Source organism: Chelativorans sp. M5D2P16, from assembly GCF_034427935.1.
Classification (GTDB): Bacteria; Pseudomonadota; Alphaproteobacteria; order Rhizobiales; family Rhizobiaceae; genus Chelativorans.
Map to the genome: position 1 here is coordinate 1 of NZ_JAXQNM010000023.1, position 110,140 is coordinate 110,140.

At 63.5% G+C, this 110,140-nt stretch carries 125 protein-coding genes and 1 tRNA gene (1 of these 126 cut by a window edge); 83 read left to right on the top strand and 43 right to left on the bottom strand.

Annotation, left to right across the window (positions count from 1 at the left end):
• The 33 genes from tuf to SIN08_RS10105 form a co-directional block, all read left to right on the top strand.
• Window positions 1-1,176, top strand: a 1,176-nt coding sequence (tuf, locus tag SIN08_RS09945) for an elongation factor Tu (RefSeq protein ID WP_322451417.1), incomplete at its 5' end; no start/stop codon positions are given.
• A gap of 61 nt (window positions 1,177-1,237) precedes the next feature.
• Window positions 1,238-1,546, top strand: a complete 309-nt coding sequence (gene rpsJ / locus SIN08_RS09950) for a 30S ribosomal protein S10 (RefSeq protein WP_007009511.1) — start codon at window positions 1,238-1,240, stop codon at window positions 1,544-1,546.
• A gap of 75 nt (window positions 1,547-1,621) precedes the next feature.
• Entirely contained in the window at window positions 1,622-2,350 is a 729-nt protein-coding gene (rplC, locus tag SIN08_RS09955; protein WP_322451418.1) for a 50S ribosomal protein L3, read from the top strand.
• The gene (gene rplD, locus SIN08_RS09960; RefSeq protein ID WP_322451419.1) at window positions 2,350-2,970 is read left to right on the top strand and encodes a 50S ribosomal protein L4; all 621 of its coding nucleotides are present in this window, start codon (window positions 2,350-2,352) and stop codon (window positions 2,968-2,970) included. Before rplC ends, rplD begins: the two co-directional genes overlap by 1 nt.
• Window positions 2,967-3,260: a 50S ribosomal protein L23 gene (locus SIN08_RS09965; RefSeq protein WP_322451420.1), complete on the top strand. Its 294-nt coding sequence runs from the start codon at window positions 2,967-2,969 to the stop codon at window positions 3,258-3,260. Before rplD ends, SIN08_RS09965 begins: the two co-directional genes overlap by 4 nt.
• A gap of 21 nt (window positions 3,261-3,281) precedes the next feature.
• Window positions 3,282-4,118, top strand: coding sequence for a 50S ribosomal protein L2 (gene rplB, locus SIN08_RS09970; protein ID WP_322451421.1), 837 nt, complete (start codon window positions 3,282-3,284; stop codon window positions 4,116-4,118).
• 16 nt (window positions 4,119-4,134) lie between these two features.
• The gene (gene rpsS, locus SIN08_RS09975; protein ID WP_322451422.1) at window positions 4,135-4,413 is read left to right on the top strand and encodes a 30S ribosomal protein S19; all 279 of its coding nucleotides are present in this window, start codon (window positions 4,135-4,137) and stop codon (window positions 4,411-4,413) included.
• Between the two features lie 2 nt (window positions 4,414-4,415).
• Window positions 4,416-4,805, top strand: coding sequence for a 50S ribosomal protein L22 (gene rplV / locus SIN08_RS09980; RefSeq protein WP_322451423.1), 390 nt, complete (start codon window positions 4,416-4,418; stop codon window positions 4,803-4,805).
• Window positions 4,805-5,506, top strand: a complete 702-nt coding sequence (rpsC, locus tag SIN08_RS09985) for a 30S ribosomal protein S3 (RefSeq protein WP_322451424.1) — start codon at window positions 4,805-4,807, stop codon at window positions 5,504-5,506. Before rplV ends, rpsC begins: the two co-directional genes overlap by 1 nt.
• Before the next feature lie 16 nt (window positions 5,507-5,522).
• Entirely contained in the window at window positions 5,523-5,936 is a 414-nt protein-coding gene (rplP, locus tag SIN08_RS09990) for a 50S ribosomal protein L16 (RefSeq protein ID WP_322451425.1), read from the top strand.
• 11 nt (window positions 5,937-5,947) lie between these two features.
• Window positions 5,948-6,148 carry a 50S ribosomal protein L29 gene (gene rpmC / locus SIN08_RS09995; protein WP_322451426.1) on the top strand — a complete coding sequence of 67 codons (201 nt, stop codon included), beginning with the start codon at window positions 5,948-5,950 and terminating at the stop codon, window positions 6,146-6,148.
• An 8-nt stretch (window positions 6,149-6,156) separates the two neighbouring features.
• Window positions 6,157-6,399 (top strand): 30S ribosomal protein S17, encoded by a 243-nt coding sequence (gene rpsQ / locus SIN08_RS10000; protein WP_322451427.1) that lies wholly within the window; start codon window positions 6,157-6,159, stop codon window positions 6,397-6,399.
• Window positions 6,400-6,457: 58 nt separating this feature from the next.
• A complete protein-coding gene (gene rplN, locus SIN08_RS10005; RefSeq protein WP_322451428.1) occupies window positions 6,458-6,826 on the top strand; it encodes a 50S ribosomal protein L14 in 369 nt (122 codons plus the stop codon).
• A 12-nt stretch (window positions 6,827-6,838) separates the two neighbouring features.
• Complete coding sequence (rplX, locus tag SIN08_RS10010; protein ID WP_322451429.1) at window positions 6,839-7,153, top strand: 50S ribosomal protein L24; 315 nt, start codon at window positions 6,839-6,841, stop codon at window positions 7,151-7,153.
• Window positions 7,146-7,703 (top strand): 50S ribosomal protein L5, encoded by a 558-nt coding sequence (rplE, locus tag SIN08_RS10015; protein ID WP_322451430.1) that lies wholly within the window; start codon window positions 7,146-7,148, stop codon window positions 7,701-7,703. Before rplX ends, rplE begins: the two co-directional genes overlap by 8 nt.
• A 28-nt stretch (window positions 7,704-7,731) precedes the next feature.
• Window positions 7,732-8,037, top strand: a complete 306-nt coding sequence (gene rpsN, locus SIN08_RS10020) for a 30S ribosomal protein S14 (protein ID WP_322451431.1) — start codon at window positions 7,732-7,734, stop codon at window positions 8,035-8,037.
• 13 nt (window positions 8,038-8,050) lie between these two features.
• A complete protein-coding gene (rpsH, locus tag SIN08_RS10025; protein WP_322451432.1) occupies window positions 8,051-8,449 on the top strand; it encodes a 30S ribosomal protein S8 in 399 nt (132 codons plus the stop codon).
• A gap of 39 nt (window positions 8,450-8,488) precedes the next feature.
• On the top strand, window positions 8,489-9,022 hold the full coding sequence (gene rplF / locus SIN08_RS10030) for a 50S ribosomal protein L6 (protein WP_322451433.1): 534 nt from the start codon (window positions 8,489-8,491) through the stop codon (window positions 9,020-9,022).
• Between the two features lie 11 nt (window positions 9,023-9,033).
• Entirely contained in the window at window positions 9,034-9,393 is a 360-nt protein-coding gene (gene rplR / locus SIN08_RS10035) for a 50S ribosomal protein L18 (RefSeq protein ID WP_322451434.1), read from the top strand.
• A gap of 75 nt (window positions 9,394-9,468) precedes the next feature.
• Window positions 9,469-10,029, top strand: a complete 561-nt coding sequence (rpsE, locus tag SIN08_RS10040; protein ID WP_322451435.1) for a 30S ribosomal protein S5 — start codon at window positions 9,469-9,471, stop codon at window positions 10,027-10,029.
• A gap of 31 nt (window positions 10,030-10,060) precedes the next feature.
• Entirely contained in the window at window positions 10,061-10,261 is a 201-nt protein-coding gene (gene rpmD / locus SIN08_RS10045) for a 50S ribosomal protein L30 (RefSeq protein ID WP_322451436.1), read from the top strand.
• 20 nt (window positions 10,262-10,281) lie between these two features.
• A complete protein-coding gene (rplO, locus tag SIN08_RS10050; protein ID WP_322451437.1) occupies window positions 10,282-10,752 on the top strand; it encodes a 50S ribosomal protein L15 in 471 nt (156 codons plus the stop codon).
• 221 nt (window positions 10,753-10,973) lie between these two features.
• The gene (gene secY / locus SIN08_RS10055; RefSeq protein WP_322451438.1) at window positions 10,974-12,314 is read left to right on the top strand and encodes a preprotein translocase subunit SecY; all 1,341 of its coding nucleotides are present in this window, start codon (window positions 10,974-10,976) and stop codon (window positions 12,312-12,314) included.
• Window positions 12,311-12,895, top strand: coding sequence for an adenylate kinase (locus SIN08_RS10060; protein WP_322451439.1), 585 nt, complete (start codon window positions 12,311-12,313; stop codon window positions 12,893-12,895). Before secY ends, SIN08_RS10060 begins: the two co-directional genes overlap by 4 nt.
• Before the next feature lie 235 nt (window positions 12,896-13,130).
• Complete coding sequence (gene rpsM, locus SIN08_RS10065) at window positions 13,131-13,499, top strand: 30S ribosomal protein S13 (protein WP_322451636.1); 369 nt, start codon at window positions 13,131-13,133, stop codon at window positions 13,497-13,499.
• A 130-nt stretch (window positions 13,500-13,629) separates the two neighbouring features.
• Window positions 13,630-14,019 carry a 30S ribosomal protein S11 gene (rpsK, locus tag SIN08_RS10070; protein ID WP_322451440.1) on the top strand — a complete coding sequence of 130 codons (390 nt, stop codon included), beginning with the start codon at window positions 13,630-13,632 and terminating at the stop codon, window positions 14,017-14,019.
• A 100-nt stretch (window positions 14,020-14,119) separates the two neighbouring features.
• Complete coding sequence (locus SIN08_RS10075; protein ID WP_322451441.1) at window positions 14,120-15,130, top strand: DNA-directed RNA polymerase subunit alpha; 1,011 nt, start codon at window positions 14,120-14,122, stop codon at window positions 15,128-15,130.
• Window positions 15,131-15,170: 40 nt separating this feature from the next.
• Complete coding sequence (gene rplQ, locus SIN08_RS10080) at window positions 15,171-15,602, top strand: 50S ribosomal protein L17 (protein WP_322451442.1); 432 nt, start codon at window positions 15,171-15,173, stop codon at window positions 15,600-15,602.
• 138 nt (window positions 15,603-15,740) lie between these two features.
• A complete protein-coding gene (locus SIN08_RS10085) occupies window positions 15,741-17,234 on the top strand; it encodes a DegQ family serine endoprotease (RefSeq protein WP_322451443.1) in 1,494 nt (497 codons plus the stop codon).
• Window positions 17,235-17,240: 6 nt separating this feature from the next.
• A complete protein-coding gene (locus SIN08_RS10090) occupies window positions 17,241-18,560 on the top strand; it encodes a replication-associated recombination protein A (protein WP_322451444.1) in 1,320 nt (439 codons plus the stop codon).
• 199 nt (window positions 18,561-18,759) lie between these two features.
• Complete coding sequence (crcB, locus tag SIN08_RS10095) at window positions 18,760-19,137, top strand: fluoride efflux transporter CrcB (RefSeq protein ID WP_322451445.1); 378 nt, start codon at window positions 18,760-18,762, stop codon at window positions 19,135-19,137.
• Between the two features lie 31 nt (window positions 19,138-19,168).
• Window positions 19,169-20,155 carry an RluA family pseudouridine synthase gene (locus tag SIN08_RS10100; RefSeq protein ID WP_322451446.1) on the top strand — a complete coding sequence of 329 codons (987 nt, stop codon included), beginning with the start codon at window positions 19,169-19,171 and terminating at the stop codon, window positions 20,153-20,155.
• A 52-nt stretch (window positions 20,156-20,207) separates the two neighbouring features.
• Complete coding sequence (locus SIN08_RS10105; RefSeq protein ID WP_322451447.1) at window positions 20,208-21,002, top strand: ATP12 family chaperone protein; 795 nt, start codon at window positions 20,208-20,210, stop codon at window positions 21,000-21,002.
• 84 nt (window positions 21,003-21,086) lie between these two features.
• Here SIN08_RS10105 and SIN08_RS10110 read toward each other — a convergent pair whose 3' ends face one another.
• The 3 genes from SIN08_RS10110 to SIN08_RS10120 all read right to left on the bottom strand — a co-directional run bounded on the left by SIN08_RS10110 (window position 21,087) and on the right by SIN08_RS10120 (window position 23,608).
• The gene (locus tag SIN08_RS10110) at window positions 21,087-21,443 is read right to left on the bottom strand and encodes a YggT family protein (RefSeq protein WP_322451448.1); all 357 of its coding nucleotides are present in this window, start codon (window positions 21,441-21,443) and stop codon (window positions 21,087-21,089) included.
• 74 nt (window positions 21,444-21,517) lie between these two features.
• Complete coding sequence (locus SIN08_RS10115) at window positions 21,518-23,329, bottom strand: sodium:solute symporter family protein (protein WP_322451449.1); 1,812 nt, start codon at window positions 23,327-23,329, stop codon at window positions 21,518-21,520.
• A gap of 12 nt (window positions 23,330-23,341) precedes the next feature.
• On the bottom strand, window positions 23,342-23,608 hold the full coding sequence (locus tag SIN08_RS10120; RefSeq protein ID WP_322451450.1) for a DUF4212 domain-containing protein: 267 nt from the start codon (window positions 23,606-23,608) through the stop codon (window positions 23,342-23,344).
• Between the two features lie 209 nt (window positions 23,609-23,817).
• Between SIN08_RS10120 and SIN08_RS10125 the strand changes: the two genes are divergently transcribed.
• Complete coding sequence (locus SIN08_RS10125; RefSeq protein ID WP_322451451.1) at window positions 23,818-24,450, top strand: hypothetical protein; 633 nt, start codon at window positions 23,818-23,820, stop codon at window positions 24,448-24,450.
• A 32-nt stretch (window positions 24,451-24,482) separates the two neighbouring features.
• Here SIN08_RS10125 and SIN08_RS10130 read toward each other — a convergent pair whose 3' ends face one another.
• Genes SIN08_RS10130 through SIN08_RS10140 form a run of 3 tightly spaced genes read right to left on the bottom strand, consistent with a single transcriptional unit; the run spans window position 24,483 to window position 28,523 of the window.
• A complete protein-coding gene (locus SIN08_RS10130) occupies window positions 24,483-26,813 on the bottom strand; it encodes an NADP-dependent malic enzyme (protein ID WP_322451452.1) in 2,331 nt (776 codons plus the stop codon).
• 23 nt (window positions 26,814-26,836) lie between these two features.
• Window positions 26,837-27,685 (bottom strand): fumarylacetoacetate hydrolase family protein, encoded by an 849-nt coding sequence (locus tag SIN08_RS10135; protein WP_322451453.1) that lies wholly within the window; start codon window positions 27,683-27,685, stop codon window positions 26,837-26,839.
• A gap of 58 nt (window positions 27,686-27,743) precedes the next feature.
• Complete coding sequence (locus SIN08_RS10140) at window positions 27,744-28,523, bottom strand: SDR family oxidoreductase (RefSeq protein ID WP_322451454.1); 780 nt, start codon at window positions 28,521-28,523, stop codon at window positions 27,744-27,746.
• 125 nt (window positions 28,524-28,648) lie between these two features.
• Here SIN08_RS10140 and SIN08_RS10145 point away from each other — a divergent pair, with 125 nt between their 5' ends.
• Window positions 28,649-29,464: a UDP-2,3-diacylglucosamine diphosphatase gene (locus SIN08_RS10145; RefSeq protein WP_322451455.1), complete on the top strand. Its 816-nt coding sequence runs from the start codon at window positions 28,649-28,651 to the stop codon at window positions 29,462-29,464.
• Here the strand turns inward: SIN08_RS10145 and dgcA are convergent, their stop codons facing one another.
• Window positions 29,465-30,445, bottom strand: a complete 981-nt coding sequence (gene dgcA, locus SIN08_RS10150) for an N-acetyl-D-Glu racemase DgcA (protein WP_322451456.1) — start codon at window positions 30,443-30,445, stop codon at window positions 29,465-29,467.
• A 98-nt stretch (window positions 30,446-30,543) separates the two neighbouring features.
• Here dgcA and SIN08_RS10155 point away from each other — a divergent pair, with 98 nt between their 5' ends.
• The 4 genes from SIN08_RS10155 to SIN08_RS10170 all read left to right on the top strand — a co-directional run bounded on the left by SIN08_RS10155 (window position 30,544) and on the right by SIN08_RS10170 (window position 34,609).
• Window positions 30,544-31,734, top strand: coding sequence for an ABC transporter permease (locus SIN08_RS10155; protein ID WP_322451457.1), 1,191 nt, complete (start codon window positions 30,544-30,546; stop codon window positions 31,732-31,734).
• Window positions 31,734-32,561, top strand: coding sequence for an ABC transporter ATP-binding protein (locus tag SIN08_RS10160; protein ID WP_322451458.1), 828 nt, complete (start codon window positions 31,734-31,736; stop codon window positions 32,559-32,561). The genes SIN08_RS10155 and SIN08_RS10160 overlap by 1 nt, the downstream gene beginning before the upstream one ends.
• Window positions 32,562-32,564: 3 nt before the next feature.
• On the top strand, window positions 32,565-33,938 hold the full coding sequence (locus SIN08_RS10165) for an MlaD family protein (protein ID WP_322451459.1): 1,374 nt from the start codon (window positions 32,565-32,567) through the stop codon (window positions 33,936-33,938).
• A 71-nt stretch (window positions 33,939-34,009) separates the two neighbouring features.
• Entirely contained in the window at window positions 34,010-34,609 is a 600-nt protein-coding gene (locus tag SIN08_RS10170) for an ABC-type transport auxiliary lipoprotein family protein (RefSeq protein ID WP_322451460.1), read from the top strand.
• Between the two features lie 84 nt (window positions 34,610-34,693).
• On the opposite strand, the gene glnA is transcribed toward SIN08_RS10170, so the two are convergent.
• Window positions 34,694-36,103, bottom strand: coding sequence for a type I glutamate--ammonia ligase (glnA, locus tag SIN08_RS10175; RefSeq protein WP_322451461.1), 1,410 nt, complete (start codon window positions 36,101-36,103; stop codon window positions 34,694-34,696).
• A gap of 52 nt (window positions 36,104-36,155) precedes the next feature.
• Window positions 36,156-36,494 (bottom strand): P-II family nitrogen regulator, encoded by a 339-nt coding sequence (locus tag SIN08_RS10180; protein ID WP_322451462.1) that lies wholly within the window; start codon window positions 36,492-36,494, stop codon window positions 36,156-36,158.
• 305 nt (window positions 36,495-36,799) lie between these two features.
• Between SIN08_RS10180 and SIN08_RS10185 the strand changes: the two genes are divergently transcribed.
• Entirely contained in the window at window positions 36,800-38,329 is a 1,530-nt protein-coding gene (locus tag SIN08_RS10185) for an NAD(P)H-hydrate dehydratase (RefSeq protein WP_322451463.1), read from the top strand.
• Between the two features lie 229 nt (window positions 38,330-38,558).
• Here the strand turns inward: SIN08_RS10185 and SIN08_RS10190 are convergent, their stop codons facing one another.
• The 5 genes from SIN08_RS10190 to SIN08_RS10210 form a co-directional block, all read right to left on the bottom strand.
• Entirely contained in the window at window positions 38,559-39,338 is a 780-nt protein-coding gene (locus SIN08_RS10190; protein ID WP_322451464.1) for a mechanosensitive ion channel family protein, read from the bottom strand.
• The gene (locus SIN08_RS10195) at window positions 39,305-39,793 is read right to left on the bottom strand and encodes a hypothetical protein (protein ID WP_322451465.1); all 489 of its coding nucleotides are present in this window, start codon (window positions 39,791-39,793) and stop codon (window positions 39,305-39,307) included. Before SIN08_RS10195 ends, SIN08_RS10190 begins: the two co-directional genes overlap by 34 nt.
• The gene (locus tag SIN08_RS10200) at window positions 39,786-40,226 is read right to left on the bottom strand and encodes a hypothetical protein (RefSeq protein WP_322451466.1); all 441 of its coding nucleotides are present in this window, start codon (window positions 40,224-40,226) and stop codon (window positions 39,786-39,788) included. Before SIN08_RS10200 ends, SIN08_RS10195 begins: the two co-directional genes overlap by 8 nt.
• Window positions 40,227-40,371: 145 nt before the next feature.
• The gene (locus SIN08_RS10205) at window positions 40,372-40,623 is read right to left on the bottom strand and encodes a hypothetical protein (RefSeq protein WP_322451467.1); all 252 of its coding nucleotides are present in this window, start codon (window positions 40,621-40,623) and stop codon (window positions 40,372-40,374) included.
• A 68-nt stretch (window positions 40,624-40,691) separates the two neighbouring features.
• Window positions 40,692-41,111, bottom strand: coding sequence for an ion channel (locus SIN08_RS10210; RefSeq protein ID WP_322451468.1), 420 nt, complete (start codon window positions 41,109-41,111; stop codon window positions 40,692-40,694).
• Window positions 41,112-41,524: 413 nt separating this feature from the next.
• Between SIN08_RS10210 and SIN08_RS10215 the strand changes: the two genes are divergently transcribed.
• The 10 genes from SIN08_RS10215 (at window position 41,525) to SIN08_RS10255 (ending at window position 47,145) form a co-directional block, all read left to right on the top strand.
• On the top strand, window positions 41,525-41,830 hold the full coding sequence (locus SIN08_RS10215) for a glycine zipper 2TM domain-containing protein (RefSeq protein ID WP_322451469.1): 306 nt from the start codon (window positions 41,525-41,527) through the stop codon (window positions 41,828-41,830).
• A 29-nt stretch (window positions 41,831-41,859) separates the two neighbouring features.
• Window positions 41,860-42,084, top strand: coding sequence for a hypothetical protein (locus SIN08_RS10220; protein ID WP_322451470.1), 225 nt, complete (start codon window positions 41,860-41,862; stop codon window positions 42,082-42,084).
• Between the two features lie 368 nt (window positions 42,085-42,452).
• Window positions 42,453-43,673 carry a tyrosine-type recombinase/integrase gene (locus tag SIN08_RS10225; RefSeq protein WP_322451471.1) on the top strand — a complete coding sequence of 407 codons (1,221 nt, stop codon included), beginning with the start codon at window positions 42,453-42,455 and terminating at the stop codon, window positions 43,671-43,673.
• Window positions 43,673-44,302: a hypothetical protein gene (locus SIN08_RS10230; protein ID WP_322451472.1), complete on the top strand. Its 630-nt coding sequence runs from the start codon at window positions 43,673-43,675 to the stop codon at window positions 44,300-44,302. Before SIN08_RS10225 ends, SIN08_RS10230 begins: the two co-directional genes overlap by 1 nt.
• Before the next feature lie 125 nt (window positions 44,303-44,427).
• Window positions 44,428-44,565: a hypothetical protein gene (locus SIN08_RS10235; RefSeq protein ID WP_322451473.1), complete on the top strand. Its 138-nt coding sequence runs from the start codon at window positions 44,428-44,430 to the stop codon at window positions 44,563-44,565.
• Window positions 44,562-44,900 (top strand): hypothetical protein, encoded by a 339-nt coding sequence (locus tag SIN08_RS10240; RefSeq protein ID WP_322451474.1) that lies wholly within the window; start codon window positions 44,562-44,564, stop codon window positions 44,898-44,900. The genes SIN08_RS10235 and SIN08_RS10240 overlap by 4 nt, the downstream gene beginning before the upstream one ends.
• Complete coding sequence (locus SIN08_RS10245; protein WP_322451475.1) at window positions 44,897-45,172, top strand: hypothetical protein; 276 nt, start codon at window positions 44,897-44,899, stop codon at window positions 45,170-45,172. The genes SIN08_RS10240 and SIN08_RS10245 overlap by 4 nt, the downstream gene beginning before the upstream one ends.
• A 76-nt stretch (window positions 45,173-45,248) precedes the next feature.
• A complete protein-coding gene (locus SIN08_RS23635) occupies window positions 45,249-45,458 on the top strand; it encodes an ATP-dependent Clp protease proteolytic subunit (protein ID WP_416208050.1) in 210 nt (69 codons plus the stop codon).
• Window positions 45,455-46,342, top strand: coding sequence for a hypothetical protein (locus tag SIN08_RS10250; RefSeq protein ID WP_322451476.1), 888 nt, complete (start codon window positions 45,455-45,457; stop codon window positions 46,340-46,342). Before SIN08_RS23635 ends, SIN08_RS10250 begins: the two co-directional genes overlap by 4 nt.
• A 65-nt stretch (window positions 46,343-46,407) precedes the next feature.
• Entirely contained in the window at window positions 46,408-47,145 is a 738-nt protein-coding gene (locus tag SIN08_RS10255; protein ID WP_322451477.1) for an FkbM family methyltransferase, read from the top strand.
• A 749-nt stretch (window positions 47,146-47,894) separates the two neighbouring features.
• Here SIN08_RS10255 and SIN08_RS10260 read toward each other — a convergent pair.
• Window positions 47,895-48,086: a hypothetical protein gene (locus SIN08_RS10260; protein WP_322451478.1), complete on the bottom strand. Its 192-nt coding sequence runs from the start codon at window positions 48,084-48,086 to the stop codon at window positions 47,895-47,897.
• 76 nt (window positions 48,087-48,162) lie between these two features.
• On the opposite strand from SIN08_RS10260, the gene SIN08_RS10265 reads away from it, so the two are divergent.
• Window positions 48,163-48,342, top strand: a complete 180-nt coding sequence (locus SIN08_RS10265) for a hypothetical protein (protein WP_322451479.1) — start codon at window positions 48,163-48,165, stop codon at window positions 48,340-48,342.
• 571 nt (window positions 48,343-48,913) lie between these two features.
• Here SIN08_RS10265 and SIN08_RS10270 read toward each other — a convergent pair.
• The 4 genes from SIN08_RS10270 to SIN08_RS10285 all read right to left on the bottom strand — a co-directional run bounded on the left by SIN08_RS10270 (window position 48,914) and on the right by SIN08_RS10285 (window position 50,955).
• Window positions 48,914-49,225 (bottom strand): hypothetical protein, encoded by a 312-nt coding sequence (locus SIN08_RS10270; RefSeq protein WP_322451480.1) that lies wholly within the window; start codon window positions 49,223-49,225, stop codon window positions 48,914-48,916.
• Window positions 49,226-49,393: 168 nt separating this feature from the next.
• The gene (locus tag SIN08_RS10275; RefSeq protein ID WP_322451481.1) at window positions 49,394-49,669 is read right to left on the bottom strand and encodes a hypothetical protein; all 276 of its coding nucleotides are present in this window, start codon (window positions 49,667-49,669) and stop codon (window positions 49,394-49,396) included.
• A 675-nt stretch (window positions 49,670-50,344) separates the two neighbouring features.
• Window positions 50,345-50,722 carry a hypothetical protein gene (locus SIN08_RS10280; protein WP_322451482.1) on the bottom strand — a complete coding sequence of 126 codons (378 nt, stop codon included), beginning with the start codon at window positions 50,720-50,722 and terminating at the stop codon, window positions 50,345-50,347.
• Between the two features lie 157 nt (window positions 50,723-50,879).
• Window positions 50,880-50,955, bottom strand: a tRNA-Lys gene (locus tag SIN08_RS10285).
• A 207-nt stretch (window positions 50,956-51,162) separates the two neighbouring features.
• Here SIN08_RS10285 and SIN08_RS10290 point away from each other — a divergent pair.
• Window positions 51,163-51,900: a cytochrome c biogenesis CcdA family protein gene (locus SIN08_RS10290; RefSeq protein ID WP_322451483.1), complete on the top strand. Its 738-nt coding sequence runs from the start codon at window positions 51,163-51,165 to the stop codon at window positions 51,898-51,900.
• Between the two features lie 67 nt (window positions 51,901-51,967).
• Window positions 51,968-53,326, top strand: coding sequence for a bifunctional UDP-N-acetylglucosamine diphosphorylase/glucosamine-1-phosphate N-acetyltransferase GlmU (glmU, locus tag SIN08_RS10295; protein ID WP_322451484.1), 1,359 nt, complete (start codon window positions 51,968-51,970; stop codon window positions 53,324-53,326).
• Window positions 53,327-53,333: 7 nt separating this feature from the next.
• On the opposite strand, the gene SIN08_RS10300 is transcribed toward glmU, so the two are convergent.
• On the bottom strand, window positions 53,334-54,080 hold the full coding sequence (locus tag SIN08_RS10300) for a flagellar biosynthetic protein FliO (RefSeq protein ID WP_322451485.1): 747 nt from the start codon (window positions 54,078-54,080) through the stop codon (window positions 53,334-53,336).
• A 215-nt stretch (window positions 54,081-54,295) separates the two neighbouring features.
• Here SIN08_RS10300 and cckA point away from each other — a divergent pair, with 215 nt between their 5' ends.
• Entirely contained in the window at window positions 54,296-56,896 is a 2,601-nt protein-coding gene (cckA, locus tag SIN08_RS10305; RefSeq protein WP_322451486.1) for a cell cycle histidine kinase CckA, read from the top strand.
• Window positions 56,897-57,021: 125 nt separating this feature from the next.
• Here cckA and pncB read toward each other — a convergent pair whose 3' ends face one another.
• Window positions 57,022-58,329, bottom strand: coding sequence for a nicotinate phosphoribosyltransferase (pncB, locus tag SIN08_RS10310; protein ID WP_322451487.1), 1,308 nt, complete (start codon window positions 58,327-58,329; stop codon window positions 57,022-57,024).
• Between the two features lie 223 nt (window positions 58,330-58,552).
• Between pncB and SIN08_RS10315 the strand changes: the two genes are divergently transcribed.
• Window positions 58,553-58,888, top strand: a complete 336-nt coding sequence (locus SIN08_RS10315; protein WP_322451488.1) for a hypothetical protein — start codon at window positions 58,553-58,555, stop codon at window positions 58,886-58,888.
• Window positions 58,889-58,910: 22 nt separating this feature from the next.
• Here SIN08_RS10315 and SIN08_RS10320 read toward each other — a convergent pair whose 3' ends face one another.
• Window positions 58,911-59,147, bottom strand: coding sequence for a hypothetical protein (locus SIN08_RS10320; protein WP_322451489.1), 237 nt, complete (start codon window positions 59,145-59,147; stop codon window positions 58,911-58,913).
• Window positions 59,148-59,402: 255 nt separating this feature from the next.
• Between SIN08_RS10320 and SIN08_RS10325 the strand changes: the two genes are divergently transcribed.
• The gene (locus SIN08_RS10325) at window positions 59,403-59,672 is read left to right on the top strand and encodes a hypothetical protein (RefSeq protein ID WP_322451490.1); all 270 of its coding nucleotides are present in this window, start codon (window positions 59,403-59,405) and stop codon (window positions 59,670-59,672) included.
• Between the two features lie 9 nt (window positions 59,673-59,681).
• On the opposite strand, the gene SIN08_RS10330 is transcribed toward SIN08_RS10325, so the two are convergent.
• Complete coding sequence (locus SIN08_RS10330; protein WP_322451491.1) at window positions 59,682-61,214, bottom strand: acyl-CoA carboxylase subunit beta; 1,533 nt, start codon at window positions 61,212-61,214, stop codon at window positions 59,682-59,684.
• A 105-nt stretch (window positions 61,215-61,319) separates the two neighbouring features.
• Complete coding sequence (locus SIN08_RS10335; protein ID WP_322451492.1) at window positions 61,320-61,760, bottom strand: VOC family protein; 441 nt, start codon at window positions 61,758-61,760, stop codon at window positions 61,320-61,322.
• 227 nt (window positions 61,761-61,987) lie between these two features.
• Between SIN08_RS10335 and SIN08_RS10340 the strand changes: the two genes are divergently transcribed.
• The 5 genes from SIN08_RS10340 to SIN08_RS10360 all read left to right on the top strand — a co-directional run bounded on the left by SIN08_RS10340 (window position 61,988) and on the right by SIN08_RS10360 (window position 65,131).
• Window positions 61,988-62,584 carry a cold-shock protein gene (locus tag SIN08_RS10340; protein WP_322451493.1) on the top strand — a complete coding sequence of 199 codons (597 nt, stop codon included), beginning with the start codon at window positions 61,988-61,990 and terminating at the stop codon, window positions 62,582-62,584.
• Window positions 62,585-62,612: 28 nt separating this feature from the next.
• On the top strand, window positions 62,613-63,095 hold the full coding sequence (locus SIN08_RS10345) for a DUF192 domain-containing protein (RefSeq protein ID WP_322451494.1): 483 nt from the start codon (window positions 62,613-62,615) through the stop codon (window positions 63,093-63,095).
• A gap of 27 nt (window positions 63,096-63,122) precedes the next feature.
• Complete coding sequence (locus SIN08_RS10350) at window positions 63,123-63,878, top strand: alpha/beta hydrolase (protein ID WP_322451495.1); 756 nt, start codon at window positions 63,123-63,125, stop codon at window positions 63,876-63,878.
• Between the two features lie 113 nt (window positions 63,879-63,991).
• Window positions 63,992-64,810, top strand: a complete 819-nt coding sequence (gene cysE / locus SIN08_RS10355) for a serine O-acetyltransferase (protein ID WP_322451496.1) — start codon at window positions 63,992-63,994, stop codon at window positions 64,808-64,810.
• A 111-nt stretch (window positions 64,811-64,921) separates the two neighbouring features.
• Entirely contained in the window at window positions 64,922-65,131 is a 210-nt protein-coding gene (locus SIN08_RS10360; RefSeq protein ID WP_322451497.1) for a DUF3126 family protein, read from the top strand.
• 501 nt (window positions 65,132-65,632) lie between these two features.
• On the opposite strand, the gene SIN08_RS10365 is transcribed toward SIN08_RS10360, so the two are convergent.
• The 3 genes from SIN08_RS10365 to SIN08_RS10375 all read right to left on the bottom strand — a co-directional run bounded on the left by SIN08_RS10365 (window position 65,633) and on the right by SIN08_RS10375 (window position 67,852).
• Complete coding sequence (locus SIN08_RS10365) at window positions 65,633-66,250, bottom strand: transglutaminase-like cysteine peptidase (protein WP_322451498.1); 618 nt, start codon at window positions 66,248-66,250, stop codon at window positions 65,633-65,635.
• A gap of 231 nt (window positions 66,251-66,481) precedes the next feature.
• Window positions 66,482-67,087 (bottom strand): PilZ domain-containing protein, encoded by a 606-nt coding sequence (locus tag SIN08_RS10370; protein WP_322451499.1) that lies wholly within the window; start codon window positions 67,085-67,087, stop codon window positions 66,482-66,484.
• 132 nt (window positions 67,088-67,219) lie between these two features.
• Window positions 67,220-67,852, bottom strand: a complete 633-nt coding sequence (locus SIN08_RS10375; protein ID WP_322451637.1) for a PAS domain-containing protein — start codon at window positions 67,850-67,852, stop codon at window positions 67,220-67,222.
• A 331-nt stretch (window positions 67,853-68,183) separates the two neighbouring features.
• Here SIN08_RS10375 and SIN08_RS10380 point away from each other — a divergent pair, with 331 nt between their 5' ends.
• From SIN08_RS10380 to SIN08_RS10405, 6 genes are all read left to right on the top strand, one after another.
• On the top strand, window positions 68,184-68,924 hold the full coding sequence (locus SIN08_RS10380; RefSeq protein WP_322451500.1) for a rhomboid family intramembrane serine protease: 741 nt from the start codon (window positions 68,184-68,186) through the stop codon (window positions 68,922-68,924).
• 77 nt (window positions 68,925-69,001) lie between these two features.
• Window positions 69,002-69,433, top strand: coding sequence for a CBS domain-containing protein (locus SIN08_RS10385; protein ID WP_322451501.1), 432 nt, complete (start codon window positions 69,002-69,004; stop codon window positions 69,431-69,433).
• A gap of 160 nt (window positions 69,434-69,593) precedes the next feature.
• A complete protein-coding gene (gatB, locus tag SIN08_RS10390; protein WP_322451638.1) occupies window positions 69,594-71,096 on the top strand; it encodes an Asp-tRNA(Asn)/Glu-tRNA(Gln) amidotransferase subunit GatB in 1,503 nt (500 codons plus the stop codon).
• Window positions 71,089-71,604 (top strand): GNAT family N-acetyltransferase, encoded by a 516-nt coding sequence (locus tag SIN08_RS10395; RefSeq protein ID WP_322451502.1) that lies wholly within the window; start codon window positions 71,089-71,091, stop codon window positions 71,602-71,604. Before gatB ends, SIN08_RS10395 begins: the two co-directional genes overlap by 8 nt.
• A 200-nt stretch (window positions 71,605-71,804) precedes the next feature.
• Window positions 71,805-72,203 carry an NADH:ubiquinone oxidoreductase subunit NDUFA12 gene (locus tag SIN08_RS10400; RefSeq protein ID WP_322451503.1) on the top strand — a complete coding sequence of 133 codons (399 nt, stop codon included), beginning with the start codon at window positions 71,805-71,807 and terminating at the stop codon, window positions 72,201-72,203.
• Between the two features lie 85 nt (window positions 72,204-72,288).
• Window positions 72,289-72,714 (top strand): DUF2155 domain-containing protein, encoded by a 426-nt coding sequence (locus SIN08_RS10405; RefSeq protein ID WP_322451504.1) that lies wholly within the window; start codon window positions 72,289-72,291, stop codon window positions 72,712-72,714.
• A 126-nt stretch (window positions 72,715-72,840) separates the two neighbouring features.
• Here the strand turns inward: SIN08_RS10405 and aat are convergent, their stop codons facing one another.
• From aat to SIN08_RS10440, 7 genes are all read right to left on the bottom strand, one after another.
• Window positions 72,841-73,452 carry a leucyl/phenylalanyl-tRNA--protein transferase gene (gene aat / locus SIN08_RS10410; protein WP_322451505.1) on the bottom strand — a complete coding sequence of 204 codons (612 nt, stop codon included), beginning with the start codon at window positions 73,450-73,452 and terminating at the stop codon, window positions 72,841-72,843.
• 219 nt (window positions 73,453-73,671) lie between these two features.
• Complete coding sequence (gene accC, locus SIN08_RS10415; protein ID WP_322451506.1) at window positions 73,672-75,015, bottom strand: acetyl-CoA carboxylase biotin carboxylase subunit; 1,344 nt, start codon at window positions 75,013-75,015, stop codon at window positions 73,672-73,674.
• A gap of 19 nt (window positions 75,016-75,034) precedes the next feature.
• The gene (gene accB, locus SIN08_RS10420; protein ID WP_322451507.1) at window positions 75,035-75,505 is read right to left on the bottom strand and encodes an acetyl-CoA carboxylase biotin carboxyl carrier protein; all 471 of its coding nucleotides are present in this window, start codon (window positions 75,503-75,505) and stop codon (window positions 75,035-75,037) included.
• Between the two features lie 40 nt (window positions 75,506-75,545).
• Window positions 75,546-75,983: a type II 3-dehydroquinate dehydratase gene (gene aroQ, locus SIN08_RS10425; RefSeq protein WP_322451508.1), complete on the bottom strand. Its 438-nt coding sequence runs from the start codon at window positions 75,981-75,983 to the stop codon at window positions 75,546-75,548.
• 123 nt (window positions 75,984-76,106) lie between these two features.
• Complete coding sequence (locus SIN08_RS10430) at window positions 76,107-76,856, bottom strand: DsbA family protein (RefSeq protein WP_322451509.1); 750 nt, start codon at window positions 76,854-76,856, stop codon at window positions 76,107-76,109.
• An 82-nt stretch (window positions 76,857-76,938) separates the two neighbouring features.
• Entirely contained in the window at window positions 76,939-78,330 is a 1,392-nt protein-coding gene (locus SIN08_RS10435; RefSeq protein WP_322451510.1) for a M48 family metalloprotease, read from the bottom strand.
• A gap of 177 nt (window positions 78,331-78,507) precedes the next feature.
• Window positions 78,508-81,141: a ribonuclease E/G gene (locus SIN08_RS10440; RefSeq protein WP_322451511.1), complete on the bottom strand. Its 2,634-nt coding sequence runs from the start codon at window positions 81,139-81,141 to the stop codon at window positions 78,508-78,510.
• Window positions 81,142-81,772: 631 nt separating this feature from the next.
• Between SIN08_RS10440 and SIN08_RS10445 the strand changes: the two genes are divergently transcribed.
• The 5 genes from SIN08_RS10445 to SIN08_RS10465 all read left to right on the top strand — a co-directional run bounded on the left by SIN08_RS10445 (window position 81,773) and on the right by SIN08_RS10465 (window position 89,728).
• Window positions 81,773-83,014, top strand: a complete 1,242-nt coding sequence (locus tag SIN08_RS10445) for an N-acetylmuramoyl-L-alanine amidase (protein ID WP_322451512.1) — start codon at window positions 81,773-81,775, stop codon at window positions 83,012-83,014.
• 214 nt (window positions 83,015-83,228) lie between these two features.
• Window positions 83,229-85,679 (top strand): penicillin-binding protein 1A, encoded by a 2,451-nt coding sequence (locus SIN08_RS10450; RefSeq protein ID WP_322451513.1) that lies wholly within the window; start codon window positions 83,229-83,231, stop codon window positions 85,677-85,679.
• Window positions 85,680-85,802: 123 nt separating this feature from the next.
• A protein-coding gene (prfB, locus tag SIN08_RS10455) for a peptide chain release factor 2 (protein WP_322451514.1) occupies window positions 85,803-86,934 on the top strand; the annotation gives its coding sequence in 2 pieces (ribosomal slippage) (window positions 85,803-85,868 and window positions 85,870-86,934; 1,131 coding nt in all).
• 153 nt (window positions 86,935-87,087) lie between these two features.
• Window positions 87,088-88,911 carry a glutamine--fructose-6-phosphate transaminase (isomerizing) gene (glmS, locus tag SIN08_RS10460; protein WP_322451515.1) on the top strand — a complete coding sequence of 608 codons (1,824 nt, stop codon included), beginning with the start codon at window positions 87,088-87,090 and terminating at the stop codon, window positions 88,909-88,911.
• A 118-nt stretch (window positions 88,912-89,029) separates the two neighbouring features.
• A complete protein-coding gene (locus SIN08_RS10465) occupies window positions 89,030-89,728 on the top strand; it encodes a DUF502 domain-containing protein (RefSeq protein ID WP_322451516.1) in 699 nt (232 codons plus the stop codon).
• On the opposite strand, the gene recG is transcribed toward SIN08_RS10465, so the two are convergent.
• Window positions 89,680-91,788 carry an ATP-dependent DNA helicase RecG gene (gene recG / locus SIN08_RS10470; protein ID WP_322451517.1) on the bottom strand — a complete coding sequence of 703 codons (2,109 nt, stop codon included), beginning with the start codon at window positions 91,786-91,788 and terminating at the stop codon, window positions 89,680-89,682. The genes SIN08_RS10465 and recG overlap by 49 nt on opposite strands.
• 96 nt (window positions 91,789-91,884) lie before the next feature.
• On the opposite strand from recG, the gene SIN08_RS10475 reads away from it, so the two are divergent.
• Both SIN08_RS10475 and mfd read left to right on the top strand, forming a co-directional pair.
• A complete protein-coding gene (locus tag SIN08_RS10475) occupies window positions 91,885-92,169 on the top strand; it encodes a succinate dehydrogenase assembly factor 2 (protein WP_322451518.1) in 285 nt (94 codons plus the stop codon).
• A 9-nt stretch (window positions 92,170-92,178) separates the two neighbouring features.
• Entirely contained in the window at window positions 92,179-95,682 is a 3,504-nt protein-coding gene (gene mfd / locus SIN08_RS10480; protein WP_322451519.1) for a transcription-repair coupling factor, read from the top strand.
• Window positions 95,683-95,753: 71 nt separating this feature from the next.
• On the opposite strand, the gene SIN08_RS10485 is transcribed toward mfd, so the two are convergent.
• Window positions 95,754-96,440 (bottom strand): DsbA family oxidoreductase, encoded by a 687-nt coding sequence (locus tag SIN08_RS10485; RefSeq protein ID WP_322451520.1) that lies wholly within the window; start codon window positions 96,438-96,440, stop codon window positions 95,754-95,756.
• 9 nt (window positions 96,441-96,449) lie between these two features.
• Window positions 96,450-98,243 (bottom strand): extracellular solute-binding protein, encoded by a 1,794-nt coding sequence (locus SIN08_RS10490; RefSeq protein ID WP_416208051.1) that lies wholly within the window; start codon window positions 98,241-98,243, stop codon window positions 96,450-96,452.
• 306 nt (window positions 98,244-98,549) lie between these two features.
• Here SIN08_RS10490 and SIN08_RS10495 point away from each other — a divergent pair, with 306 nt between their 5' ends.
• Window positions 98,550-99,188, top strand: a complete 639-nt coding sequence (locus SIN08_RS10495; protein WP_322451523.1) for an invasion associated locus B family protein — start codon at window positions 98,550-98,552, stop codon at window positions 99,186-99,188.
• 81 nt (window positions 99,189-99,269) lie between these two features.
• On the opposite strand, the gene hspQ is transcribed toward SIN08_RS10495, so the two are convergent.
• Both hspQ and SIN08_RS10505 read right to left on the bottom strand, forming a co-directional pair.
• Window positions 99,270-99,593 (bottom strand): heat shock protein HspQ, encoded by a 324-nt coding sequence (gene hspQ / locus SIN08_RS10500; RefSeq protein WP_322451524.1) that lies wholly within the window; start codon window positions 99,591-99,593, stop codon window positions 99,270-99,272.
• Window positions 99,594-99,670: 77 nt separating this feature from the next.
• Entirely contained in the window at window positions 99,671-100,879 is a 1,209-nt protein-coding gene (locus SIN08_RS10505; RefSeq protein WP_322451525.1) for a UbiH/UbiF family hydroxylase, read from the bottom strand.
• Window positions 100,880-101,163: 284 nt separating this feature from the next.
• Here SIN08_RS10505 and pcsA point away from each other — a divergent pair, with 284 nt between their 5' ends.
• The 7 genes from pcsA to SIN08_RS10540 all read left to right on the top strand — a co-directional run bounded on the left by pcsA (window position 101,164) and on the right by SIN08_RS10540 (window position 108,477).
• Window positions 101,164-101,886, top strand: a complete 723-nt coding sequence (gene pcsA / locus SIN08_RS10510; protein ID WP_322451526.1) for a phosphatidylcholine synthase — start codon at window positions 101,164-101,166, stop codon at window positions 101,884-101,886.
• A 1-nt stretch (window position 101,887) separates the two neighbouring features.
• Window positions 101,888-102,859: a quinone oxidoreductase gene (locus tag SIN08_RS10515; RefSeq protein ID WP_322451527.1), complete on the top strand. Its 972-nt coding sequence runs from the start codon at window positions 101,888-101,890 to the stop codon at window positions 102,857-102,859.
• 105 nt (window positions 102,860-102,964) lie between these two features.
• On the top strand, window positions 102,965-104,545 hold the full coding sequence (locus SIN08_RS10520) for an ABC transporter ATP-binding protein (protein WP_322451528.1): 1,581 nt from the start codon (window positions 102,965-102,967) through the stop codon (window positions 104,543-104,545).
• Complete coding sequence (locus tag SIN08_RS10525) at window positions 104,545-105,663, top strand: ABC transporter permease (protein ID WP_322451529.1); 1,119 nt, start codon at window positions 104,545-104,547, stop codon at window positions 105,661-105,663. The genes SIN08_RS10520 and SIN08_RS10525 overlap by 1 nt, the downstream gene beginning before the upstream one ends.
• Window positions 105,656-106,570: an ABC transporter permease gene (locus SIN08_RS10530; RefSeq protein WP_322451530.1), complete on the top strand. Its 915-nt coding sequence runs from the start codon at window positions 105,656-105,658 to the stop codon at window positions 106,568-106,570. Before SIN08_RS10525 ends, SIN08_RS10530 begins: the two co-directional genes overlap by 8 nt.
• Window positions 106,571-106,612: 42 nt before the next feature.
• Window positions 106,613-107,689: a BMP family ABC transporter substrate-binding protein gene (locus SIN08_RS10535; RefSeq protein ID WP_322451531.1), complete on the top strand. Its 1,077-nt coding sequence runs from the start codon at window positions 106,613-106,615 to the stop codon at window positions 107,687-107,689.
• A gap of 137 nt (window positions 107,690-107,826) precedes the next feature.
• Window positions 107,827-108,477 carry a glutathione S-transferase family protein gene (locus SIN08_RS10540; protein WP_322451532.1) on the top strand — a complete coding sequence of 217 codons (651 nt, stop codon included), beginning with the start codon at window positions 107,827-107,829 and terminating at the stop codon, window positions 108,475-108,477.
• A 17-nt stretch (window positions 108,478-108,494) separates the two neighbouring features.
• Here SIN08_RS10540 and SIN08_RS10545 read toward each other — a convergent pair whose 3' ends face one another.
• From SIN08_RS10545 to SIN08_RS10555, 3 genes are all read right to left on the bottom strand, one after another.
• On the bottom strand, window positions 108,495-108,758 hold the full coding sequence (locus tag SIN08_RS10545) for a hypothetical protein (RefSeq protein WP_322451533.1): 264 nt from the start codon (window positions 108,756-108,758) through the stop codon (window positions 108,495-108,497).
• 129 nt (window positions 108,759-108,887) lie between these two features.
• Entirely contained in the window at window positions 108,888-109,220 is a 333-nt protein-coding gene (locus SIN08_RS10550) for a hypothetical protein (protein WP_322451534.1), read from the bottom strand.
• Window positions 109,221-109,312: 92 nt separating this feature from the next.
• Complete coding sequence (locus SIN08_RS10555) at window positions 109,313-109,561, bottom strand: hypothetical protein (protein ID WP_322451535.1); 249 nt, start codon at window positions 109,559-109,561, stop codon at window positions 109,313-109,315.
• A gap of 149 nt (window positions 109,562-109,710) precedes the next feature.
• Here SIN08_RS10555 and SIN08_RS10560 point away from each other — a divergent pair, with 149 nt between their 5' ends.
• Entirely contained in the window at window positions 109,711-109,884 is a 174-nt protein-coding gene (locus SIN08_RS10560; protein WP_322451536.1) for a hypothetical protein, read from the top strand.
• A gap of 37 nt (window positions 109,885-109,921) precedes the next feature.
• Here SIN08_RS10560 and SIN08_RS10565 read toward each other — a convergent pair whose 3' ends face one another.
• Window positions 109,922-110,140, bottom strand: partial view of a hypothetical protein gene (locus SIN08_RS10565; RefSeq protein WP_322451537.1) — the 3' portion only. Its footprint extends 72 nt past the window's final position; 219 of the gene's 291 nt are visible here — the last part of the coding sequence; the start codon falls outside the window, past its right edge; its stop codon occupies window positions 109,922-109,924.

The following is a 110,140-nucleotide window of genomic DNA, read 5'->3' on the forward strand; positions in this document are numbered from 1 at the left end:
ATGGCCAAAGGTAAATTCGAGCGCACGAAGCCGCATGTGAACATCGGGACGGTTGGTCACGTTGACCACGGGAAGACGACGCTGACGGCAGCGATCACGAAGTATTTCGGCGACTTCCGGGCCTATGATCAGATTGACGCGGCGCCTGAGGAGAAGGCGCGCGGGATCACGATTTCGACGGCGCATGTCGAGTACGAGACGGATGCGCGGCACTACGCGCACGTCGACTGCCCGGGGCACGCGGACTACGTGAAGAACATGATCACGGGCGCGGCGCAGATGGACGGCGCGATCCTGGTTGTTTCGGCGGCGGACGGGCCGATGCCGCAGACGCGCGAGCACATTCTTCTGGCGCGCCAGGTTGGCGTTCCGGCGATCGTGGTGTTTCTGAACAAGGTGGACCAGGTTGACGATCCGGAGCTTCTGGAGCTTGTCGAGCTTGAGGTTCGCGAGCTTCTGTCGGCCTACGAGTTTCCGGGCGACGACATTCCGATCGTCAAGGGCTCGGCGCTTGCCGCGCTCGAGGATTCGAACAAGGAGATCGGCGAGGATGCGGTCCGCGAGCTGATGAAGCAGGTGGACGCGTACATCCCGACGCCGGAGCGTCCGATCGACCAGCCGTTCCTGATGCCGATCGAGGACGTGTTCTCGATTTCGGGCCGCGGCACGGTTGTGACGGGCCGCGTCGAGCGCGGGGTGATCAAGGTCGGCGACGAGATCGAGATCGTCGGCATCCGGCCGACGTCGAAGACGACGTGCACGGGCGTGGAGATGTTCCGCAAGCTCCTGGACCAGGGGCAGGCGGGCGACAACATCGGCGCGCTTCTGCGCGGTGTGGAGCGCGAGGGCGTCGAGCGCGGCCAGGTTCTGGCCAAGCCGGGCTCGGTGACGCCGCACACGAAGTTCAAGGCGGAGGCCTACATCCTGACGAAGGAGGAGGGCGGTCGCCACACGCCGTTCTTCACGAACTACCGTCCGCAGTTCTACTTCCGCACGACGGATGTGACGGGCGTGTGTTCGCTTCCGGAAGGCACGGAGATGGTGATGCCGGGCGACAATGTGACGATGGACGTGGAGCTGATCGTGCCGATCGCCATGGAGGAGCGCCTGCGCTTCGCCATCCGCGAAGGCGGCCGCACCGTCGGCGCCGGCATCGTCGCCGCAATCACCGAGTAAACGGGCAAGCATCCGGCGCGGCGCGGGTGACCCGCGCCGCGGTCCAACAAGGAACTGAGAGATGAACGGACAGAATATCCGGATCCGCCTCAAGGCGTTCGACCACCGGGTGCTCGACGCCTCCACACGCGAGATCGTGTCCACGGCAAAGCGCACCGGCGCAAATGTCCGTGGCCCCGTCCCGCTGCCGACGCGGATCGAGAAATTCACGGTGAACCGCTCGCCGCATATCGACAAGAAGAGCCGCGAGCAGTTCGAGATGCGGACCCACAAGCGTCTTCTGGATATCGTGGATCCGACGCCGCAGACGGTGGACGCGCTGATGAAGCTGGATCTCGCCGCGGGTGTCGACGTCGAGATCAAGTTGTAGGCGGAAGACAAGGTAGGACCCCGCGCCGGGCCGAGAGCGGCCGGGCGACGGGAAGCCTGAAAGGAAATCGAACCGATGCGTTCAGGTGTTATTGCACAGAAGATCGGGATGACGCGGGTCTACAACGAGGCGGGCGAGCACATCCCCGTCACGGTGCTGCGCATGGAGAATTGCCAGGTCGTGGCCCAGCGCACCGAGGAGAAGAACGGCTATACCGCCGTTCAGCTCGGCGTGGGGCTGGCCAAGGTGAAGAACACCCCGAAGCCGCTGCGCGGCCACTTCGCCGCCGCTCATGTCGAGCCCAAGTCCAAGCTGGCCGAGTTCCGGGTGTCGCCGGACAATCTGCTCGACGTGGGAGCGGAGATCACGGCCGATCACTTCGTCGCCGGCCAGAAGGTCGATGTGACGGGGACCTCGATCGGCAAGGGCTTCCAGGGTGTCATGAAGCGCCACAATTTCGGCGGCGGTCGTGCCACGCACGGCAATTCGGTCTCGCACCGCGCACACGGCTCGACCGGCCAGCGGCAGGATCCCGGAAAGGTGTTCAAGGGCAAGAAGATGGCCGGCCACATGGGTGCCCGGCGTGTCACGAGCCAGAACCTGGAAGTGGTTTCCACCGATACCGAGCGCGGCCTCATTCTGGTCCGCGGCGCCGTTCCGGGCTCCAAGGGTGCATGGATCATGGTGCGTGACGCGGTGAAGGCGCCGCTTCCGGATAACGCGCCGCAGCCCGGCGCCATTCGTGCCGCTGCGCAGAACGATGCCGTCAAGGCCGAAGGCGCCGCCAGCGAGGGGGCAGAATAATGGATCTCAAGGTAACGACCCTTGCGGGCAAGGATGCCGGGAAGCTGAAGCTTTCCGATGCCATCTTCGGACTGGATCCGCGTGAGGACATTCTGCATCGTGTCGTGCGCTGGCAGCTCGCCAAGCGCCAGCAGGGCACGCACAAGACAAAGGGCCGCGCGGAGATCGCGCGTACCGGCGCCAAGATGTATCGCCAGAAGGGCACCGGCCGCGCCCGCCACTCCTCGGCGCGTGTGCCGCAGTTCCGCGGTGGCGGCAAGGCGCATGGTCCGGTCGTGCGCAGTCATGCTCATGAACTGCCGAAGAAGGTGCGGGCGCTCGGCCTGAAGCATGCGCTTTCGGCCAAGGCCAGGGCGGACGACATCATCGTCATCGACGAGTTGGCGCTCGCGGACGGCAAGACGAAGGCGCTGGTGGAGAACTTCGCCAAGCTCGGTCTCGACAACGCGCTCATGGTGGGCGGGGCCGAGATCGACGCCGGCTTCAAGCGCGCGGCGGCGAACATTCCCAATATCGACGTGCTGCCGATTCAGGGCATCAACGTCTACGACATTCTGCGCCGCGGGAAGCTGGTGCTTTCCAAGGCCGCGGTCGAGGCCCTCGAGGAGCGGTTCAAATGACGGATCTTCGCCACTACGACGTGATCGTCAGCCCGGCGGTCACGGAGAAAACGACATTGGCCGCGGAGAACAACCAGGTGGTCTTCAACGTGGCACGCAAGGCCACGAAGCCCGAGATCAAGGCGGCGGTGGAAGCGCTGTTCAACGTCAAGGTCAAGGGCGTCAACACGCTTGTGCGCAAGGGCAAGGTGAAGCGTTTTCGCGGCACCATCGGTCGGCAGAGCGACGTCAAGAAGGCGGTCGTCACCCTGGCCGAGGGCCATTCGATCGACATCGCGACGGGTCTTTGAGAGGCCGCGAGGATTTAGGATATGGCACTCAAGAACTATAAACCGGTCACGCCGGGCCAGCGCCAGCTGGTGATCGTCGACCGCTCAGGCCTTTACAAGGGCAAGCCGGTGAAGGGGCTGACCGTTGGCCTCACCGCCAAGGGTGGGCGCAACAATACCGGCCGCATCACCGCGCGGTTCCAGGGCGGCGGTCACAAGCGGGCCTACCGGCTGATCGATTTCAAGCGCCGCAAGTTCGACGTTTCCGGCGTCGTCGAGCGGCTGGAATACGATCCCAACCGGACGGGCTTCATCGCGCTCGTACGCTATGATGACGGCGAGCTGTCCTACATCCTGGCCCCGCAGCGGCTTTCTGTGGGCGATCGCGTCATCTCCTCGGAGAGGAGCGTCGACGTGAAGCCGGGCAATGCCATGCCGCTGGCGGTCATGCCCGTCGGCACCATCGTCCACAATGTGGAGATGAAGCCGGGCAAGGGCGGCCAGATCGCACGTTCCGCCGGTGCCTACGCGCAGCTCGTGGGCCGCGACCAGGGCAGGGCAATCCTGCGCCTGAACTCCGGCGAGCAGCGCCTCGTCCCGGGTGGATGCCTGGCCACCGTCGGCGCCGTGTCGAACCCCGACCACGGCAATGTCAGCCTCGGCAAGGCGGGCCGCAAGCGCTGGATGGGCAAGCGCCCGCACAACCGCGGCGTGACCATGAACCCGGTCGATCACCCGCATGGCGGCGGTGAAGGCCGCACCTCGGGCGGCCGTCATCCGGTGTCGCCCTGGGGCAAGCCCACCAAGGGCATGAAGACGCGGTCCAACAAGGCGACCGACAAGTTCATCATGCGCTCGCGTCATCAGCGCAAGAAGTAAGGAAAGGTAGGGAACCGTGACCCGATCAGTCTGGAAAGGCCCCTTCGTCGACGGCTACCTGCTGAAGAAGGCCGACAAGTCGCGCGAAAGCGGGCGCAAGGAGGTCATCAGGACCTGGAGCCGCCGCTCCACCATCCTGCCTCAGTTCGTGGGGCTGACCTTCGGCGTCTACAACGGCCAGAAGCATATTCCGGTGCTCGTGTCGGAAGAGATGGTGGGCCACAAGTTGGGTGAATTCGCTCCGACCCGCACCTATTACGGCCACGGGGCGGACAAGAAGGCAAAGAGGAAGTAACCATGGGCAAGGCCAAAGCGCCACGCAGGCTCAAGGACAACGAGGCGCGTGCCGTTCTGCGCACCATTCGCGTCAGCCCGCAGAAGCTGAACCTCGTTGCGGCGATGATCCGCGGCAAGAAGGTCTCGAATGCGCTCGCCGACCTGGAGTTCTCGCGCAAGCGTATCGCCGGCACCGTCAGGAAGACGCTGGAATCGGCGATCGCCAATGCCGAGAACAACCACGACCTCGACGTGGACGCGCTCGTGGTGGCGGAGGCCTATGTCGGAAAGTCGATCGTCATGAAGCGCTTCCATGCGCGTGGCCGCGGCCGCGCCAACCGTATCGAGAAGCCCTTCTCGAACCTGACGATCGTGGTTCGAGAAGTCGAAGAGCAAGTGGAGGCCGCCTGATGGGCCAGAAAGTCAACGCAACCGGTCTCCGGCTCGGCATCAACCGCACCTGGGATTCGCGCTGGTTCGCGGACAACGCGGAATACGGGAATCTGATGCACGAGGATGTGAAGATCCGCGACTACATCCTGAAGGAGCTCAAGCAGGCGGCGATTTCCAAGGTCGTCATCGAGCGTCCGCACAAGAAGTGCCGCGTGACCATTCACTCGGCGCGCCCGGGGCTGATCATCGGCAAGAAGGGCGCCGACATCGAGAAGCTGCGCCGCAAGATCTCACAGATGACGAATGCCGAGACGCATTTGAACATCGTCGAGGTGCGCAAGCCGGAGATCGACGCGACGCTGATCGCCCAGTCGATTGCCCAGCAGCTCGAGCGCCGCGTTGCCTTCCGCCGTGCCATGAAGCGGGCCATGCAGTCGGCCCTGCGGCTCGGCGCCGAGGGCATCCGTATCCAGTGCGGCGGGCGCCTGGGCGGTGCGGAGATCGCGCGTGTCGAGCGCTATCACGAAGGCCGCGTTCCGCTGCACACGCTGCGGGCGGACATCGATTACGGCACGGCCGAGGCGAAGACCGCCTACGGAATCTGCGGCGTGAAGGTGTGGGTCTTCAAGGGCGAAATCATGGAGCACGATCCCATGGCGTCGGAACGCCGTGCGGTCGAAGGCGAACAGGGCGGCGGCCGTCGCCGCGAGAACGCCTGACGGAATGGAGTAGAAGATGCTGCAGCCAAAGCGCACGAAGTTCCGCAAACAGTTCAAGGGGCGTATCCACGGTATCGCCAAGGGCGGAACGGAGCTGAACTTCGGTTCCTACGGCCTCAAGGCGATGGAGCCGGAGCGCGTCACCGCGCGCCAGATCGAGGCCGCCCGCCGCGCCATCACGCGTTTCATGAAGCGCCAGGGGCGCGTCTGGATCCGCATCTTCCCCGATGTGCCGGTCACCTCCAAGCCGACCGAGGTGCGCATGGGTAAGGGCAAGGGCTCGGTCGATTACTGGGCGTGCCGGGTGAAGCCGGGGCGCGTCATGTTCGAGATCGACGGCGTCTCCGACGAGATAGCGCGCGAGGCGTTGCGTCTGGGCGCAGCCAAGCTCCCGGTCAAGACGCGCTTCATCCAGCGCATCGCAGAGTAGGAGATGACGTCATGAAGGCCGCAGACGTGAGGGCGATGACGCCCGACCAGCTCGACGACGAGTTGGCCAAGTTGAAGAAGGAACAGTTCAACCTCCGTTTCCAGAAGGCGACGGGGCAGTTGGAGAAAACCGCGCGGGTCAAGCATGTTCGCCGTGACATTGCGCGCATCAAGACAATTGCCGCTGATAAAGCGGCCGGCAAGAAGGCCTGAGGACGAAGATGCCAAAGCGCGTTTTGCAAGGCACCGTGGTAAGCGACAAGAGCGACAAGACGATCGTCGTCCGTGTCGAGCGGCGGTTCGCCCATCCGCTCCTGAAGAAGACGGTGCGCCGCTCCAAGCGGTACAAGGCACATGACGAGAACAATGCGTGCAAGGTCGGCGACACGGTGCTGATCCAGGAGACGCGCCCGATTTCGAAGGAAAAGTGCTGGATCGTCGTGAACGAAGCCCAGGCACAATAACGGTTGGAAGAATCGGAAGGCAGCCGGCCTTCCGGAAAAGAATAGAAGGCGGCCAGTCATGATACAGATGCAAACAAACCTCGACGTGGCGGATAACTCGGGCGCCCGTCGTGTCATGTGCATCAAAGTGCTCGGCGGCTCGAAGCGGAAATATGCCTCGGTGGGGGACGTGATCGTCGTCTCCGTGAAGGAGGCCATCCCGCGCGGCCGGGTGAAGAAGGGCGACGTGATGAAGGCGGTGGTCGTGCGCACGGCGAAGGACATTCGCCGTTCCGACGGCAGCGTCATTCGTTTCGACAACAATGCGGCCGTTCTTGTCGACAATAAGCGAGAGCCGGTGGGCACGCGTATCTTCGGACCGGTTCCGCGCGAACTGCGCGCCAGGAACCACATGAAGATCATCTCCCTGGCGCCGGAAGTGCTCTGAAGGAGGCCGGAAATGCAGAAGATCAAAAAGGGCGACAAGGTCGTCGTGCTGGCCGGCCGCGACAAGGGTCGTACCGGTGAAATTTTGAAGATGATGCCGAAGGAAGAGAAGGCGCTGGTTCGCGGCGTCAATATCGTGCGCCGGCATCAGAAGCAGTCCGCGCAGTCCGAAGGCGGCATCATTACCAAGGAAGCGCCGATTCACGTGTCGAATCTGGCGCTGGCCGACCCCAAGGACGGCAAGCCGACCCGCGTCGGTTTCCGCCTCCAGGAGGACGGTAAGAAGCTGCGCGTGGCGAAGCGCTCGGGAGAATTGATCGATGGCTAAGGCAGATTACCAGCCGCGCTTTAAGAAGCAGTACGAGGAGGTCGTGCGCAAAGAACTGCTCGACACCTTCAAGTACAAGAACGAGATGCAGGTCCCGCGCATCGACAAGGTCGTCATCAACATGGGTGTCGGCGAGGCGACGGGCGACTCCAAGAAGCCGACGATCGCCGCCGAGGATTTGGCCCTGATCGCCGGCCAGAAGCCGGTCATCACGCGGGCGCGCAAGTCCATCGCCGGCTTCAAGGTGCGCGAGGGTATGCCGCTCGGCGCCAAGGTGACGCTGCGCGGTGAGCGCATGTACGAGTTCCTGGACCGGCTCGTGAACGTGGCGCTGCCGCGGGTGCGCGATTTCCGCGGCCTGAGCCCGAAGAGCTTTGACGGCCACGGCAACTTCGCCATGGGCGTGAAGGAGCACATCGTGTTCCCCGAGATCAATTACGACAAGGTCGACCAGATCTGGGGAATGGACATCATCGTCTGTACGACCGCCGAGACCGACGAGGAAGCACGCGCCCTTCTGAAGGCGTTCAACTTCCCCTTCCGGCAGTAACGGCAGGCGAGCACAAGGAAGATTCCAAATGGCAAAAGTTAGCGCAGTCGAGAAGAACAAGAGGCGCCGGAAGATGGTGGATCGCTACGCTGCCAAGCGTGCGGCGTTGAAGGCCATCATCAAGGACCAGCAGCAGCCGATGGAGGAGCGCTTCAAGGCGCAGCTCCAACTCGCCGAGCTCCCGCGCAACTCTTCGAAGACGCGTATCCGCAATCGTTGCGAGATCACCGGTCGTCCGCGGGCCTACTACCGCAAGCTGCGGCTGTCGCGTATCGCGCTTCGGGAGATGGGCAATAGCGGCCTCATCCCGGGCCTTGTGAAGTCGAGCTGGTGAGAGGGGTCGAGAGATGTCCATGAACGATCCACTTGGCGATATGCTGACCCGCATCCGCAATGCTATCGGCCGCAAGAAGACGACCGTCTCCACGCCCGCCTCGCGGCTGCGCAGCCGGGTGCTCGATGTGCTGAAGTCCGAGGGCTACATTCGCGATTACAGCGAGATCGACTACGGCAACGGCAAGTCCGAGCTGGAGATCGAGCTGAAGTATTTCGAGGGCGCCCCGGTTATTCGCGAGATCGCCCGCGTTTCGAAGCCGGGCCGGCGGGTCTATGTTTCGGTCAGGTCGATTCCGCAGGTCGCCAACGGCCTCGGCATCGCCATCCTGTCCACGCCGAAGGGCGTGATGGCCGACCACGAGGCGCGCGAGCAGAATGTCGGCGGAGAGGTTCTCTGCCAGATCTTCTGATCCCGCGGAGCTCTGAGATTAGAACGAGGACAAGATTCCATGTCTCGTATAGGTAAGAAACCGGTTCCGCTTCCCGAGGGCGTGACGGCGCAAGTCGAGGGCCAGACGGTCAAGGCCAAGGGGCCCAAGGGCGAACTGACATTCGTCGTCAACGACGAGGTGCTGGTGAAGCTCGAAGATGGCGCGATCGCGGTTGATCCGCGCGACCAGTCGAAGGTGGCCCGCTCGAAGTGGGGCATGTCGCGTACGCAGATCGCCAACATCGTCAATGGCGTGAAGGACGGCTTCGAGAAGCGGCTTGAGATCAACGGTGTCGGCTACCGCGCGGCGATGCAGGGCAAGAAGCTGCAGCTTTCGCTGGGCTACAGCCACGATGTCAACTACGAGGCGCCGGAAGGTATCACCATTACGGTGCCCAAGCCGACGGAGATCGTGGTCAGCGGCATCGACAAGCAGGTCGTCGGCCAGGTTGCGGCGGAGATCCGTGAGTTCCGTGGCCCCGAGCCCTACAAGGGCAAGGGCGTGAAATACGCGGGTGAAACCATCATCCGCAAGGAAGGCAAGAAGAAGTAGGGAACGCGATCATGGTGTCGAAGGTATCCGTTACGCGGCGCGCCGGGCGCGTTCGCCGGAAGGTCAAGGCTGTTGCGAACGGACGGCCGCGGCTTTCCGTCTATCGCTCGTCGAAGAACATCTATGCGCAGGTGATCGACGACGTGAAGGGCCACACGCTGGCTGCCGCCTCCACGCTCGAGAAAGACTTGCGGGGCAAGCTGAAGACCGGCGCCGACGTATCGGCGGCGACCGAGATCGGTAAGCTGATCGCCGAGCGTGCCAAGAAGGCCGGGGTCGAGAACGTCGTTTTCGACCGCGGCGCCTATCTGTATCACGGCCGCGTCAAGGCGCTGGCCGACGCCGCCCGCGAGGGTGGGCTGAGCTTCTAACCGCCGCCGGACGCCCGTTTGCGTCCGGCACATAACTCAACCCCGTGCTACCGGAAAAGAACAAGGACAAGGACAATGGCACAAGGCCGCAGGGACGACCGCCGCGATCGCGATGAGCGCGACAGCGAGTTCGTCGACAAGCTCGTTCACATCAACCGCGTTGCCAAGGTGGTCAAGGGTGGCCGCCGCTTCGGCTTCGCCGCACTCGTCGTCGTCGGCGACCAGAAGGGCCGCGTCGGTTTCGGCCACGGCAAGGCCCGCGAGGTGCCGGAGGCGATCCGCAAGGCGACCGAGGCGGCCAAGCGCGACATGATCTTCGTGCCGCTCAGAGCCGGCCGCACCCTGCATCACGACGTGGACGGTCGCCACGGCGCGGGCCGCGTCCATCTGCGCGCCGCCAAGCCCGGTACCGGGATCATTGCCGGCGGCCCCATGCGCGCCGTCTTCGAAATGCTCGGGGTGCAGGACGTGGTCGCCAAGTCGCTCGGCTCCGCGAACCCCTACAACATGGTGCGCGCTACCTTCGATGCGCTGAAGAACCAGATGCATCCGAAGGACATCGCCGCCCATCGCGGCATCAAGTATTCGACCCTGCAGGCCCGCCGCGGTGCGGTGGCGGCCGGCGCGGAAGAGTAGGCGCCCGCGGTTCTTGTGAGGAATGACGAAGATGGCTGAGAAGAAGAAGGGCAAGACGATCACGGTCGTGCAGACCGGTAGCCCTATCCGCCGCCCCGGCGACCAGCGCGCAACGCTGATCGGTCTCGGGCTCAACAAGATGCACCGGCGTTCGACACTGGAGGACACCCCTTCCGTGCGCGGCATGATCGCCAAGGTCGGGCACCTCGTGCGCGTCGTGGACGAGGCCTGAGGGACCCGAGGAGAGCAGCGATGAAACTCAACGAACTCAGGGACATGGAAGGTGCCACCCATTCGCGCAAGCGTGTTGGGCGCGGCATCGGTTCGGGCACCGGCAAGACCGGCGGTCGCGGCGTGAAGGGGCAGAAGTCGCGCTCGGGCGTGGCCATCAAGGGCTTCGAGGGCGGGCAGATGCCGCTCTACCGGCGCCTGCCGAAGCGCGGTTTCAAGAATATCTTCGGCAAGGACTTCAACGAGGTCTCCGTCGGCAGGATCCAGGCGGCTATCGATGCGGGCAAGCTCGACAGCGCAGTGACCATCGACACCGCGGCCCTGATCAAGGCGGGTGTGGTGCGCCGTGCCAAGGATGGCGTGCGCGTTCTCGGCAGCGGCGACTTGAAGGCCAAGGTGACGCTCGACGTCGCCGGGGCTTCGAAATCCGCCGTCGAAAAGGTCGAGAAGGCCGGCGGTTCGGTCAAGCTACCGGAGAAGGCGGCCGAATAGCGCCTGAGGCGGGCGGCGGGACGATCTGCCGCTTGCATCCCGGCCCGGTGGGGCCTATTTCGGGCGTCGGCACATGTGCCCGGCATCATCGCCGCGGCACATGATCCGCCCTAAGTGAGGTCCGGCACGTCTGTCGTCGCGGGTCTGGCCCGTGCGGCCAAGGCAGCCGGTTTCACTTTCCTGGTCGCGCGGTGGGCGCGTGACGAAGCGGAGAATTCTTCATGGCATCGGCAGCCGAGCAACTTGCTTCCAATCTCAATTTCGCGGCCTTCGCCAAGGCCGAGGACCTCAAGAAGCGAATCTGGTTCACGCTCGGCGCGCTGCTCGTCTACAGGCTCGGTACCTATATTCCGATGCCGGGCATCAACCCGGAAGCATTCGCCCAGGCCTTCCAGCAGCAATCCGGCGGCGTACTCGGCATGTTCAACATGTTCGCCGGCGGCGCGGTCGAGCGCATGGCGATTTTCGCCCTCGGCATCATGCCCTATATCTCCGCCTCCATCATCATGCAGCTCATGACCTCGGTCGTCCCGTCGCTCGAGCAGCTGAAGAAGGAGGGCGAGCAGGGCCGCAAGGTCATCAACCAGTACACGCGCTACGGCACGGTGCTGCTCGCTACGACACAGGCCTACGGCATCGCCATAGGGCTGGAGAGCGGGGCGAACATCGTCACCGATCCCGGCTGGTTCTTCCGCATTTCCGCCGTCATCACGCTGGTGGGCGGCACGATGTTCCTGATGTGGCTCGGCGAGCAGATCACCGCGCGCGGCATCGGCAACGGCATTTCGCTGATCATTTTTTCCGGCATCGTGGCGGGCCTTCCCTCGGCCATCGGCGGGACCCTGGAGCTCGGCCGCACGGGTGCCATGTCGACGGGCCTGATCATCGGCATCATCGTGCTGGCGATCGCTGTGATCGGCGTGATTGTCTTCTTCGAGCGGGCGCAGCGGCGGCTTCTGATCCAGTATCCCAAGCGCCAGGTCGGCAACCGCATGTTCCAGGGCGATACCTCGCACCTGCCGCTGAAGCTCAATACGGCCGGCGTCATTCCGCCCATTTTCGCCTCCTCGCTGCTGCTTCTGCCGACGACGGCGGCAGGCTTCTCCGACACGTCCCAGCTGCCCGCCTGGGCAGGGACGGTGCTGGCCACGCTAGGCCACGGCCAGCCGCTCTTCATGGTGCTCTATGCGGCACTGATCGCCTTCTTCGCCTTCTTCTACACGGCGATCGTGTTCAATCCCAAGGACACCGCCGACCAGTTGAAGAAGCATTCCGGCTTCATTCCCGGATACCGACCGGGCGAGCGGACGGCTGAATATATCGATTACGTGCTGACCCGCATCACCGTGGTCGGTGCCATCTATCTCGTCCTGGTGTGCCTGCTGCCCGAGTTCCTGATTTCGGCGACCGGCGTGCCCTTCTATCTCGGCGGTACATCGCTGCTCATCGTGGTCAGCGTGACGCTCGACACGGTGTCGCAGGTGCAGGGGCACCTGATCGCGCATCAGTACGAAGGTCTGATCAAGAAATCGAAGCTTCGGGGGGGCAAAAGAGGAAGATGAGGCTGATACTTCTCGGGCCCCCGGGGGCCGGAAAGGGGACCCAGGCGCAGATCCTGGTCGAAAGGCACGGCATTCCGCAGCTTTCCACCGGCGACATGCTGCGCGCGGCGGTGAAGGCGGAAACCGAGGTCGGCATGCGGGCGAAAGCCGTCATGGATGCCGGCGAGTTGGTGTCCGACGCGATCGTCAACGCCATCGTTGCCGAGCGCATCGACCAGCCTGACTGCGCGAACGGCTTCATTCTCGACGGCTATCCACGAACGCTGGCCCAGGCCGACGCGGTGGAGGACATGCTGGCCGAACGCGGACTGAAGCTGGATGCGGTGATCGAACTTCTGGTCGATGACAAGGCGCTGGTCGGCCGTATCGTCAAGCGTGCGCAGGAGGCCCAATCCGCGGGACAGCCGGTGCGCAAGGACGACAATCCGGAGGTCTTCGAGGAGCGGCTGCGCGAGTACTACAAGAAGACGGCGCCGCTCACCGGCTATTACTATGCCAAGGGAAGGCTGCACACGGTCGACGGCATGGCGAGCATATCCGACGTGACCGGCAGGATCGAAGAGGTTTTGAGATCGATTTAGCTGGGTGGAGCACGGCGGCTGGTGCCTTGCTTGGCCGGATTGCCGCCCATTGCTGAAACAATGTCGCCGGGGAGTTGACTTTTCCCCGCGATTCCGCCAAAGACGGCGCCAATTCGCTTGAATCCCAAAGCGGTCGGTGCCGGTCGAAAGAGTGATGGCCGGACCGGGCGCTTTCGTCTTGTCCGGTCGAGGGTCAACAGACCGCCGGACAGGCGGCAGAACCAAGGAGACCGACGTGGCCCGCATTGCTGGCGTCAACATTCCGACGAACAAGCGCGTGGTGATCGCGCTGCAATATATCCACGGCATCGGGCCGAAGCTTGCCCGTGACATCGTGACCAAGGTGAACATCCCCCAAGAGCGCCGCGTCAATCAGCTGACCGACGCCGAGGTGTTGCAGATTCGCGAGACGATCGACCGCGAGTACCAGGTCGAAGGTGACCTGCGTCGCGAGACGTCGATGAACATCAAGCGGCTGATGGATCTCGGCTGCTATCGCGGCCTGCGCCATCGCCGTTCGCTGCCGGTGCGCGGCCAGCGCACGCACACCAATGCGCGCACGCGCAAGGGGCCGGCGAAGCCGATCGCGGGCAAAAAGAAGTAATCAGGTGAATGGTCAATCGTGAATGGTTGAGGGCCGAACGTCCTGGCCGGCGACCATTCACCACTTCACCATTCACCGAGGTGGAGCCGCTGGCATTACGGCGGTGTAGAGATCGACTGAAAGGAAGACCATGGCCAAGGAAGCCGCACGCGTTAAGCGCCGTGAACGCAAGAACATTTCGTCGGGTGTCGCGCACGTCAACTCGACCTTCAACAACACCATGATCACCATCACCGACGCGCAGGGCAACGCGATTGCCTGGTCTTCGGCCGGTGCGCAGGGCTTCAAGGGTTCGCGCAAGTCGACGCCCTTCGCCGCACAGGTGGCGGCCGAGGATTGCGCCCGCAAGGCGCAGGAGCACGGCATGCGCATGCTCGAGGTCGAGGTTTCCGGTCCCGGCTCGGGCCGCGAATCGGCGCTCAGAGCCTTGCAGGCGGCCGGTTTCACCATTACCTCCATTCGCGATGTGACGCCGATCCCGCACAACGGGTGCCGTCCGCGCAAGAAGCGCCGCGTCTAGCATACCGATCCACACCGTACGAGCGCTCTTGGCGCTCCTCTGCGGTTTCCAGAGCGCCTGCCACGATTGGATGGTGGTGGGGTAACGGAAGGAAAAGCTCATGATCCAGAAAAACTGGCAGGAACTCATCAAGCCGAACAAGATCGAGTTCACGTCCAAGGGCCGCACACAGACGTCGCTCGTCGCCGAGCCCCTGGAGCGTGGCTTCGGCCTCACTCTCGGCAACGCCCTGCGCCGCGTGCTTCTGTCCTCGCTGCGCGGTGCGGCTGTGACCGCCGTGCAGATCGATGGCGTGCTGCACGAGTTCTCCTCGATTGCCGGCGTGCGCGAGGACGTGACCGATATCGTTCTCAACATCAAGGAAATCGCCATCAAGATGGAAGGCGACGGGCCCAAGCGCATGGTCGTGCGCAAGCAGGGGCCCGGTGCGGTGACCGCCGGCGATATCCAGACCGTCGGCGATGTCGAGGTTCTCAATCCCGATCACGTCATTTGCACGCTCGACCAGGATGCCGAGATCCGCATGGAGTTCACGGTCGACACCGGCAAGGGCTACGTGCCGGCTGACCGCAACCGGGCCGAGGATGCGCCGATCGGGCTCATTCCCGTCGACAGCCTCTATTCGCCGGTCAAGAAGGTCTCCTACAAGGTCGAGAACACCCGTGAGGGGCAGGTGCTCGATTACGACAAGCTGACCATGACCCTCGAGACGGATGGCTCCATCTCGGGCGAGGACGCGGTGGCGTTTGCCGCCCGCATCCTGCAGGACCAGCTCGGCCTCTTCGTCAATTTCGAGGAGCCGCAGAAGGCCCAGCCGGAAGAGCAGGTCACCGAGCTTGCCTTCAACCCCGCGCTTCTGAAGAAGGTCGACGAGCTCGAGCTTTCCGTGCGCTCGGCCAACTGCCTGAAGAACGACAACATCGTCTATATCGGCGACCTGATCCAGAAGACGGAAGCCGAGATGCTGCGCACGCCGAATTTCGGCCGCAAGTCGTTGAACGAGATCAAGGAGGTTCTGGCCTCCATGGGCCTGCACCTCGGGATGGAAGTGCCGGACTGGCCGCCGGACAATATCGAAGAGCTCGCCAAGCGCTACGAAGACCAGTATTGACCCTTGTGGCGGTGCCCGGGGAAGTGAAGGAGACAGAGCCATGCGTCACGGAAAATCCGGCCGCAAGCTGAACAGGACATCGAGCCACCGCAAGGCCATGTTCGCCAACATGGCGGCCTCGCTTATCGAGCATGAGCAGATCGTCACGACGCTGCCGAAGGCCAAGGAGCTGCGGCCCATCGTGGAGAAGCTCGTTACCCTCGGCAAGCGCGGCGACCTAGCCGCGCGTCGCCGGGCGATCGCCTCCGTTCGCGACGAGGCCCTGGTGCGCCGCCTGTTCGACACGGTCGCCCCGCGCTATGCGGAGCGTAACGGCGGCTATACGCGCATCATGAAGGCGGGCTTCCGCCACGGCGACAATGCACCCATGGCGGTGATCGAGTTCGTTGACCGCGACACTTCCGCCAGGGGTGCGGCCGACCGCGCCCGCGCCGAGGCGGAAGGTGTTGGCGAGGAAACAGAGGCGGCCTGAACCGGTTTCGCATCATCGTTCAAAGGGGGCCGCGGCCCCCTTTTTCGTTGGTGCTTCGGGAAGGGGGCAGCGGCCTTCTAAACTGCACAATCATCTGGGAAAAGGCGCCGGTTGTTTTGGAGTCTGGACGGATTCGCTATGGTTTCACACGTACCCTTTGTCCGCTTCTGCACGACCTTGCTGATAAGCGCCCTTGTGGCCGGTGCGCCACCGTCCGCCTTCGCCCAGCAGGCGGATGAAAGGGGTAACGGGCTGCTCGACTTTCTGCGCGGTACGCAGACAGGCTCGCAGGAAACCGGATCGGAGACACCGGCCAGGCGCGTTCCCTTCTCGCAGCGCCAGATCCAGCTTTCCTTCGCGCCGCTGGTGCGAGAAACGGCGCCGGCCGTGGTCAACGTCTATGCCTCGGCGCGGGTGGACGTGCGCTCACCTTTCATGGGGGATCCGTTCTTCGAGCGCTTCTTCTCCTTTCCGCAGATGCCGCCGCGCGTGCGTTCCTCCCTCGGGTCGGGCGTTCTCGTGGATCCGTCCGGTCTGGTCGTCACCAACTACCACGTGATCCGCGAAGCCGACGAGGTGAAGGTGGCGCTGGCCGACGGCCGCGAATTCGAAAGCGAGATCCTGCTCAAGGATGAGCGCCTCGACCTGGCGGTCCTGAAGATCGAGGGGGCGGACCCGTTTCCCGCCGCGCGTTTCGGGGATTCGGAAGCGCTCGAGGTGGGAGACCTGGTGCTCGCCATCGGCAATCCCTTCGGCGTCGGCCAGACCACCACAAGCGGCATCGTCTCCGCGCTTGCGCGCACGCCGAGCGGCATTTCCGACTTCGGCTTCTTCATCCAGACGGACGCGGCCATCAACCCCGGCAATTCCGGCGGCGCGCTGATCAATATGAGCGGCGAGGTGGTCGGCATCAACACCGCCATCTACAGCCGCTCCGGCGGTTCGAACGGCATCGGCTTCGCCATTCCGGCCAATGTCGTGCGCTCTGTCGTGGAAGCGGCAAAAAGCGGCGCCGATCATTTCGCGCGTCCTTATGTCGGGGCGAGCTTCGACCGCGTTACGCCCGACATCGCCGAGGCGTTGGGCATGGAGCGGCCTGCCGGCGCTTTGGTCACCGATGTCGCGCCGGAAAGCCCGGCGGCACGGGCGGGGTTGAAGGCGGCCGACGTCGTGGTCGGGGTGAAGGGAAAAGCGGTCGACACGCCCGAAGCGCTCGACTACCGCCTCGCCACGCTGCCGGTCGGAGAACCGGTGGAAATCGAAATCGTGCGTGACGGGGAGCGCGAGCGCCTGTCGCTGCCCATAGAGCGGGCGCCCGAGACCGCGACGGAGGAGGTTCAGATCGGCGGGCAGGGGCCGTTGGCCGGGGCGCGGGTTGCCGCGCTTTCACCAGTGCTTGCGCAGCAGTTGAACCTGCCGATCGCCAAGAAGGGGATCGTCGTCGTGGCGGCGGCGCGCAACTCGCCTGCCGCCAGCATCGGCCTGCGTCCGGGCGACATCATCCGCGCGCTCAATGGGGAGGAGATCGAGAGCGTCGAACAGTTGCAGAGGGCGGCGGAAGCGGATACGCGCTGGTGGCGCTTCACGATCGACCGGAACGGACGCATGATCTCGCAAACCATGCGGTTTTAACGACACATGAGCGACCTTTTCGACCGTAACGAACCACCCGCCCCGGAGGTTGGAAAGCCGCTGGCCGACCGCCTGCGCCCGCAACGCCTTGACGACGTCGTGGGGCAAGAGCACCTGACCGGGGCAGATGGCACGCTTACACGCATGGTCCGCTCGGGCGCGCTCGGCTCGCTCGTCTTCTGGGGGCCGCCGGGAACGGGCAAGACCACGGTCGCACGGCTTCTGGCCGGCGAGACATCGCTCGGCTTTGAGCAGATCTCGGCGATCTTCTCCGGCGTGGCGGATCTCAAAAAGGTGTTCGAGGCCGCGCGCCTGCGCCGCAGTCAGGGCCGGCAGACGCTGCTGTTCGTGGACGAAATCCATCGTTTCAACCGGGCTCAGCAGGATTCCTTCCTGCCCGTCATGGAAGACGGCACGGTGGTTCTGGTTGGCGCCACCACGGAAAACCCGTCCTTCGAGCTGAACGCCGCCCTTTTGTCGCGCGCCCGCGTTCTCAATTTCCACCCGCTTGAGAGCGACAGCCTGGAGCGCCTGCTTGAGCGGGCGGAGAGCGCGGAAGGCCGGCCACTGCCGCTTGATGAGGAGGCGAGGGCGGTCCTTTTGCGTATGGCCGACGGCGACGGCCGCGCCGTTCTCACCCTGGCAGAGGAGGTCTGGCGGGCCGCGGGCGAGGGCGAGGTCTTCGACGCCGAAGCCCTGCAGCGCGTCGTGCAGCGCCGCGCCCCGGTCTATGACAAGGGGCAGGACGGCCACTACAATCTCATCTCCGCGCTCCACAAATCGGTGCGCGGCTCCGATCCCGACGCAGCGCTCTACTATCTCGCGCGCATGTTCGATGCCGGTGAAGACCCGCTCTATATCGGCCGGCGCCTGGTGCGCATGGCAGTGGAGGACATCGGCCTCGCCGATCCGCAGGCGCTCACAGTCGCCAATGCGGCGAAGGACGCGTATGATTATCTGGGCTCGCCCGAGGGCGAACTCGCTTTGGCGCAGGCCTGCATCTATCTCGCCACGGCACCCAAATCCAACGCGGCGTACACCGCTTTCAAGGCCGCCATGGCGGCGGCGAAAGAGCACGGATCCCTGTTACCGCCGAAACATATCCTCAACGCGCCGACCAAGCTGATGAAGGAGACCGGCTACGGCGGCGGATATCAATACGACCATGATATGCCGGAAGCTTTCTCCGGTCAGGACTATTTTCCTGAAGCCATGGGGCGGAGGATTTTCTACGATCCCCCGGAGCGGGGGTTCGAGCGCGAGATTCGCAAGCGGCTCGACTTTTGGTCGAAACTCCGCCGCGAGAGGGCGGGACGCGACGAGTAATTTTTCAGAGATTTTTTGAAACGATGACGAAAAAGCAATCCAGAACGCTCCCCAGATTCGCTTTTGCGGCCGATTTCCTGGCCGGTCGCGCTCTCCACGTCGCGGTGCTGGTCGATGGTGCGAAGCAGGTATTCTACAAGTACTGGACGATGATCGGCACCCACCGGAATCAGCCCCTCGAGCGTGTAACGGGAGTGCGATGTATCACCTGATCCTTGTCTGTGCTGGCGGTGCCATCGGTGCGGGACTGCGCCACTTCACGAACATAGCGGCTGCACGCGCACTGGGTGCGGTGTTTCCCTGGGGCACGTTGACGGTCAACATCATCGGCTCCTTCGCCATGGGGCTGTTCATCGAAATCCTGGCGCGCAAGTTGAACGCCTCGCAGGAGCTGCGCCTGTTCGTCGCGACCGGAATTCTTGGCGGCTTTACGACCTTCTCTGCCTTCTCGCTCGATGTCGCCGTGCTTTGGGAGCGCGGCGCGGCGGGACCGGCGGCGGCCTACGTCTCGGTGAGCGTCATCGTCTCCATTCTGGCGCTCTTTGCCGGATTGTGGCTCGCAAGAAGCATGCTCTAGTGGTATGGCCGCCCTCGAAGGTGGTGGTGAAATGGCAGGTGTAGAGCAAATCTCCGTAGAACGCGACGAAGCCGGCATGCGGCTCGACCGCTGGTTCAAGGCGCACTATCCGGGGCTCGGTTTCGGGCAGTTGCAGAAGCTCCTGCGTACCGGCCAGGTGCGGGTGGACGGCGGCCGGGCGAAGGCGGACACACGCGTGCAGCCCGGCCAGATGATCCGCGTGCCGCCGCTGGCGGTCGACCGGAAGGATACCGGACCGACCACCATGCGCACCATCCGCGACCAGGGCGACGGCGAGGTGCTCGCCAAGATGCTCATCTACGAGGACGAAAAGGTCTTCGTCTTCAATAAACCGGCCGGACTCGCCGTGCAGGGCGGCTCCGGCATCAACCGCCACGTGGACGGCATGCTGGAGGCCTGGCGCAGCAGGAAGGGCGAGAAGCCGCGCCTGGTCCACCGCCTCGACCGGGATACGTCCGGCGTGCTCGTGGTGGCGCGCACGCGGCTGGCGGCGGTCCGGCTCACCGAATCCTTCCGCGGCCGCGAGACGCAGAAGATCTACTGGGCGCTGGTCAAGGGCGTTCCGAAGAAGCGCGAAGGGCGTATCTCCAGCTGGCTTCTGCGCGAGCAGACCCCGGATGGTGACCGCATGCGTGTCGTGCGGCACGGCACGCCGGATGCCGATCACGCCGTGTCGTCTTACCGCCTCGTGGAGCAGGCGGGTACCGCACTTTCCTGGCTCCAGATGGAGCCGGTCACCGGCCGCATGCATCAGCTGCGCGTGCACGCGGTCGCGCTCGGCTGCCCGATCATCGGCGATCCGAAATACTTCGAGGCGGACCAGAACTGGGACTTTCCCGGCGGGATCCAGAACCGGCTGCACCTGCACGCACGACGGATCGTCATCCCGCACCCCGACCGCGGCGCCATCGACGTGACGGCCGACCTGCCGCCGCATATGCGACAGAGCTGGAACCTGCTCGGTTTCGACGAGGCGGCCGCCGAGACCGCGGCCTAATCTTTCTCCGTCGTCAGGTGACGGGGCGCCGCCCATCCCCTATATGAGAGCCATGCGTGATATCCTGAACGATCTCGACGAACATCGTCACCTTTCCGACCCCGATCCGATGCGCCGCGCGCAAAAGCAGATGCGCAAGCCGCTGCCCAAGCGCTTTTATGGCGAGGTCGACATGGCCGGCGAAGGCACGGCACATCGCATCCTGCTCGACGGCCGCGCCGTGCGCACCCCGGCGGGTGCGGAACTCGTTTTGCCCACCGCTGCGGCCGCAAGTCTTGTCAGGGCGGAATATGACGCCCAGGGCGACCATATCGATCCGATGTCAATGCCGGTGACGCGCCTTGCCAACACGGCAATCGACGGCGTGGCCAACGATGTCCAGGCCGTCGCCGAGGATATTTTGCGCTACGCTTCGAGCGACCTCCTGTGCTATCGCGCCGAGGGGCCGGAGCGTCTCGTTGCGCTTCAGGCGGAAGCCTGGGACCCGGTGCTCGACTGGGCGGAGCAGACGCTGGGGGCGCGTTTTGTGCTCGCCGAGGGCGTGATGCACGTGGAGCAGCCGCGCGCGACCATCGCCGCCGTCGGGGGCCATCTGCGGCCGCGCCGCGAGCCGCTGCGCATCGCCGCAATGCATGTGATGACGTCGCTCACCGGCTCGGCTCTTCTGGCGCTGGCGGTGGAGGCCCGGGCGCTCGACGTCGGAACCGCCTGGAACGCCGCGCATGTCGACGAGGACTGGAACATCTCCCAATGGGGGGAGGATGCCGAAGCGACTGCTCGCCGGGCCGCCCGCGAACGCGACATGCGCGGCGCGGCCGCGCTCGTAGAAGCGCTTGATCACGATTAGCCCGTGAAGCGGACATAGGTTGCAAGCAGCCCGCCGTCTTCGTTGCGAGGTTGAACGTGATTTATGGCCGCTTCCGGCCCGGGCTTACCGGTTGAACGCCTGGTAGAGCAGGGCGGCGATCTCGCTTTCCAGCGGGAAGGACAGCATGCCCATCACCGAATAGCCAAGCAGCCAGGGCATCAGATAAAAGCGGATCATGAAGAAGAACCACGCCACATAGATCGGCACCAGAAAGTCGATCAGGAAACCGGGCGTGATCGGCCGGAAGAGGCGCAGCACCGGGTCGGTCGCGCGCACGAAGAAGCGCATGAAGAAGAAGTTCGAATCCTCGGGCAGGAAGATGTTCATCGCCGCCCGCCCGATCAACGTCCACATAATCGCGCCCAAAATATAATCGACGACGATCACCCAGACCGGGTGGGCAGCCAGCGCATCCTGCATCGATCAATTCCGCTCCATCCACGTGCCGGGGGCGGGAGAATGTCCCGCCCCCGGTGATTCTGGCAACAGTCCGGTCAGTGCGCCGCCCCGAGAATCGGCGGGCCGACGGGAACGCGGGTGTCGTCGACCATGCGCTGGATCTCCTCGTCCGGGGCCGGGGTTAGAAGCGTCACGACGACCATGGCGGTCAGGCTCGCCGCCATGCCAACGATGCCGAAGCGCAGGTGATCCAGGCCGAGCCAGGGCGTTCCCCCATTGTAGACGTAGTAGAGGTAGGCGGTCCCGGCGACGAAGCCGGCGATCATCCCTGCTATCGCACCCTCCCGGTTGGCTCTTCGCCACCACACGCCCAGCATGAGCGGGAAGAACAGGCCCGAGCAGGCGAAGCAGAACGCCCATGCCACCGCGCCCAGAATGCCGGTCAGTTGCAAGGAAGCGATCAGCGCACCCAGCGCGCCGATGCCGAGCAACAGGATGCGCGCGACGATCAGCCGGACCGAGGTATCGGCCCTCGGATCGATCATCTTGTAGTAGAGATCGTGGCTGAGCGCGTTGGCGATGGCCAGAAGCAGGCCATCCGCCGTCGACATCGCCGCCGCCATGCCACCGGCGGCCACCAGGCCGGAGATGACATAGGGGAGACCGGCGATCTCCGGTGTCGCCAGAACGACGATATCCGGCCGCATGAAGAACTCGTTGAGCTGCAGGATATTGTCCCCGTTCTGGTCGGCGATCGCCAGGAAGCCCACGCTGGACCAGTTCTGAATCCAGTCGAGCGAGGCGACCTCGTCGAACGATTTGCCGATGATGGCCGTTGGCAGGCTGGGATCGAGAAGCTGCAGCTTGGTGAGCGTGGCGAGCGCGGGCGCCGTGAAATAGAGCAGGAAGATGAACAGCAGCGACCAGCCCACAGATTTGCGTGCCGCACGCACCGAAGGTGTCGTGAAGTAGCGCATCAGGATGTGCGGCAGCGATGCCGTTCCCGCCATCATGCACAGCGCCAGGGTTACGAACTTCCATTGAGCCAGTTCGCCGACGGGACCGGTATGCGGTGTCGTCAGAACCGACAGTCCCGGTATCTCTTCGGCTGGCGGATTGAGCCCGTATTGCGCCTCGAACTGCGCCATGTTGGCGGCCGCCTCGCCATAAGTGAAGTGCGGAATGATCCCGAAGCCCTGCACGTTGGACATCCAGATCACCGGCACCAGATAGGCGATGATCAGCACGATATACTGCGCCACCTGCGTCCAGGTCACCGCGCGCATGCCACCCAGCATCGAGCACAGCAGGATGCCCAGAAGTCCGAACCACACGCCCCATGAGAAGGGGATATGCAGGGCACGTGCCGCGATGGTTCCCGTCGCGTTGATCTGCGCCGTCACATAGGTGAAGGAGGCAACGACCAGCACCACCACGGCGCAGAAGCGTGCCAGGTTGCCGCCATAACGCGTGCCGATGAAGTCGGGCACGGTGTAGCAGCCGAACTTGCGCAGATAAGGGGCCATCAGCGAATTGACGAGCACGTAGCCGCCCGTCCATCCGATGATGAAGGCCATGTAGCCATAGCCGCCGAAATAGACTCCTCCCGCGAGCGCCACGAACGAGGCGCCCGACATCCAGTCGGCAGCGGTGGCCATGCCGTTATAGACGGCCGGCACCTGCCGGCCCGCCACATAGTAGGCGTCGACCTCCATCGTGCGCGACAACCAGCCGATCAGCGCGTAGATGGCTATGGTGAAGCCGACGAACAGGATTCCGATCGTGTCGGCGCCGACACCCAGTTGTTCCAGGACTGCCATCAAGAGGATGAAGGCGATGAACCCGCCTGTATAGATGCCGTAGACACGACCGATATTGTCTAGGAAACGTCCCTGAATCAGAGCCATACCGGTTCCTCCCTACTGCTCGTCGCCGAAGCCGAACTCATCGTCGATGACATCCTGGCGCCAGTTCTGGAACCAGATGATCAGGACGAAGGCGATGAGTGAGCCCTGCGCGATCATGTAGAACCCAAGCGGGAAGCCAAGAAACGTCACGTTGTCGAGTGTTCCGACCATTGCGGGGATAACAAGCGAGAAGAACGCCCACAGTACCAAGACCAGGATGGTCAGGTTCCTGGTCTTATGCCAGTAGCGATCTCGTACATCGGTATTTTCAGCGGACATGATCTTCCTCCTCTTCCGCTGCGGTTTCAGTACCGAAGTCCTCCAGACAGCGGACAGAGCCGATGTCTTGCACCATTGCAAGAAACACGAATCGCGTTCACAATGATGCATCGTGTATTTTGAGCGATTTATCGCAAAAATGGAACAAATCGTTGAGTTCCAGTGGAATTGAGCCCTCCAGCGCGGGGAATACCTCTTGGCGGAGGCGGGTGGAAGTGTTCGCCCACCAGATCTTTCAGCGCCTGCGTGTGCGCCGCGAAACGGGGCCGATCGAGACCGTGGAGGCGCTGTGCCACTTCGCGCACACCCGCGCCGCTTTCGTCGCCCAGAAGAAACTTTACGGATATCTGAAGGCGCGCATCGGGACGCGTTATCCCAGCATGTTCGAGGACGACGTCTTCGTGGAGTCCATCAACATCGCCAAGCGGCATGTCTTTGCCGCATGCCTGTCCGACATTGCCGTGCACGCGGGTGCGCACGTGATGCGGAATGGACGGCTCGAAGGGGCCGACGCGCGCCGTATCGCGCAGGAATGTTTTGCGGCCGGGTTGGCGGCCAATCGCGAAGACTTCCAGGATGAGGCGATGCTGGCCTCCTGGGGCATCGATTTCTCCAACCGGCTGGACGGGATCCGCTGGGAAAACCTTGCGGTAGGAAACGACTGTTTCACGGAGAGCCCGAAGGCGCTTTATCGCTGGGCGCCGATCGAGGAAAGCCTCAAGCGCTACGACCGTGAGATCGTCGAAAACTCGATCCGCTTCGCCTGGGCCGAAGTTATCCGCGATCTGCGCAAGCGCGCGGTTGCCGAAGCGATCTCGGCGGACCTGCGGCAGCGCGACTGAAGGCTGCCGCGCGATTGCGCCGGACCTGCCTTTCAGGTGGTGGCCGGGAGGGCCGCGGCGCGGCTCTGGCTTTGAAGGGCCTCAACCGCGGCGATGGCCGTCATGTTGACGACGCCGCGCGAGGTGACGGATGGGGTGAGGATGTGCGCCGGCCGGGCAGGGCCGAGAAGGATCGGGCCGACATGCAGTGCATCGGTCATCGCCTTGACGGTCGTCAGCGTGATGTTCGCCGCGTCAAGGTTCGGGAACACCAGAAGATTGGCCTCGCCCTGCAGTTCCGCGTGCGGATAGACCCGCTGGCGCAAGCTCTCCGACAAGGCACAATCGCCATGCATCTCTCCGTCGGCCACCAGGTCCGGCGCCATGCGGTGGAGGATGGCGACCGCCTCGCGCATCTTCAGCGCGCTCTTTGAATCGCGCGAGCCGAAATCCGAGTGGGACAGAAGCGCGGCCTTCGGCACGATGCCGAAACGGCGGATTTCCTCCGCCGCCAGGATGGTGGTCTCGGCGATCGCTTCAGCGGAGGGATCGACGGTCACATAGGTGTCGGTGAAGAACATCACGCCCTGTTGCGTGATCAGGAGCGAGAGAGCGGAAACCTCGCGTACACCCTCGCGCCGGCCGATGATCGCGTCGACATAGCGCAAGTGGCGCTCGAAGCGGCCCTCCAGGCCGCAGATCATCGCATCGGCTTCCTCGCGCATCATCGCCAGGGCGGCGATCACCGTCGTGTTCGTGCGCACGAGTGTGCGTGCAACCTCGGTGGTCACGCCGCGGCGGCCGGCGATGCGGATCAGAAGGTCGACATAGGCCCGGTAACGCGGATCGTCTTCGGGATTGATGATCTCGAAATCGGTGCCGGGCCTGATCTTCAGGCCGTAGCGCTTCAGCCGTGTCTCCACCACGCTCGGCCGGCCGATCAGGATCGGCTCGGCAATGCCTTCCTCAAGCACCACCTGGGCGGCACGCATCACCCGCTCGTCCTCGCCGTCGGCATAGATGACACGCTTGCGCCCGGCCTGCTTGGCGGCGGAGAAGACCGGTTTCATCACCAGGCCCGAGCGGAAAACGAAGCGGTTGAGCCGGTCGAGATAGGCTTCCATATCCTCGATCGGCCGCGACGCGACGCCTGCTTCCATGGCCGCCTTGGCGACCGCCGGGGCGATGCGCAAAATCAGCCGCGGATCGAAAGGCGAGGGGATCAGGAATTCCGGACCGAAGCTGGGCGTTTCGCTCGAATAGGCCCGCGCGGCGACGTCGGAAGGCTCCTCCCGGGCAAGGGCGGCGATCGCCTGTACGGCGGCGCGCTTCATTTCCTCGTTGATCGCAGAGGCGCCGACGTCGAGCGCGCCGCGGAAGATATAGGGGAAGCACAGGACATTGTTGACCTGGTTCGGGTAGTCCGAGCGCCCCGTGCAGATCATGGCGTCGGGGCGGGCTTCCCGCGCGGCCTCCGGCATGATTTCGGGCACGGGATTGGCGAGCGCCATGATCAGCGGCTTCTCCGCCATTTCGGCCAGCATTTCCGGCTTCAGGACGCCGGCGGCCGACAGCCCGAGGAAGACGTCCGCGCCGCCGATGACCTCGGCCAGTTCACGCTTGTCCGTATCCTTCAGATAGGGCTCTTTCCAGCGGTCCATCTCCTCCGTGCGCCCGCGATACGCCACGCCGTGGCGGTCGGTGATCCAGATGTTCTCGACCTTGGCGCCGAGCGAGACGAGGAGGTTGAGGCAGGCGATCGCCGCCGCGCCCGCGCCCGAGGTGACGATCTTGGCAGTCTCGATTTTCTTGCCGGCAAGCTCGAGCCCGTTGAGGATGCCGGCGGCGACGATGATGGCGGTGCCGTGCTGGTCGTCGTGAAAGACGGGGATGGACATCCGCTCCTTCAGCCGCTCCTCGACCTCGAAGCACTCCGGCGCCTTGATGTCCTCGAGATTGATTCCGCCGAAAGTGGGCTCGAGCGCTGCGACCGTATTGACCAGCGCATCGACCTCGCTGGCGTCGACCTCGATATCGAAGACGTTGATGCCGGCGAATTTCTTAAAGAGGATAGCCTTGCCCTCCATTACCGGCTTGGAGGCGAGCGGCCCGATGTCGCCCAGGCCGAGCACGGCGGAGCCGTTCGACACAACGGCGACCAGATTGGCGCGGGAGGTGTATTCGGCGGCCATTTGGGGGTTGTCCTTGATGGCTAGACAAGGCGCGGCGACGCCCGGCGAATAGGCCAGTGCGAGGTCGCGCTGGTTGCCGAGCGGCTTTGTCGGTTGGATCTCCAGCTTTCCCGGGATGGGATAGCGATGGAAAAACAGGGCGCTCTCGTCGAGGTCCGAACCCTTCTCCGCCATTTCCTTGCGCTCCGCCATGACCGTTCCCCCTTTCCGCCGGATTATGACTGGCGGGTAACCACACGCTGGTGCTGTTCGCCGAGGCCGGCAATGCCGAGGCGCATCTCGTCGCCGGCCTTGAGATAGACCTGCGGCTTCATTCCGAGCCCAACGCCGGGGGGCGTGCCGGTCGTGATGACATCGCCCGGCTCCAGAACCATGAAGCGCGAGAGATACGAGACGATCTCGGCCACCGTGAAGATCATCGTCCTGGTGTTACCGGTCTGGCGCCGCTCGTCGTTGACGTCCAGGAACATGTCTAGGTTCTGCGGGTCGGGAATCTCGTCCGTCGTGACGATCCACGGCCCCAGCGGGCCGAAGGTGGGCGCACTCTTGCCCTTGATCCACTGGCCACCGCGCTCGGCCTGGTATTCGCGCTCGGAGACGTCGTTGCAGATCGCATAGCCGAAGACGGCCGAAAGCGCGTCTTCCTTGTTGATGTAGTCGCAGCGCTCACCGATGACGACGGCAAGCTCGACCTCCCAGTCGGTCTTGACCGAGTCCTTGGGCAGCATGACGTCGTCATCGGGGCCGGAGAGGGAACTTGGCGCTTTCGAGAAGACGACCGGTTCGTCCGGGACCGGCATGCCGGATTCCTCGGCATGGTCGACGTAGTTGAGGCCGATGGCGATGAAATGCCCGGTGCGGGAGATCGGCGCGCCGATGCGGACCGAGGCCGGCACTTCCGGCAGGCTGTTGAGATCGGCAGAGCCCAGAATGCGCGTGAGGGCCGAGGAGATCGTTTCGGGCGTGAAGTCCTGCACGAGCGAGGACACGTCGCGTATGGTGCCGTCGCTGTGCAGAACGGCGGGCTTTTCCGAGCCCTTGTTGCCAAAACGCAAGAGTTTCAAATTTCTTCTCCTTCGTTTTCCGGAGTGTTCGCCGCAGATGCGGATGCAGAAGTGATCGTCAGAAGGCGCTGGTATAGAGGCCGCCATCCATCAGCAGATTCTGACCGCTGATATATCCCGCATGGGTCGAGCAAAGGAAGGCGCAGGCCTGGCCAAATTCCTCCGGCGTGCCGAAGCGCTTGGCCGGAATTTCCGCTGCCTGGCGCTCTGCCTGCTCCGCATAGCTGGTTCCCGTCTTCTCGGCGCCGTAGCGGATGCCGCTCTGCAGGCGTTCGGTATCCATCTTGCCCGGCAGCAGGTTGTTGATGGTGACGTTCTTGCCGGCAAAGCCGCGCGCGACCCCGGCGAGGAAAGCCGTCAGCCCCGCGCGCGCGCCCGATGACAGGTCGAGACCCCCAATCGGCATATAGACCGACAGCGAGGTGATGTTGACGATGCGCCCGAAGCCGCGCTCGGCCATGCCGTCGATCGTCGCCTGGATGAGCTCGAGCGGCACGACCATGTTCTGCGTCACGCCGTCGAGCATGTCCTGGCGTGAAAGCGCGCGGAAGTCGCGGCGCGGAGGGCCGCCATTGTTGTTGACGAGAATGTCCGGCTCCGGGCAGGCCTCGAGCAGAGCCTTCTGCCCCGCCTGGCTCGACACGTCGGCGGCGACTTCGTGAACCGTGACGCCGAAGCGGTCGCGAATCTCCTGCGCCGTTTGCCGCACCGTCTTTTCATCACGTCCGTTGACGACGATGTTGCAGCCGGCCGCCGCCAGCGCCGTGGCGCATCCGCGCCCCAGGCCACGGCTCGACGCACAGATGATGGCGTTTTTGCCTTTGATGCCGAGATCCATCCGGTACCCCCGATTGCAAGATGCCCTGATCGTCTACCCGCAGGAACCTCGTGTGGCAACCGTCACATGGTTGTGACATGAATCGGGGCATAGGGACCGCAACCGCACATTGTCTGGAAGACACGATGCCCGTTGCCGCGCCCCGCACCTTCCGCACCATCTTCATTTCCGACATCCATCTCGGCTCCAGACCGGCGAAGGCGGAATTCCTCGTCGATTTCCTGCGCTATCACGATGCCGAGACGATCTATCTGGTCGGCGACATCGTCGACGGGTGGCGGCTCAGGCGCTCCTGGCACTGGCCGCAGGCGCACAACGACGTGGTGCAGAAGTTGTTGCGCAAGGCGCGCAAGGGGACCAACATCTACTACATAGCCGGCAATCACGACGAGTTCCTGCGGTCGTTTCAGGGCGTGCATTTCGGTGGCATCGTCGTGGCCGACCGGGCCGTTCACGAGGCCGCAGACGGGCGGCGCTTCCTCGTCGTACACGGCGACCAGTTCGATGCCGTGGTCCATAATGCCCGCTGGCTCGCCTATCTCGGCGACAAGGCCTATGACATCGCGATCGTCGTGAACCGGCTGATCGGAGTCGTACGCCGCCTCTTTCGCCGGCCTTACTGGTCCTTCTCCTCCTGGGCGAAGGTGCGGGTGAAGAAGGCGGTCAAATTCATCAGCTCCTTCCAGAACGTGCTTGCGCAGGAGGCCGCGCGCGCCGAGGTCGACGGCGTGATCTGCGGACACATCCACCACGCCGCGATCGAGGAGATCAACGGGATCGACTACATGAACACCGGCGACTGGGTGGAAAGCTGCACCGCGCTGGTGGAGGATTTCGACGGCCGTTTCGACATCGTCACCTGGACCGGAATCGCCACGCCCGCGACCGAACCCCGGCCAGCGAAGGTGCGTGTCAGGCAGGAGGTGTCCGAGGCGGCCTGATCAGCCCCACATTTCGGGCTCCGGCGGAAAGACGCGCGAATCGGCATAGACGAGACCCGGAATGCGATCCCGCTTGAGAAGAAGCGGTCCGTCGAGATCAACGAAATCGGCGCCCTGGGCGAGCAGGACGGCAGGCGCCATTGCGAGCGACGTGCCGACCATGCAGCCGACCATCACCGAAAGCCCGAGCTCACGTGCCCGGTCGCGCAGGAGAATAGCGCCGGTGAGCCCACCGGTCTTGTCGAGCTTGATGTTCACGGCGTCATAAAGATCCTTGATTCTCGGCAGATCGTCGGCGGTGTGCAGGCTCTCGTCCGCGCAGATCGGAACCGGATGGGGGATCTCGCCGAGGATCGCGTCCTTGCCGGCGGGCAGCGGCTGCTCGATGAGGGCGACGTCGATTTGCGCCGCCGCGCGCAGGTTCTCCTCGAGATTGGTCTCGTTCCAGCCTTCATTGGCATCGACGATCAGGCGGCTGTCCGGAGCGGCGGCTGCAACGGCGGCCAGGCGCGCCGCGTCGTTCTCGGCGCCGACCTTGATCTTAAGGAGCGGGCCGGCGCTGTCCCGGGCCTGGGCAGCCATCTCCTCCGGCGTGCCGAGCGAAACGGTCTGGGCGGTGACGAGAGGAGCCGGAGGGGCAGCGCAGACGAGATCCTCGACCCGCCGGCTGGTTCGCTTGGCCTCCAGGTCCCACAGGGCACAATCCACGGCGTTGCGCGCCGCGCCGGCAGGCATGCGCTCCATCAGCGCCTGCCGGTCGATCCCTTCGGCGATCTCGCCGCGCATCGTCTCGATCTGTGCGACGACGCTCTCCATGCTTTCGCCGTACCGGGCATAAGGCACGCACTCGCCACGGCCGATCGCACCGGCCTCGCCGATCATGCAGGTGACGACCGTGGCTTCCGTTTTCGCGCCCCGGGCGATGCGGAAGACCCCGGCGATGGGAAAGCTTTCGATCTTGACAGTCAGCGTGCGCGTCATGAACACCTCGGATACAAAATCGCTGCCGGCCACTATACCCGCGTTCTGCCGGTAAAAGCGGTTTCTTTCGCGGTCGCTCCACTCTATGGATGGTGCTTATGGTGTTCGGAGCATTGAGGCAAGCACGCGGCAGGAGTGGGCAGGACGATACGGACCGGCCGCGCATCAACCTGGCGGAGAACGGGGAGGGCGTCCTCGACTGCCGTCTTGCGGGCAACTGGACGACCAGAACGGTCGGGGACGTCGACCGGCAGGTGCGCGACCTTTTGAAGCGGGAAGGCGTGAAAGAGCTGCGCGTCAACCTTTCCGACGTCAACCAACTGGACACCGCCGGGGCATGGCTCATCGGGCGGCTCATCGCCGATCAGCAGCACCGCGGCGCGGTGACCGAGGTTTCGGGAGAAACGGAGGCGGCCAAGGTCCTGCTTGCAGCGGTCGAGCCGGTCGCCGAGGAGCCTGAGCCCCCGGCGGAAGAGCGGCGCCGCTTCCTGATCATCCGCATCCTGGCGAACCTAGGTCGCTCCGTCTACGACATACGCGACGATATCCTCTACGGCCTGAACATCTTGGGTGCCACCATCAGCGGCGCGCAAATGAAGCTGGGGCGTAAGCATGCCGTCAATCCCGCCGCCATTACCAGCCAGATCGACCGCATGGGCGTGGGCGCCATTCCCATCATCGTGCTCATGTCCGCCATCGTCGGTGCCATCATCGCCCAGCAGGGTGCGTTCCAGCTGCGCTATTTCGGCGCCGAGATCTTCGTCGTGGACCTGGTGGGAATCCTCGTTATGCGAGAACTCGGTGTGCTCATGACGGCCATCATGATCGCCGGCCGGTCCGGCAGCGCGATCACGGCTGAAATCGGCTCCATGAAGATGCGCGAGGAGGTCGATGCACTGACCGTGATCGGGCTCAATCCGATCGGCGTCCTTGTCTTTCCACGCCTCGTTGCGCTGGTCATTGCCGTGCCGTGCCTCACCATCATCGCCAACTTCGCAGCACTCGGCGGCGCCATGGGCGTGGCCTGGCTCTATTCCGGCATTGCCCCGGCCGCCTTCATTGACCGGTTGCGGGGCGCAATCGACCTGACCAGCGTCTTCGCGGGACTGATAAAGGCACCTTTCATGGCTATGATCATCGGTATCATCGCCTCGGTCGAGGGCATGAAGGTGGGCGGCAGCGCCGAGTCGCTGGGAACCCATGTCACGGCGTCGGTGGTCAAGGCGATCTTCATCGTCATCGTCGTCGACGGCGTCTTCGCCATTTTTTACGCGGCGATCGATTTCTGATGACGGCGGAACTCCAAGGACAGGACGCTTCCGGGGACGCCAGAGAGCGCGAGGTCATCCTGCGTGCGGAGGACGTGACCGTGCGCTTCGGCACGACGACCGTGCTGGAAGATCTATCCCTCGATGTCTATCGCGGCGAAATCCTCGGTTTCGTGGGTGCGTCGGGCGCCGGCAAGTCGGTGCTGTTGCGCACCATCCTGGGGTTGGTGCCGAAGGCGGGCGGAACGATACGCCTGTTCGGCAAAGACTTGTCGAAGGTCGACGATGAGGAGCGCCTGCTGATCGACATGCGCCAGGGGGTCCTGTTCCAGCAGGGTGCACTGTTTTCCGCGCTGACGGTGCTGGAGAACATCCAGGTGCCCATGCGCGAATACATCGACCTGCCGCGCAGGCTGATGGACGAACTGGCGCTGCTCAAGATCGAGCTCGTGGGGCTGCCGCGTGACGCGGCGAACAAGTATCCCTCGGAACTGTCCGGCGGCATGATCAAGCGTGCGGCCCTGGCGAGGGCGCTGGCGCTCGATCCCGACATCGTGTTCCTGGACGAGCCCACCTCGGGTCTCGACCCCATCGGTGCGGCCGAGTTCGACGAACTTGTGGCGAAGATGCGTGATACGATGGGCCTGACGGTCTACATGGTCACACACGACCTCGACAGCTTGCTCACCGTATGCGACCGCATTGCGGTGCTTGGCAAGAAGCGGGTCCTCGTGGAAGGTACCGTGGAAGACATGATGCGCAGCGAGGAGCCGTGGGTGAAGTCCTATTTCAGAGGCAAGCGCGCACGGCGCATCGTCCCATCCGAAGGCGGATCGAGAGAACGGTAGTACATGGAAACCAGAGCCAATTACGTCATCGTCGGCCTCTTCACGGTCTTGGCCATTCTCGCCGCCTTTGCCTTCATCTACTGGACTGCCGGCTTCGGAGATCGCGGCGCCACCGCGCCGATCCAGTTTCGCATCCCCGGCTCCGCCGCCGGTCTCGGTCCCGGCAGCGCGGTCCTGTTCAACGGGGTGAAGGTGGGTGACGTCAACCGCGTCCATCTGGATGTCAACAATCCGAGCGTAGCCATCGCCGATGCGGTCGTTCGGCGGTCGACGCCGATCACCCGTTCGACCAGGGCCGATGTGGGCCTGGCCGGGCTGACGGGGCAGGCCAATATCGAGCTGTCGGGCGGTGACCCGGGCGAGCCCAATCTTCTCGACCTCGCGGAGGAGCAGGGCGAGATCGCCGTGATAATGGCCACCCCGTCGCCTATCGCCAACCTGCTGCAGACGACGCAGAGCCTGCTTACGCGGGCCGATTCGGTGATCGGGCGCCTCGAGGGATTCGTCGAGGATGCCGGAGAGCCCCTGATCAATACCTTTCAGAACGTCGAGCGCTTTTCCGACGGGCTGGCGCGTAACGCCGACGGAATCGACACCTTCCTGGAGAATGTAAGCGGACTGTCGCAGACGATCTCGGAGGTTTCCGGTCGTCTCGATTCCACGCTTGCCGCCGCCGAGCAACTCATAAATTCTGTGGATAGGAACCGGGTTGCCGAGATTCTCGAAAATGTAGACAACTTCACTCAACGCCTATCCAGCGCGAGCGACCAACTGGACACGATCGTCGCCGGCGTCGACGAGGCCGTTGCCTCGATCAACTCATTTTCGCAAAAGGCAAACCAGACCATCGACAGGGTCGATAACATCGTCGAGGGGGTCGATCCGCAGACTGTCGCCGACGCCGTGCGCAACTTCGAGCAGGCGAGCTCGTCGATCGACCGGGCTTCCGCCGACATCGCCAGGGTCAGCGAAACGATCAGCGAGCGGGAAGAGGACATCGACCAATTCATCAGCGATGCCAGGGAGTTGGCGAGCCGACTTAATCAGGCGTCCGTGCGCGTGGACGGCGTTCTGACCAAGGTCGACAACATGCTGGATTCGGGAGACGGCAACGATCTCGTCGCCGAAGCGCGGGCGACGCTACAGGCGTTCCGCGAGGTTGCCGAGACGCTGCAGTCCCGTGTCGGCCCAATCACCGACGGGCTTGCCCGCTTTTCCGGTCAGGGTCTGCGCGACATCGAGGCCCTGGTCAACGAGAGCCGCCGGTCCATCAGCCGGATCGAGAGCGCCATCACCCAGTTCGAGCAGAATCCGCAGCGCATCATAACCGGCGGCGAGGGCTCGATTCGCCGTTACGAGGGCCGCAACCGGCGTTGACAAGCGTGTGCCGGCTTCGCAAGAAGTAACCGGAACGAGTGGGGCAGTCCGTCGGGAGCTTTTCGTTGCGTATGAAGCTATCACTTTGCGGGCTCGTTCTCGCCGGATCCCTGCTCAGCGGATGCGCCCTTGTCCCCGGGTTCGGGCCGGCGCCGATCGACGCCTACGAGATCAGCGCGCCCATGCCGCCCACCGAGGGCAGACGCTTGAGCCGCACGCAGATTCTCGTGCCCGAGCCCGCCGCCCTGCGGCTGCTCGACGGTGAGGATCTGGTGATCCGTACGGCCGATGGCGCGGTGCAGCTCCTGGGCGGCGCCCGATGGTCGGACCGGCTTCCGAAGCTCGTTCAGGCGAGAATGATCGAGGCCTATCAGGACTCGGGCCGTTTCGGCGGCGTCGGCCGTCCGGGTGACGGCCTTGCCATCGACTACCAGATCATCCTCGACATTCGCGCCTTCGAGATAAAGCTCGGGCCGGGCCGTGACCAGGCGTGGGTGGAAATCAACGCACGCGTGCTCAACGACCGCAACGGCATCGTGCGCGCCTCGCGAGATTTCACTGCCACCGAGCCGGTTGCCGGCAGCGGCGCGCAAGTCTTCGTTGCCGCGCTCAACCGGGCCTTCCAGAGCGTGGCCGGCGAGATCGTCGGCTGGTCGGCCGGTGTGATGTAAACGCCTTCTTCCGCGCATCAAAAAACCCCGGACCGAAAGGCCCGGGGTTTGCTGCCGCCCCCCAATATGAGCGGATCGCCGCCTTTAGGCGGAGTAGTACATGTCGAACTCGACCGGGTGCGGGGTCATCTCGAAGCGCAGCACCTCGGCCATCTTCAGCTCGATGTAGGCGTCGATCTGGTCGTCGTCGAACACGCCGCCGGCCTTCAGGAAGGCGCGGTCCTGGTCGAGGTTCATCAGCGCCTCACGCAGCGAGCCGCTGACGGTCGGAACCTCCTTCAATTCCTTTGCCGGCAGGTCGTAGAGATCCTTGTCCATGGCCTGGCCCGGATGGATCTTGTTCTTGATACCGTCGAGGCCGGCCATCAGCATGGCCGCGAAGGCGAGATAGGGGTTTGCCATCGCGTCGGGGAAGCGTACCTCCACGCGCTTGGACTTCGGCGAGGAGCCGAAGGGAATGCGGCAGGAAGCCGAACGGTTGCGTGCCGAATAGGCAAGCAGGACCGGCGCCTCGAAGCCCGGCACCAGACGCTTGTAGGAGTTGGTGGACGGGTTGGTGAAGGCGTTGATGGCGCGGGCATGCTTGATGACGCCGCCGATGTAATAGAGGCAGGTCTCCGACAATCCGGCATATTCATTGCCGGCGAAGGTCGGCTTGCCGTCCTTCCAGATGGACTGGTGGACATGCATGCCGGAACCGTTGTCGCCATAGACGGGCTTGGGCATGAAGGTCGCCGTCTTGCCGTAGGCATTGGCCACCTGGTGGACGACGTACTTGTAGATCTGCAGCTTGTCGGCGTTGCGCGTCAGCGTGTCGAACTTCATGCCGAGTTCGTGCTGGGCGGCGGCGACCTCGTGGTGATGCTTCTCGACGACGACGCCCATTTCGGTGAGCACCGTCAGCATCTCCGAGCGCATGTCCTGGCACGAGTCGACCGGCGGGACGGGGAAATAGCCACCCTTGGTGCGCGGACGGTGGCCGAGATTACCCGTCTCGTAGTCCGTGTCGTCGTTGGAGGGAAGCTCGGTCGAGTCGAGCTTGAAGCCGGTGTTGTAGGGATCGGCCTTGAACTTCACGTCGTCGAAGATGAAGAACTCGGCTTCGGGACCGACAAAGACCTGGTCGCCGATACCTTCCGCCCGCACATAGGCTTCGGCCTTCTTCGCGGTGCCGCGCGGGTCGCGGCCGTAGGCCTCGCCGGAGACGGGGTCGAGGATGTCGCAGACGATGGCCATCGTCGACTGGGCGAAGAACGGGTCCATATGGGCCGTCTCAGGCTCCGGCATCAGCACCATGTCGGACTCGTTGATCGCCTTCCAACCGGCGATCGAGGAGCCGTCGAACATGACGCCGTCGGCGAACATGTCCTCGTCGACCGCCACGACATCCATCGTCACGTGCTGCAGCTTGCCCTTGGGATCGGTGAAGCGCAGATCGACGAATTTCACGTCGTTGTCCTTGATCTGCTTCAAAATATCCTGTGCTGTCGTCATCTTCTTTCAGATCCTGTCCTTTGACACATTGCTACAATCGGTGCCGGTCGGTTCAAACCGCATCGGGGCCGGTTTCGCCCGTCCGGATGCGGATGACTTCCTCGACATTGGTGATGAAAATCTTCCCGTCGCCGATCCGTCCCGTCTGAGCGGCCTTGCGGATGGCCTCCACCGCCGCCTCGACCATGTCGTCGGAAAGCACCACCTCGATCTTCACCTTCGGCAGGAAATCCACGACATACTCGGCGCCCCGATAGAGTTCCGTGTGGCCTTTCTGCCGCCCGAAGCCCTTGGCCTCGGTGACGGTGATGCCCTGCAACCCGACTTCCTGAAGCGCTTCCTTCACTTCGTCGAGCTTGAACGGTTTGATGATCGCCTCGATCTTCTTCATGTTTCGGCGGCCTCCGATTGCTTGAAAGCAGGGTGCGCCCCCCGCTCGCCTCTTCCTATGCACGAACCATGCCAACCGGCGGGAGGGGCCGTTTTTCCGCCTCTTCCCGCCTTCAGGCGGCGTCTGAATGGCGGCACCCCTCGCGCATATCTCTCCGACGCGCGAGACGGGCGCGGCAGGCCCACTCTAACGCGTGATCAAATAATGTGCACGGTGCAAAAGGAATGAGCATGGCATGGCGCCATTTACCTGAGCGCCGGGGCGCGCCAATATCCTCCCCATGTTTTTTTGAGGGATGATTTTTCATGCACGAGCTTCTCCGGCCCGACGAAATGGCGGTCGCCGACCGACTGGCGGCGGAAGACGGCGGCAGTTACCGGCTCATGCTGAATGCCGGGGCGGCGGTGGCGGCCGAGATCCTGTCGCGCTTTACCGATGCTGCCGGCTACGACGTCCTGTGCGGACCGGGCAACAATGGCGGAGACGGTTATGTCGTCGCGCGGCTCCTGGCGGAAAACGGCCTCGACGTGCGCGTTTGGCGTGAAGCGCCGCCGCCGCCCGGTACGGATGGCGGCCGCGCGGCCGAGGAATGTCCGCTCGATGCCGGCCCGCTGGCGGATTTCCGCCCGGCAGGCGGGCGGCTGGTGGTCGACGCCCTGTTCGGCGCCGGGCTTTCCAAGCCCCTGGAGGGAGCAGCGGGCACTGCGCTCGAAAGGGCGGCGGCGGCGAAGGTGCAGGCGGTCGCCATCGATCTGCCCTCCGGTGTTTCGGGCGCGAGCGGTCACGTGCTGGAAACCGCACTCGCCGCCGACCTGACCGTCACTTTCTTCCGCAGGAAGCCGGGCCATCTGCTCTATCCCGGGCGTGACCTTTGCGGAGAGACGGTCGTTGCCGATATCGGCATCCCCGCGCGCGTGCTGGAGGAGATCGGCCCCACCTGTTTTGAGAACGGCCCGGTGCTCTGGCGGGCGCTGTTGCCACGGCTTCGTTACGACACACACAAATACCGGCGCGGCCATGTCGGCGTCTTTGGCGGACCGCCGACGGTGACGGGCGCGGCGCGGCTTGCCGCACGCGGCGCGGCGCGCATCGGTGCCGGCGCCGTCACCCTTCTTTCTCCGGCCTCTGCCCTTGCGGTCAATGCCATGCATCTGACGGCCATCATGCTGCGCCGCGTCGAGGATGAGGCCGAGCTTCAGGCTTTCATGGAACAGCGCCGACCTTGCGCTTTCGTCCTCGGGCCCGGCTTCGGCGTCGGGTCACGGGCCCGCCGCTTCGCCGAACGGGTTCTGTCCGGATCGGCGGCCGCACAAAGTGCGCACCTCGTTCTGGACGCCGATGGGATCACCGCCTTTGCCGACGATCCTGCGCCTCTTTTCGAAGCCGCGGACAAGAGTGCTTCCACGCTGGTGCTGACGCCGCATGAGGGCGAGTTCGCCCGCCTGTTTCCCGATCTCGCGGGTGAGGAGGCCCTGTCAAAGCCGGAAAGGGCTGGCCACGCGGCCGTGCGGGCCCATGCCGTCGTCGTGCTTAAGGGTGCCGATACGGTTATCGCGGCGCCCGACGGGCGCACGGCGATCAACGCCAATGCGACGCCCGATCTCGCCACCGCCGGCTCCGGCGACGTGCTGGCGGGAATGATCGCCGGGCTTATGGGGCAGGGCATGCCCGGCTTCGAGGCGGCCTGCGCGGCGGTCTACCTGCACGCCGAGGCGGGCAGGGCGGTGGGGCCGGGGCTGATCGCCGAGGATCTGCCCGAGGCCCTCATGCCGGTGCTGCGGGACATGGGCGCCGCGCGTTCTTATGGACCTGAAAGGGACGCTGCAAGCCGTTGAACCCACGTATCATGCTGCTTTCCGAAACCAATTTGATTTCGGGCGGTGCGGTAGGGGCAAAGCCTGTCATGTTGCATAATGCGTCTGGCGATTTTACCCATCGCCGTTGCGTGATCCTCGTTCGGGAACAGGTGCCCATACCGGTCCTTTACGATGACGTAAGTAGGTGACCGTCCTGTTAATCAAGATGGAAGACGCGGCCGCTGTTGCGGACAAGTGACCAGACGACTTAGCGCGCCCCAAGCTCCTGGTCGCTCTCCGATACGAGCAAATGGCGCTTCCGGGGCAAGTAGGCCCCTCCATCGAGGTCTATCAGGTAAGCAATCAGTTTTTCCTTCACCGCGTTGTGCAGATACCAGCAGGAAAAGGAATCCGTCCCTGCTATCCAAATCCACGGCACCGCGGTTTCGCCGGTGATTTCGGCCATCTCGACAAGTGGCTTGTCGTCTGTCGAGCGGGGATCGTCCTTGACGATCGCCGCGACCTTCTCCCGGATCTTGTCGACATCGATGCGATAATCGACCGGCAGCTTCACGATCTGCTTCACCGCCTCGCCTTTTTTCGACCAGTTCTCAAAGGGCCGCGATAGCAACTCCGAGTGCGGGACGATCAGCCGCGTATCGGTCCATGTGTGTAGGACAGTATGCGCGAAGGAGATGTCCTCGACGATGGCCCACTGCCCGTCGAAGACAACGATGTCGCCAATACGTGCCGGATCGGTCATGGCAATCTGCAGCCCCGATACCATGTTGCCCAGGAGCGGTCGGGCAGCGATCGCCACGAGGACGCCGAGAGCACCTGCAGACGCCAATACCGAAATGCCGAAATCCTCGAAAAGTCCTACCCGCACCAGTACATAGCCGATGCTAAGAAGCGCGATCACGGCGAGCGCCAGGCGCCGTGCAACATAGGTAGTCGTCTTGATGCGGCGGTTTTCCGGGTCGTCTTCCGCCAGCGGGACCACGTAGCGTTCGCTCAGCCCGAGCGTGAGAAAGTCCGCGATCCGCACGAGCAGCCATGCTCCCGCTGCAAACGCGACCAATCGGACACGATGTCGAGATACGCCGCGACCGGTCCGGTAAGCAAAAAGAGGTGCTGTGTTCCCGCGCGAAACGCGAGCGCTGCCGACAAGATGGCGAGCGGCGAGACGAGTTTCTGTGCCTTTTGCGCTCTCAGGGGTGACATGCGGCGTGAAACAAGGCGCGCGAGAAAGCGGACCAAGAGACCGAAGAGGACAGCCGCCAGGAGCAGGGCAGAGGCTGCCGACCACTCCCATATCGAGGGCCTTCCTAACGACTTCAGGCGCTCCCTCAGGGGTATCCAGCGGCCGAGAAGTCCCGGTTTAATTTCAAAAAAAACGTCGCTCACATGCTGCACGGCGAAGGGAGAAAAGTGCCAGGTCGCCTCTTTCTCACCGGTATGGAAGCGCTGAATACTGATCGGAACGGGCCGCCCGTTAAGCATTACCTCTCCAAGTTCGACCGACCGCCGGCTGTAGGGAGCAACCGACCGTTGGACATCGCAGAACGCGCGCGTCCGGTTGGTCGGGCAGTTCGCTCCAGTCCACCAGATCAAACCGCCTGAGTACGAACGCCATCCTGAGAGCGAGCTCGGGCCCCCGCTCGCTCTGCTGCTCAACTGGAATCGCATTCAGATTGAGAACATGCGCAGCCCTGGCAAAATCCTCGTTCTGGACTGCGTCGAGAAAAGCTTCGATTGCCGCGAGCGGCGTGTCGAGTTGAAGAGGTGGATCCGCCGGCGGCAGGCCCTCGTTGATCGCCTCGAGATCGAACGCGAAAGGTTCGGCGGATTCCTCCCCACCGTCCTGGGCGAGGGCTTTCCCCGAAAACGTGACGGCGCAGAGGATAAAGGCGGTCAGGATCAGAAAGCTGCGCACACGCCTGGATCTCCTGATTGGTCGCCGGAATTGCAGGGAACGTTCCAGCGAAGCGGCCGTTCCAATGGCCACTCGGATGATCAGGGAAATTGGCCCTTTCCATCCAGCACGACGGCCTCGCCGTCTATGAATGCTTCCGTTGCCTTCAGAGCCTCACGGCGCGGGTGATCGATGGGAAGCGCTCGGTCCAGTCGAAAAGGTTGCGGGTGTAGATTCGTGCCTGGCAGTCCTTCAGATGCACACCGATCCGGTAGTCGTCCCACTTCACCTCGTAATCCGGACCCTGCGGGATCGCTTTGACGAGGGTCGGGAGCAGGGGAGGGATCGCCTCCGGCGGAGGTTTGTCCTCGCGTGGGTGCGTCTTTCTCCATTCCCTGATCTGGCGCCACTTGGACAACACAGCACTCCAGTCTTTTCCCGTGGCCCGCCGTGCGACAGAACGTGCGAAGCGCGGACAGGTTCGCGCTAGGTTTCGGTTCGCTGCATCACGACATAGGCAAAGGACGCGGACCATCCGATGAGGACAAATCCATTCAGGGCCTGAAACCCCGCGATGATCCTCATCGGCCCCGTCGCATAGATGTCGCCCACGCCCAGGGTGGTGAAGCTCATAAGAGAAAAGTACACGAAGTCGACGAGGCTGCCCTCGATCTTGCCGTCAAGGCTGCCGAAACGCCGGATCGAGTGCAGATAGGCGTAGCTGCCCGCGAACATCAGAATCGATAGCAGGTGTGCGCAAAGGATGCCTATGAAGGCCACCAGGATGCGCGAGCGGTTGTGGTCTTCCTGAGTGGGAAGCACTGCACTGGTTATCCGTAGAGCCTCATAGTGGATGAGGACTGAAAGCAGCACCAACGCGATCGACAGAGCGGTCATGAAAATCATCTTCGCCTCCTGATGAGGAATACGACAACTCATGAGGGGAGCAGAATGGTTCCTGCGAAAGGCATGCGCTGGCGAGCTGCGGGAGTCACTCGGATGCGTGCCTGGGCTTGCGCCCGGCGATAGTGGACCTCCTGCGGCTCGAGGCCGATCGAGAGTTCTTCGGAATCGCCACCTGCTTTGACGATGAGGGAATCGACTTTTTACGCTGCGCGCAGCGACTGCCTTAAGCCTATCGAAGGTGATATGGTGATGCGCGACCGCCGCAACCGTTGGCATGCCGGTGCCACTACACCACCGCGACAGACGGCGCCCTGCCGGCATCATACGGTGGGCTTTTTTCAGCATGCCAGTGGTCTGCTTCTGCGCCTCCTGCTATCAGAGTGGCGCAGGGGGAGTTATGGAGAGAATCGACCATGAAAATTCGTAAATGGGCATTTGTCCCGGTGGTGCTTTTGGCGGTGGCGCTAGCTGGTTGCGCGGCGAATGAGCAGCAGCAACGCGCGGGAACCGGGGCTTTGCTGGGTGCGGGCGCTGGAGCGCTTGCTGGACAGGCACTCGGCCGCGATACAAAGAGCACGCTCGCCGGCGCGGCAGGTGGAGCGATTCTCGGTGGTGTCATTGGCTCAGCGACAACGCCGCGGCGGCAGGGACAGGAATTTTGTCGATACCGGGCGGCGGACGGAAGCATCTACACCGCGCCGTGCGACGAGCGGTATTAGCGAGAAGGGCAAGAGCCGATCAGGAATGCTTGACTAACGTCGACGCTATCCAAGCTGACAAGCGCCGCGTGCGCCCCTTCCGCAAACAATGCGGGAGGGGTTATCTCTTTGTTTCGAAAACGATGTTGAACGTTCTTCTTCCCGGACAGGGCGCGCAACGCGGTTTCGAATTGGGGACGTTTTTTGAACCACCGCCTTATGATTTGAGCGGCGTGCTTTCCGTTTCCCGTCTCGACCAACCCTCTCAGACCTGAGCCATCTCGGCCAAAGCAAACCGGCAAGCCTCCCATACGCCACCGACACTGCGCCAACCCAGGCAACAGCCTGGAATTCTGGGCGATTCTGGCACGCCGAATGGCGCGTGAAATCGGGTGAATTTTCGGCTTATGTTCCGATTTTGGTGAGCGCGCAGGGGCTCGAACCCTGGACCTACTGATTAAAAGTGGCGTCTGACAGAACATTCTCAAACAGCGGTAAACAGGAAACAACCCCGCAACACATTGCATTTCAAGGGATTGTGTGTTTCACCTTGTTCAAGGTCGTTCGCACGAGTTTCGCACTTCTGGAACCCATACGGAACCCAAGGCGAGATAAGTAGGCTGAACATAAGTAGGTGGAGCTCATGCCGAGAAAGAACCTCACCACCCGTTTCTGCGAAACCGTGAAGGTGCAGGAGCGGACGGATTATCAAGATGAGATGGTGCGCGGGCTTGCCCTGCGCGTGTCGCCCAATGGCACGAAGACCTGGAACGTGGTTTTCACCAGAGAGAGCGACGGCACAAAGCAGCGCGTGAAGGTCGGCCGCTTCCCGGCCATGCCGCTGGAGAAGGCTCGCACTGCCGCGCTGAAGATGGTCACGGCGGTTTCGGCGGGCGAAGACCCTTCCGAGGAAAAGCGCGCCCGCAAGGCTGCCATGACTGTGGAGAAGCTGGGCGAGCTTTACATCGAGAAATACGCCAAGCGGCGAAAGAAGACCTGGGCCGAGGACGAGCGTCTTCTGAAGCGCGAAGTCTATCCCGAAATTGGCCGTATGAAGGCGGTGGCGGTCAAGCGGCGTGACTTGCTCGACATCATCGAAGCGAAAGCCGAGGCTGGGCATGTGGCGCAGTCGACCCAAATCCTCGCCGTTGTCCGAAAGATGTTCAACTGGGCCGTTGACAGCGACTATCTGGATGCCTCTCCGGCCATTGGCGTAAAGCCTCGTGGAAAGGCAGTGAAACGCGATCGTGTGCTTTCCGATGCGGAGATGCGGACGATTTGGAGCGCGCTTCCTGAGGCGGCTGTGAGCGAGCCCACAAAAGACATTCTCCGCCTGCTCTTCCTCACCGGCCAACGCTCCGGTGAAGTCTGTGGCATGTCGCGCGGAGAGGTGGATACCGACCGGGCGCTATGGACCATACCCGGCACGAGGACGAAAAACGGGCTCGCCCATGTGGTGCCGCTATCGCCGACCGCCCTGGAGATCGTGGAAAGGGCACTCGACAAAGCTGACGATGAACTAGACGCGCCGCTGTTCTCACGCGTAGGCGAGCCGATCGAGAGTAATGCCATCGCCAAAGCCGTGAGGCTCAAGCTACAGAAGGCGGAGGCGCCTTGGACGCCTCACGACATTCGCCGCACGGTTGCCACTGGCATGGCGGCGCTCGGCATCGCGCCGCACATCGTCGAGGCCGTGCTGAATCATATCTCCGGCTTCCGGGCCGGCGTCGCCGGCGTCTACAATCGTAACCAGTATGAGCCAGAGAAGCGCCGCGCGCTCGACATGTGGGCGGAGCATCTAGGGGGAGTAATTGAAGGTCGTGAAGCCAAGGTCCGGCCGCTGCGCCGCCCGGAGGCCGTGTGATGGCGTGGCCCGGCAGTTGGACCGACGACGAGTTCGAGAGTAGTCAGAAGGAATTAGACAAATTTCTTGATGAGCACCTTGGTCCAGCGCCTGCGATCGGCGACCGGCTTGATGCTGAATATGTGATGATGCCGCTCTGGCTTCCGTCTGCCGGCCTGGGTGCGATGAACGCTCAACGCGAACGCGAGAAGCTGGCAAAGCTGCGCCAACTCGTGAACGAATTTTCCAAGTTGTGGTATTCGCTGCACTCTGACGTTAGGGGGGAGATGGAATTGCTTGGCGCGGCGATTGAAGACGCAAACCTTCCCGAACATGCAATGAAGCTTTATCTGTCAAGGATTCACAGGCTTGTCGGGCTAATAGATGAGATCCTGCCGAGCGCGCGTAAGGTTATCGACACCGCGCCGCGGGCGGGCCGCCGCAACCTGGTAAACGCAGGCATCGCCCGACATCTGCAAGCGGTTTGGTTCGAGCGGACGGGCACCCATGCGCCAAACAGCATGACAGAGGCCGGGTGTTTCGCGGAATTCATGATCGGTGCATTCAATGCTTTGCGCTTGCCGGGCAACCCCCGCGCGGCGCTAGACTCATGGCGAGCATTCAGAGCTACGCTTCCCGAACGCGAATAGCTCTGAATTACAGCCGGCCGAGCCGTGCTTACTGAATGTGACTGCTTCAATCGAAGGAGTCACATGTGCACAACCTCATATCCATAAAAGAAACCTGCCGGCGTACAACTTAGTCGCGCACGACGTTGTGGCAGAAGGTCCGCGACGGCCATTTCCCCAAGCCCGTTTCGTTCCCCGGTAGCATCCGCAAGGCATTCGTTGAGGAGGAAGTCAACGAGTACATCGCCGCCCGGATGGCCGAACGCGACGAGGTGGCTGCATGACTTATCCGAAAACGAAAAGGCCCGGCCAGTGCTGCAACACCGCCGAGCCTACGTCCGAACAACCCACTGGAGGATTTGAAATGAACGATGGAATAGATACCACGCGCTCCGATACCGGGCAATCAGAACTACCGATCGCGCGCCTGCGCCGCCTCTGTCGAGAATTGGTGGAGGCGATTGACGAATGGATCGAGAGCGACGTGCCTGGCGAGCAATGGGTGATCCATATCCTCCCATCTGCGCCCAGCCGGCAATCGATCCTGCTGGAAAATGTCACTGAGTATCCCACGGACTTCGACATTGCCTTTCCGGTCAAAGGTAGGGCTCAATCATGAAGCTTCCCGCCGACGACTCCGCCCGGACAACCTTCGATGTAATTGGCGACATGGAGGCCCCCCTTCATCGCGCTGCGGACCTCTCGCTCGCTCTTCTCAGGATCGGCGCCGAAATCGACGACGACGATTCCGCGATTGTCTGCACCCTGGTGGCCTTGGTGCTGGAAAATTGCCGGGCCGCGCAGAGGCTTCGGGGCGACGCCTTCAAACTGACGCATCCGCGCCGAGAACATTTCGAAAAGGCCGGCTGGCCGGGGGAGCGTGCAGCATGAGCAATCTCTTCTTCAAGGTGTCATTGCAGAACAACATCGACCGCTACCGTGACCTGCAGAAGTAACCGCGCGGCATCTGGATATCGTCATCGATTCCCGTGGCGGTGATTTCGAACAATCCATCGCGCTCTACAGGGCAATACGATGGGCTCCGGCCCTGACAAGACGTGTTCGCATGCTTCGCCATTGCAGCTCCGGTGCGATTGTCGCGATGGCCGGAGATGTCCGCATCGCCCGGCACGATACCGAGGTCGTGGCGTTGCGGCACCGCACAGCGTGCAGGTGAGTTTCGTCACCGTCGCCAACGACACGTCGGACCATCACTATGCCGGTGCGCGGCTCAAGAGCGGCACGGCCACGACGTTCGTAGGCTGCCAGTTCCTCCAGGGCCTCTTTTCGATGTTGATCGATGTCGAAGATGGCGACAGCGTCTTGAACACGACGATCACCGCCAAGTGCTATCTCGACAGTGCATCGCAGGCGGCACTGTGGTGCACGGCCACCGGTTCGGGCAATATCGCTCGGATCATGGCTTCATCGAGCTGGTTTTCCACGGCCGGCCAAGGGGAAGGTATCGTTCTCGCGTCGATGGGTACGGGAGCCAGCGATGGCGTCGAAATCGATGGGTGCGAGCTCGTTCTGAACTCAGGCAGCGGCCTCAAGCTCACAGACGCAAAGTGGAAGAACACCCGCGTCAACGGGGGTGTCGCCGCAGGGAATAATATCGGTGTCGAGTTAGCGGCTGGCGTCAGCGACGTTTCCGTGCGGAATATGACGATCGGAGCGAGCGACGGCTTCGCCGGAAACTCCAATGGGATGTTCATTGCAGCCGGTGCAGGGGATCGCATCGAAATTCAGAACAACACGATGCGCGGCAACACGTCCACCACCATCAACAGTGCCACGGGCCTCAACAATCGCATTGAGGGGAATGCCGGCTACAACGATACGCCAGTCGGCTCCTCGATCGCGGTCGGCGCATCACCGTTCACCCATCGCGCGGGGCCGTCTCCAGAGACGATCTATATTTCGGGCGGAACCGTTTCGGCGATTGTGGTGGCGGGCGTGACTGCATTCACCAATACCGGGCACACCGTCGAACTTGCCCCCAATGAGACGGTTCAGGTCACGTATTCATCGGCGCCATTTATGAACCGCGTGAGACATTGAGATTTGCTGTTTCTAAACTTAGGATCGAGTCGAGGAGACCATCTCAATCTGCCGGGAGGGCGTGCATGAGAGCGGAATTCGAAGAATATGTTGTCAAAGGCAGGCAGATGTATGGGATGTCGTTCGACTTCCTAATTACCGACCCTGTCGCAGAGGATTGGTACGGTCCAGAAAATCAGGAAATGATCGAGCGCCGATGGTGCGTAGACAACATCAAGCCAGGTATGGTGGCTGCTGATTGTGGTGCGCACCACGGCATCATGACGTTGCTCTTCAGCAAACTGGTTGGCCCTGATGGGTTTGTCTATTCCTATGAAATACTTCCGGATAACGCTGAAATTGTGCGCCGAAATGTGGAACTAAATCGCCTCGTGAATGTGGAGGTTTTCCCATACGGTATCGGGGATACTGTGATGAACACCTTGGCCCTATCTCACCATGGCAATGGTGTTGCATCTTCTAGCGGAGATGTGTCCGTTTCGATCGTGCCGCTAGACCTGCAGTTTGGGCGCAAACGACAGGTCCATTTCCTAAAGATCGATGTCGAAGGGTCCGAACTCGCGGCGTTGAGAGGGGCGCGGGAGACGATCAAGGAGCATCGTCCGCTGATAGACTTGGAAGTCCATAATTTCCTTTTTAAGGATCCGAGGTCCGTTCTGGTGGGGATATTCGAATTTTTGGCTGAAGGTTGGGCGATAGAAGTGTCGGACAATCAGAACCCTACTGAGCCGATCGATTGGAAGGCGGATCTCGACAGACTTTCGGCCATGTTCAATCCGCACATTTTCTTCAAGCCCATATAGGCTCAGCAGCGCCTCTGACCTAACCACCTGAAGGCACTGTAGATAGGGCCCGTTTTGAGTTGCACACTTTGGCACAAAAGAACCGGCCCAGGTGGGGGGCCTGGGCCGGTGGTTCACGGGGGGGTGAACAGCAACTGGCGTTGCATTGCGACGAACTGCGGACGCGGCGATTTGTTCCCCGCTTAGGGCAACGGCTTATCCGGCCGCTCCCGAAAAAGGGTGGTGGGCCGTCGTCATATCGCTGCAATCCCAACGCGCTACCTTCTCCGATGTCCTGAAGCTCCCAAGAGTGCCGGGGTAGCCACAGCACTCAAGGCGCGACCTTCCGCGCCGGAAACCGGCTTCCCCTACCAACATCACCGTGAACACGGTTCATGAGTTGTGACTTTTGTGCACGCATGAAGAATGTGACAAAACCGCCGGCGGACGGGGTGCACCGAAGTTGAAGGAGCGCAACGTGAAGAAACTTCTTCCGATGTCATTTGCCGCTGTCGCCGCAATTGCTTTGGCGGGTTGCGGTAGCACATCAGAACCGACGTATGATCCGCCACCGCCCCCGGGACAAACCACGATGTCCGGGCCCGCTGACTCGCCTCCCCCTCCAGGGCAAACCACGATGTCTGGACCTGACGACATGAGTGCACCGCCACCACCCGGCCAGACTACCATGCAATAAGCTCTGGCAAGGCGAAACTGGCGGGGCCCTTGATAGGGGGCACCGCCAGGTCGTGCGGTGGATCGCCGTCGCTTCAGAGATCCTGGAACCGCCCCAGAAGCGCAATTATCGTCCCCGCACCCAGCAGCGCGATCTGTATCGCAAGGGTACTCCCGTCCTGATCGGCCTCGTTCTTGATCCGGTCGAGACTGCCGATGAACGTCTGCTCGGCGCTCTTGATGTTGCGCAGAAATGTGTCCGCCTTGGCCTGCAAGACGACCGTCACTTCAGAGGATCTGTCGCTTGAACCGGGGAACATTCAGACCGTGGGTATGTTGGTTCCGCAGACGATGGAGAGTCCCATGAACAAAGACATGAAGAACCAACCGCATTCCGATCAAGAAAAAGAGAAAATCCGCAAGGCCAGCGGCGATAAGCCGATGAAAGAAGGAGGTACTGCTGGTGGGCTCGACGAGCGCACGAAGCATGGCCTTGGCGAGACCGAAGACAAGATCCGGAAACGCTTGAAAGACAAAGAGTAACAGTGTGGGCCGCGACCACCGCGGCCCCCCGCTTGCGGCTTACACCGCCGACCGGGGCGCCAAGCCAACCCTACATTCCAAAAAAAGGATGCTAACTCGACCGGCCCCTGCGCTCAATATCGTCGAGCAGTTCCGAGATCTGTTCGGTTGAAAGGACAAGCCGCGGGCTGATCAACCGAGTTTTCCATGGAGCCCCGTAAGCAGAACAAGCGTCGGCGTCAGCGTGAGGCCAAGAACTGAAGCAGGGGCGGCATGGGCGCGTGTTCGGGCTATCTCGTCCAATTACTAATCTTGGCCCTTCTCCGGGGCTGCAACGCTAGGAGGGCTTTCTTCCTCCCCAGTGGCGCGCAGGTTCTCCCTTCCTAGAAGGACGATGCCAGCTGCAAGGACAGCAAGGGCTATGAGCGCCAATAGGGCCGCAGTTCGATTGCGCATGCGCACCTCCCCTTAATAGGCCCGTAACGGCTGACTGGGAGGCTAGGTTGCCTCCAAAGAGATTTTCGCGCCAGTTCAGTAAGCAGGCTCGGAGCCCATCCGGTCTCATATGCCGGGAATAGAGAGTTCGGCTGGTTCACTGGCTGCGGCCGTTCCTGCCTATGGCTCCTCCCTCGTCATCCCACCGTTCGAGGGCTTTCCGCCTGATCGTCTTGGGCTCTTGCTCGCCGTCATAATCTATCTCAAATCCTGCAACTGATGCTTCGCTCGCGATCGCGTCCATGAGTTCGCTATCTGAGACACTGAGATCTGGGAAAACGCGCCGTACTGCTCCGAGCGCCTCGGACACTGCGAACGGCTCCTTCTCTTTATGAGCGGCAGCGAGGAACTGCTTTATCGCCTCTCGGACTTCAGACGGGATGTTGTGGTCGTCGTGAGCTTTGGCCATGACGGTCGCCTCCTGACAGCATCGAGATCGAGTTGATCTCGCAAAACGTACAGTAGCATATGCTGCGAATTCGAAGCGGAGAGGATGCCGCTTGCGCGCGGCGACAGAACCGGCCCGTCCCGACCAGAAACACCCCGAGAGAGGGCGGAGGCGATGGGGCCGGATTGATCACCCAGACCCTCCGTCCGACGCTCGATGAGCGGCCCATGCTTGTTCTGCGCGCAGGAGAGCGTCGATCTGAATGCGGCGCCCATTCGGTCCGGCGAGCTCCGCATAATCGTCAGAAACACGATGGAAAATGACGGTCATCCCAAAACTCGTGATGCTGACCGGCTCTTCTCCTTCGAGGCTTTCCTCCGGTATTTCGAAATCGATCGTGCGCGTCTGGAAAGTAACTCCGACTGTGCCGCTCCAAATATGAAAAACGCCAGGCGGCGTGGTCATCTCTACCGAGAGTCTAACGCGAACACGTCCAGATTTCCCTGCATACCTTCAAAAGTTTGGATTTTCCCCTGACTCAGGCCCTAGCGATGCCGTGCTGCTAGCGTATACTGAAGCCAAGCTTCCGAGTGACGGGTTTTCAGTTGTCGGCGAGTTAGATCCGTCGCTCCGGGTTGGGGACCTGATATTCGACATTGCAGGAATCCGCTATCACCTTAAAGGTGGAACGTGCGCAGCAACGGTCGGCGATGAATTGATTTTTAGGCGCGAGCCGTCAAACCCTCATGATCCACAGCCATCGAGGTTATTTGCAATGGAGTGCGAATTGGTTACGTCAATCGCCTCCAAGCAGAAACATTCGGTTACTGGATGCGGCATCGACATGTTGACGCTCATGTACAGCGTGTGAACGGCCGTGCAGGTAATCCAAAGGTCTATGCACTGGTTCGGGTTCGGCCAGCGGAAGGCTCGATCGCTGCATGATTCATGATGGGCCTGGCGTACTCGCATTTTGCGCGTGTCGGTCACTTCGCATCCATGTCGCGTGTCGCAGGAAACCCTTCGAAATTAAGGAATGAGCAATCATAGAGGTCACAGCGCCAAGAGGGAGGCGCTCTCGGCAGCCTACCGGTTCGTCAGGCTTTCTGCGAATTCCTGGCCGCGAGGGAGAGGCCACGCTCAATCCTTCAACTCGTCCTCGCGAATGCTGAGTCGAGCAATCTCGAATTCCTGAACTTGGCCGCGCTGACGGGCGCGTTCCAGCGAGTCTCGCCAGCTATCGCTCGAGTGGGGCCCGATTGCAGGATCGCACTCAACGGAGATTTCATTGAGCGCCCCGGTCTTCGGTTGGTCGCTGCCATAGGGGGCAGTCTCCGGATGTTCCAGCCGCCACCAGACTTGCCGCACGATCATGTCTTCGCCATACGGCTCCCGCTTGTCAGGACGATGGATTGATATGTAGTCGCCGGGCTTCGGCAATGCGGGAAGATCGAAGTCGAGCGAGTAGTCTGGTTTCAGGCTCCCGACTTCACGGACAACAATGGTCGCTTTTGGCATAGCTTACCCCACCCTCTCTTGTTGGCTGCCCACTATGCGGAGCAGGGGAGGGAAGGGCAACATGGAACCCGCGGAACCCATACGGAACCCAAACGCCATTTTGGCGAAATGATAAGTAGACTGTTCTCGATAATCTGTTGGTTTAATTGACACTTTTTGGTGAGCGCGCAGGGGCTCGAACCCTGGACCTACTGATTAAAAGTCAGTTGCTCTACCAGCTGAGCTACGCGCTCCTGCACGGGCGTCCGTGTCGAAGTGCGGCGGAACATAGTGAGACGCGCTCGGGCGGTCAACTCCAAAGGCCGCTCTCGGCAGGCGTCTGTCGGCCCTTTGCGCCAAGGCCTACGCGGCTGCGGCGCTTTGCCACGAGATGGTGATTGGAGCGTGTGGCGGTTGGCCGTTATATGCGGGGCATCGGACCGCATCATGTGGATTGAGGAATGGCGATCGATATCGGCTATACAAGCGCGCTTCTGGCGGGGGCCGTGTCGTTCCTGTCGCCCTGCGTCCTGCCGCTGGTGCCGCCTTATCTCTGCTATATGGCGGGTGTTTCGGTGGAGGATTTCCGCCGGCCCGAGGAGCACGCCGGTGCGCGGCTGGCGCTGCTGTCCGCCGCGCTCGCCTTCGTCCTCGGTTTTTCCACCGTCTTCGTGGCGCTGGGCGCCGGCGCTTCGACGATCGGGGCGCTGCTGCGCGCGTGGCAGCAGGAACTCGCCATGGCGGCCGGCGTCGTCATCATACTCATGGGGCTCAACTTCCTGGGTGTCGTGCGCATTCCGCTGCTTTCCCGCGAGGCGCGCTTCCGGGCCGGCGGCAAGCCGGCGGGTCTCGGTGCGGCCTATGTGATGGGGCTGGCCTTCGGTTTCGGATGGACGCCCTGCATCGGGCCGGTCCTGGGCCCCATCCTGACGCTTGCCGGCGGGCGCGAAACGGTGGGTGAGGGGGCGCTGATGCTAGGGGTCTATTCGGCCGGGCTCGGCATTCCCTTCCTTGTCGCAGCCCTTTTCTCCGACAGCTTCATGCGCTTCCTGCAGCGCTTCCGCATGCATCTGGCAACGGTGGAAAAGGTGATCGGCGGCCTGCTCGTGATCGCCGGCGTTCTGTTCCTGACGGGCGGCATGCAGACCATGGCTTATTGGCTGCTGGAAACTTTTCCCGCCCTGGGCCGGCTCGGATAGCGCATTGGCGCCCGTCCCCTCGGGTGCTACAGATCGAGCGATTCCCGGTCTGAAAGCGGATTTTCCCATGGACGACAGAAGCTGCCTTGCCGTCATCCTTGCCGCGGGCGAGGGCACCCGCATGAAGAGCACGACACCGAAGGTGCTGCACAAGATCGCCGGCCTGGAAATGGTCGCGCATGTGATGGCAACGGCCGGAAAGGCCGGCGCGGACGCCATGGCGCTCGTCGTCGGTAACGGGGCCGAGCAGGTCGAGGCCGCCCTCGAGGGGAGGGCGGGCGGCAGTGTGAAGCCGGAAGTGCATGCCCAGCGCGAGCGGCTGGGTACCGCCCACGCTGTGCTCGCCGCGCGCGCCGCGCTCGCCCGCGGTTATGACGATGTGCTGGTGCTGTTCGGCGACCATCCGCTGCTGGAACCGGAGGTGCTTTTGAACGCGCGTTCGAAGCTGGCCGGGGATGCGGATGTGGTCGTGGTCGGGTTCCGCCCACCCGTGCCCGCCGGCTATGGGCGGCTGATCGAAAGCAGCGGCCAGCTCGTCGCGATCCGCGAGGAGAAGGACTGCTCGGAGGCGGAACGGCGGATCGGCTTCTGCAACAGCGGCCTGATGGCGCTTTCCGGCCGGTGCGCTCTCGACTTGCTGGAATCGATCGGAAACGACAACGCCCAGGGCGAGTACTACCTGACCGACGTCGTCGAGATCGCCAACGGCCGCGGGCTTTCGGTCGTCGCCATCGAGACGAGCCACGAAAGCGCCCACGGCGTCAACGACCGTGCCCAGCTCGCCGAGGCCGAGGCGATCTGGCAGGCGCGGACGCGGCGCGCGATGATGCTGTCGGGCGTGACGCTGATTGCCCCCGAGACCGTTTTCTTTTCCCATGACACGCAGATCGGCGCCGATACGGTAATCGAGCCGAATGTCTGGTTCGGACCCGGCGTCGAGGTCGCCTCCGATGTACGCATCCATGCCTTTTCGCATCTGGAGGGCGCGCGCGTCGAAGAAGGCGCGACGGTCGGTCCCTTCGCGCGGCTGCGGCCCGGCGCGGAAATCATGGAGAAGGCCAAGATCGGCAATTTCTGCGAGGTGAAGAAGGCGCGCATCGGCGAGGGGGCCAAGGTGCCGCATCTTTCCTATGTCGGCGACGCCTCCGTCGGCGCGGGCGCGAATATCGGCGCCGGCACCATCACCTGCAACTATGACGGCTTCAACAAGCATCACACCGAGATCGGGGCGGGCGCCTTCATCGGCACCAATTCCTCCCTCGTCGCGCCGGTCTCGATCAGCGCCGGCGCCTATGTCGCTTCCGGAAGCGTGATCACGCACGATGTGCCGGAGGATGCACTGGCCTTCGGCCGGGCGCGCCAGGTCACGCGCGAGGGACGGGGAAAGCTGCTGCGGGAGAAGCTCTCGGGCGACAAGGCGAAGTAGACGGCCCTCAGGCCTTCTTGTCGCGCTCCTCGGACAGGTCATCGAGCAGCCGGCTCATCTCGTCTTCGATGGAAGCCTCCGACCGGCGGTGGGGAGCGGGCGTTTCGTCCGGCACGGCGGGCGCGGGAACCGTCTCGTCGGCTCCGCCTTTCCCGGCGTGGTCCGTCCGCGCCGGCTCCTGGGTCGGAATTTCCGGTTCCGTGCGCGCCCGCGGCGCAGGCCAAAGGTCCGTCTCGACCCTGGGCATCTGCGGTTCTTCCCGGTCGGCGGGGGCAGCTTTCTCGACGCGGGGTGCAGAGCGCTGGTCTTCCGGAACGGGTGCGCGGTTCTGAGGCGGTGTGCCGGGCTCTCCGGACGCCGCCTGTGCTGCCGGGCCTGGGGCAGGCGCGGCCGGGCGGCGCGGTAGTATCGGCGCCGGGGCGTTTTGCCGGGGGCGCTGTTGCGCCGTTCCCGTATCGCGCATGCGAATCTGCGGCTCCACCACCACGTCGTTGCTGCCGCCGATCAGGATAAGGTGCTCGATATCGTCGCGGCGCACCAGCACCAGCCGCCTCTGGCTGTCGACGGCAACGGCATCGACGACCGCCAGGCGCGGCAGCCGGTTGCGCCCGCCGGCAATGAAGGTGCCCCGGCCGCGGCCGCGCAAGAGGCGGACGGCGATCAGCACGACCACGAGCAGCGCGAGGGCGGCCAGCGTCCACAGAAATGCCCCGGCAACGGTTCCCCCCGCCAGGCCGGACAACCACTCATTCATGCTACGCTCCACTGCTCGCTTCCCTTTACGGAAGTAAACTATGCGCCGTCACCGGGGGCGACAAGGCACAATCACGCGGACGCGGCGGCGGCACGGCCAAGCCCCGAACAGCCCTGGGACTTTACGGTTGGCTACCTTTGCACTGCGCCGGTGCCCTGATATATGGCGAAGGAACCAAGGGGCCGCTTGCAGTCGGCACAGCAGGCAGGGAACGGATGGCCAGACACAGTGGCGGCGAAATTGACACGGCACCCATCATCGACCAGGGGGCACGGCCAGGCATCATTACCCGGCTGATCATCTTCATCATCGTTCTGACCGGCTCGGCGCTGGTCTTCGCCATCTTCCAGAACCGGCTCGGCGACGGTTTCCTCCTGGGCGTGCTGGGCATCATGGCAATGATCGGGGTCGGCTATTTGTTCGCCAGCGCCATCGGTTTCATCCAGATCGCGCCGCGATCCACCGGGGACGAACTGTCGCGCGCCTTCATCGATACGATGAACGAGGGCCTGCTGGTCACTGACGCAAAGGGTCGAATCCTCTACGCCAACCGCGCCTATGCGGAGCTGACCGGGGCCAGCTCTGCCGCCGACGTCAAGACGGTCGAATCGCTGCTCTCGGACAATCCCGAGGCCGCGCCGACCATCGAGCGCCTCGCCGGCGGCTTGCGCGACGGGCGCGCCGGCGACGGCGAATTCCGCCTGTCGCGCCCCATTCGCGCCGGAGCCGAGCCGGGCGCGCGCTGGTATCGCGCCTGGGCCCGCGTCTTCAAGGTTCCCGGCCACCGCAAGCCGGTGTCGGCGTGGCTTATCACCGATATCTCCGACGAGCGGGCGGAGCAGGAGCGTTTCTTCCTCGACCTTCAGAAGGCGATCGACCACCTCGATCATGCACCGGCCGGATTCTTCGCCGCCGATCCCGACGGCCGCCTGACCTATATCAACGCGACGCTCGCCGAGTGGCTGGGCATCGATCTGGTGAACTTCGTGCCGGGTGCCCTGACATTGCCGGACATCATCGCCGGCGACGGCATGGCGCTCGTCGATGCGGTCAAGGCCGAGCACGGCACCACGCGCAATGCTGTCATCGACCTCGACCTAGCGACGGTGCGCGGCGAGGCGCTTCCCGTGCGCTTCATGCACCGCGTTTCCACCACGCGCGAGGGAACGCGCGGGCCGATACGCACCATCGTGCTCAACCGTACCCTGGGCGAGGACGCCTCCGCCGATCTGCGTGCATCCGAAGTGCGCTTCACGCGGTTCTTCAATTCCACGCCGATGGCGATCGCCAGCGTCGACAGCGAAGGGCGCATTCTGCGCACCAACGCGCCTTTCCTGTCCCTGTTCTCGAGCGTGGTCGATCGGGATGCGGTGGACCGGCGCATCCGCCTCGACACGGTGATGCACCAGCGCGACCGTGAAGCCTTCGCCATGGCACTCGAGAAGGCCAAGCAACGCCAGGCCGACATCGCACCGATCGATACCGTCCTGCCCGACAATGAAGAGCGTCACATGCGCTTCTACGTCAACGCGGTGGCCGATCCCGTCGGCGAGGGTGCGGAGGAGGCGGCGATCGTCTACGCCGTCGAGACGACCGAGCAGAAGGCGCTCGAGGCGCAGATGGCGCAAAGCCAGAAGATGCAGGCCGTCGGGCAGCTTGCCGGGGGAATCGCACACGACTTTAATAACGTTTTGACGGCCATCATCATGGCGTCGGACCTGCTCCTGACGAACCATAGGCCGTCCGATCCGTCCTTCCCGGACATCATGAACATCAAGCAGAACGCCAACCGGGCGGCGTCTCTGGTGCGCCAGCTCCTGGCCTTCTCACGCCGCCAGACGCTGCGGCCGGAGGTGCTCAACCTCACCGACGTTCTGGCCGATCTGCGCATGCTCCTGTCGCGTCTCGTCGGCAACGACATCGCCCTGGCCATCGAGCACGGCCACGATCTGTGGCCGGTCAAAGCCGATATCGGGCAGTTCGAGCAGGTAGTGGTGAACCTTGCCGTCAACGCCCGCGACGCCATGCCGGAAGGGGGCAAGCTGACGGTGCGCACGAAGAACGTGACGGCGGACGAATGCGCCGTTTTCGGTTATCGCGAGCTTCAGCCGGCCGATTACGTGCTCGTGGAGGTCGAGGACACGGGAACGGGCATTGCGCCGGAGACGATCCGCAAGATCTTCGAGCCCTTCTTTACCACCAAGGAAGTGGGCAAGGGGACGGGGCTCGGCCTGTCGATGGTTTACGGTATCGTCAAGCAGACGGGCGGATTCATTTTCTGCGATTCGGAGGTGGAGAAGGGGACAACCTTCCGGATCTTCCTGCCGCGGCACGTCCCGACGGCCTCGGAGACCGATGCTGCCCAGCAGGCCGCGGAGAACGGAGCGGCCGAGCAAGCATCGAAGGCGCGCGAGGCAAACCGCGACCTGTCGGGTTCGGCGCGTGTGCTTTTGGTGGAAGACGAGGACGCGGTACGCATGGGCAGCGTGCGTGCCCTTTCCTCGCGCGGGTACGAGGTGCACGAGGCAAGCTCCGGCACGGAAGCGCTGGCGATCTTCAATGAGCTTGACGGCAAGATCGACATCGTCGTCTCCGACGTCGTCATGCCCGAGATGGATGGGCCGACGCTTCTTGGAGAATTGCGCAAGGCGCAGCCGGACATCAAGTTCATCTTCGTCTCGGGCTACGCCGAAGACGCCTTTGCCAAGAACCTGCCGTCAGATGCGATTTTCGAGTTCCTGCCGAAACCCTTTTCCCTCAAGCAGCTGGCGACGGTCGTGAAAGAGATGCTCGAGGAAAAGGACGAGAAGCAGTAACCCCTTGTCGAGATGGCTTCGGTGGGCCCGGCCGGTGGTGATGCGTTGACGTAACGGCATGGCTCATCGAGCGTGAGCCGAAAAGCTACGCCCGAACGGCTCCAGGCGCTTTCCGGCCGGCGGTTTCAGATGGTAACGGTCTGGCGTGTCCGGTTGGCGCTTCCGAAGATCCGCAGATAGCGCGCGATCTCGTCGGGATCGCCGGTCGCCTTTTCCGGGTTGTCGGAAAGCTTGACCGCCGGCCGGCCGTTGGCGTCGCTCACCTTGCAGACCATCGAGATGGCCCTGAGGCTGTCGATCTCCTCCGGTGCGCAATCCTTGAAGTCGTTGGTGAGGTTGGTTCCCCAGCCGAAGGCCATACGCACGCGCCCCTTGAAGTGTCGATAGGTGCGCTCGATCGTATCGACGTCGAGGGCGTCGGAAAAGATCAGCAGTTTCTCGCGCGGATCGTAGCCGTGCTCCTTCCACCACGAGATGATGCGCTCGCCGCCTTCGATCGGCGGTGCGCTGTCGGGGCGGAAGCCGGTCCAACCGGCGACCCAGTCGGGCGCATCCCTCAGGAAGGCGTCGGTGCCGAAGGTGTCCGGCAGCACGATCAGCAGATTGCCGCCGTAATAGGTCTGCCAGTCCTCGAGCACTCTGTAGGGTGCGGCCTTCAGTTCCTCGTCGGTCTGCGCCAGCGCGGCCAGCACCATTGGCAGTTCGTGCGCGTTGGTGCCGAGCGCCTCGAGGTCGGAATCCATGGCCAGAAGCACGTTCGACGTACCTGTGAAGGCATCGCCGATGCCCTCCTTCAACGCCTCGACACACCAGCGTTGCCAGAGAAAGGAATGGCGGCGCCTGGTACCGAAATCCGAGATCCGAATTTCCGGATAGCGTTTGAGGCGCTCGACCTTGGACCAGACCTTGGCCTTGGCGCGTGCGTAGAGGACGTCGAGCGCAAACGGCCCCAGGGAGCGCATCGCCGCGCGCGAGCGCAGCTCGTTGATGATGGCGAGCGCCGGAATCTCCCACATGGTCGTTTCCGACCAGCTGCCGTGGAAATGCAGTTCGAATTGCCCATTGTGGCGCCGTAGCTCGTATTCCGGCAAGCGAAAGTCTGCCAGCCACGACAGAAACTCGGGCTGGAAAATATGTCTGCGCCCGTAGAAGGTGTTGCCGGCCAGCCAGATCATCTCCTTTTTAGTGAAGCGAATCGTACGGGCGTGATCCAACTGTTCGCGCAGCTCGCCTTCATCGATTTCGTCGCCGAGCCGGACCGCCTTGTTGCGGTTCATGAGCGAGAAGGTCGCGTTCACCTCCGGATAAAGCCCGCGGATCATCTGCAGCATGAGCAGCTTGTAAAAATCCGTGTCGAGCAGGCTGCGGATGATCGGGTCGAGCTTCCAGGTGTGATTGTACACCCGACGCGCAATATCGGTCTTGGTCGGCATCCTCATCCCCGCTCGACAATGACACACGCACCGAGCATGCGTTCCGGCGCAACCGACAACGCAGAACAACAAATGTCAATGTCGGCCCGCAAGCTTCGTTCACGGCGGGAACAAAGACTGCGAGCCGCGGTTCTGTGTCCACGCGGCTCGGAGCAGCGACACATCCGATGGGCTGGGACGTTGCCTGGGTGAGATTGTTCCGGGGGCAACCCTGAGGAAGGTTATGTCTTGCGCATACGCATTTCCGCCCGGTCCTGCCCTTAGCGTGCTGGTGCTGCTTGCCGCTTCTGCGGCGCCGGCGCCAGGGCTCGCTCATCAGGCAAAAACAGGCTGGGCGTATCCCTTCGCATGCTGCTCAAACAAGGACTGCCGCGAGATTCCCGCCGATCTCGTATCCGAACGGCCGCAGGGTTATGTCCTGGAGCCTACGGGTGAGGTGGTCGGCTATTCGGACGACCGCGTGAAGATCTCTCCCGACGGCGTTTACCACTGGTGTTCGGTGGCCGGAAGGAACGACTCGCGGACAATCTGCCTGTTCGTACCGCCACGCCTGTTCTGAACGGCCGCCGAGAAAGCAGAGCCTAAGCCTCCTCCTGCGAATCGTACTGCGGGTTGTCGTCGATAACGCCGAAGTCCTGGGACTTCGCACCGTCAGCCGCCTTCAAGAACCCACCCGCCGACAAGCCGCGCCGCAGCAGCTCGCGCACTGCCGCCGCACGGCTGGGCATACGGTTCTCGAACCTGAAATCCTCGAGTGCGCGGAGTTCTTCCTCGCTCAGCATGATCTGCAAACGTTCGGGTCGTACCAGCGCCGCCACCTCTCCCTCCACACAGCAAGCGACTCCACCTGAGAATGGACCAAGGAAGATGGGCATGCCCTACCGATGCGTCAAGAATGCAAAATGAGTTGCTTACTCATTTCGTGTAATCGAGAGAACATGCACAATGAACATGTCATACTAACTAATTGAAAAATAGAAGGAAAAGTCTTGCTAGAAGCGCTAGGTGCGCTACTGTCACAGTATCCATCGAAACTTCGGGGGCAGGCTTCCGCGCTATCGAGAGGCATGTATATGGTTGAGCTCTTGCAGGACCTTGAGGCAACGGTAAGACATGCGTTGGATCGCGAGGGGCACGTCAACGTTCCGGCGATTGCTCTTGAATTGAACGCCCGCCATGCCGGCGAGGCGTGCTGCGTTCCGGAAATGGAATCGCAGGTACTCGCAGCGGCGCTGCAACTGCGGGCTGTCGTCTTTTTTCAAAGTCCCGTTCAACGCCGTCCTGTCGAGTTGTCGGCCAGCGGCTCGGAGGCGGGTGTTAAGCGGCTTGGCGGGGAAGGCTGACGCGGGGCATCACAGCGGAATGTTGTCGTGCTTCTTCCACGGGTTCGCCAGTTCCTTGCCGCGCAGCATGCGCAGCGCCCGTGCGACCCGGAAGCGGGTGGAGCGGGGCATGATCACTTCATCCACATAGCCGCGCTCGGCCGCCACGAAGGGTGAAAGAAAACGCTCCTCGTACATGCGCGTATGGCGGGCGATCTTCTCGGCATCGTCCAGGTCCTTGCGAAAGATGATCTCGACGGCTCCCTTGGCGCCCATCACGGCGATCTGCGCGGTCGGCCAGGCATAGTTGACATCTCCGCGCAAGTGCTTTGACGCCATCACGTCGTAGGCGCCGCCGAAGGCCTTGCGTGTGATCACGGTGATCTTGGGGACGGTGGCCTCGGCATAGGCGAAGAGCAGCTTCGCGCCGTGCTTGATGAGGCCGCCATATTCCTGGCCCGTGCCGGGCAGGAAGCCGGGCACGTCGACGAAGGTGACGAGGGGGATGTTGAAGCAGTCGCAGAAGCGCACGAAGCGGGCGGCCTTGCGCGAGGCGTCCGAGTCGAGGACGCCGGCGAGCACCATCGGCTGGTTGGCCACGAAACCCACGGTGCGGCCCTCGATGCGGCCGAACCCCGTGACGATGTTGCCCGCAAAGTCCTTCTGGATCTCGAAGAAGTCGCCTTCGTCCGCCGTCTTCAGAATCAATTCCTTGATGTCGTAGGGCTTGTTCGCGTTTGCTGGGACCAGCCGGTCCAGCGCATCGTCCGGCTCGCGAATGTCGCCGTGGTGCTCGATCGCCGGCATCTCGCCCGTGTTGGAGGCGGGCAGAAAGTCGATCAGGCGGCGCATCTGCATCAACGCCTCGACGTCGTTGTCATAGGCGCCGTCGGCGATGGAGGACTTGGTCGTGTGGATGTGCGCTCCGCCGAGTTCTTCGGCCGTGACCGACTCGTTGGTGACGGTTTTGACCACATCCGGGCCCGTGACGAACATGTAGGCGGTGTCGCGCACCATGAAAATGAAGTCCGTCATGGCCGGCGAATAGACGTCGCCGCCCGCGCACGGCCCCATGATAACGGAAATTTGCGGAATGACGCCGGAGGCCAGAACATTCCTCTGGAATATCTCGGCATAACCGCCGAGCGCGGCCACGCCCTCCTGAATGCGTGCGCCGCCGGCGTCGTAAAAGCCGATGATCGGCGCCCGGTTCTTGAGCGCCATGTCCTGGACCTTCATCACCTTTTCGGCGTGGGCCTCGGAAAGCGAACCGCCGAAGATGGTGAAGTCCTTGGCGAAGACGAAGACGGCGCGCCCGTTGACGGTACCCCAGCCGGTGACAACGCCGTCGCCGGAATACCGGGTCTTTTCCATGCCGAAATCGGTGGACCGATGCTCGACGAACATGTCGAACTCCTCGAAGGAGCCTTCGTCGAGAAAGACCTCGAGGCGCTCGCGGGCCGTCAGCTTGCCCTTGGCGTGCTGTCCGTCGATGCGTGCCTTGCCGCCGCCGGCGCGAGCGGCGGCGCGACGCCGCTCAAGTTCCTTGAGAACCTCTTTCATGCTCCTCCCCGGAATAGGGTGGTAGGGCGTAAGGCAATAAGGCAGCGGAGGGGGAAAAACCAGCCATTGGCCACTCCCTGCTCCCACTGCCTATGCCTTAAATCCTTACCAGGTCCCGGTATTTTCCATCGACGCCCAGGGTTCCGCTTTCGGCTTTGCCTCGCCCTTCTGCAGAAGCTCGATGGAGATGCCGTCAGGCGATCGGATGAAGGCCATGTGGCCGTCGCGCGGCGGACGGTTGATGGTCACCCCGCCATCCATGAGATGCTGGCAGGTCGCGTAGATGTCGTCGACTTCATAGGCCAGATGGCCGAAGTTGCGGCCGCCCCGATAGTCTTCCGGATCCCAGTTGTAGGTGAGCTCGATCAGCGGTGCCCGCGTCTTTTCGGCCGTTTCCGCATCTTCGGGAGCGGCAAGGAAAATGAGGGTGAAGCGCCCCTTCTCGTTCTCGACGCGGCGCTTTTCCACCAGACCCAGCTTGTTGCAGTAGAAATCCAGGGATTCATCGATGTCGCGAACGCGGACCATGGTGTGCAGATAGCGCATGGCAGGCCTCTCCTTTGTGATCGATAGGCGTGGAAGATAGGGTGGAGCAGTGCCCCGCGGCAATGGGGCCCGGATCAGATGCCATTTATAGCAGCATTACATCGTCGCCGAAGTAAATCCCGGACGCTGTTGAAAATCGCCGTGCAGGACTTGCTAAGTCATGAATGTGCAATGCTATCCTTCGGTCGTAGAATCAGTCCTGCGGACTTGAGGAAAGGCAAAAACGAATGGAGGACAATTCCTCAACGGCACGAGGGCTTGCAGGTAGCGAACGGGCCCGGGGGGCGGGCAACACGGAAGAAACGTCGGAGCTGATCGAGATCTCCGGCGCCATAAAATGGTTCGATGTGGCCAAGGGGTTCGGCTTCATCCTCCCCGACGACACGCAACTGGGCGATGTCCTTTTGCATGTCTCCTGCCTGCGGCGTGACGGCTATCAAACCGCCCTTAGCGGTGCGCGTGCCGTTTGCCTGGCCCGCTACGGCGAAAAGGGGCTCCAGGCGTTCAAGATCCTGTCGATGGACAACTCCACCGCCAGCCATCCCGCCGAGGACCAGGAGCAGCGCACGCACGTGAAGGTCGCTCCCGAGAGCGGGCTCGAGCGTGCGCTCGTGAAATGGTTCAATCGCACCAAGGGCTTCGGTTTTCTCACCCGCGGTGAAGGAACGGAGGACATCTTCGTCCATATGGAAACGTTGCGCCGCTATGGCGTGACGGAGCTGCGCCCGGGGCAGGTGGTGCTCGTGCGCTACGGGCGTGGGGAAAAGGGCCTTATGGCCGCCGAAATTCACCCGGATATCGGAACGCTGCCGGTCTCCCATTGAAAGGCCGGCGCCGGACCGGAGTGTTTCCATGCGCCATGTGATCTCGTTTCTTCTTTCGCTTGCCCTCATGGTGGGCGGCGGCACGATGGCTTGGGCGCAGGAGCCGATGCTTCTGCCCACCCATCCCGAACCGCTCCTGGCGGAGACCGGGGCAGGCGAACGCAGCTTTACGATCGAGATTGCCGACACCGCCGAGAAGCGGGCGCGGGGACTCATGTTCCGCCGCAGCATGGGCGACGATCACGGAATGCTCTTCGTTTTCGAGGAAAGCCGCAATCGCGCCTTCTGGATGAAGGACACGCCGATGCCGTTGGACCTGCTCTTCGTCGGCGAGGACGGAAGGGTGCAGGCGATTGAACGCGGTGAACCCTTTTCGACCGATGGCATAGCCCCGGACGCGCGGGCACAGTTTGTGCTTGAACTGAAGGCGGGAACCGCGCAGAGAACCGGTATCGAAGTCGGCGACCGCCTGCGTCATCCGCTGATCGACGCGGTCGCCCAGAACGGTTGAACTCTGTGGCGGGAGCCTCTTGAGCACATGCAGTCTTTCTTCCATGACCGTTTAGAGATCGCCTTCATCGACGAGGGAGAGGGCGATCCCGTCCTCCTCATCCATGGTTTCGCATCCACCCATCTCGTCAACTGGGTCTCGCCGGGGTGGGTGAAGACCCTGCGTGATGCCGGATACCGGGTGATCGCGCTCGACAATCGCGGCCACGGGCGCTCGTCGAAAAGCCATGAGCCGCAGGACTATACGCCGGAGAAGATGGCCGGCGATGCGGCCGCGCTGCTGGCCCATCTTGGTATCGTGCGTGCGCATGTGATGGGCTATTCGATGGGCGCGCGCATCGCCGCCTTTCTGGCCCTCGGCCATCCGGATCTGCCGGTCACGCTGGTTTTCGGCGGCCTCGGCATCGGCATGGTCGAAGGCGTCGGCGATTGGGATGCGATCGCCGACGCACTGCTTGCGGAGGACCCCGACAGCATCGGTCATGAGCGGGGGCGGATGTTCCGCGCCTTCGCCGACCAGACAAAGAGCGATCGCCACGCGCTCGCCGCCTGCATCTCCACTTCGCGGACCTTGCTGACGCCCGAGCAGGTTTCCGAAATCACGGTGCCGACGCTGGTCGCGGTCGGCACGAACGACGACATCGCCGGCGCGCCGGAGCCGCTGGCGCAGATGCTGCCGCATGGCGAGGCCTTCGCCGTGGAGGGCCGCGATCACATGCTTTCGGTCGGAGACCGAACCTTCAAGGCGCGCGTTCTGGATTTCCTGAAGGAGCATGCCCTCTAGACGCATGCTCAATTGTACTTGAACGGTGTTCAGGCTTTTTGTGTTTCATTGAAACGCATTTGTGTCCTAAATTAGCAATGAGCTTCGAACAGCCACAGGCACGGGAGGCCCGTATGGAGGCCAGACACGCCCTGCGCAGCGACGCGCCGCAATCCATGGATCCGATCTGGTCCGAGATTCGCAAGGAAACGCAGGCGGCGGTCGAGAACGATCCGCTGTTGGCGGCCTTCCTTTACGCAACGGTGCTAAACCATGGCTCGCTTGAAGATGCGGTCATCCACCGCGTGGCCGAGCGACTCGACCATCAGGATTTGAGCGCCGATCTCATCCGGCAGACCTTCCAGGCCATGTGGGAGGACCAGCCGGACTGGGGCACGGAGGTCCGCGTCGACATCCAGGCATATTACGACCGCGATCCCGCTTGCGACCGGTTCGTCATGCCGGTGCTCTATTTCAAGGGTTTTCACGCCATCCAGACGCATCGGCTGGCGCACTGGCTGTGGAACCAGGGGCGCCACGACTTCGCGCTTTACCTGCAAAGCCGCTCCTCGGTCGTCTTCCAGACCGACATCAACCCGGCGGCGAAGATGGGCAAGGGCATTTTCATCGACCATGCCACGGGGCTCGTGGTAGGTCAGACCGCGGTGGTGGAGGACAATGTCTCCATCCTTCACAATGTCACCCTCGGCGGCACGGGCAAGGAGGCTGGAGACAGGCATCCGAAAGTGCGCCATGGCGTGCTGATCGGCGCCGGCGCCAAGATTCTTGGCAATATCGAGATCGGCCATTGCACGAAGGTTGCGGCCGGCTCCGTCGTCGTCAAGTCGGTACCGCCCAACAAGACCGTCGCCGGCGTGCCCGCCCGCATCATAGGCGAGGCCGGATGCCAGGAGCCGTCGCGCGCCATGGACCAGCTTCTGCGCGACACCTGAGCAGTCTCGGCAGCCGCTTTCGCGGCTGGACGGCGGATCGAGGGCTTTACATTCGCGCCGCCCGCGTGCCAGAAGCGGCGCGGCCATCGCAACAGCCAGCGGAGAAGTTTGTTGAAGCCGGAAGAGATCAGGAAGCTCGACGCCTATTTCAAGCGCACGTTCAAGAATCCCGCACTGAGCGTCAAGGCGCGGCCCAAGAAGGACGACTCGTGCGAGCTTTATCTCGGCGACGAATTTCTCGGCATCATCTTCAAGGACGAGGATGAGGGCGAGCTGTCCTACAATTTTTCAATGGCCATCCTCGACATAGACCTGGATTGATCCGTGCCGCCGGTGAGCGGAAGACGCTGCGGTCTTCCGGCCAGCCTGCTCCAGCTGTTGCCGGTGCGGCAGCGCTTCGGTCTTGATCCGATAAACCAGGCTGCGTCCTCGTCATAGATTTGAGCTTCCTGCGTCGTTTCCGCTGCGAAGCGACACGGAGTCGGCGGTGCGGCGAAGCCGCAAGCCCCTCTCGCAAGAGTTATCACCAGAATCGCCGCACATGGAAAAGGCGCGTAAACGGTGTGCCCTTCGGGCTTGCCGTCCGCGCGGCGCGCCGTACTGCGCTCCGCAAGAAAAGCGGAGCCGGCCCCGGGGAGGGCCGGCTCCTAACCCGGTCGATGGGGACGGGGAGGTGGGGACTCGACCGGGTTTCCATTAAGCCCGTCAGCAATGTTCGATGGCGACCGTGCCGATGCTTAACAGCGCACGGAGGAGCAGGGGGCGAAGCACGAACCTGCTCGACAACAAGCCACTCGGAATCTCTGACAAGGCCATGAAGGTTCAGCGTTCCGATCCGACGCTGGCCACGGCAACGGCGCGGCCGTCGTTTACGGCGGTCCATTCGCCTGCGTGCCGGGCGGATTGGCGTTTCAAATACTGGTACTCGGTCTCCGACCAGGCCAGGATGCGCGGCTCGAGATTATCCAGGATGAAGTCCCCCATGTTCGTGCTCACCGTCAAGACCGCGTGTCCGTCGCCGTTCGGCTGGCGCACGACGGTGATCAGGAGGTTCGAGGCAGGCACGCCGGCCGCCATTAGAAGGCGGCGCTTCTCGAGCACGAAGTCCTCGCAGTCGCCGTAGAGGTCCGGAAAGGACCAGTACTCCTCGATGCCCCAGCTTTCGGTATCGGTACGCGGAATGACGGTCGTATTCACTGCATTGTTGACCTCGACCATCTTCGCCCACAGTTCACGCGTCAGCGGGACCATCTTCTCCTCGGACGCGGTCGGGCCGCACTCGTCCGGTTTGCGTTGACAGAACTCGTAATGCCCGACGGGCTGCGACGTCCTGTCCCCGATGGCCATAAAGTCGGAAGCCGCGTGCGCGCTGCCCACCGACATCGCGGCGAGCAGAAGGGCGCCAGCAGACAACAGCCCGGCTGGTTTCGTTTTTTGCATTGTTCGTCTCCCCGTTTGAGGAGACGATGCCACGGTCGAATTTATCCCGCGCAAAAACCCGTGGTAGAAATAAGTTCAAATTCTAAGGGTTCTGGTAACCATCCAAGTAAAATCGATATTTTCGAAATTGTTTACTTAAATTCTATCGGCACCAAGGTGGCGTGAGCACACGTGCTGCGTCGATCGAAAACGGTGCTCTCGATCGCAGTCCTGAGTGACGGGGAAGGAGGTTCAGCCGGCGAAAGTGGCCATGAGCGTGTCGTGCTCCTGCACGACGGCAAACTCGATGGCGATCCCGTCGTCGAAATGGCGCACTACCCGCCCGCGCATGGTCGCGAGGAAGACCTGGCTGCCCAGTTCGGGCCTGACGTCGACCTCGATGGCCGCGCCGGACAGGGACAGGTCGACGATGCGGCAACGATGCGTCTGCCCATCGGGCAGACCCAGCGTGCTGATCGGGTTGCGCGGTGTGATGCGCTCGTGCCGACGGTCCTCGGGCAGGTCGAGCTCGTGTCTATTCGCCAGCCAGGTGAGCTGTGCGGCGAGCTTGTCGCGCTTGCGCTCCGAAGCCACCACGGTCATGACGAAACCGTCATCGGTCAGGCGCGTGATGCGTCCCTCGATGCGGCCGAGATGGTCGAGATAGGCGATGACCCGTTCACCCGGAAGACCCGGCCGCTCGGCGACGAGCGCAGCATTGCCCGGCGACATTTCAACCACCCGGCAGGAATATTCCGAACGGTCCTGCAGCATATAGCGGCCGTGAATCGAAACCGTTACGCGCTGGAAAGCACGCCTTTCGGGACGTATCGAAACCGGATCTGTCGCTGCGGGCATGGTCATCATCGTTGCGTTCCGGCCGCGCTCTCCGGATAGCCGGTCAATCCGCTGCGGACGGTACCGCCATAAATCTTAAGATCGGGTAAGCCGGCCGCCGTTTGATCTCATCAGTCGTAACGAGGAAATGCGCTATGTGCGGCCGCCCTGGAAGACGACGAGATGGTGAATGCGCCGCCCCTGGCGCCCGTCGAGCCGGGCGGAGACGGTGTCGCCCGCCGGCTGCAGCGGCGGTACGGAGAGGGCGGTCCGGTCGTACGGGAGCGGCGCCTCCCTGTCCGGGTCTATCAGGCGGAAGGACTCTATACGGTTTTCCACGATCGGGTCGGCCCCGAGCCAGAAGGGCTTCATGAATGGCTGGATGGTGCCGAGCGCACGCAGGCTCTCCTGCCCGCCTTCGAGCGGCAGGGCGATGAGTTCGAAGCGGTTGATCCGTCCCTCCCGGCTCATTCCCTCGAAGGCGACTGTCGCGACCGACTTGTCGTCGAGTGCATGATGCACGAGGCGACCGACTGTCTCCTGGTCGCGCCCGTGCCAGAGCGAGGGGAAGGAATGGCCCTTGAGCTCCTTGCCATAGGTCGCGCACAGGCGGGTGCCGGCCAGGCGGAAGACGGCTTCGCCGCGGGCGTCGCGTTCCAGGATAAAGGTGTCGGGCAGAAGCGTCTTGATTTCGGCGGGCTCGATCTCACTGCGCCGCGGGGCAGGGCGGTCGCCGCGCAGCCTGTTCCAATATCGGAACAGGTTCATGGATCCGTCCTTGTTCATGCCAGTGTGTTCCATTCTGATTTCGCGCTCCTGTCTCAAAGGTGGACAGGGCCGATCGGCCGGCCACCTACATGACCGAAGATGCAGGTGTCGTGCCAGCCCGGCGCGGCGTTGTGCACGGGAGGGATTTGTTAGGGTTAGCAAAAGGTTACCACCCCGGTCCCGGCCGAACCCGGTGGCAAGGTACCGAAACTGGCACGGTACTTGCTCGGAAGGGGTACGGGTCGGGGGACTCGACCGGGAGGCCGTCCAGCGCGAATGCTGGGCGGCTTCTGTTTTTCCGCTATCTCTGATACCGCACACGCTGGCGGCATCGACAGAAGCGGACGGCATGGACGACAGGACAGGCACCGAGGACGAGGGGCGACAGGAGACGGACGGCGCCCGGCGCCGTGAGCCGGTGTTCAACTTGCCGGGCGTGGTCATCGCCCTTGTTGGTCTGTGTGTCGGCGTTCACCTGATACGTACGCTCTTACTGAGCCAACCGGCGGATCTCCTGGTGCTCGTGCATTTTGCTTTTCTGCCGTTGCGCTACACGGGCGGCTATCCGCTGGATATCTATGCGCTGCTGAGCCCTTTCACCTATGCATTCCTTCACGGGAGTGTGGCGCACCTGGCCGTCAACATGATCTGGCTTGCCGCCTTCGGCTCCCCCCTGGCGAACCGGCTGGGCACCGGGCGCTTCCTCCTTTTGTGGACGGCAACCGTTCTTGCCGCGGTGCTTCTCCACTTTGCGCTGCACCCCTACGACACGGCGCCGTTGGTGGGCGCTTCCGGCGCCGTCTCGGGCATGATGGGAGCGGCGGCGCGCTTTGCTTTTCGAATCGACCGGTCCGCTGGCAAACCCGGCTTCGCGGGACCTGTCCTGCCGCTGGCGCTCGTCTTCCGCTCGCGCATCGCGGTCGTGTTTCTGCTCGTCTGGATGGTGGTCAACCTCATCGTCGGACTGGGATCGGGTATCGGCGGCACGCCGCGTATCGCCTGGGAGGCGCATATCGGCGGATTTCTGGTGGGATTTTTCGGCATGCCGTTTTTCGACCGTCCGCGGGGGCGGGCACCGTCCGGCCGGTGACCGGCCTTGCAAAGCGCGTCAACTCGTCGCAACATCGTGCCCACGCCTAGGAGGGGCGGCAGAGAAGGAGGACGCCCATGACGGTCAAAGCCATTCTCGACACCAAAGGCCGCGAGGTCGTGACCATCGCCGCCGACAAGACGGTCCATGATGCCGCCGCGCTGCTGGGGCAGCACGGTATCGGCGCGGTGGTGGTGACCGACGGGAAGGAGCGGATCGCCGGCATCCTTTCCGAGCGTGACATTGTGCGGGCGATCGCGGCGGAAGGCGCCAAGGCTCTCGACCAGCCGGTTTCGGCGTTCATGACAGCGCGCGTTCAAGTCTGCCGGGAAGACCACACCGTCAACGAGGTCATGCAGATCATGACCGCCGGGCGTTTTCGCCATTTGCCGGTGGAAAAGGACAAGCGTCTTGCCGGCATCATTTCGATCGGCGACGTGGTGAAGCGTCGCATCCAGGAGGTGGAGCGCGAAGCGGAGGACATCCGCAGCTATATCGCGACCGCGTGAGGGACGCCCGGCTACCCCACCACCGGCGGCGGTGCGATTGCAGCAAAGGCGGGAATGAGGGCGTGGAAGTGGCTTCGCCCTTACGGCGCGCGCTTGCCTCGCTGTCGCGATTGGTCTAGCGAAGGCGGCAGTTCAATCCTTGAAATCGACTGCACGGCTCATGACAATCATCGACACGCGCACGCCTGATCCCAAGCGCCTGATTCCGGGTGCCACCGGTGAGTGGGAAGTCATCATCGGCATGGAGATCCACGCCCAGGTGACCTCGCGCGCCAAGCTGTTTTCCGGCGCCTCGACGGCTTTCGGGGCCGCGCCCAATTCCAACGTTTCGCTGGTCGATGCCGCCATGCCGGGCATGCTTCCCGTCATCAACGAGGAATGCGTCAAGCAGGCTATTCGCACCGGGCTGGGGCTGAAGGCGCAGATCAACCATCGTTCGGTCTTCGACCGCAAAAACTATTTCTATCCCGACCTGCCGCAGGGCTATCAGATCTCGCAATACAAGCAGCCGATCGTCGGCGAGGGCGTCGTGATCGTCGCGGTCGGACCGGCCAGGGACGGCAGCTTCGAGGAGATCGAGGTCGGTATCGAACGGCTGCACCTGGAGCAGGATGCCGGCAAGAGCCTGCACGACCAGCATCCCACCCTGTCCTATGTCGATCTGAACCGCTCCGGTGTCGCGCTGATGGAGATCGTCTCCAAGCCGGACATGCGCTCGGCCGACGAGGCGAAGGCCTTCGTCACCAAGCTGCGCACGATACTGCGTTATCTCGGCACCTGCGACGGCAATATGGACGAGGGCTCGCTGCGTGCCGACGTCAATGTCTCGGTGCGCCGGCCCGGAGAGCCGTTCGGCACGCGTTGCGAGATCAAGAACGTCAACTCCATCCGCTTCGTCGGCCAGGCGATCGAGTCGGAAGCGCGCCGGCAGATCGCCATTCTGGAGGACGGCGGCACGATCGACCAGGAGACGCGCCTTTTCGATCCGAACAAGGGCGAGACCCGCTCCATGCGCTCGAAGGAAGAAGCGCATGATTACCGCTATTTCCCCGATCCGGATCTCGTGCCGCTGGAATTCGACCAGGCCTATGTGGATGCGCTGGCGGCCGGCCTGCCGGAACTGCCCGACGAAAAGAAAGCGCGGCTCATGCGCGATCTGGGCCTGTCCGAATATGACGCCTCTGTGCTCGTTTCCGAGAAGGCTGTCGCCGACTATTTCGAGAAGGTGGCGGCCGGCCGTGACGGCAAGGCGGCGGCGAACTGGGTCATCAACGACCTTCTTGGCGCCTTGAACAAGGCGGGCAGGGACCTTGCCGAGACGCCGGTTTCCCCCGAGCAGCTGGGCGCCATCATCGATCTCATCAAGGGCGGCACCATTTCCGGCAAGATCGCCAAGGACCTCTTCGAGATCGTCTGGAACGAGGGCGGCGATCCGCACGCCATCGTCGAAGAGCGCGGCATGAAGCAGGTCACCGATACGGGCGCTATCGAGAAAGCCGTCGACGAGGTGATCGCCGCCAATCCGGACAAGGTCGAGCAGGCGAAGGCGAAGCCGACGCTTGCCGGCTGGTTCGTAGGTCAGGTGATGAAGGCGACGGGCGGAAAGGCCAACCCGCAGGCCGTCAACGCGCTGGTCAGGCAGAAGCTCGGCGTCGATGACTGAAACGGCGGAACGCTTCTTCGTCCGTACCACCATGCGTGCGGATCTGGAAGCCGTCCGCGCGCTCCTGGTCGAGACCTGGCACGACAGCTATGACGCCCTGATGGGCCGCGACAGGGTAAGCGAGATCGTCGATTCCTGGCACTCCATTCCCGCGCTCGCCGCGCGGCTGGAGCGGCCGCGCTCGGAGTTCATCGTTGCCGATGACGGCGCATGCATCGCCGGAGTGGCCTACGCAGAGGCGAGCGCGTGCGGCAAAACGGTCGCGTTGCGCCAACTCTACGTTCTTCCCGGCCTGCAGGGGCGGGGAATCGGCAGCCGCCTTTTGAACGAGATCGTGGAGTGCTATCCCGAGGCGCGCCGCATGCGGCTCGAAGTGGCCGAAGGGAACGTGCGGGCGATCGCATTCTACCGTGCCCGCGGTTTTGAGGAAGCCGGCCGGGAAGCCGATCCGCAAGGCTCCCGGATCGTTCTTTTTGAACACCCCCTTGCCGTATACGGTGAAGGATGAGCGGCGGGAACAAGCGGAATTTCGTGATTCGGCACGGGCGGACGCGCACAGGTTCCACGAGCGGCTCGGCTTTGCCAAGAGCCATGCCGGTTTCAAGATTTGGCTCGAATGAACGCGCATCGCCGCACGGGCCTTGCGTTCGCGTCGCGTGATCGCCATAAGACGGGCATGGGCTCACGAGGTGCGCCGCGAGGAGTGCAATGAAAAGGTTTCTGCTTCAGTTCTTCACCTGGTGGAACGGCCAGTCGCTGAACACGCGCTTTCACACGTGGCGCAACGGCAGGCGCGTGGGCGAGGACGAGTTCGGCAACGTCTATTACCAGGGCGGCACCGATTCGGAGGGCCGCACGCGCCGCTGGGTGATCTATAACGGGTATTCCGAGGCTTCCATGGTGCCGCCGGGCTGGCATGGCTGGCTGCATCACAAGGTGGACACCCCGCCGGCAGCGGAAGAGTATGCGCCGCACGAATGGCAGAAGCCGCACTTGCCGAATCTCACCGGTACGCCGGCCGCTTACCGGCCGCGCGGGTCGGTGCTCACCAACGAAGATCGCCCCCGCGTGACGGGTGACTACGACGCGTGGACACCGGGCAACTGAGCCGGTTTTCTCGCCACAATTGCGCAATAGCGTGAAAGGGATTTCCGCCGGGACGACGCGGCGGTTGGAGATTGTGGTTGAAGAAATGAATTGGACGCACCGGCTGATTGCGCCTGCAAAGATTCTGTTCGCGACCGGCGTTTTGACGGCCATTCTCGCCGGTTCCGCCGATGCGGAGCGGATCAAGAACCCTGTGGCCGAGTTCACTGGGATCGACAAGATTACCGGCCGAATCATCAATTTCGACGTCTACATGAACGAAACGATGCAGTTTCGCGCACTCCAGGTGACGCCGCGCGTGTGCTACAGCTCGCCGGAGTCGGAAGAGCCGAAGACCGACGCCTTTGTCGAGGTGGACGAAATCACGCTCGAAGGAAATATCCGCCGTATCTTCACCGGATGGATGTTCGCCGAAAGCCCTGGCCTGAATGCCGTGGAGCACGCCGTCTATGACGTCTGGCTGAAGAGCTGCAAGCAATCCTCCGACGTCCCGCCCCCGGAGACCAACTGACAGGTCGCCAACCGGCTCGAGGTATCTGACCCGAGAATCGCCGCGGCAGCACATGGCGTTTTTTTCGCGCTTCCGGTGCTCGAAGGTCACCATTTTCGCCATCATGACGAATCTCGCTCAGGACACTCAGAATTCCGCGGTTTCCTCGAGCGCCTCGGTCAGAAGTCGCTCATAGCGCCGCCGCGGGACGTCCACCGCACCGAACCTTTTCAGGTGCGGAGTGGTGAACTGGGTGTCGAGCAGTATGAAGCCCCGCTCGCGCAGCCGCTCGACCAAATGCACGAGGCAGATCTTCGAGGCGTTCGCTTCACGCGAAAACATGCTCTCGCCGAAGAAGGCGCGTCCGAGCGTCACGCCATACAGGCCGCCGACCAGGCGTCCTTCTCGCCACGCCTCGACCGTATGGCAATAGCCGCGTGCGAACAGTTCCGTGTAGGCTTCGCGGATGGGCGCGTTGATCCAGGTGTCCTGCCGCTCCGGGCCGGGTTCGGCGCAGGCGGCGATGACGCCGGGGAAATCCGAATCGTAGCGGACCTCGAAACGTTGCTGACGCTCCAGTTTTCTCAGGCTGCGGGGCACGTGGAACTTATCGAGCGGTATGACGCCGCGCATTTCCGGCCGCACCCAGAAGACCTCCGGGTCGTCGGCATGCTCCGCCATCGGAAACACGCCTGTGGCGTAGGCGCGCAAAAGCAGATCCGGTGCGATGCGGTAGCTGGGCGGGAAGGGATGCGTCATCGCGCCACCCGCACAGGCGGAGAGCTCCGGGAGGAGCAGTGGGCGGCCATCGGTCCGGATTGGCGCGAAATCAAGCGGTCAAACCGTTTCCACCTTTCCGTGAAACAGAACGATGGTTCGTGGCGACATGCGTCGGCGCTCGCCTGTGATACCGCTCCACCTCTCTGTTTTTGCCGCATTTGCGCAGCGGCAAGTGGATCCACTTGCCCGCAAGGCGCTCTAGGGCTTCTCAGCCAGGTAATGCTCGAGCCAGTGAATGTCGTAATCGCCGTTCGCCACATCGACATTTCCGACGAGATCCCTGAAAAGGGGCAATGTGGAATTGATGCCGTCAACAACGAATTCGTCAAGCGCCCGGCGCAACCGCATCATGCATTCCACCCGATGCCGCCCGTGCACGATCAGCTTGCCGATGAGGCTGTCGTAATAAGGAGGGATACGGTAGCCGGAATATACACCCGAATCGACGCGTACGCCGAGCCCACCGGGCGTATGGAAATGGGTGATCACGCCCGGCGAGGGCACGAAGGTGCGGGGATCTTCCGCATTGATACGGCATTCGATGGCATGGCCCAGGAAGCGCACGTCCTCCTGGCGCACGGACAACCCGCCCCCGGAGGCCACCCGGATCTGCTCATGCACCAGATCGATGCCCGTGATCGCTTCGGTGACCGGGTGCTCCACCTGCAGCCGCGTGTTCATCTCGATGAAGAAGAACTCGCCGTTTTCGTACAGGAACTCGACCGTGCCGGCGCCGGAATAGCCCAGATCGGCGGCGGCGTTCGAGACGATCTCGCCGATGCGCATGCGCTGATCGACATTGAGCGCCGGCGAATTGGCTTCCTCCCACACCTTCTGGTGACGGCGCTGCAGGGAGCAGTCGCGCTCGCCGAGATGGACAGCGTTGCCGGCGCCGTCGCCGACTACCTGCACCTCGATGTGGCGCGGCTTTTCGAGATACTTTTCGATGTAGACGGCGTCGTCGCCGAAGGCCGCGCCGGCTTCCGAGCGCGCCGTCGACAGGGCTTCGGAAAGCTCCGCCTCGCTGCGCGCCACCTTCATGCCGCGGCCGCCGCCGCCGGCGGAAGCCTTGATTAGCACAGGATAGCCGATATCGGCTGCGATGCGCTTGGCTTCGCGGTCATCGCTCACCGCCCCCTCGGAGCCGGGAACGACGGGGATGCCGAGCCGGGCCGCCGTGCGCTTGGCCTCGATCTTGTCGCCCATGATGCGGATATGCTCGGCCGAGGGACCGATGAAGGTGATGTTGTGGGCGGCCAGGATCTCTGCGAACTTCGCATTCTCCGACAGAAAGCCGTAGCCGGGATGGATGGCGTCCGCACCGGTGATCTCGCAGGCGGCGAGGATCTGGTGAATGTTGAGGTAGCTGTCGCGCGAGGCCGGCGGACCGATGCACACGCTTTCGTCTGCGAGACGCACATGCATGGCATCGGCATCGGCCGTCGAATGCACGGCGACGGTCTGAATGCCGAGTTCCTTGGCGGCACGCAGGATCCTGAGTGCGATTTCGCCGCGATTTGCGATGAGGATTTTCTGAAACATTGGGCGCGGCGTTCCGGCCTTACTCGACGACAACCAGCGGCTCCCCGAATTCGACCGGCTGGGCATCCTCGAACAGAATGGCCGTCACGGTTCCGGCGCGCGGAGAGGGAATCTGGTTCATCGTCTTCATGGCTTCGATGATGAGCAGCGTCTGGCCCTTCTCGACTGTCTGGCCGACCTCGATGAAAGGGGCGGAGCCAGGGGCCGAAGCCCGGTAGGCGGTGCCCACCATGGGCGAGGGAACTGCGCTCTTGGAAACGTCCGGGGTGCTGGCGGCAGCCGTCTTGGCGGATTCGGCAGCGGCCGGCTCCGGTGCGGCAGCGGCCGGCGGAGCGGGCGGCGCCTGGAAGGCGGCGTTGACCGCTGGAGCCTGACGGGCCACGCGGATGCGCAGGTCGCCTTCCTCCACCTCGATCTCGGTGAGTCGTGTTTCGTCGAGAATGCCCGCCAGGTCGCGGATGAGTTGCTGATCGATACCGGTTTTCTTCATAGGTGGTCTCTCGGGGTCCTGCCTTGCCGCATCCCGGGCTCTAAAGACGTTGTGCCAGCGCATCAAGCGCCAACATATAGCCGATGGGGCCAAAGCCACATATCAATCCCTCTACAACCGAGGATACCATTGAATGGTGTCGAAACGGTTCACGCGCGTGGATGTTCGAAAGATGCACTTCGATGACAGGCACGGGCGCGATGGCGCGGATGGCGTCGTGAAGGGCGATGGAGGTGTGGCCGTAGGCACCGGGGTTGAGGACGATGCCGGCGGACTGCTCGCCCGCCTCCTGCACCCAGTCGATGAGCAGTCCCTCGTGATTCGTCTGCCTGAACTCGACCGAGAGGCCCAGTTCCTTCGCCCTCTCCTTGCAACCTGCCTCGATGTCGGCAAGGGACTGACCGCCATAGATGCCAGGTTCGCGTTTGCCGAGCAGGTTCAGATTGGGACCGTTTAGAACATAGATCGGATTGGGCATCACTACTCCCCGCGGCAGATTGCGCCGCCGCCCTCTATAGTCGGCTTAAGCCGCGCCGGAAAGAGCGCAAGCGGCTCCTGCCATCCGTCCACAAGGAAGGCGCGATGGCGAGGCCGTTTTGTTCTATTGCCGCGCCGTTTCGATATGCTCACGGATCTGTTCGCTGCCGACAGCCCCGAAAACCACTTCGTCACCGACCACGTAGGAGGGGGTGCCGGTGATTTGAAGCTGATCGGCGAGTGCATACGTGTCCCGGAAAGCCTCCATGATTTCCGGCTTCTCCATCGCTGCGCGCAATTCCGTCTCGTCCGCGCCGAGCTCCAGGGCAATCTTTATTGCACTTTCCTCGTTGGCCCGACCGCTGCCGCTCAGAAGCCGGCGGTGGAAGGCGTCGTACTTTTCGGGCATCAGGGAGCGGAAAGCCATGGAGACCACGTGCGCGTCGCGCGAATCGTTGCCCAGCACGGGGAATTCCTTCAGTACGAAGCGCAAATCGCCATCGTCCTTTACCAGCGTGTCCAGGTCGCCGAGAGCCCGTTTGCAATAGCCGCAATTATAATCGAAGAACTCCACGACAGTGATGTCTCCGTCCGGATTTCCAAGCACGCCGTCATGGCTGCTGTTGAATATCCGTTCGGCCTCCTGCGCGATCACTTGCCGGCTGGCTTCGCGTTGCGCCTGCCGCTGCTGCTTCTCGTATTCGGCCTGCACCTCGTAGAGGATCTGCGGATTGGCCAGAAGGTATTCGCGAACAATATTCTCGATCTCCTGCCGGGTGAAGCTGGTCTCCTCAGCGTTCTGAGCCTGTACGGGGGGAATGCCCCCGACGGAGAGGGCGAGGACGGCGGCGGCGGCGAGCAATATCTTCTTCATAGAATTGTTGTCCTTCGGTGACTCGATCTTTTCAATCTCTGTCGCGGTCGGCCCATGGGCAGGCATTGTCCGTGAGCTGCATTCAATCTCTGCCTGGTTCACGAAACTCGATAATATCCTGGGCTCGCCGCCACTCCGGCGTCCCCTGCTTGAGTTTCGTTTGAGCGCGCGCGGCGAAGGCCCTGGCTTCGCGGTACTTTCCGGAATGGAAGTTCTCTTCCGCCGTGGCCAGTTCTGCCGCGCCGATATCGCCGATCCGGCCGTAGGCCTGGGCGAGATAGCGATAACCGTTGACGAATTCGGGCTCACGCGAGAGGCCGGACTGCAATTCGGACGCCGCCTTGCGCACCAGATCCGGCTGGCCGGTGGCCAGGAGTGCCTGGCCATAGCCCACCTGCAGCAGGCCTGAAGGGGCAGGGGAAAGCCGTATGGCCTGGGCATAGGCATCCGCCCCTTCGCGGGGCCGGTTCGCCTTGACCAGGATGTCGCCCCGCAGCTCGTGGAAGTATGGGTCTCTCGGTTGCGCGGCGACAAGCTGATCCGCCTTGGCAAGCGCATCGCGGGGGCTGCCTCGGAGATAGGTCGAGATGGCGTCGGCATAACGCATCGGCAGTCCGCCGGGATCGTTGCGGAACAGCCGGGCCGCCGCATTCGGCCCCGCGGTATAGGCGGCGAGCTTGGCACGCATGAGATCGTGCCGCAGGACCAACTCGGGCGGGTCCTTGCTGTCCCGGTACGGGCTCTCCTCGACCAGCGCCTGCAGATTGGCGATGCGCTCATGCGGCAAGGGGTGGCTGATCTGGTAGGGATCGACGTTGACTCCGGAAAGCGCCATGTTGCCGGCTAGGCGCTCGAACGTCCTCAGCATGCCGCGGCCGGACTGATGCGTGCGTTCCAGATATGTGAGCGCAGAACGGTCGGCGGTGATTTCCTCGGTCCGCTGATAGCCCAGCAGGTTGCGGCGCGCCGCCTCGGTGCCGCCGGCGGCGATCCCCGCGCCCGCACTGGCAAGTCCGCCCATGTCGTTTGCTGCGCCCGCCACGCCCGCGCCGATGCCGAGCAGGGTGGCGACGATGGCCATCGTCTTTGCCCGGGCAAGCTGCTCGCGCAGCCTGTGCTGGTGCCCACCTGCGATATGCCCGGCCTCGTGGGCGATGACGCCGATGATCTCGTTGGGCGTCTCCGCCGCCAGGAGCGCGCCCGTGTGGATGAAGATCCGGCGGCCGGCGACGAAGGCGTTGAAGTCATGGTCGTTGACCAGCACGATATCGATGCCCGACCGGCTCAGGCCTGCGGCGTTCAGGATCGGATTTGCGTAGTCGGCAACAAGGGTCTCGATCTCGGCGTCGCGCACGATCGGCACACTTCGCTGCTGCGCATGCGCGACCGACGGCACGATCAGGAGACTGGCCGAGACCAAGGCTGCCACAAGGGTATGAAGGAAGCGGGCGGTGAAAACGAACGTGGTCGACATGTCGTCGATTGGTAGTCGAGCTTCGTGGCGATGAAAAGGCGCAAAGAACCTGCTCGCGTGCTCGTGATCTCAAATAACCCGGTGCTTTGGGCCACAAACGAGGTGAACATCCGCACGCGACAACCGCCGACGGAAGGAAAGCAGCCGGCCTTCACCGGCTGCGCTTCCCGCTAGCGTTTAAAAGAACCCCTTGCGCTGCCACCAGCCGGTCTTGCGCGGCGCCTTCTCCCGCTGATCGTCGGTGGAGGAAAGCACCGGTTCTTCCTTTTTCTCGGGCGCTTCTTCGGCTGCTTTGCGGCGCGCACGCGGCTTTCTGGCCGGCTTCTTCATCTCGGCCGCGGGCTCTGCCTCGGCTGCCGGGGAAGGAGCCTCCTCGTCGCCGGAAGTGGTCGCCTGCGGCGCTTCCGTACCGGCTACGTCGGTCGTCGTGGCTGCAGCGACTTCTTTGTCCGCCTTCTTGGTGCTGCGTGCGCGCCGACGCGGTTTCTTCGGCGCGGCGGGCTCCTCGCTCACCGTGATTTCTTCCGCCTCGGCGGGGGCCGGCTCGGCCGCTGCGGAGGCAGGAACATCCTCAACGGGCGTTGATTGGGGTTGGTCCGACGGGGCGGCGGCGGGCTCCGCCGTCGCATCCTGCTGGGCGGCTTCTTCCGTGACCTGCGAATCGCGCCGGTTGCGCTTTCCGCCCCGTTTGCCGCGATGGCGTTTCTTGCGTTCGCCTTCGCCGTCTTCGGCAGCGGCCGGCTCCGCCTCTGTTTCGGATTCGTCGGCGCTCGCCTCCTGGTCCTGCGCAGCCTCGGCGGCGGGCTGGTCTCCCGCACCGCGATCACGGCCGCCGCGCCGCCGGCGCTTGCGCCGGCGCTTGCGGCCGGAACCGCCGGATTCTTCGCCGACGGCCGAGGCGTCGTCCACCATTTCGCCCTGGTCCTCGGCGGAATCCTCCTCCTCGGCGAGATCCAGCTCCGGAACGGTCGCCGGCGCCGTGAAATCGCCTGCCGCGGGGCGGGTGGCCGGCTGGCCCTTCACGATCACATAGTGCTGGCCGTTCAGTCCGTCATCCGCCTCGACCGTTATGATCACGCCGAATCGCGCCTCCAGATCGACCAGATTCGAGCGCTTGTGATTGAGCAGGTAGAGCGCGGTGGAGGCGGGGGTGCGCACCGTGATGTCGTTGCGCGCATCCTTCAGAAGGTACTCTTCGATAGAGCGCACCACCAGAAGGGCGACCGACGATTCGGAGCGCACATGCCCGGTGCCGCCGCAATGCGGACAGGGCTGCATCGTGCTTTCGAGGACGCTGGCACGGATCCGCTGGCGCGACATCTCCAGGAGGCCGAAATGGGAGATGCGCCCCACCTGGATGCGCGCCCGGTCGTTCTTAAGGCATTCCTTGAGCTTTTTCTCGACCGCGCGGTTGTTGCGGTTTTCCTCCATGTCGATGAAATCGATCACGATGAGGCCGGCAAGATCCCGCAGCCTCAACTGCCGTGCGATTTCCTCCGCCGCTTCCAGATTGGTCTGCAGCGCGGTGTCTTCGATGGAGTGCTCTTTGGTGGAGCGGCCGGAGTTGACGTCGATGGCGACCAGCGCCTCCGTCTGATTGATGATGACGTAGCCGCCGGACTTCAGCGTGACCTGCGGCTGCAGCATCTTGTCGAGTTGCCCTTCGATGCCGTTGCGGGCGAAGATCGGCACCGTATCGCGATAGGGCTGAACCATCTTGGCATGGCTCGGCATCAGCATGCGCATGAAGTCCTTGGCCTCGCGATAGCCTTCCTCGCCGGCAACCAGGATCTCATCGATATCCTTGTTGTAGAGGTCGCGCACCGACCGCTTGATCAGGCTGCCTTCCTCGTAGACGAGGGTCGGAGCGATCGATTCCAGCGTCAGGCCGCGAACCTTTTCCCACAGGCGCATCAGATAGTCGTAGTCGCGCTTGATCTCCGCCTTGGTGCGGTTGGCGCCGGCGGTGCGCAGGATGACGCCCATCCCATCGGGCACGTCGAGGCTCTTGACGACATCCTTGAGCCGCTTGCGGTCCTGCGGGCTGGTGATCTTGCGCGAGATGCCGCCACCGCGCGCCGTGTTCGGCATCAGCACCGAATAGCGCCCGGCAAGAGAGAGATAGGTGGTCAGCGCCGCGCCCTTGTTGCCGCGCTCCTCCTTGACGACCTGAACCAGCAGAATCTGCCGGCGCTTGATGACTTCCTGGATCTTGTAGTTGCGGCGCACCGGACGGCGGCGGTTCTGCGCCTCGTCGAGCGCGTCCTCGGCGCCGACCGTGTCGACCTCGCCGTCTTCAGCGCCGTTGGCATCGTCCTGGCCGCCGCTGGCGGCGGGGACGTCTTCGGAAACGGTATCGCCGCCATTGGCGGCTTCGGCGAGCGCGGGGTTTGCGGCATCCGCTTCCGCGGACGCTTGCCCGTTCTCCGCCTTGTTGCCGCGGCGTCCACCACGCCGGCGCTTCTTGCCGCGGGCGCTCGATGCCTGCGCTTCGCTTTCCTCCGCGTCGTCGGCGGCCCTTGCCTCCTCGGCTTCGGCCTTGAGCAACGCCTGCCGGTCGGCGACCGGGATCTGATAGTAGTCCGGGTGTATTTCGCTGAAGGCGAGGAAGCCGTGGCGGTTCCCGCCATATTCGACGAAAGCCGCTTGAAGCGAGGGTTCGACGCGCGTTACGCGCGCCAGATAGATGTTTCCTCGGAGTTGCTTCTTGTCCTGTGATTCGAAATCGAATTCTTCGATACGGCTACCGCGTACGACAACGACACGGGTCTCCTCCGGGTGGGAGGCATCTATGAGCATTTTGTTGGGCATAAAGTCTTGTCTCCCCGGCACGAATCCACTGTCGGGCGGGGGCGCTTACGCCACTTGCTGCCCGAACTCGGATATGGGTACCGGATAATCTGTAGTCTGCCGGTCTCGGCCTCGAAACGTCAGCGCGCCGGGTCGCGGCCATAGGGGCGCGGGACACTCGGGGAAGATTGCTGACTGTGTTCAAAGGCATCTCGTCGCCTGGCAGAACCGTTTCGATATGGGTCCGAATCGCCGAACCCGTTGCTTTGCTCGTCATGAGCCGGCACAGGATTCCCCGGCCGTTTTCCTTACGTTGAGGGTCCGGCATCCGCCGTCGACACCTCGCAGAAATCCTTGGAGCCATCGTTGCCGCCGCGTCGTTCCCGAGGGCTTGCGAGGAACCCTGGCGCTCTGACCACCATGGTAACGGACGCGATGATGGTTCAGTGCCGCTTTTATGATTTGGCTGCATCGATGGCAACCCTGATTTCGATGCAGCCGCGTCGGGCATGTCTCGCCTTGAAGCCGCCCCAGGCATCGGTTAAGCGCAACATGGGGCCGCGAAACCAGGCAGGAGCGCGCGTTGGATCGGGACAAACCGCACAGGTCGGGCAGGCTCCCGCACCTCTCATATGAGGATGCCGCCGGACCATTGCAATTTCTGCGCACCCTCGGCGCGCTCTTTTTCATCATTGTCCTCACTGCGGCCGGCCTGGCCACGCAGGCTGGCGCACAGGAACAGGGGGCGATGCACGAGGCGGCCGCGGGGTCTTCCGCCCCCGTTCATGCCTACAACTACAGAATGGCCGGCGACCAGCAGCGCATGCGGATCATTCTGCATTTCGACCGGAAGCCGGAGGTCAATTGGTTCCTGTTGCGTGCGCCGCATCGACTGGTCATCGACCTGCCGGAGACGGAATTTGCGATCGACGAAACGCGCACCGAACCGCGTGGGCTCGTCACGCGGGTACGCTACGGTCGCATGCGGGAGGGGCATTCGCGCATGATCGTCACACTGGTGGGCCCTTTTGTGCTGGATGAGCTTTCGGTACTGCAGAACGAAACGTCGGCGGGCTACCGTCTCATCGTTGACCTTGTCTCCGCCTCGGAGGAGGCGTTCGAGGCGGCCATGCGCGAGCGTATCGATACGGCGCCGGGGGCAGGGTCGGCGGCCAAGAGGCGGCGGATCGAGGCGGATGACGAGCGCTTCACTGTCGCCATCGATGCCGGGCATGGCGGGATCGACAGCGGCGCGCGCGGTGCCGGCGGCACGCAGGAGAAGACCATCACGCTGGCCTTCGCCCTGGAACTGAAGAAAAAGATGGAAGAGACCGGGCGGTACAACGTGGTGATGACGCGCGAAAGCGATGTCTTCCTGCGGCTCGACGAACGGGTGCGGATCGCGCGGGAGAACGGCGCCGATCTCCTTTTGTCGATCCACGCCGACTCGATCAGGATCAAGGATTTCGGGGGCGCGACGGTCTATACCCTTTCGGACAAGGCCTCGGACCCGGAAGCAGCGGCGACGGCCGCGCGCGAGAATCTCTCCGATTCGCTTGCCGGCCTTGCCGAAAAGGATGACCAGGACGAGGTGACGGATATCCTTGCCGACTTGATTCGGCGCGAAACCCATGCTTTTTCGATCCGCTTCGCGCGTACGCTCGTCGGCAAGCTGACCGACACGGTGAACTTCGTCAACAACCCGATGCGTTCGGCCGGTTTCCGCGTCCTGCGGGCTCCTGACGTGCCTTCGGTGCTGCTTGAACTTGGTTACCTGTCGAATCCGGAAGAGGAGGAGCAGTTGCGTGATGCCGATTGGCGGGAGCGGGCGGCACGGAACATCGTCGAGGCGATCGCCGTATTTGCGGAGGCAAAAAGGGCGGCGGGCGGTTAGCCGGCAGGAGGCGTGGCAAAGACACAACGCCGCGCGCTTTTCACGGGATGTTCATCAAAAACGACTGTTCTGTCGCGGTGTTTGCCCCATTTTGCTCACAACAGGCGGGCAGGGCTGAGAACGATAGTGATTTCTTCTCTGCGCTGTCGCGATGGTATGATAGCCGGCGCAAACGAATTCGGGCCGGGCGGAATTCGGCCACACTGGAGCGGGCATGATACGTCTTTTGGGATATTTCTTCGGCATCGGGGTCGTCCTGGCGCTGGTCGCTGCGGCCGGCGTGGCCCTCTATGTGGGCAATCTCACAAAGGATCTTCCCGACTACGAGGTCCTCGCCCGTTATGAGCCGCCGGTTACGACGCGGATTCATGCATCCGACGGAAACCTGATGGCGGAATTTGCCCGTGAAAGGCGTCTCTACCTGCCGATTCAGGCGATTCCCGATACGGTGAAGGAAGCCTTTCTCTCGGCCGAGGACAAGAATTTCTACAGCCATCCGGGGGTCGACGCGACCGGTTTGATGCGCGCGGTCATCACCAATCTCCAGAATCTCGGCACCGACCGCCGGCTCGTCGGTGCCTCGACGATAACCCAGCAGGTGGCGAAGAACTTTCTCCTGTCCTCGGACCAGACGATAGACCGCAAGATCCGCGAAATGATCCTCGCCTTCAGGATCGAGCAGGCATATTCCAAGGACCGCATTCTCGAGCTGTATCTCAACGAGATCTGGCTTGGCCTCGGCGCCTATGGAATCGCCGGCGCTGCGCTGACCTACTACGACAAATCCGTCAACGAACTCACCGTCGCCGAGGCGGCCTATCTTGCCGCGCTGCCGAAGGGACCGTCCAACTACCATCCCTTCCGCCACACCGACCGGGCAATCGACCGCCGCAACTGGGTGATCGACCAGATGCACGCCAATGGCTATATCAGCGGCGAGGAGGCGGAAAGAGCCAAGGCGACCGGGCTCGACGTCACGCCGCGCCGGCGCGGCAGCTATCTCTTTGCGGCCGACTTTTTCACCGAGGAAGTGCGGCGTGAGATCATCGCCCGTTACGGCGAGGACGCGCTCTATGAGGGCGGCCTGTCGGTGAAGACGACGCTCGACCCGCAACTGCAGCTCTACGCCCGCAAGGCCCTGCAGAACGGACTCATCCGTTATGACACGCTGCGCGGCTTCCGCGGTCCGGTGGACCACATCTCCGTTGATGGAGACTGGGGGGTGCCGCTCGGCGAGATCGAAGCGCTGAGCGACGTGCCGGAGTGGCAGTTGGCGGTGGTTCTGGAGGCCGGTGAGAACCAGGTGACCATCGGCCTTCAGCCCGGCCGCGAAGTCTCCGGCACCCTGTCGGAGGAGCGTGAGACGGGGACGATCGCGGTCGACGACATGCAATGGGCCTTGCGTCACATGGTCGACGGCAGGCGCGTCAAGGCGTCCTCGCCCGCCGAGGTGCTGCAGCCCGGCGACGTCGTCTATGTCGAGGAGAAGGAAGACGGCGAGAACGCATGGCAGTTGCGCCAGGTCCCGGAGATCGGCGGCGCGATGGTGGCGATGGACCCGCATACGGGCCGTGTGCTGGCCATGTCGGGCGGCTTTTCCTTCGCCTCCTCCGAGTTCAACCGCGCCACGCAGGCGCTGCGCCAGCCCGGATCCGCGTTCAAGCCGTTCATCTATGCCGCCGCCCTCGACAACGGCTATACGCCCGCCTCGGTGGTGCTCGACGCACCCATCTCCATCCAGGTCGGAAACACCCTGTGGGAACCCAAGAACTATGGCGGGAAGTTCGCCGGGCCGTCGACCTTGCGCGCCGGCATCGAGCGCTCGCGTAATCTGATGACCGTGCGGCTGGCCCGGGACATGGGTATGGATCTCGTTGCGGAATATGCGGAGCGTTTCGGCGTTTACGACAAAATGTCCAGGCACATCGCAAACGCGCTCGGTTCCAGCGAGACGACCTTGATGCGCATGGTCTCGGCTTATGCGGTGATGGCGAACGGTGGCAAGTACATCCAGCCCTCGTTGATCGACCGTATCCAGGATCGCTACGGCAAGACGGTTTACAAGCACGAACAGCGCGAGTGCAGCGGTTGTGACGCGGAGGCATGGGAAAACCAGCCGGAGCCCGAACTCATCGACGAGCGCGAGCAGGTGCTCGATCCCATGACCGCCTATCAGATCACCTCCATGATGGAAGGCGTGGTGACGCGCGGGACGGCGACCACCGTCTCCGAACTTGGCTATCCCATCGCCGGCAAGACCGGCACGACAAATGACGAGAAGGACGCCTGGTTCATCGGTTATACGCCCGATCTGGTGGTCGGTGTCTTCATGGGATACGACCAGCCGCGGCCGATGGGCCGCGGATCGACCGGCGGCGGTCTGGCGGCGCCGATCTTCAAGGAGTTCATGGCCAAGGCCCTTGAGGGTACGACGCCGGTTGATTTCCGCGTGCCGGACGGCATGAAGGTAGTCGCCATCGACCGTAAGACCGGCATGCACGCCGAAGCTGGGCAGCCCGGCGTCATCATGGAGGCCTTCAAACCCGGAACGGGACCGGCCGACACCTATTGGGTCATCGGAGATATGCAGGGCAGCGCCCAGGCACAGGAAATCTCGCCGGAAGCCGACCGCGCGATCACCACCGGCGCCGGCGGGCTCTTCTGACGGAAACCGCGGCGGCGCGCGAAGGCGCCGGTCCGGAATGCCGGCCTGCATGCGCTTTACAGGCGCGTTCCCCGCTCGTAGGTTCCGCCCCGATTCACGCCTAATCCCAGACAGAGACAACAAATGCGCAACGAAACGGCAAATCTGGTCGACGAAATCAAGCAGGCGATCGGCCTGCTGAGGAGGTATCTTTGACTGGGACGAGGCGGTAAAGCGGCTCGAATATCTCAACACGCGCGCTGAGGACAGCGACCTGTGGAACGATCCGCAGGAAGCGCAGAAACTTATGCGCGAGCGCCAGAGCCTGGAAGAGAACATCAGCGCCATCAAAGGGCTGTCCCAGTCCCTTGACGATAATGTGGAACTGATCGCGCTTGGCGAGGAGGAGGGGGACGAGTCGGTCGTCGAGGAGGCGGAAGCCTCCATCCGCGCCCTGCGCGGCGAGATCGCCTCCCGGCAGATCGAGACGCTCCTTTCCGGCGAAGCGGACGGCAACGACACCTATCTGGAGGTCCACGCCGGTGCCGGCGGCACGGAAAGCCAGGACTGGGCGTCGATGCTTCTGCGCATGTATATGCGCTGGGCCGAGCGCCGGAAAATGAAGATCGAGGTGCTCGAAGTCCATGACGGTGAGGAGGCAGGCATCAAGTCGGCGACGATCCTCGTTAGGGGGCGCAATGCCTATGGCTGGCTGAAGACAGAATCGGGTGTGCACCGCTTGGTGCGTATCTCACCCTTCGACAGCAACGCACGCCGGCATACCTCCTTCGCCAGCGTCTGGGTCTATCCGGTGATCGACGAGAGCATCGAGATCGACATCCCCGAATCGGAGGTGCGCGTCGACACCTACCGTGCCTCCGGCGCCGGCGGCCAGCATGTCAACACGACCGACTCCGCCGTCCGGATCACGCACGTTCCCACCGGAATCGTCGTGCAGTGCCAGAAGGAGCGCTCCCAGCACAAGAACCGGGCCACCGCCTGGGACATGCTGCGCGCGCGCCTCTACGAGGAGGAGCTCAAGCGGCGCGAGGAGGCAGCGAACGCCACCGAATCGGCCAAGACGGAGATCGGCTGGGGCCACCAGATCCGTTCCTACGTGCTGCAGCCCTATCAGCTCGTCAAGGACCTGCGCACCGGCACCGAGAGCACCAATCCGCAAGAAGTGCTCGACGGCGGGCTGGACGCGTTCATGAAGGCCTCGCTTTCCCAGCGCGTCAGCGGGGGCGAGGGCGCCGAGATCGCCGATATCGATTAAGCGCACCCGACGCGCCTCGCGGGCGGGTGCTGTGACACGCCTGAAACCATTTTTGTCTTTGGCGGACGCCCACTTCGCGATATGGCCTTGGAAAGGGGTTAAGAGCGGCTCTTTCGTCGGCCGGCGGACCACAAGTGAAGGAGGCGGGGAAGCATGTGCGGAATCGTAGGCATTGTGGGTCACGGGCCGGTCGCGCCGTTGATCGTCGACGCGTTGAAGCGCCTCGAATATCGGGGCTATGACTCGGCTGGCGTCGCGACGGTCGAGGATGGCCGGCTCGGACGCAGGCGTGCCGAGGGCAAGCTGGTCAACCTCGAAAGGCGCCTGCAGGATGAGCCGCTCGGCGGGATGATCGGCATCGGCCATACGCGCTGGGCAACGCACGGCGTGCCCAACGAGACCAACGCTCATCCGCATTTCTCCGACAATGTGGCGATCGTCCACAACGGCATCATCGAAAATTTCGCCGAACTGCGCGACGAACTGACCGCCGACGGCTACCGCTTCGCCTCGCAGACCGATACGGAGGCGGTCGCCCATCTGGTGGCGCGCGAGCTTGGCCGCGGCGCTGCTCCGCAGGATGCCGCCTTCGCCGCGTTGAAGCGCCTGAGGGGTGCCTTCGCCCTGGCCATCATGTTCCGTGACGACGACGACCTGATCGTCGGCGCGCGCCAGGGACCGCCGCTTGCCGTCGGCCATGGCGACGGCGAGATGTATCTCGGTTCCGACGCCATCGCGCTGGCGCCGTTCACCGATTCCATTACCTATCTGGAGGACGGCGACTGGGCTGTCGTGCGTCGCTCGGGCATCGAGATCTTCGGCATGGACGGCGCGCGCGTGGAGCGCAAGCGCCAGCAGTCGGTCGGCACCAGCTTCCTTGTCGACAAGGGCAATCACCGGCACTTCATGGAGAAGGAGATCCACGAACAGCCGGAGGTGATCGCGCACACGCTGGCCCATTACCTCGACTTCGCCGCCGGCGGGGTGAAGCGTTTCGATTCGCCGATCGCGTTCGACAGGATCGACAGGCTTGCCGTTTCCGCCTGCGGCACGGCCTATCTTGCCGGGCTTGTCGGCAAATACTGGTTCGAGCGCTACGCGCGCCTGCCGGTCGACATCGATATCGCCTCCGAGTTCCGCTACCGCGAGATGCCGCTTTCGGCCGCCAGTGCCGCCCTTTTCGTCTCGCAATCGGGCGAGACGGCAGACACGCTCGCCTCGTTGCGGTATTGCCGCGGGGAGGGGGTCCCGATCGCATCGATCGTCAATGTGCGTGATTCCACCATCGCTCGTGAAAGCGACGGGATCTTTCCCACACTCGCCGGCCCGGAAATCGGCGTTGCCTCGACGAAGGCGTTCACCTGCCAGCTGTCCATCTTCGCCGTTCTGGCGGTGCGGGCGGCGATCGAAAGGGGCACGTTGACGAAGGAACAGGCCGGCATGCTGGTCAAGGCACTCTCGGAAGTGCCGCGCTACGCCTCGCAAGCCCTGAAACTGGAGGAGCGGATCGAGAAGGTGGCGCGCGAGCTCTCGCAGGTCGACCACGTGCTCTATCTCGGTCGCGGGACCAGCTATCCGCTGGCGCTTGAGGGCGCGCTGAAGCTCAAGGAGATTTCCTATATCCATGCCGAGGGCTACGCCGCGGGCGAGTTGAAACACGGGCCGATCGCACTGGTCGACGAGAAGATGCCGGTGATCGTCATCGCCCCGCACGATCACATCTTCGAAAAGACCGTCTCCAATATGCAGGAGGTGGCCGCACGCGGCGGGCGCATCATCCTCATCACGGACGAAGCGGGGGCGGCCGGCACGTCGCTCGAGGGTCTCGAAACGATCGTCATGCCCGAGGTGCCGGAGTTTATCACCCCCATCATCTACGCGCTCCCCGTGCAGATGCTCGCCTATCACACTGCCGTTGCCATGGGCACCGACGTCGATCAGCCTCGGAATCTCGCCAAGTCGGTGACGGTGGAATAGCGAGAGGTCGGGCGATCGACGCGCTCCGTTTCATCTGGACGAACGCTGCCTTCCTCGGGTAGTGTTCGCCGGTGCCGAGCTTTTTTCCCTATTCAGCCGATATCCGAGGACTTGCCCGGTGACCCGCCTGCGCAATTATTTTCTGACGGGCTTCATCGTAACCGCGCCCCTGGCGATCACCCTCTATCTGACGTGGTCGCTGATCCGGTGGGTGGATTCCTGGGTCAAGCCGTATATCCCGGCCCGCTACAATCCCGATACCTATCTGCCCTTTGACGTGCCGGGGTTCGGGCTCATCGTCGCCCTGGTGGTGATCACGCTGGCGGGCTTTCTCACGGCCAACATCATCGGGCGCACGATCGTTTCCTACGGCGAATACCTTCTCGGCCGGATGCCACTCGTGCGCAGCATCTATCGTGGCCTGAAGCAGATCCTGGAGACGGTGCTCTCGGAGCGTTCGGACACCTTCAAGAAGGTCGGCCTCATCGAATATCCCCGTAAGGGCCTGTGGGCGCTCGTCTTCATCGCCACCGAGGCGCGGGGGGAGGTGCGCCACCTCACCAACGGGGACGACAACCCGGCCGTGGCCGTCTTCCTTCCGACGACCCCCAACCCGACGTCCGGCTATCTCCTCTACGTGCCGCGCAACGAGATCATCGAGCTTGACATGTCGGTGGAGGACGGGGCCAAGCTGGTGATTTCGGCCGGCCTCATCTCGCCCGAATACGAGGCGAAAACCAAAGCTCTGGCCGAGGAGGCCCTGGCCGATCAACCGGCCCGCAGAAGGCGTACCGCCTCATCCTTGCCGAACAGGTAAAGCAGCATTCGCAAGGCCTTGCCGCGCTCGGAGGCGAGTTCCGGATCGCGGGCGAGGAGAAGCCGCGCGTCGTCGCGGGCCGTTGCCAGGAGTTCGGCGTGGAATTCCAGCCGCGCGACCAGAAAGCCTGGCGAGCCGGCCTGGCGCGTTCCCAGAAGATCGCCTTCGCCACGCAGCCGCAGATCCTCCTCGGCGATCAGGAAGCCGTCTTCGCTCTCGCGCAGGATGGCGAGGCGCCGCTTGGCGGTCTCGCCCAACGGCCCCTTGTAGAGCAGAACGCAGGATGAAGGTCTCTCGCCGCGCCCGACGCGGCCGCGTAGCTGATGCAGTTGTGCCAGGCCGAAGCGTTCCGCATGCTCGATGACGATGATGGTCGCGTCCGGCACATCCACGCCGACCTCCACCACCGTTGTGCCGACGAGGATGCGCGTGGTGCCGTCCCTGAAGGCACGCATGGCATCATCCTTCTCGCGGGCCGCCATGCGGCCGTGGACGAGGCCGACGGCTGGTCCGAAGACCCGTTCAAGCGCGGCGAAGCGGTCCTCCGCGGAAGTCAGTTCAAGCACTTCCGATTCTTCGACCAGGGGACAGATCCAGTAGACCTTCTGCCCCTCCTCGACCGCCTCGCCGAGCCGTGCCATCAACTCGTCCAGCCGTTCCGTCGGCATCGTCACGGTACGGATCGGCTTGCGGCCGGCGGGTTTTTCGGTCAGCCGCGAGACGTCCATGTCGCCGAAGGCCGAAAGCACCAGCGTGCGCGGGATCGGCGTCGCCGTCATCACCAGCATGTCGGGCGCGTTCCCCTTGGCGGTGATGGCGAGGCGCTGGTGAACGCCGAACCGGTGCTGCTCGTCGATCACCGTGAGGACGAGATCCTTGAAATGCACCGATTCCTGGAACAGCGCATGGGTGCCGACGATGAAGGCGATGTCGCCCGAGGCGATCCCGTCGAGCACAGCCTGGCGCTCGCGGCCCTTTTCGCGGCCGGTGAGAAGCGCGGCCTTCAGGCCGGCCGCCTCCGCAAGCGGGGCGATGGTCGCGAGATGCTGCCGGGCGAGCAGTTCCGTCGGCGCCATGAGGACTGACTGGCCGCCGGCCTCCGCCGCGCGCGCCATCGCCAGGAGCGCGACCACGGTCTTGCCCGCGCCGACGTCGCCCTGGAGCAGGCGCAGCATGCGTTCCGGACGTGCCAGGTCTTCCTGAATGTCGGCGACTGCCCGTTCCTGCGACTGCGTGAGCGCGTAGGGCAGGGTGGCCCTCATGCATTCCGTGATCGTGCCGTCACCCTTGAGCGGCCTGCCGGCCAGCTTGCGCGTGCGTGCGCGCACCAGAGCGAGCGAGAGTTGGCTGGCCAGAAACTCGTCATAGGCGATGCGTTGCCATGCTTCGCCTTCGGGCGAGATCTCCTCGCTGTTCTGCGGAGCGTGCAGGCGATGCAGGGCGGCACCGAAGGAGGGCAGGCCGAGGCGCTCCTGTACGGAGGCGTCCTGCCATTCCGGCAGGTTCGGCAGGCGTTCCAGCGCCTGGGCGATCGCACGGCGCAGCACTTTTGCCGAAAGGCCCGCCGTCAGCGGATAGACCGGCTCCAGCGGCGGCAGTGCGGCAGCTTCCTCCGCCGGCACGATATAGTCCGGGTGAACCATGGACGGACGGCCGTTGAACCAGTCCATCCGGCCCGAAACCAGCACGTGTCCGCCGATCGGCAGCTGCCGTTCGAGATAGGCCTGGTGGGCATGGAAGAAGGTGAGGGCGATCTCGCCCGTTTCGTCGAATGCGAAGACCCGATAGGGGACGTTCTTCTTGCCGCGCGGCGGTGGCTGGTACCGGCCAACGGTCAGATCGAGCGTGACGACCGCTCCTTGCGGCGCGTGCGCCACCCCCGGCCGGTTGGTGCGGTCGATGAGCGAGTGCGGCAGAACGAACAGAAGGTCGCCCACCCGCAAGGGGCGGCCGGCGAGGTCCGCCGGCACGACATTGGCGATCAGCCCGGCAATCTTGCCGCCGATGCCGTCGAGGCTCGTGGCCGGGGCGAACAGGGGGTCGAGAAGCGAAGGACGCATACGGGCTATGCTTATGGAACAAAAGCCGCTGCGCAAGGCTGACAGCGCCCTTGTCACACGCTATATGCGCCACGCAGACTGAAAGGCATTGTGCTGATGACCGGAACCACCCGTTCGAGCGCCGATCTCGATCCGCGCAGGCGTCGCGCGCTCATACGCGCCTGGCGGCGCGGCATGCGCGAAATGGATTTGGTGCTGGGCGGTTTCGCCGACAGGCATATCGCCGCCCTATCGGACGAGGATCTGGCGGTGTTCGAGGCCCTGCTGGAGGTTCCCGACACGACGCTTCTTCCCTGGGTGACCGGCGAGAAGGCGGTGCCGGAGCAATATGATACGGAGCTTTTTTCCCGCGTCCGCGTTTCCTGCGGCGCGCAAGGCTGAACAATCGGAATGACGGACCTGATTGAACCCATCGGCGTTGCCCGGGGCCGAAACGGCGCGATAACCGTAGACGGTGTCGCGGACGGCTACGAGGCTTTCGCGCTTGCGCAACTGGCGGCGGAGATCGCGCCAGAGGGGCCGCTCGTCTTCGTGCTGCGCGACGGACAGCGCTTGCCCGCGGTTGCCGAGGCGTTGCGCTTTGCCGCGCCGGAGCTGCCGCTGCTCGAGCTACCGGCGTGGGACTGCCTGCCCTATGACCGGGTTTCGCCGGGTGCCGATGCAGCCGCCAGACGCCTCGATGCGCTCTCGGCCATGGCTTCGCTCAGGCGCAAACCGCATCGCGCCATCGTGCTCGTCACGGCCAATGCGCTCCTGCAGCGCATGCCGCCGGTCGACCGGATCGCGGCGCAGGGGTTCCGTGCCAAGCCGGGCAATCAGGTCGATATGGAGGCGCTGATCGCGCGTCTCGAAATGGGCGGCTTCGAGCGTGTGCCCACCGTCCGCGATGTCGGCCAGTTTGCCGTGCGCGGCGGTATTCTCGACCTTTTCGCGCCGGGCTGGGACGATGCGCTCCGGCTCGATTTCTTCGGTGACACGCTGGAATCCATCCGCACCTTCGATGTGGCGAGCCAGCGCACCACCGGACAGAAGCCCGAGGTTTCGCTTCAGGCGATGAGCGAGGTGACGCTCACGCCGGAGACCATCAGCCGTTTCCGCCGCAACTATATCGAAGCCTTCGGCGCGCCCTCGCGCGACGACGCGCTCTACGCGGCGGTCTCCGAAGGGCGGCGCTACTCCGGTATGGAGCACTGGTTGCCGCTGTTCTACGAGGGGCTCGAGACGCTCTTCGATTATCTGCCGGAGGCGCCGGTGGTCTTCGACCATCTGGCGAAGGAGGCGATCGGCGAGCGCCATGCGCTCGTTCTCGATCACTATGATGCGCGCAAGCGGCAGATGGAGAGTGCGGGGCTCGGCGAGGCGGTCCCCTACAAGCCCATCACGCCGTCGAGCCTCTATCTCACGCCGGAGGAGATCACCGAGGCCGCCGAAGCGCGCCGGCTCGTCCGCTTCACGCCGTTCGCCACGCCGGAGGAGGGCGGAAAGGTCGTCCATGCCGGTGCCCAGGCCGGCTACAATTTCGCTGAGGAACGTGCCGACCCCAACGCCAACGTCTTCGATCACGTGGTCAGGCACATCGGCGCCTTGCGCGCCGGCGGCAAACGGGTGCTGATTGCCGGCTGGAGCGAGGGATCGGCCGACCGCCTCGGCCAGATTCTTGCCGAGCACGGGCTGGGCAATGTCGTGCGCGTGCAGGATATCTCGGAACTCTCCGGGCTCGAGGCGGGACAGGCCGCACTCGGCATCCTGCCCCTGGAGGCGGGATTCGAGACCGGGCGGCTCGCCGTCATCGCCGAGCAGGACATCCTGGGCGACCGCCTGGTGCGGCGCTCGAAGCGGCGCAAGAAGGCGGCCGACTTCATCTCCGAGGTCAATGCGCTTTCGGAAGGCGACATCGTCGTCCACACCGATCACGGCATCGGCCGCTTCGTCGGCCTCAAGACCATCGAGGCGGCTGGCGCGCCGCACGAATGCCTGGAATTGCGCTACGCGGGCGACGACCGGCTGTTCCTGCCCGTCGAGAACATCGAGCTTCTGTCCCGCTACGGCTCCGATGCGGCCGAAGCCGTGCTCGACAAGCTCGGGGGCGTAGCCTGGCAGTCGCGCAAGGCAAAGCTCAAGAAGCGGCTCCTGGAGATGGCGGGCCAACTCATCCAGCTTGCCGCCGAACGGCAGATGCGCCCGGCAGCCAAGCTCTTGCCGCCGGATGGGCTTTACGGCGAGTTTGCCGCCCGCTTCCCCTACGACGAAACCGACGACCAGCAGAACGCCATCGATGCCGTTCTCGATGATTTCAGCGCGGGCCGGCCGATGGACCGGCTGGTGTGCGGCGATGTCGGTTTCGGCAAGACGGAAGTGGCGCTGAGGGCGGCCTTCGTCGCGGCGATGGAAGGCCTTCAGGTCGCCGTCGTGGTGCCGACGACACTGCTCGCCCGCCAGCATTACAAGACCTTCGCCGAGCGCTTCGCCGGCCTTCCGGTGCGGGTGCGCCAGGCCTCGCGCCTGGTCGGCTCCAAGGAGCTGTCGCAGACCAAGAAGGGGCTTGCCGATGGCACGGTGGATATCGTCGTCGGCACCCACGCGCTGCTCGGCGCCTCGGTCACCTTCAAGAACCTGGGTCTGCTCATCATCGACGAGGAGCAGCATTTCGGCGTGAAGCACAAGGAGCGGTTGAAGGAACTGAAGAGCGACGTGCATGTGCTGACCCTTTCGGCCACACCCATTCCACGCACGCTTCAGCTGGCGCTGACGGGCGTGCGCGAGCTGTCGCTCATTGCCACGCCGCCGGTCGACCGCATGGCGGTGCGCTCCTTCATCTCGCCCTTCGACCCGCTGGTCATCCGCGAAACGCTCCTGCGCGAGCGCTATCGCGGCGGACAGAGCTTTTATGTCGTCCCCCGCATCTCCGACCTTGCCGAGGTGCACCAGTTCCTGGCCGAACAGGTGCCGGAGCTGAAGGTGGCAACGGCGCACGGCCAGATAGCGCCCGGCGAGCTCGACGACATAATGAACGGCTTCTATGACGGACAGTACGATGTGCTCCTGTCGACGACTATCGTCGAATCCGGCCTCGACATCCCCACCGCCAACACGCTGATCGTGCATCGGTCGGATATGTTCGGCCTTGCACAGCTTTATCAGCTGCGCGGCCGCGTCGGCCGCTCCAAGGTGCGCGCCTATGCGCTCTTCACGCTCCCGGCCAACAAGAAGCTGACCGCCACCGCCGAGCGGCGGCTGAAGGTGCTGCAGTCCCTCGACACGCTGGGCGCGGGCTTCCAACTCGCCAGCCACGACCTCGACATTCGCGGCGCCGGCAACCTGCTTGGCGAGGAGCAGTCGGGGCATATCAAGGAGGTGGGCTACGAGCTTTACCAGCAGATGCTGGAGGAAGCCGTGGCCGAGCTGCGCGGCACCGGCGAGGCGGCCGACACCGGCTGGTCGCCGCAGATCACGGTCGGCACGGCGGTGATGATCCCGGAGGAATACGTGCCGGACCTGCAGCTTCGCCTCGGGCTCTACCGCCGCCTCGGCGAACTGGAGAGCGCGGAGGAGATCGACGCCTTCGGTGCCGAACTCATCGACCGTTTCGGCCCACTGCCCGAAGAGGTGCAGCATCTGTTGAAGATCGTCTTCATCAAGGCGCTGTGCCGCCGCGCGAACGTGGAAAAACTCGATGCGGGCCCGAAGGGCGTCGTCATCGCCTTTCGCAATCAGAACTTCCCCGAGCCGGCCGGCCTCGTTCGTTTCATCGCAGAGCAGGGCGCGCTGGCCAAGATCCGGCCGGACCAGAGCGTCGTCTTCATGCGTGACTGGCCGACGGCCGAAAAGCGGCTGGCGGGCGCCGCCACTGTCATGACGCAGCTGGTCAGGTTGGCGGAGAAGAAGGCGGCGTAAAGAGTTCGTCTCGCGGCCTGGGTTGAAGGCGTGAGCTGAAATCCTGTCCTCTGGCGGTTGATTTTATACGACTAATCCATACTGGGATCATCCAGCTCTCCGCGTGCCTTAGCATGTCGCACCTGTGCGATGGCATCGGCCAGGCGCTCCGGCGGTTGCGCGCCCATGAGGGCGTAACGACCTTCCAGAAGAAAGCAGGGCACGCCGGTGACACCCATATGCTGGGCGGTCGCGATCTCGGCTTTTACCTCCTCCGCATCGGCTGGCGTGGGAAGCAGGGTTTCGGCTGTCGAGGTATCCATCCCGGCTGCCCGGGCAGCAGCCAGAAGGGTCGGGGCGGCACCGATATCGCCCCCTTCCTCGAAGTAAAGCCGGAACAAACGGGCGACCAGCCGCCCTTGCACATCCGTGCCCTCGGCCGCCGCCCAGCGGATCAGGCGGTGAGCATCGAGCGTGTTGGGCGTGATGCGTATCGCCTCGAAGGCGAAGGCGATTCCCGCCGCCGCTCCGATCTCGCGCAGGCGCTCGTGCATGGCGTCGATGCGTTCGCGGCTGCCGAACTTGTCCAGCAGGTACTCGTCCCGGTCGCGGCCTCCGGGAGGAATGGTCGGATCAAGCTGGTAGGGGCGCCAGGAGACCGACACCTTCGCGCCGCCCAGCCGGACCAGCGCCCGTTGCAGGTTGCGCTGTCCGACATAGCACCACGGGCATACCACGTCCGAGACGACGTCGACCCGGATGTCTTCCTCGGATTCCATCGCTCATGCCTATTCCGGCTTGCGCCACCAGGTCGACAGGTCATAACCGTTGAGCGGCGCGGTTTCGGGATGCTCCAGATAGTTCCAGTAGGCGATCCACTTCTGCGTATTATGCTGCAGCGGGACGAGATACGCGCCAGACATCAAGAGCCGGTCGAGAGCACGGAGGGCTGCGACGTAGGTTTCCGCCTCGCGCGCATTGAGCATCGCCTCGATCATGGCGTCCACCGCCGGATCGGCCACCCCGGCAAGGTTGAACGAGCCTTCCACATCGGCCGAAGCGGAGCCCCAGCGGCCGATCTGCTCCGCCCCGGGGGACAGCGAGCCGGAGAAGCCGACCGGCGCGATGATCATGTCGAATTCGAAGCGTTGCTTGCGTTGCTGCATCTGCGAATCGTCCAGCATGCGCAGGCTCACCGCGATGCCGAGCTTGCGAAGCATGCGCTGGAAGACCGTCGCGAAGCGTTCCTGCTCGCTCGAGACGAGAAGGATCTCAAAGGTGAACGGCCGTCCCTGCGGATCCTTCAACACGTTCCCGTCAAGTGCGTAACCCGCTTCCTTAAGCATTGAAAATGCCTCGCGCAGGGTCTCGCGTTCGATTCCATGCGCCTTGTCGGCATCCTTGCCGTAGGTCCCGTCCATGACGGAGGGAAGGACCTTATCGGCATAGGGTTCCAGGAGTTTCCTCTCGATCGGCCCGGCAGGGCGCCCGAGCGCGGACAGTTCCGAACCCTGCCAGTAACTCAGCGTGCGGCGGTACTTGCCATTGTAGAGGTTCGCGTTGACCCAGCCGAAGTCGTAGAGCATCGACAGGGCACGGCGGACCCTGGGATCTGTGAATTTCTCCCGACGCGTGTTGAAGACGAAGCCAAGGACCACCGGTGGAATCTTTGTTTCGAAAGACTCCAGAGCCACATCCCCGTTACGCACTGCAGGGAAGTCGAAGTCGCGGGTGACTTCGTTAGGGCCGAGCCCGGTGTAAATCGCCCCGGCATAGGCGGAGCAGTTGCCCGCCTTGAACGCTTCGAACTGTGCGTTGCCGTTAAGGAAGTAGTCGATGGTGACGCGGTCGTAATTGGCAAAGCCGCGCATGGAGGGCACGTCCGCACCCCAGTAGTCGGGATCGCGCTTGAAGACGATGCGCTCGCCCGGCTTGACCGTCTCGATCGTGTAAGGGCCGCTGCCGATGACCGGCTTCAGCGTCGACTGGTCGAACTTTTCGCGGTCGAAGCCGTGCGCCGGGATGACGGGTGTCATGGCGACGATCAGCGGAAATTCGCGGTCGGCCTTCTCGTTGAAGGTGAAGCGCACGCTGCGCACCCCGGTCTTCTCGATCTCTTCAATCCGGTCCATGCGGGTGCTGTAGGGCGGCCGCCCCTTTTCGGCGAAGGTCTCGTAGGTGAAGATGACGTCCTCGGGGGTCACCGGCTTGCCGTCGGACCATCGCGCGTCGGGATTGAGGTGGAATTCGGCGTAGCTGCGCTCCTCGTCCATCTCCACCGATTCCGCCAGCAGCCCGTAAAGCGAGAAGGGCTCGGCGTCGTTCCGGCGCATCAGTGGCTCGAACACAAGGTTGCCGAAGATGGTGTCGATCACGCCCCGCGCGGTCGTGCGCATGCTTTTGAGAATGAAGGGGTTCAGGTTGTCGAACGAGCCGACGACGCAATAGGTGATCGCGCCCCCCTTGGGTGCTACAGGGTCGGCATAGGGAAAGTGGTCGAAATCCGCGGGCAGGGCAGGCTCGCCGTTCATGGCGATCGCGTGGGCAGGGGCGCTGCCGGCCAGCGCCTGTCCGGCGCCCATAGCAAGCCCGATCGCCATCAAAATCGAAAGCGAGACCATGCGGGACATCGTTGCGGGACCTCGTTTGGAACGTGGTGCTGATTCGGGCAGATGAAGCTCTTCTCGCCTCGGCGGCCACCTTTGTCCATGTCCTGGACCGTATCAAGGCATTCGCTTGATTTCTGGAAGAAGGCGGGTGCGGCACTGGATTTCAAAGCCGCGCCGTTGTAACACGCCCGCGAGCCTTGCTATCGCCGCATTCGGCCAACAGGAAACGGTGCCGGGCGCAGCCTGGTGGCCGTGAATTCGAGAGGAACAGGAAGCGAAATGATGAGCCTGAAAGCAAGAGCGAACCGCACGGCGACCGCATTGTTCGGTGCGCTCGGCGTGGCCGTCGCCGGCTATGGCGGCGCCGCGATGGCGCAGCAGCAGGGGGATCAGCCGCCGCAGGGTTGGTTCAAGGCGTGCACCAAGCAGGAAGAGGTCGATGTCTGCAACGTGCAGTTTCTGCGCCGGGCCGGAACCGGCCAGCTGGTGACGAGCGTCAACCTGATTGAGGTCGAGGGCAAGGTGAACCGGCGCGTGCTGCAGATCGCGGTGCCGACCGGCCGCCTGATTCCGCCGGGAATCGGCCTGCAGATCGATGGCGGATCCACCCAGAAGATCGACTACGCCGTTTGCGTTCCCGACCGCTGCGTGGCCGAGGCGCAGCTTAACGACGAGATCGTCAGTTCCTTCAAGCGCGGTTCCGAGCTGACGCTTACCTCGGTGAATTTCCAGAACCAGCCGAACCCGGTCAACATCACCCTGCAGGGCTTTACCGACGCTTATGACGGAGAGCCGTTGCAGCAGGACGATCTGGACGACCGTCAGCGCAAGCTGGAGGAATACGTCAACAAGAATACCGAGGAGTTCGCCGACCGTCTGCGCCAGGCCCAAGAAAGGGCGAAGCAGGGTTCGGAATAGGGACGCTTCAACGAGACGGATACGAATGCTAAACAGGGCCCTTTCGGGCCCTGTTTTCGTTTCCGCAGCGGTGCGCCTTGCTCAATGATGATGGCGCTGGCGCGGTTCGTAGCGTCCGTCGGCCGTCTCCACGAACAGTTCGGAAAGCTGCGGATGACGAACGGGTTCGCCTGACTCGTCTTCCAGCAGGTTCTGTTCGGATACGTAGGCGACGTATTCCGTCTCCTCGTTTTCGGCGAGGAGGTGATAAAACGGCTGCTTTTTCGACGGTCGCACCTCGGCCGGAATGGCTTCATACCATTCCTCGGTGTTGGCGAATTCCGGATCGACGTCGAAGATCACCCCGCGGAAGGGGAAGAGCCGGTGCCGGACCACCTGGCCGATGGAAAATTTCGCTGTTCTCATCTTTTGCATCGCATTTGCCCTTGCCCTCATATGTGGCGCAGCTTTGCACGTAATTCAATCCCGCCGCGAAGGGCGGCTCAGGAACGGCGGTCAAAGGGCGGCAAGAGCGCGGCGAGGCCGCTGCCCGGACGCATGCCCTCGCGCATGAAGAAACCGCGCAGGAGAGGCATGCTGTCGAGAAGTCCGAGACCGGCGCTGCGTGCGAGCTGGGCGGGAAGCAGGGATGTGAGAAGGGAGGCATTGAAGAGGTTGACCACGCGGCTGCGCGCCGTGATGTCGGGCCGGCGACGCGCATCGTAGCGCTCGAGCGCGGCTGGCGCGCCGGGATCCTGCCCATGTGCGTGGACGATTCGGGCAAGCTCTGCCACGTCCCGCAGACCCAGATTAAGGCCTTGTGCGGTAATCGGTGGGAAAACATGCGCCGCTTCACCGACGAGCGCGATCCGCCGGGCGGCGAAGCGGGCCGGCAGGGCCGTCGAGAGCGGATAGACCTGACAGCCGGGCTCCACCGCGACCCTGCCGAGAATGGACTGCAACTGCCGTTCCAGGCGCTCGGAAAGGGCGGTCTCGTCGAGCGTTTTCAAGGTTTCGGCATCGGCGGGCTGCATCACCCAGACGAGGCTGGAGCGGAAACCGCCGGGCAACGGAACCTGTGTGCAGGGTCCGTGCTCGGTGTGGAACTCCGTCGAGGTGAAGCCGTGGTGCCGTGTATGGCCGAAATTCAGCACCAGCGCGCTTTGCGGGAGGGGGCGGGTCCGGGTGGCGATACCAGCGGCCTCCCGGGCCGGTGAATTGCGGCCGTCGGCCGCCACCGCCAGGAGGGCGCGGACCGTCGTCGCGTCCGCCAGCTTTGCGGTGACGGAGGCTGCGTCGAGCTGCCAGTGCTCGACCATGCATTCGTGCCAGCGGATGCCCGGCTCCGCTCGCGCCCGCTCCGCCAGCGCCCGGTTGAGCGCCGCGTTCGGGATGTTGAAGCCGAACGCCTCCTCGCCGATCTCGGCGGCGCGGAACGTGACGGCGGGGCTGCGGATGAGCCGTGTCGTTGCATCGACAATCCGCATGGTGGAAAGCGGCGCGGCATGCGCGCGCAACGCCTCGGCGAGCCCGAGCTCTTCCAGAAAGCGCACGGATGGGTGCATCAGCGCCGTCGTGCGACGGTCTTCGAGGGCGGGCGGCGGTCCGGCCAGAACCACCTCGCGCCCTGCGGCGGCAAGGGCAAGGGCCGCGGCCAAGCCCGCCGGTCCCGTGCCCGCCACCAGGATCGTCCTTTCCAACTGCTCGCTCACACCGATCCGCCTGTTGAATGAATCTTTGGCGGAGATATAGGGCAGTTCGGGAAACGCCTGCAATCGCGCCGATGCGCGCAGGCCTCGACCAAGGCTCGCGGCGGGACCGCGGACGCGTATTTTTCCACACGCATGGTGCCTGCCGGACTGCGCGGCGCGGAAAGGCGTGCTAATGACACCTCGGGGCGAGTGGCGCCGCGGGAGAACATCCGGCCGGGCAAGGCCCGCTGTGGGTATGCCCTCGGTACCGCACGGAAGCCATTCGCCGTAAGGTGGGAACGTCCATGGCACGCAAAAAAGTGAGTGCACCACAGGCAAAGGCCTTTTCCGTCCATCTGCTCACCGCATCGGGCTCCCTGCTGGCTTTCCTCTCGCTCGTCGCGGCCAGCGAGGCGCGCTGGTCGGCGATGTTCTGGTGGCTCGGCCTGGCGCTGCTCGTTGACGGCATCGACGGCCCGATCGCCCGGAAACTGCAGGTCAAGGATGTCCTGCCCACCTGGTCCGGCGACATGCTGGACAACATCATCGATTATGTCACCTATGTCCTGATCCCCGCTTTCGCGCTCTATCGGAGCGGCTTCATGGGGGAGGGACTGTCTTTCCTTTCGGCGGCCATCATCGTGGTCTCCAGCGCCATCTACTACGCCGACACCGGCATCAAGACGACGGAGAACTTCTTCAAGGGCTTCCCGGTGGTCTGGAACATGGTGGTGTTCACGCTGTTCGCCATAGAACCGGGCGAGTATTTCTCATTTGGTGTCGTGCTGGTCTCGGCGGTGTTGACGTTCCTTCCGATCCATTTCCTGCATCCGGTGCGGGTCAAAAGGTTGAGACCGCTCAATCTGAGCGTCTTCTTCGCCTGGTGTGCCTTCGCCGCCATCGTGCTTCTCAACGACATGCAGGCCGGCCCGGTCGTGAAGGCGGGGATCGGATTGACGGGACTTTATCTCTATGTGATCGGCGGCGTCATGCAGGCATTGCCGCAACTCGGCAGAAAGGGGGTGTGAGGTGGCAAAAGCGATACGCGTGCACGAGACCGGCGGACCCGAGGTCCTGCGACTGGAGGACTACGATCCCGGCCGGCCCGGCCCCGGCGAGGTGCTGATCGAGCACAAAGCCATCGGCCTCAACTTCATCGACATCTACTACCGGACCGGTCTCTACAAGGCCGAGACGCCGTTCGTTCCCGGCGGGGAGGGGGCCGGCATCGTCATTGAGACGGGCGAGGGCGTGACAGGCTTCAGTCCGGGAGACCGCGTTGCCTATTGCGTGACCGGCGGCGCTTATGCGGAGCGGCGGACGATTGCGGCCGACCGGCTGGTGCGCTTGCCCGAAACGGTTTCCGACGAACAGGCCGCGGCCATCATGCTGAAAGGCATGACGGCATGGTATCTCCTGCGGCGCACCTATCCGGTGAAGGCGGGCGAGACGATCCTCTATCACGCAGCCGCCGGTGGCGTCGGCCTGCTCCTCGGCCAATGGGCGAAGCGTCTGGGTGCCACCGTGATCGGCACCGCTGGGTCGAAGGAAAAGGTGGAACTCGCACGCGCCCACGGCTTCGATCACGTCATAGACTACACGAAAGACGATTTCGCAGCCGCGGTGAAGGAACTTACCGGCGGGCGCAAATGCGACGTCGTCTACGATTCGGTCGGCAACGACACCTTTCCCGCCTCGCTCGACTGCCTGCGGCCGCTCGGCATGTTCGTCAGCTTCGGCCAGTCTTCCGGTCCCATCCCGCCCTTCAGCATCAACCTGCTGGCACAAAAGGGCTCGTTGTTTGCCACGCGGCCGAGCCTCTTCGCCTATATCGCGGCGAGGAAAGAACTGGAGACGGCGGCCAAGGACCTGTTTGACGTCGTCGGCTCCGGCGCGGTCAAGGTCGCCATCAACCAGCGATACCCGCTCGCCGACGTCGGTCGGGCCCAGGCCGACCTCGAGGGGAGGCGCACGACCGGCACCACCGTGCTCATTCCCTAAGCGCGGGAATTGATTGAAGCAGTTTCAAGCGGACCACACCTATTGCAACATGGTCGGGCGCGCCTACGATGACTGCGGGAACACATAAAAACAAAAACAGGACGAATGGGAGCTGTTGTGGAAGCAACACGCGGCAAGCCGTCTGAGGCACTGCTCGACGTCCGGGGCCTCACGAAGACGTTCGGGACGCTGACGGCGTGCGATGCCGTGGACCTGACGATCGGCCGCGGCGAGATCCACGCGCTCCTGGGCGAGAACGGGGCCGGAAAGTCCACCCTGGTCAAGATGCTCTTCGGGGCGCTCGAGCCGGATGCGGGCACGATCCTGTGGAAAGGCGAGTCGGTGACGATTGCCAGCCCCGGCGAGGCGCGTCTGCTGGGCATCGGCATGGTCTTCCAGCACTTCTCGCTCTTCGACGCGCTGACGGCCGCCGAAAACATCATGCTGTCGCTGAACGATCCCGAACCGGTCTCCAAGGTTTCGGAGCGGGCGCGCGAGCTCTCCCGCGCCTACGGGCTGCCGCTCGATCCCGATGCCCATGTGGGAGACATGTCGGTCGGCGAGCGGCAGCGCATCGAGATCATTCGCTGCCTGCTTCAGAATCCCGAGCTCGTCATTCTCGACGAGCCGACATCCGTGCTCACGCCGCAGGAGGCCGACAAACTTTTCGAGACGCTCGAGACGCTTCGCGCCGAAGGCCGCTCGATCCTCTACATCTCGCACCGGCTCGAAGAGGTGAAACGTATCTGCGACCGGGCGACGGTGCTGCGTCAGGGCAAGGTGATCGCCCAGTGTGACCCGCGCCGCGAGACGGCCGCGTCGCTGGCGCGCATGATGGTGGGCGACGAGGTGCAGGCGATCGTGCGCGAAAAGGCAGCCGCTGCGCGCGAGGCGCTGCTCGAGGTCCGCTCGCTGGACCGTCCGGCCGGCCATCCCTTCGCGATTTCCCTTTCCGATATCGATCTGACGGTGCATGCGGGCGAGATTCTCGGCATCGCCGGGGTTGCCGGCAACGGCCAGGGCGAACTGTTCGAGGCGATCTCCGGCGAAGTGCTGCAGGACAGAGCGGACGCGGTGTGCATCTGTGGCAAGGACGCCGGCCGGCGCGACATCTCGCAACGCCGGTTGATGGGTGGGGCTTTCGTGCCCGAGGAGCGCCTGGGCCATGCCGCCGCACCGATGATGACACTGTCGCAGAACCTCCTTTTGTCGCGCTACCGCACCGACGCCCGCGCCCTGCTTTCCGCCTTCGGCATTATCCGGAGCGGTGCGGTCGCGGAGGCGGCGAAGCGCATCGTCGCCGCGATGGACGTTCGCAAGTCCGGTGAGGACCCGGAGGCGACGGCCCTTTCCGGCGGCAACCTGCAGAAGTTCGTCATCGGACGCGAGCTTGATCGCGCGCCGCGCGTGATGGTCGTCAACCAGCCCACCTGGGGGGTCGACGCCGGCGCGGCCGCCCGCATCCGGCAGGCCTTGATCGATCTGGTCAAGGACGGCTCCGCCGTACTCGTCATCAGTCAGGATCTCGACGAGCTTTTCGAGATCTGCGACACCATCGCCGTCATGCACGGCGGCCGCCTGTCGGAGGCGATGCCGATCTCCGAAGCGAGCTACGAGACGATCGGTCTTCTCATGGGCGGCGCGAGAGCCGGCGATCCGGACCACCGGCCGCTGGAGGTCGTGTAATGCGCCTTGAACTCGTCAAGCGACCACAGCAGTCGGCGCTGTTCAGTGCCGTTTCACCCCTGATCGCGCTCGGACTTACTCTTGTCGCCGGTGCGATCATGTTCCTTCTCCTGGGCAAGAATCCGCTCGACGCGCTCTACTACTTCTTCATCGATCCGCTTCTGGAGACGTGGTCGCTGCATGAACTGGCGGTGAAGGCGGCGCCGCTCATCCTCATCGCCGTCGGCTTATCGGTCTGCTATCTTTCCAACAACTGGAACATCGGTGCCGAAGGCCAGTTCATCGTCGGCGCCATTGTCGGCTCGATGTTGCCGGTGCTGTTTCCAGCCTTCCAATCCTGGATCGTGCTGCCACTCATGCTTCTCATGGGCATTGCCGGGGGCGCGGCCTATGCGGCGATTCCAGCCTGGCTGAAGGCGCGCTTCAACACCAACGAGATCCTCACCAGCCTGATGCTGGTTTATGTGGCGCAGCTCTTTCTCGATTGGCTGGTGCGGGGCCCGTGGCGCAACCCGGAAGGTTTCAACTTTCCCGAGACGCGCAACTTCCACGCCTATGCGATCCTGCCGGAGATCTGGCCGGCCTCGGGCCGCGCCCACTGGGGTTTCGTGTTTGCGGTCTTGGCCGCGGTGGCACTGTGGTTCGTCCTCTCGCGCACACTGAAGGGATTCGAGGTGAAGGTGATCGGGCAGAGCCCGCGGGCCGGGCGCTTTGCCGGCTTCTCGCGCGCACGCATGATCATCTTCGCCTTCCTGGTTTCCGGCGGGCTGGCCGGCCTGGCGGGGATCAGCGAAGTGTCCGGCGCGATCGGCCAGCTCAGACCGACGATTTCTCCGGGCTACGGCTTTACCGCCATCATCGTCGCCTTTCTCGGACGGCTGAACCCGCTCGGCATCATTGCCGCGGGGCTGGTGCTCGCCTTGTCCTATCTCGGCGGCGAGGCGGCGGCGATTTCCATCGGCGTCACGGACAAGGTGGCGCGGGCGTTCCAGGGAATGCTGCTTTTCTTCGTGCTCGCCTGCGATACGCTGATCCATTACCGCATCCGCCTGGTTCGGCCACTCGTCGTCAGGGCAGGAGAGGCCAAGGCGGAAGAGGTCGAGGCCGGTCATGCTTGAATCCATCCTCATCACCGTCGCCACGGCGGCCACCCCGCTTCTGATCGCGGCCCTCGGCGAACTGGTGGCGGAACGTTCCGGCGTGCTCAACCTCGGCGTCGAGGGCATGATGATCATGGGCGCCATCACCGGCTTCGCTGCCGCTCTGTTGACCGGTTCGGTATGGCTGGGCGTAGGGGCGGCCATACTGGTGGGGGCCGCCTTCGCGCTGCTGTTCGCCTTTCTCACGCTTTCGCTGGTCACGAACCAGGTGGCGACCGGCCTGGCACTCACCCTTTTCGGGCTCGGTCTTTCGGGCATGCTGGGCGAAAGCTTCGTGGGGCGCCCGGGGCTGAAGCTTGGCGTGATCGACATTCCGGTGCTGTCCGACCTTCCCGTCGTCGGCCGGCTTCTGTTCGGTCAGGATCCGCTGTTCTACATCTCGCTTCTGCTGACGCTGGCGGTGGCCTATTTCCTTTTCGCCACGCGCGCCGGGCTCATGCTGCGCGCCGTCGGCGACAATCCCGTTTCAGCGCATGCGCAGGGGATCAACGTCGTTGCCATCCGTTATCTCGCAGTAATGTTCGGCGGTGCCTGCGCCGGGCTGGCCGGCGCCTATCTGTCGCTGGTCTACACGCCGCAATGGGTGGAGAACATGACGGCCGGGCGCGGGTGGATCGCACTGGCGCTCGTCGTTTTCGCCTCCTGGCGCCCCTGGCGTGTGGTGGCCGGCGCCTATCTCTTCGGCGGGGTCACCATCGGGCAGCTTCATGCGCAGGCCCAGGGTGTCGACATTCCCTCCCAGCTACTATCTTCGCTGCCCTATCTGGCGACAATAGCCGTTCTTGTCATAATCTCCCGCAACAGGAGACTGACGATGATGAACACGCCGGCATCGCTGGGGCGCCCATTCGTGCCGGAACGATAAGAGACGGGAAGGCGCCGCAGGCAACAACAAAGGAAAGAGGCAATGAGAAGAACACTTCAACTTTTCGCCGCAGCCGCGGTGGCTCTGGCCACCACCGGCGGTGTGCAGGCGCAGGAAGAGCCGACCAAGGCCTGTTTCATCTATGTGGGGCCGATCGGCGATTTCGGCTGGACCTATCAGCATCACCAGGGACTTCTTCAGGTTGAGGAAGAGCTCGGCGATGCGGTCGAGACCGCCTATCTGGAAAGCGTGCCGGAGGGAGCCGACGCCGAGCGCGCGATCGAGCGTTTCGCGCGTTCGGGCTGCGACATCATCTTCACCACATCCTTCGGCTACATGGATGCCACCAACCGCGTGGCGGGCCGTTTTCCTGATGTGAAGTTCGAGCACGCCACGGGCTACAAGCGCGAGCACCCCAACGTCGCCACCTACAATTCGCGCTTTTACGAGGGGCGCTATATCCAGGGCGTGATCGCCGCCAAGGTATCCGAGGCGGGCGTTGCCGGCTACATCGCCTCCTTCCCGATTCCGGAAGTCGTCATGGGCATCAACGCCTTCATCCTGGGCGCCCAGTCCATCGATCCCGATTTCCAGGTCAAGGTGGTGTGGGCGAACACCTGGTTCGACCCGGGCAAGGAAGCCGACGCGGCCAAGGCGCTGGTCGACCAGGGCGTGGACATCATCACCCAGCACACCGATTCCACCGCCCCCATGCAGGTGGCCGCCGAGCGCGGCATCAAGGCGTTCGGCCAGGCCTCCGACATGATCGAGTTCGGCCCCGAGACGCAGCTCACCGCGATCGTCGATGACTGGGGTCCCTACTATGTCGAGCGTGTGAAGGCCGTACGCGAGGGCACCTGGGAACAGGTCGACATCTGGGCGGGCCTTAAAGAGGGGCACGTCGTGATGGCGCCCTACACCAACATGCCGGACGACGTGAAGGCGCTCGCCGAGGAAACGGAAGAGAAGATCCGTTCCGGTGAATTCCATCCCTTCACCGGCCCCATCAACAGGCAGGACGGTACGCAGTGGCTGGCCGAAGGCGAGGTGGCGGATGATGCGACGCTGCTCGGCATGAACTTCTATATCGAGGGCGTCGACGACCAGTTGCCGAACTGACGGCAGTCGAAAGGGATTGCAGGGGAGGGCGGCCGTCGGCCGCCCTTTCTTTTTGTGGGCGGGTGGCGGTATCCTGACAAGGTGCTGTCAGGACGGCCCTGCTATAGGAAGAACAACGCAGATCGAGGAATTTGGCGATGCTCACATTCTACCATGCCCCGTGGTCCCGCTCTTCCGCCGTTTTCTGGCTGCTCGAGGAACTGGGCGTCGACTACCGGATGGAACTGATCGACATCCGCGCCGAAGGCGGCGTGCCGGAGACGTACCGGGCCATCCAGCCGAACAAGAAGGTGCCGGCCATCGACCACGACGGGACGGTGGTTACAGAGCGGGCGGCCATTGCCATCTACCTGGGTGATGCCTTCCCCGAGGCGGGCCTTGCGCCGCCGATCGGCGATCCTGCGCGCGCGGCCTATCTTACGACGCTTGTCCATCATGACGCCGTGTTCGATCCGGCAATTTGCGCGAAGGCGAATGGGCTCTCCTATGCCAGCAACGATTATCCGTTCGGGCTCTTCGACGATCTGGTGGCGTATCTGGAGCGCCGGCTTTCGGCCCAGCCCTTCGCGGCCGGCGAACGCTTCACCCTTGCCGACGTCATCCTGGGTACGGGCATCAGCTACACCATGGACATGCTGAAAGCCTTGCCCGACAAGCCGGCATTCCGCGACTATGTCGCACGCGTCACCGACCGCCCGGCTTACCGGCGCTCGACGGAAAGAGATGCCGAACTCGCCGCGCAGATCCCGTTCTTCCAGAAAATGATGGAGGGCGAGGGCAAGCCCTGAGCTTCGAACCCGAACGGTTAGTCCGTGTCGTGCACGATCACCGGCTGGTAGACGACGCGTGGCTCATGCCAGTGGTCCAGCTCGATCCTGCGCGCCCGCCACTCGGCCCGGCGGTCGAGGTCGATCCTCTGGAGGCACTCGGCGAAGGCGTCCGTCCCGGGCGTGAAGCCGTAGTCGCGGCATTGCGCCTCGTCCAGGGCGCGGCGTTCCTCTGGGGTCATGGTCGCGCATCCGGCCAGAAGAGCCAGACCGGCGAAAAGCAATCCTGAGCGAATGTCCATCCGGCCCTCCAATCGTTGCAGGTATCAACCTGCGTGCAAGTGGTTTCGCAAGGGCGAAAACCGACCGTTCGACGAAAAATATGGCACCGCGCCTGAACCGCCAAGCCGTTGTACCGAGGGCGGTCGGTATCAGCCGCCCGCCAGCGGCGTTGTCACCTTGCCCGATCCGCCGCACTCGGGACAGGTCTCGCCGCCGATCCTGCCGTTTCCACGGCAGCGGCGGCAGATGTCTTCGCCGGCCCCATGCGTTCCCTCCGGCACGGCATCGGGATTGGCGTCACCGCTGGGGGTCGCCGGTTTTCGGCCTGCGTCCAGGCTCTCGCGCAACCGTGCCCTTTGCTTCTCGCCGCCCCCGGGCGGGGCGCGACTCGTGTCGTCGGGCAGGCCGCCGCCGCTCTGGGCGATGGTTTCGTCCACGGGCCGGTCATTCGTTCCCGTCGTGATCTTGCGTTTGCGCGCCATCAGCATTTCCTCCTCCGAGGCAAACGCACGAGCGCGCTTTTTGTGCTGTTTCTAGTGGAGAAAATCCGGTTTACCGGGAAGGGGAGAAATCATCAAAAGGCCAGGACGATCGTCGCCCCGATCGCCATGGCGATCGAAACGGCGACGCAGATCATGAAGGTGCGCGGGCGGTCGAAGAAAACCGCATAGCCGGACAGCCATGCCGCCGTGGCCGCCCCGAGGGCGAAAAAGAAAGCGTCGCGTGCGCCGAACGCAACGGCGCCGGCCATCAGCCCGCCGATGATCATCGCACCGAAAACGATGATGATGGCGACGGCATATGTATCGTAATGCTCGTTCATTCTCTGTCACCTCGCGGAAAGCGCCTTGTGTGCCCTGCGGCGACGCGCGACCGGAATCCCCGCCCTCGTCCCATCTACCCTCTTCCCGCCGCCTTGGGAACTGTGAAGCACGGACAGCGTTCTCCTAGCCGCTGTATGGGAGATGGCTCGTGTTGGAGCAAAAGGTCAAGCAAGCGATCGCCGAGGAGTTGAAGCGGCAGGCGGAAAACCGTCCGGAAACCCTGAACGTGGTCGAAAAGGGAAACCGGATCGCCGTACATGGCGAGGTGGATCTCGATGACCTTGTGATGGTGGTTGTCGGATCCGTTGCCGGCGGCCCCTGAAGAGGGTGCGGATAGCGCAAAGCGGAAAGGCCCGTCTTCATGCGGCCTGATGACGACGTTTGTCCGGCGCCAGCTGTCCGCCTGTCGATTTTCGGCCACGCGGACGGGAATGTGGAAATCGCGGTGAATGATAGATCGTTGCAATGACCTGCCCTTCGAGCGTTCCTCCCTGAAATTCGATTCGTACATTGGTGATTCGATCGCTCGGAAACGCTTCCACGACGATCTCGATTGCACGCGCCAAAGTGAGCTCCTC

Coding starts and splice junctions, on each gene's coding strand:
- rpsJ (WP_007009511.1), top strand. CDS start 1,238: ATGAACGGACAGAATATCCGGATCCGCCTCAAGGCGTTCGACCACCGG.
- rplC (WP_322451418.1), top strand. CDS start 1,622: ATGCGTTCAGGTGTTATTGCACAGAAGATCGGGATGACGCGGGTCTAC.
- rplD (WP_322451419.1), top strand. CDS start 2,350: ATGGATCTCAAGGTAACGACCCTTGCGGGCAAGGATGCCGGGAAGCTG.
- SIN08_RS09965 (WP_322451420.1), top strand. CDS start 2,967: ATGACGGATCTTCGCCACTACGACGTGATCGTCAGCCCGGCGGTCACG.
- rplB (WP_322451421.1), top strand. CDS start 3,282: ATGGCACTCAAGAACTATAAACCGGTCACGCCGGGCCAGCGCCAGCTG.
- rplV (WP_322451423.1), top strand. CDS start 4,416: ATGGGCAAGGCCAAAGCGCCACGCAGGCTCAAGGACAACGAGGCGCGT.
- rpsC (WP_322451424.1), top strand. CDS start 4,805: ATGGGCCAGAAAGTCAACGCAACCGGTCTCCGGCTCGGCATCAACCGC.
- rplP (WP_322451425.1), top strand. CDS start 5,523: ATGCTGCAGCCAAAGCGCACGAAGTTCCGCAAACAGTTCAAGGGGCGT.
- rpmC (WP_322451426.1), top strand. CDS start 5,948: ATGAAGGCCGCAGACGTGAGGGCGATGACGCCCGACCAGCTCGACGAC.
- rpsQ (WP_322451427.1), top strand. CDS start 6,157: ATGCCAAAGCGCGTTTTGCAAGGCACCGTGGTAAGCGACAAGAGCGAC.
- rplN (WP_322451428.1), top strand. CDS start 6,458: ATGATACAGATGCAAACAAACCTCGACGTGGCGGATAACTCGGGCGCC.
- rplX (WP_322451429.1), top strand. CDS start 6,839: ATGCAGAAGATCAAAAAGGGCGACAAGGTCGTCGTGCTGGCCGGCCGC.
- rplE (WP_322451430.1), top strand. CDS start 7,146: ATGGCTAAGGCAGATTACCAGCCGCGCTTTAAGAAGCAGTACGAGGAG.
- rpsN (WP_322451431.1), top strand. CDS start 7,732: ATGGCAAAAGTTAGCGCAGTCGAGAAGAACAAGAGGCGCCGGAAGATG.
- rpsH (WP_322451432.1), top strand. CDS start 8,051: ATGTCCATGAACGATCCACTTGGCGATATGCTGACCCGCATCCGCAAT.
- rplF (WP_322451433.1), top strand. CDS start 8,489: ATGTCTCGTATAGGTAAGAAACCGGTTCCGCTTCCCGAGGGCGTGACG.
- rplR (WP_322451434.1), top strand. CDS start 9,034: ATGGTGTCGAAGGTATCCGTTACGCGGCGCGCCGGGCGCGTTCGCCGG.
- rpsE (WP_322451435.1), top strand. CDS start 9,469: ATGGCACAAGGCCGCAGGGACGACCGCCGCGATCGCGATGAGCGCGAC.
- rpmD (WP_322451436.1), top strand. CDS start 10,061: ATGGCTGAGAAGAAGAAGGGCAAGACGATCACGGTCGTGCAGACCGGT.
- rplO (WP_322451437.1), top strand. CDS start 10,282: ATGAAACTCAACGAACTCAGGGACATGGAAGGTGCCACCCATTCGCGC.
- secY (WP_322451438.1), top strand. CDS start 10,974: ATGGCATCGGCAGCCGAGCAACTTGCTTCCAATCTCAATTTCGCGGCC.
- SIN08_RS10060 (WP_322451439.1), top strand. CDS start 12,311: ATGAGGCTGATACTTCTCGGGCCCCCGGGGGCCGGAAAGGGGACCCAG.
- rpsK (WP_322451440.1), top strand. CDS start 13,630: ATGGCCAAGGAAGCCGCACGCGTTAAGCGCCGTGAACGCAAGAACATT.
- SIN08_RS10075 (WP_322451441.1), top strand. CDS start 14,120: ATGATCCAGAAAAACTGGCAGGAACTCATCAAGCCGAACAAGATCGAG.
- rplQ (WP_322451442.1), top strand. CDS start 15,171: ATGCGTCACGGAAAATCCGGCCGCAAGCTGAACAGGACATCGAGCCAC.
- SIN08_RS10085 (WP_322451443.1), top strand. CDS start 15,741: ATGGTTTCACACGTACCCTTTGTCCGCTTCTGCACGACCTTGCTGATA.
- SIN08_RS10090 (WP_322451444.1), top strand. CDS start 17,241: ATGAGCGACCTTTTCGACCGTAACGAACCACCCGCCCCGGAGGTTGGA.
- crcB (WP_322451445.1), top strand. CDS start 18,760: ATGTATCACCTGATCCTTGTCTGTGCTGGCGGTGCCATCGGTGCGGGA.
- SIN08_RS10100 (WP_322451446.1), top strand. CDS start 19,169: ATGGCAGGTGTAGAGCAAATCTCCGTAGAACGCGACGAAGCCGGCATG.
- SIN08_RS10105 (WP_322451447.1), top strand. CDS start 20,208: ATGCGTGATATCCTGAACGATCTCGACGAACATCGTCACCTTTCCGAC.
- SIN08_RS10110 (WP_322451448.1), bottom strand. CDS start 21,443: ATGCAGGATGCGCTGGCTGCCCACCCGGTCTGGGTGATCGTCGTCGAT.
- SIN08_RS10115 (WP_322451449.1), bottom strand. CDS start 23,329: ATGGCTCTGATTCAGGGACGTTTCCTAGACAATATCGGTCGTGTCTAC.
- SIN08_RS10120 (WP_322451450.1), bottom strand. CDS start 23,608: ATGTCCGCTGAAAATACCGATGTACGAGATCGCTACTGGCATAAGACC.
- SIN08_RS10130 (WP_322451452.1), bottom strand. CDS start 26,813: ATGGCGGAGCGCAAGGAAATGGCGGAGAAGGGTTCGGACCTCGACGAG.
- SIN08_RS10140 (WP_322451454.1), bottom strand. CDS start 28,523: ATGGATCTCGGCATCAAAGGCAAAAACGCCATCATCTGTGCGTCGAGC.
- SIN08_RS10145 (WP_322451455.1), top strand. CDS start 28,649: ATGCCCGTTGCCGCGCCCCGCACCTTCCGCACCATCTTCATTTCCGAC.
- dgcA (WP_322451456.1), bottom strand. CDS start 30,445: ATGACGCGCACGCTGACTGTCAAGATCGAAAGCTTTCCCATCGCCGGG.
- SIN08_RS10155 (WP_322451457.1), top strand. CDS start 30,544: ATGGTGTTCGGAGCATTGAGGCAAGCACGCGGCAGGAGTGGGCAGGAC.
- SIN08_RS10160 (WP_322451458.1), top strand. CDS start 31,734: ATGACGGCGGAACTCCAAGGACAGGACGCTTCCGGGGACGCCAGAGAG.
- SIN08_RS10165 (WP_322451459.1), top strand. CDS start 32,565: ATGGAAACCAGAGCCAATTACGTCATCGTCGGCCTCTTCACGGTCTTG.
- SIN08_RS10170 (WP_322451460.1), top strand. CDS start 34,010: ATGAAGCTATCACTTTGCGGGCTCGTTCTCGCCGGATCCCTGCTCAGC.
- glnA (WP_322451461.1), bottom strand. CDS start 36,103: ATGACGACAGCACAGGATATTTTGAAGCAGATCAAGGACAACGACGTG.
- SIN08_RS10180 (WP_322451462.1), bottom strand. CDS start 36,494: ATGAAGAAGATCGAGGCGATCATCAAACCGTTCAAGCTCGACGAAGTG.
- SIN08_RS10185 (WP_322451463.1), top strand. CDS start 36,800: ATGCACGAGCTTCTCCGGCCCGACGAAATGGCGGTCGCCGACCGACTG.
- SIN08_RS10195 (WP_322451465.1), bottom strand. CDS start 39,793: ATGCTTAACGGGCGGCCCGTTCCGATCAGTATTCAGCGCTTCCATACC.
- SIN08_RS10210 (WP_322451468.1), bottom strand. CDS start 41,111: ATGATTTTCATGACCGCTCTGTCGATCGCGTTGGTGCTGCTTTCAGTC.
- SIN08_RS10215 (WP_322451469.1), top strand. CDS start 41,525: ATGAAAATTCGTAAATGGGCATTTGTCCCGGTGGTGCTTTTGGCGGTG.
- SIN08_RS10225 (WP_322451471.1), top strand. CDS start 42,453: ATGCCGAGAAAGAACCTCACCACCCGTTTCTGCGAAACCGTGAAGGTG.
- SIN08_RS10230 (WP_322451472.1), top strand. CDS start 43,673: ATGGCGTGGCCCGGCAGTTGGACCGACGACGAGTTCGAGAGTAGTCAG.
- SIN08_RS10240 (WP_322451474.1), top strand. CDS start 44,562: ATGACTTATCCGAAAACGAAAAGGCCCGGCCAGTGCTGCAACACCGCC.
- SIN08_RS10245 (WP_322451475.1), top strand. CDS start 44,897: ATGAAGCTTCCCGCCGACGACTCCGCCCGGACAACCTTCGATGTAATT.
- SIN08_RS10255 (WP_322451477.1), top strand. CDS start 46,408: ATGAGAGCGGAATTCGAAGAATATGTTGTCAAAGGCAGGCAGATGTAT.
- SIN08_RS10265 (WP_322451479.1), top strand. CDS start 48,163: ATGAACAAAGACATGAAGAACCAACCGCATTCCGATCAAGAAAAAGAG.
- SIN08_RS10270 (WP_322451480.1), bottom strand. CDS start 49,225: ATGGCCAAAGCTCACGACGACCACAACATCCCGTCTGAAGTCCGAGAG.
- SIN08_RS10275 (WP_322451481.1), bottom strand. CDS start 49,669: ATGACCACGCCGCCTGGCGTTTTTCATATTTGGAGCGGCACAGTCGGA.
- SIN08_RS10280 (WP_322451482.1), bottom strand. CDS start 50,722: ATGCCAAAAGCGACCATTGTTGTCCGTGAAGTCGGGAGCCTGAAACCA.
- SIN08_RS10290 (WP_322451483.1), top strand. CDS start 51,163: ATGGCGATCGATATCGGCTATACAAGCGCGCTTCTGGCGGGGGCCGTG.
- glmU (WP_322451484.1), top strand. CDS start 51,968: ATGGACGACAGAAGCTGCCTTGCCGTCATCCTTGCCGCGGGCGAGGGC.
- SIN08_RS10300 (WP_322451485.1), bottom strand. CDS start 54,080: ATGAATGAGTGGTTGTCCGGCCTGGCGGGGGGAACCGTTGCCGGGGCA.
- cckA (WP_322451486.1), top strand. CDS start 54,296: ATGGCCAGACACAGTGGCGGCGAAATTGACACGGCACCCATCATCGAC.
- pncB (WP_322451487.1), bottom strand. CDS start 58,329: ATGCCGACCAAGACCGATATTGCGCGTCGGGTGTACAATCACACCTGG.
- SIN08_RS10315 (WP_322451488.1), top strand. CDS start 58,553: ATGTCTTGCGCATACGCATTTCCGCCCGGTCCTGCCCTTAGCGTGCTG.
- SIN08_RS10325 (WP_322451490.1), top strand. CDS start 59,403: ATGGTTGAGCTCTTGCAGGACCTTGAGGCAACGGTAAGACATGCGTTG.
- SIN08_RS10330 (WP_322451491.1), bottom strand. CDS start 61,214: ATGAAAGAGGTTCTCAAGGAACTTGAGCGGCGTCGCGCCGCCGCTCGC.
- SIN08_RS10335 (WP_322451492.1), bottom strand. CDS start 61,760: ATGCGCTATCTGCACACCATGGTCCGCGTTCGCGACATCGATGAATCC.
- SIN08_RS10340 (WP_322451493.1), top strand. CDS start 61,988: ATGGAGGACAATTCCTCAACGGCACGAGGGCTTGCAGGTAGCGAACGG.
- SIN08_RS10345 (WP_322451494.1), top strand. CDS start 62,613: ATGCGCCATGTGATCTCGTTTCTTCTTTCGCTTGCCCTCATGGTGGGC.
- SIN08_RS10350 (WP_322451495.1), top strand. CDS start 63,123: ATGCAGTCTTTCTTCCATGACCGTTTAGAGATCGCCTTCATCGACGAG.
- cysE (WP_322451496.1), top strand. CDS start 63,992: ATGGAGGCCAGACACGCCCTGCGCAGCGACGCGCCGCAATCCATGGAT.
- SIN08_RS10365 (WP_322451498.1), bottom strand. CDS start 66,250: ATGCAAAAAACGAAACCAGCCGGGCTGTTGTCTGCTGGCGCCCTTCTG.
- SIN08_RS10370 (WP_322451499.1), bottom strand. CDS start 67,087: ATGCCCGCAGCGACAGATCCGGTTTCGATACGTCCCGAAAGGCGTGCT.
- SIN08_RS10375 (WP_322451637.1), bottom strand. CDS start 67,852: ATGAACAAGGACGGATCCATGAACCTGTTCCGATATTGGAACAGGCTG.
- SIN08_RS10380 (WP_322451500.1), top strand. CDS start 68,184: ATGGACGACAGGACAGGCACCGAGGACGAGGGGCGACAGGAGACGGAC.
- SIN08_RS10385 (WP_322451501.1), top strand. CDS start 69,002: ATGACGGTCAAAGCCATTCTCGACACCAAAGGCCGCGAGGTCGTGACC.
- gatB (WP_322451638.1), top strand. CDS start 69,594: ATGACAATCATCGACACGCGCACGCCTGATCCCAAGCGCCTGATTCCG.
- SIN08_RS10395 (WP_322451502.1), top strand. CDS start 71,089: ATGACTGAAACGGCGGAACGCTTCTTCGTCCGTACCACCATGCGTGCG.
- SIN08_RS10400 (WP_322451503.1), top strand. CDS start 71,805: ATGAAAAGGTTTCTGCTTCAGTTCTTCACCTGGTGGAACGGCCAGTCG.
- SIN08_RS10405 (WP_322451504.1), top strand. CDS start 72,289: ATGAATTGGACGCACCGGCTGATTGCGCCTGCAAAGATTCTGTTCGCG.
- aat (WP_322451505.1), bottom strand. CDS start 73,452: ATGACGCATCCCTTCCCGCCCAGCTACCGCATCGCACCGGATCTGCTT.
- accC (WP_322451506.1), bottom strand. CDS start 75,015: ATGTTTCAGAAAATCCTCATCGCAAATCGCGGCGAAATCGCACTCAGG.
- accB (WP_322451507.1), bottom strand. CDS start 75,505: ATGAAGAAAACCGGTATCGATCAGCAACTCATCCGCGACCTGGCGGGC.
- aroQ (WP_322451508.1), bottom strand. CDS start 75,983: ATGCCCAATCCGATCTATGTTCTAAACGGTCCCAATCTGAACCTGCTC.
- SIN08_RS10430 (WP_322451509.1), bottom strand. CDS start 76,856: ATGAAGAAGATATTGCTCGCCGCCGCCGCCGTCCTCGCCCTCTCCGTC.
- SIN08_RS10435 (WP_322451510.1), bottom strand. CDS start 78,330: ATGTCGACCACGTTCGTTTTCACCGCCCGCTTCCTTCATACCCTTGTG.
- SIN08_RS10440 (WP_322451511.1), bottom strand. CDS start 81,141: ATGCCCAACAAAATGCTCATAGATGCCTCCCACCCGGAGGAGACCCGT.
- SIN08_RS10450 (WP_322451513.1), top strand. CDS start 83,229: ATGATACGTCTTTTGGGATATTTCTTCGGCATCGGGGTCGTCCTGGCG.
- glmS (WP_322451515.1), top strand. CDS start 87,088: ATGTGCGGAATCGTAGGCATTGTGGGTCACGGGCCGGTCGCGCCGTTG.
- recG (WP_322451517.1), bottom strand. CDS start 91,788: ATGCGTCCTTCGCTTCTCGACCCCCTGTTCGCCCCGGCCACGAGCCTC.
- SIN08_RS10475 (WP_322451518.1), top strand. CDS start 91,885: ATGACCGGAACCACCCGTTCGAGCGCCGATCTCGATCCGCGCAGGCGT.
- mfd (WP_322451519.1), top strand. CDS start 92,179: ATGACGGACCTGATTGAACCCATCGGCGTTGCCCGGGGCCGAAACGGC.
- SIN08_RS10485 (WP_322451520.1), bottom strand. CDS start 96,440: ATGGAATCCGAGGAAGACATCCGGGTCGACGTCGTCTCGGACGTGGTA.
- SIN08_RS10490 (WP_416208051.1), bottom strand. CDS start 98,243: ATGGGCGCCGGACAGGCGCTGGCCGGCAGCGCCCCTGCCCACGCGATC.
- SIN08_RS10495 (WP_322451523.1), top strand. CDS start 98,550: ATGATGAGCCTGAAAGCAAGAGCGAACCGCACGGCGACCGCATTGTTC.
- hspQ (WP_322451524.1), bottom strand. CDS start 99,593: ATGAGAACAGCGAAATTTTCCATCGGCCAGGTGGTCCGGCACCGGCTC.
- pcsA (WP_322451526.1), top strand. CDS start 101,164: ATGGCACGCAAAAAAGTGAGTGCACCACAGGCAAAGGCCTTTTCCGTC.
- SIN08_RS10520 (WP_322451528.1), top strand. CDS start 102,965: ATGGGAGCTGTTGTGGAAGCAACACGCGGCAAGCCGTCTGAGGCACTG.
- SIN08_RS10525 (WP_322451529.1), top strand. CDS start 104,545: ATGCGCCTTGAACTCGTCAAGCGACCACAGCAGTCGGCGCTGTTCAGT.
- SIN08_RS10530 (WP_322451530.1), top strand. CDS start 105,656: ATGCTTGAATCCATCCTCATCACCGTCGCCACGGCGGCCACCCCGCTT.
- SIN08_RS10535 (WP_322451531.1), top strand. CDS start 106,613: ATGAGAAGAACACTTCAACTTTTCGCCGCAGCCGCGGTGGCTCTGGCC.
- SIN08_RS10540 (WP_322451532.1), top strand. CDS start 107,827: ATGCTCACATTCTACCATGCCCCGTGGTCCCGCTCTTCCGCCGTTTTC.
- SIN08_RS10545 (WP_322451533.1), bottom strand. CDS start 108,758: ATGGACATTCGCTCAGGATTGCTTTTCGCCGGTCTGGCTCTTCTGGCC.
- SIN08_RS10550 (WP_322451534.1), bottom strand. CDS start 109,220: ATGGCGCGCAAACGCAAGATCACGACGGGAACGAATGACCGGCCCGTG.
- SIN08_RS10555 (WP_322451535.1), bottom strand. CDS start 109,561: ATGAACGAGCATTACGATACATATGCCGTCGCCATCATCATCGTTTTC.